This window comes from Streptomyces sp. NPDC051576 (assembly GCF_040681835.1).
Classification (GTDB): Bacteria; Actinomycetota; Actinomycetes; order Streptomycetales; family Streptomycetaceae; genus Streptomyces.
This window is the reverse complement of record NZ_JBFAZO010000001.1, coordinates 731,157-846,499: the sequence shown is the minus strand read 5'-3', so window position 1 is coordinate 846,499 and position 115,343 is coordinate 731,157. Positions and strand designations below refer to the sequence as shown.

At 69.5% G+C, this 115,343-nt stretch carries 94 protein-coding genes and 2 pseudogenes (2 of these 96 cut by a window edge); 37 read left to right on the top strand and 59 right to left on the bottom strand.

The genetic code is table 11. The annotated features are described in order from the left end of the window. Together AB0M63_RS04030 and fdxA are read right to left on the bottom strand one after the other, a co-directional pair. Window positions 1-133 carry the start of a bifunctional succinyldiaminopimelate transaminase/glutamate-prephenate aminotransferase gene (locus AB0M63_RS04030; RefSeq protein WP_366018288.1) on the bottom strand. Its footprint begins 962 nt before the window's first position, so only the first 133 of its 1,095 coding nucleotides appear in the window; it begins with the start codon at window positions 131-133; its stop codon lies beyond the left edge, outside the window. A 152-nt stretch (window positions 134-285) separates the two neighbouring features. After that, window positions 286-606 carry a ferredoxin gene (gene fdxA / locus AB0M63_RS04025; RefSeq protein ID WP_019058397.1) on the bottom strand — a complete coding sequence of 107 codons (321 nt, stop codon included), beginning with the start codon at window positions 604-606 and terminating at the stop codon, window positions 286-288. Window positions 607-746: 140 nt separating this feature from the next. Between fdxA and AB0M63_RS04020 the strand changes: the two genes are divergently transcribed. Beyond that, window positions 747-1,772 (top strand): GNAT family N-acetyltransferase, encoded by a 1,026-nt coding sequence (locus AB0M63_RS04020; protein WP_366018287.1) that lies wholly within the window; start codon window positions 747-749, stop codon window positions 1,770-1,772. Between the two features lie 17 nt (window positions 1,773-1,789). Next, window positions 1,790-2,641, top strand: coding sequence for a transglutaminase-like domain-containing protein (locus AB0M63_RS04015; protein ID WP_366018286.1), 852 nt, complete (start codon window positions 1,790-1,792; stop codon window positions 2,639-2,641). A 1-nt stretch (window position 2,642) separates the two neighbouring features. On the opposite strand, the gene AB0M63_RS04010 is transcribed toward AB0M63_RS04015, so the two are convergent. From AB0M63_RS04010 to AB0M63_RS03975, 8 genes are all read right to left on the bottom strand, one after another. Beyond that, window positions 2,643-3,257, bottom strand: coding sequence for a response regulator transcription factor (locus AB0M63_RS04010; RefSeq protein ID WP_366018285.1), 615 nt, complete (start codon window positions 3,255-3,257; stop codon window positions 2,643-2,645). Next, window positions 3,254-4,462, bottom strand: a complete 1,209-nt coding sequence (locus AB0M63_RS04005; RefSeq protein ID WP_355922253.1) for a histidine kinase — start codon at window positions 4,460-4,462, stop codon at window positions 3,254-3,256. The genes AB0M63_RS04010 and AB0M63_RS04005 overlap by 4 nt, the downstream gene beginning before the upstream one ends. A 5-nt stretch (window positions 4,463-4,467) precedes the next feature. Beyond that, window positions 4,468-5,199 (bottom strand): ABC transporter permease, encoded by a 732-nt coding sequence (locus AB0M63_RS04000; RefSeq protein ID WP_366018284.1) that lies wholly within the window; start codon window positions 5,197-5,199, stop codon window positions 4,468-4,470. Then, complete coding sequence (locus tag AB0M63_RS03995; protein WP_355922198.1) at window positions 5,196-6,122, bottom strand: ABC transporter ATP-binding protein; 927 nt, start codon at window positions 6,120-6,122, stop codon at window positions 5,196-5,198. The genes AB0M63_RS04000 and AB0M63_RS03995 overlap by 4 nt, the downstream gene beginning before the upstream one ends. A gap of 144 nt (window positions 6,123-6,266) precedes the next feature. Continuing rightward, a complete protein-coding gene (locus tag AB0M63_RS03990; protein WP_366018283.1) occupies window positions 6,267-9,101 on the bottom strand; it encodes a hypothetical protein in 2,835 nt (944 codons plus the stop codon). A gap of 84 nt (window positions 9,102-9,185) precedes the next feature. Continuing rightward, on the bottom strand, window positions 9,186-9,605 hold the full coding sequence (locus AB0M63_RS03985) for a DUF6113 family protein (protein ID WP_355922204.1): 420 nt from the start codon (window positions 9,603-9,605) through the stop codon (window positions 9,186-9,188). Next, entirely contained in the window at window positions 9,605-10,465 is an 861-nt protein-coding gene (gene mshB, locus AB0M63_RS03980) for an N-acetyl-1-D-myo-inositol-2-amino-2-deoxy-alpha-D-glucopyranoside deacetylase (RefSeq protein WP_366018282.1), read from the bottom strand. Before mshB ends, AB0M63_RS03985 begins: the two co-directional genes overlap by 1 nt. A 23-nt stretch (window positions 10,466-10,488) precedes the next feature. After that, window positions 10,489-10,683 carry a hypothetical protein gene (locus AB0M63_RS03975; protein WP_019072052.1) on the bottom strand — a complete coding sequence of 65 codons (195 nt, stop codon included), beginning with the start codon at window positions 10,681-10,683 and terminating at the stop codon, window positions 10,489-10,491. A 202-nt stretch (window positions 10,684-10,885) separates the two neighbouring features. Between AB0M63_RS03975 and AB0M63_RS03970 the strand changes: the two genes are divergently transcribed. Further along, a complete protein-coding gene (locus tag AB0M63_RS03970) occupies window positions 10,886-13,003 on the top strand; it encodes a prolyl oligopeptidase family serine peptidase (protein ID WP_366018280.1) in 2,118 nt (705 codons plus the stop codon). 150 nt (window positions 13,004-13,153) lie between these two features. On the opposite strand, the gene AB0M63_RS03965 is transcribed toward AB0M63_RS03970, so the two are convergent. The 5 genes from AB0M63_RS03965 to AB0M63_RS03945 all read right to left on the bottom strand — a co-directional run bounded on the left by AB0M63_RS03965 (window position 13,154) and on the right by AB0M63_RS03945 (window position 19,379). Beyond that, window positions 13,154-14,227, bottom strand: a complete 1,074-nt coding sequence (locus tag AB0M63_RS03965) for a dipeptide ABC transporter ATP-binding protein (protein WP_366018279.1) — start codon at window positions 14,225-14,227, stop codon at window positions 13,154-13,156. Further along, window positions 14,220-15,194, bottom strand: coding sequence for an ABC transporter ATP-binding protein (locus tag AB0M63_RS03960; RefSeq protein WP_366018278.1), 975 nt, complete (start codon window positions 15,192-15,194; stop codon window positions 14,220-14,222). Before AB0M63_RS03960 ends, AB0M63_RS03965 begins: the two co-directional genes overlap by 8 nt. A 644-nt stretch (window positions 15,195-15,838) precedes the next feature. Further along, the gene (locus AB0M63_RS03955; protein ID WP_355922219.1) at window positions 15,839-16,819 is read right to left on the bottom strand and encodes an ABC transporter permease; all 981 of its coding nucleotides are present in this window, start codon (window positions 16,817-16,819) and stop codon (window positions 15,839-15,841) included. Continuing rightward, entirely contained in the window at window positions 16,812-17,735 is a 924-nt protein-coding gene (locus tag AB0M63_RS03950) for an ABC transporter permease (protein WP_355922222.1), read from the bottom strand. The genes AB0M63_RS03955 and AB0M63_RS03950 overlap by 8 nt, the downstream gene beginning before the upstream one ends. Window positions 17,736-17,741: 6 nt before the next feature. Next, window positions 17,742-19,379: an ABC transporter substrate-binding protein gene (locus tag AB0M63_RS03945; protein ID WP_355922225.1), complete on the bottom strand. Its 1,638-nt coding sequence runs from the start codon at window positions 19,377-19,379 to the stop codon at window positions 17,742-17,744. A 440-nt stretch (window positions 19,380-19,819) separates the two neighbouring features. Between AB0M63_RS03945 and AB0M63_RS03940 the strand changes: the two genes are divergently transcribed. The 6 genes from AB0M63_RS03940 to AB0M63_RS03915 all read left to right on the top strand — a co-directional run bounded on the left by AB0M63_RS03940 (window position 19,820) and on the right by AB0M63_RS03915 (window position 27,070). Beyond that, window positions 19,820-20,845: an ABC transporter permease gene (locus AB0M63_RS03940; protein ID WP_355922228.1), complete on the top strand. Its 1,026-nt coding sequence runs from the start codon at window positions 19,820-19,822 to the stop codon at window positions 20,843-20,845. A gap of 93 nt (window positions 20,846-20,938) precedes the next feature. Beyond that, a complete protein-coding gene (locus tag AB0M63_RS03935; protein WP_355922231.1) occupies window positions 20,939-22,669 on the top strand; it encodes an ABC transporter substrate-binding protein in 1,731 nt (576 codons plus the stop codon). A 106-nt stretch (window positions 22,670-22,775) separates the two neighbouring features. Further along, window positions 22,776-23,756 (top strand): ABC transporter permease, encoded by a 981-nt coding sequence (locus AB0M63_RS03930; protein ID WP_355922234.1) that lies wholly within the window; start codon window positions 22,776-22,778, stop codon window positions 23,754-23,756. A gap of 50 nt (window positions 23,757-23,806) precedes the next feature. Next, window positions 23,807-24,847, top strand: coding sequence for an ABC transporter ATP-binding protein (locus AB0M63_RS03925; protein ID WP_355922237.1), 1,041 nt, complete (start codon window positions 23,807-23,809; stop codon window positions 24,845-24,847). A gap of 25 nt (window positions 24,848-24,872) precedes the next feature. Continuing rightward, window positions 24,873-25,919, top strand: coding sequence for a dipeptide ABC transporter ATP-binding protein (locus AB0M63_RS03920; RefSeq protein WP_366018277.1), 1,047 nt, complete (start codon window positions 24,873-24,875; stop codon window positions 25,917-25,919). Window positions 25,920-26,077: 158 nt separating this feature from the next. Further along, window positions 26,078-27,070 (top strand): class I SAM-dependent methyltransferase, encoded by a 993-nt coding sequence (locus tag AB0M63_RS03915; protein ID WP_366018275.1) that lies wholly within the window; start codon window positions 26,078-26,080, stop codon window positions 27,068-27,070. 235 nt (window positions 27,071-27,305) lie between these two features. Here AB0M63_RS03915 and AB0M63_RS03910 read toward each other — a convergent pair whose 3' ends face one another. The 7 genes from AB0M63_RS03910 to AB0M63_RS03880 all read right to left on the bottom strand — a co-directional run bounded on the left by AB0M63_RS03910 (window position 27,306) and on the right by AB0M63_RS03880 (window position 38,503). Beyond that, window positions 27,306-28,418 carry a dipeptide ABC transporter ATP-binding protein gene (locus tag AB0M63_RS03910; RefSeq protein ID WP_366018274.1) on the bottom strand — a complete coding sequence of 371 codons (1,113 nt, stop codon included), beginning with the start codon at window positions 28,416-28,418 and terminating at the stop codon, window positions 27,306-27,308. Between the two features lie 11 nt (window positions 28,419-28,429). Further along, window positions 28,430-29,491 (bottom strand): ABC transporter ATP-binding protein, encoded by a 1,062-nt coding sequence (locus AB0M63_RS03905; protein ID WP_366018273.1) that lies wholly within the window; start codon window positions 29,489-29,491, stop codon window positions 28,430-28,432. An 8-nt stretch (window positions 29,492-29,499) separates the two neighbouring features. Further along, entirely contained in the window at window positions 29,500-30,480 is a 981-nt protein-coding gene (locus tag AB0M63_RS03900) for an ABC transporter permease (protein WP_355925274.1), read from the bottom strand. Window positions 30,481-30,574: 94 nt separating this feature from the next. Continuing rightward, on the bottom strand, window positions 30,575-32,383 hold the full coding sequence (locus tag AB0M63_RS03895; protein ID WP_366018272.1) for an ABC transporter substrate-binding protein: 1,809 nt from the start codon (window positions 32,381-32,383) through the stop codon (window positions 30,575-30,577). A 97-nt stretch (window positions 32,384-32,480) separates the two neighbouring features. Continuing rightward, window positions 32,481-33,515 (bottom strand): ABC transporter permease, encoded by a 1,035-nt coding sequence (locus AB0M63_RS03890; RefSeq protein ID WP_355925268.1) that lies wholly within the window; start codon window positions 33,513-33,515, stop codon window positions 32,481-32,483. A 663-nt stretch (window positions 33,516-34,178) separates the two neighbouring features. Then, window positions 34,179-36,086 carry a translational GTPase TypA gene (gene typA / locus AB0M63_RS03885; RefSeq protein WP_355925265.1) on the bottom strand — a complete coding sequence of 636 codons (1,908 nt, stop codon included), beginning with the start codon at window positions 36,084-36,086 and terminating at the stop codon, window positions 34,179-34,181. A gap of 236 nt (window positions 36,087-36,322) precedes the next feature. Beyond that, complete coding sequence (locus AB0M63_RS03880) at window positions 36,323-38,503, bottom strand: ABC transporter family substrate-binding protein (protein ID WP_355925262.1); 2,181 nt, start codon at window positions 38,501-38,503, stop codon at window positions 36,323-36,325. Window positions 38,504-38,817: 314 nt separating this feature from the next. Here AB0M63_RS03880 and AB0M63_RS03875 point away from each other — a divergent pair, with 314 nt between their 5' ends. Genes AB0M63_RS03875 through AB0M63_RS03860 form a run of 4 tightly spaced genes read left to right on the top strand, consistent with a single transcriptional unit; the run spans window position 38,818 to window position 42,658 of the window. Then, the gene (locus AB0M63_RS03875; RefSeq protein WP_355925259.1) at window positions 38,818-39,108 is read left to right on the top strand and encodes a hypothetical protein; all 291 of its coding nucleotides are present in this window, start codon (window positions 38,818-38,820) and stop codon (window positions 39,106-39,108) included. An 18-nt stretch (window positions 39,109-39,126) separates the two neighbouring features. After that, the gene (locus AB0M63_RS03870; RefSeq protein ID WP_355925256.1) at window positions 39,127-39,948 is read left to right on the top strand and encodes a hypothetical protein; all 822 of its coding nucleotides are present in this window, start codon (window positions 39,127-39,129) and stop codon (window positions 39,946-39,948) included. Then, on the top strand, window positions 39,948-41,891 hold the full coding sequence (locus AB0M63_RS03865) for a fumarate reductase/succinate dehydrogenase flavoprotein subunit (protein WP_366018271.1): 1,944 nt from the start codon (window positions 39,948-39,950) through the stop codon (window positions 41,889-41,891). Before AB0M63_RS03870 ends, AB0M63_RS03865 begins: the two co-directional genes overlap by 1 nt. Next, window positions 41,888-42,658 (top strand): succinate dehydrogenase/fumarate reductase iron-sulfur subunit, encoded by a 771-nt coding sequence (locus AB0M63_RS03860; RefSeq protein ID WP_355925251.1) that lies wholly within the window; start codon window positions 41,888-41,890, stop codon window positions 42,656-42,658. The genes AB0M63_RS03865 and AB0M63_RS03860 overlap by 4 nt, the downstream gene beginning before the upstream one ends. Here AB0M63_RS03860 and AB0M63_RS03855 read toward each other — a convergent pair. From AB0M63_RS03855 to AB0M63_RS03840, 4 genes are all read right to left on the bottom strand, one after another. Then, window positions 42,639-42,974: a hypothetical protein gene (locus tag AB0M63_RS03855; protein ID WP_366018270.1), complete on the bottom strand. Its 336-nt coding sequence runs from the start codon at window positions 42,972-42,974 to the stop codon at window positions 42,639-42,641. The two genes, AB0M63_RS03860 and AB0M63_RS03855, sit on opposite strands and share 20 nt — an antisense overlap. Next, complete coding sequence (locus AB0M63_RS03850) at window positions 42,971-43,966, bottom strand: phosphotransferase (protein WP_366018269.1); 996 nt, start codon at window positions 43,964-43,966, stop codon at window positions 42,971-42,973. The genes AB0M63_RS03855 and AB0M63_RS03850 overlap by 4 nt, the downstream gene beginning before the upstream one ends. Further along, on the bottom strand, window positions 43,963-44,259 hold the full coding sequence (locus AB0M63_RS03845) for a hypothetical protein (protein ID WP_355925243.1): 297 nt from the start codon (window positions 44,257-44,259) through the stop codon (window positions 43,963-43,965). Before AB0M63_RS03845 ends, AB0M63_RS03850 begins: the two co-directional genes overlap by 4 nt. 86 nt (window positions 44,260-44,345) lie before the next feature. After that, on the bottom strand, window positions 44,346-45,452 hold the full coding sequence (locus tag AB0M63_RS03840) for a hypothetical protein (RefSeq protein ID WP_366018532.1): 1,107 nt from the start codon (window positions 45,450-45,452) through the stop codon (window positions 44,346-44,348). 1,162 nt (window positions 45,453-46,614) lie between these two features. Here AB0M63_RS03840 and AB0M63_RS03835 point away from each other — a divergent pair. Next, window positions 46,615-48,039: a hypothetical protein gene (locus AB0M63_RS03835; protein WP_366018268.1), complete on the top strand. Its 1,425-nt coding sequence runs from the start codon at window positions 46,615-46,617 to the stop codon at window positions 48,037-48,039. Between the two features lie 141 nt (window positions 48,040-48,180). Here the strand turns inward: AB0M63_RS03835 and AB0M63_RS03830 are convergent, their stop codons facing one another. From AB0M63_RS03830 to AB0M63_RS03805, 6 genes are all read right to left on the bottom strand, one after another. Beyond that, complete coding sequence (locus tag AB0M63_RS03830; RefSeq protein WP_355924359.1) at window positions 48,181-50,835, bottom strand: SpoIIE family protein phosphatase; 2,655 nt, start codon at window positions 50,833-50,835, stop codon at window positions 48,181-48,183. 262 nt (window positions 50,836-51,097) lie between these two features. Beyond that, a complete protein-coding gene (locus AB0M63_RS03825; RefSeq protein WP_355924361.1) occupies window positions 51,098-51,526 on the bottom strand; it encodes an ATP-binding protein in 429 nt (142 codons plus the stop codon). A 100-nt stretch (window positions 51,527-51,626) separates the two neighbouring features. Then, the gene (locus tag AB0M63_RS03820) at window positions 51,627-52,106 is read right to left on the bottom strand and encodes a (deoxy)nucleoside triphosphate pyrophosphohydrolase (RefSeq protein ID WP_355924363.1); all 480 of its coding nucleotides are present in this window, start codon (window positions 52,104-52,106) and stop codon (window positions 51,627-51,629) included. A gap of 31 nt (window positions 52,107-52,137) precedes the next feature. Continuing rightward, on the bottom strand, window positions 52,138-52,329 hold the full coding sequence (locus tag AB0M63_RS03815) for an SPOR domain-containing protein (RefSeq protein ID WP_355924365.1): 192 nt from the start codon (window positions 52,327-52,329) through the stop codon (window positions 52,138-52,140). A gap of 328 nt (window positions 52,330-52,657) precedes the next feature. After that, complete coding sequence (locus AB0M63_RS03810) at window positions 52,658-53,410, bottom strand: GntR family transcriptional regulator (protein WP_355924367.1); 753 nt, start codon at window positions 53,408-53,410, stop codon at window positions 52,658-52,660. Between the two features lie 147 nt (window positions 53,411-53,557). Further along, on the bottom strand, window positions 53,558-54,823 hold the full coding sequence (locus tag AB0M63_RS03805; protein ID WP_366018265.1) for a DUF4190 domain-containing protein: 1,266 nt from the start codon (window positions 54,821-54,823) through the stop codon (window positions 53,558-53,560). A 195-nt stretch (window positions 54,824-55,018) separates the two neighbouring features. Here AB0M63_RS03805 and AB0M63_RS03800 point away from each other — a divergent pair, with 195 nt between their 5' ends. Together AB0M63_RS03800 and AB0M63_RS03795 are read left to right on the top strand one after the other, a co-directional pair. Continuing rightward, complete coding sequence (locus AB0M63_RS03800) at window positions 55,019-56,233, top strand: serpin family protein (RefSeq protein ID WP_366018264.1); 1,215 nt, start codon at window positions 55,019-55,021, stop codon at window positions 56,231-56,233. A gap of 78 nt (window positions 56,234-56,311) precedes the next feature. Continuing rightward, window positions 56,312-58,915, top strand: coding sequence for a discoidin domain-containing protein (locus AB0M63_RS03795; protein WP_366018263.1), 2,604 nt, complete (start codon window positions 56,312-56,314; stop codon window positions 58,913-58,915). A 25-nt stretch (window positions 58,916-58,940) separates the two neighbouring features. On the opposite strand, the gene AB0M63_RS03790 is transcribed toward AB0M63_RS03795, so the two are convergent. Both AB0M63_RS03790 and AB0M63_RS03785 read right to left on the bottom strand, forming a co-directional pair. Beyond that, complete coding sequence (locus AB0M63_RS03790) at window positions 58,941-61,175, bottom strand: DEAD/DEAH box helicase (protein WP_366018262.1); 2,235 nt, start codon at window positions 61,173-61,175, stop codon at window positions 58,941-58,943. Between the two features lie 90 nt (window positions 61,176-61,265). Then, on the bottom strand, window positions 61,266-62,096 hold the full coding sequence (locus tag AB0M63_RS03785; protein ID WP_366018260.1) for an oxidoreductase: 831 nt from the start codon (window positions 62,094-62,096) through the stop codon (window positions 61,266-61,268). 89 nt (window positions 62,097-62,185) lie between these two features. On the opposite strand from AB0M63_RS03785, the gene AB0M63_RS03780 reads away from it, so the two are divergent. Together AB0M63_RS03780 and AB0M63_RS03775 are read left to right on the top strand one after the other, a co-directional pair. Next, window positions 62,186-63,094 carry a LysR family transcriptional regulator gene (locus AB0M63_RS03780; RefSeq protein WP_366018259.1) on the top strand — a complete coding sequence of 303 codons (909 nt, stop codon included), beginning with the start codon at window positions 62,186-62,188 and terminating at the stop codon, window positions 63,092-63,094. A gap of 140 nt (window positions 63,095-63,234) precedes the next feature. Continuing rightward, a complete protein-coding gene (locus tag AB0M63_RS03775) occupies window positions 63,235-64,764 on the top strand; it encodes a hypothetical protein (protein ID WP_366018258.1) in 1,530 nt (509 codons plus the stop codon). On the opposite strand, the gene AB0M63_RS03770 is transcribed toward AB0M63_RS03775, so the two are convergent. Next, the gene (locus AB0M63_RS03770; protein WP_366018257.1) at window positions 64,749-66,335 is read right to left on the bottom strand and encodes a sigma-70 family RNA polymerase sigma factor; all 1,587 of its coding nucleotides are present in this window, start codon (window positions 66,333-66,335) and stop codon (window positions 64,749-64,751) included. The two genes, AB0M63_RS03775 and AB0M63_RS03770, sit on opposite strands and share 16 nt — an antisense overlap. Window positions 66,336-66,540: 205 nt before the next feature. On the opposite strand from AB0M63_RS03770, the gene AB0M63_RS03765 reads away from it, so the two are divergent. Together AB0M63_RS03765 and AB0M63_RS03760 are read left to right on the top strand one after the other, a co-directional pair. Further along, window positions 66,541-66,957: an SsgA family sporulation/cell division regulator gene (locus tag AB0M63_RS03765; RefSeq protein ID WP_355924384.1), complete on the top strand. Its 417-nt coding sequence runs from the start codon at window positions 66,541-66,543 to the stop codon at window positions 66,955-66,957. A gap of 56 nt (window positions 66,958-67,013) precedes the next feature. Then, window positions 67,014-68,441, top strand: a complete 1,428-nt coding sequence (locus AB0M63_RS03760) for an FAD-dependent oxidoreductase (RefSeq protein ID WP_366018256.1) — start codon at window positions 67,014-67,016, stop codon at window positions 68,439-68,441. A 253-nt stretch (window positions 68,442-68,694) separates the two neighbouring features. Here the strand turns inward: AB0M63_RS03760 and AB0M63_RS03755 are convergent, their stop codons facing one another. After that, the gene (locus AB0M63_RS03755) at window positions 68,695-69,480 is read right to left on the bottom strand and encodes a hypothetical protein (protein ID WP_366018255.1); all 786 of its coding nucleotides are present in this window, start codon (window positions 69,478-69,480) and stop codon (window positions 68,695-68,697) included. Between the two features lie 141 nt (window positions 69,481-69,621). Between AB0M63_RS03755 and AB0M63_RS03750 the strand changes: the two genes are divergently transcribed. Further along, on the top strand, window positions 69,622-70,284 hold the full coding sequence (locus tag AB0M63_RS03750; RefSeq protein ID WP_355924390.1) for a response regulator transcription factor: 663 nt from the start codon (window positions 69,622-69,624) through the stop codon (window positions 70,282-70,284). Beyond that, window positions 70,281-71,627, top strand: a complete 1,347-nt coding sequence (locus tag AB0M63_RS03745) for a HAMP domain-containing sensor histidine kinase (RefSeq protein WP_366018253.1) — start codon at window positions 70,281-70,283, stop codon at window positions 71,625-71,627. Before AB0M63_RS03750 ends, AB0M63_RS03745 begins: the two co-directional genes overlap by 4 nt. A gap of 16 nt (window positions 71,628-71,643) precedes the next feature. Here the strand turns inward: AB0M63_RS03745 and AB0M63_RS03740 are convergent, their stop codons facing one another. The 5 genes from AB0M63_RS03740 to AB0M63_RS03720 form a co-directional block, all read right to left on the bottom strand. Continuing rightward, window positions 71,644-72,435 (bottom strand): hypothetical protein, encoded by a 792-nt coding sequence (locus AB0M63_RS03740; RefSeq protein ID WP_366018252.1) that lies wholly within the window; start codon window positions 72,433-72,435, stop codon window positions 71,644-71,646. Window positions 72,436-72,660: 225 nt separating this feature from the next. Further along, window positions 72,661-73,632 carry a polysaccharide deacetylase family protein gene (locus tag AB0M63_RS03735; protein WP_366018251.1) on the bottom strand — a complete coding sequence of 324 codons (972 nt, stop codon included), beginning with the start codon at window positions 73,630-73,632 and terminating at the stop codon, window positions 72,661-72,663. A 37-nt stretch (window positions 73,633-73,669) separates the two neighbouring features. Next, window positions 73,670-74,644, bottom strand: coding sequence for a glycoside hydrolase family 11 protein (locus AB0M63_RS03730; protein ID WP_366018250.1), 975 nt, complete (start codon window positions 74,642-74,644; stop codon window positions 73,670-73,672). Between the two features lie 215 nt (window positions 74,645-74,859). After that, a complete protein-coding gene (locus AB0M63_RS03725) occupies window positions 74,860-76,068 on the bottom strand; it encodes a hypothetical protein (RefSeq protein WP_366018249.1) in 1,209 nt (402 codons plus the stop codon). Further along, window positions 76,065-77,876 (bottom strand): ThiF family adenylyltransferase, encoded by a 1,812-nt coding sequence (locus AB0M63_RS03720; protein ID WP_366018248.1) that lies wholly within the window; start codon window positions 77,874-77,876, stop codon window positions 76,065-76,067. Before AB0M63_RS03720 ends, AB0M63_RS03725 begins: the two co-directional genes overlap by 4 nt. 304 nt (window positions 77,877-78,180) lie before the next feature. Here AB0M63_RS03720 and AB0M63_RS03715 point away from each other — a divergent pair, with 304 nt between their 5' ends. Beyond that, window positions 78,181-79,494 carry a M14 family zinc carboxypeptidase gene (locus tag AB0M63_RS03715; RefSeq protein WP_355924405.1) on the top strand — a complete coding sequence of 438 codons (1,314 nt, stop codon included), beginning with the start codon at window positions 78,181-78,183 and terminating at the stop codon, window positions 79,492-79,494. Window positions 79,495-79,536: 42 nt separating this feature from the next. On the opposite strand, the gene AB0M63_RS03710 is transcribed toward AB0M63_RS03715, so the two are convergent. The 7 genes from AB0M63_RS03710 to AB0M63_RS03680 form a co-directional block, all read right to left on the bottom strand. Continuing rightward, window positions 79,537-80,244, bottom strand: coding sequence for an IMP cyclohydrolase (locus AB0M63_RS03710; RefSeq protein WP_366018247.1), 708 nt, complete (start codon window positions 80,242-80,244; stop codon window positions 79,537-79,539). 41 nt (window positions 80,245-80,285) lie between these two features. Beyond that, window positions 80,286-81,107 (bottom strand): hypothetical protein, encoded by an 822-nt coding sequence (locus AB0M63_RS03705; RefSeq protein ID WP_366018246.1) that lies wholly within the window; start codon window positions 81,105-81,107, stop codon window positions 80,286-80,288. Window positions 81,108-81,174: 67 nt separating this feature from the next. Next, on the bottom strand, window positions 81,175-81,480 hold the full coding sequence (locus AB0M63_RS03700) for a hypothetical protein (protein ID WP_366018245.1): 306 nt from the start codon (window positions 81,478-81,480) through the stop codon (window positions 81,175-81,177). Window positions 81,481-81,633: 153 nt separating this feature from the next. Beyond that, window positions 81,634-81,810, bottom strand: coding sequence for a hypothetical protein (locus AB0M63_RS03695; protein ID WP_366018244.1), 177 nt, complete (start codon window positions 81,808-81,810; stop codon window positions 81,634-81,636). Further along, the gene (locus tag AB0M63_RS03690; protein WP_366018243.1) at window positions 81,807-85,289 is read right to left on the bottom strand and encodes a DEAD/DEAH box helicase family protein; all 3,483 of its coding nucleotides are present in this window, start codon (window positions 85,287-85,289) and stop codon (window positions 81,807-81,809) included. Before AB0M63_RS03690 ends, AB0M63_RS03695 begins: the two co-directional genes overlap by 4 nt. 66 nt (window positions 85,290-85,355) lie before the next feature. Further along, complete coding sequence (locus AB0M63_RS03685) at window positions 85,356-86,564, bottom strand: restriction endonuclease subunit S (protein WP_355903644.1); 1,209 nt, start codon at window positions 86,562-86,564, stop codon at window positions 85,356-85,358. Next, entirely contained in the window at window positions 86,561-88,081 is a 1,521-nt protein-coding gene (locus AB0M63_RS03680) for a class I SAM-dependent DNA methyltransferase (protein ID WP_366018242.1), read from the bottom strand. Before AB0M63_RS03680 ends, AB0M63_RS03685 begins: the two co-directional genes overlap by 4 nt. 235 nt (window positions 88,082-88,316) lie before the next feature. Here AB0M63_RS03680 and AB0M63_RS03675 point away from each other — a divergent pair, with 235 nt between their 5' ends. Further along, on the top strand, window positions 88,317-88,799 hold the full coding sequence (locus AB0M63_RS03675; protein WP_366018544.1) for a hypothetical protein: 483 nt from the start codon (window positions 88,317-88,319) through the stop codon (window positions 88,797-88,799). Between the two features lie 184 nt (window positions 88,800-88,983). Here the strand turns inward: AB0M63_RS03675 and AB0M63_RS03670 are convergent. The 3 genes and pseudogenes from AB0M63_RS03670 to ychF all read right to left on the bottom strand — a co-directional run. Beyond that, window positions 88,984-89,106 (bottom strand): annotated as a pseudogene (locus AB0M63_RS03670) (helix-turn-helix transcriptional regulator); the annotation flags it as partial. Next, a pseudogene (locus AB0M63_RS03665) lies at window positions 89,103-89,300 on the bottom strand (DUF6879 family protein); the annotation flags it as partial. The pseudogenes AB0M63_RS03665 and AB0M63_RS03670, both read right to left, overlap by 4 nt. A 169-nt stretch (window positions 89,301-89,469) precedes the next feature. Continuing rightward, entirely contained in the window at window positions 89,470-90,558 is a 1,089-nt protein-coding gene (ychF, locus tag AB0M63_RS03660; RefSeq protein ID WP_366018241.1) for a redox-regulated ATPase YchF, read from the bottom strand. A gap of 200 nt (window positions 90,559-90,758) precedes the next feature. Here ychF and AB0M63_RS03655 point away from each other — a divergent pair, with 200 nt between their 5' ends. Beyond that, window positions 90,759-91,334, top strand: coding sequence for a DUF6542 domain-containing protein (locus AB0M63_RS03655; RefSeq protein ID WP_355903632.1), 576 nt, complete (start codon window positions 90,759-90,761; stop codon window positions 91,332-91,334). 520 nt (window positions 91,335-91,854) lie between these two features. Here AB0M63_RS03655 and ppgK read toward each other — a convergent pair. Both ppgK and AB0M63_RS03645 read right to left on the bottom strand, forming a co-directional pair. Next, entirely contained in the window at window positions 91,855-92,601 is a 747-nt protein-coding gene (ppgK, locus tag AB0M63_RS03650; RefSeq protein WP_366018240.1) for a polyphosphate--glucose phosphotransferase, read from the bottom strand. Between the two features lie 29 nt (window positions 92,602-92,630). Next, a complete protein-coding gene (locus AB0M63_RS03645; protein WP_366018239.1) occupies window positions 92,631-93,656 on the bottom strand; it encodes a 4-hydroxy-3-methylbut-2-enyl diphosphate reductase in 1,026 nt (341 codons plus the stop codon). Window positions 93,657-93,788: 132 nt separating this feature from the next. Between AB0M63_RS03645 and AB0M63_RS03640 the strand changes: the two genes are divergently transcribed. The 4 genes from AB0M63_RS03640 to AB0M63_RS03625 all read left to right on the top strand — a co-directional run bounded on the left by AB0M63_RS03640 (window position 93,789) and on the right by AB0M63_RS03625 (window position 97,471). Further along, window positions 93,789-95,171, top strand: coding sequence for an APC family permease (locus tag AB0M63_RS03640; RefSeq protein ID WP_366018238.1), 1,383 nt, complete (start codon window positions 93,789-93,791; stop codon window positions 95,169-95,171). 91 nt (window positions 95,172-95,262) lie between these two features. Then, a complete protein-coding gene (gene xseA / locus AB0M63_RS03635) occupies window positions 95,263-96,480 on the top strand; it encodes an exodeoxyribonuclease VII large subunit (RefSeq protein ID WP_366018237.1) in 1,218 nt (405 codons plus the stop codon). 9 nt (window positions 96,481-96,489) lie between these two features. Continuing rightward, entirely contained in the window at window positions 96,490-96,720 is a 231-nt protein-coding gene (locus AB0M63_RS03630) for an exodeoxyribonuclease VII small subunit (RefSeq protein ID WP_355903617.1), read from the top strand. Between the two features lie 160 nt (window positions 96,721-96,880). Then, window positions 96,881-97,471: a malonic semialdehyde reductase gene (locus tag AB0M63_RS03625; protein WP_366018236.1), complete on the top strand. Its 591-nt coding sequence runs from the start codon at window positions 96,881-96,883 to the stop codon at window positions 97,469-97,471. Window positions 97,472-97,565: 94 nt separating this feature from the next. Here the strand turns inward: AB0M63_RS03625 and AB0M63_RS03620 are convergent, their stop codons facing one another. Further along, window positions 97,566-98,087 carry a DUF4245 domain-containing protein gene (locus AB0M63_RS03620; RefSeq protein ID WP_356053711.1) on the bottom strand — a complete coding sequence of 174 codons (522 nt, stop codon included), beginning with the start codon at window positions 98,085-98,087 and terminating at the stop codon, window positions 97,566-97,568. Between the two features lie 125 nt (window positions 98,088-98,212). Here AB0M63_RS03620 and glpX point away from each other — a divergent pair, with 125 nt between their 5' ends. Continuing rightward, window positions 98,213-99,247 carry a class II fructose-bisphosphatase gene (gene glpX / locus AB0M63_RS03615; RefSeq protein ID WP_355903608.1) on the top strand — a complete coding sequence of 345 codons (1,035 nt, stop codon included), beginning with the start codon at window positions 98,213-98,215 and terminating at the stop codon, window positions 99,245-99,247. A gap of 66 nt (window positions 99,248-99,313) precedes the next feature. Here the strand turns inward: glpX and AB0M63_RS03610 are convergent, their stop codons facing one another. Continuing rightward, window positions 99,314-99,688, bottom strand: coding sequence for a WhiB family transcriptional regulator (locus AB0M63_RS03610; protein WP_026150672.1), 375 nt, complete (start codon window positions 99,686-99,688; stop codon window positions 99,314-99,316). A 173-nt stretch (window positions 99,689-99,861) separates the two neighbouring features. Next, on the bottom strand, window positions 99,862-100,581 hold the full coding sequence (locus AB0M63_RS03605) for a DUF1707 domain-containing protein (RefSeq protein WP_355903604.1): 720 nt from the start codon (window positions 100,579-100,581) through the stop codon (window positions 99,862-99,864). A 168-nt stretch (window positions 100,582-100,749) separates the two neighbouring features. On the opposite strand from AB0M63_RS03605, the gene AB0M63_RS03600 reads away from it, so the two are divergent. The 7 genes from AB0M63_RS03600 to AB0M63_RS03570 all read left to right on the top strand — a co-directional run bounded on the left by AB0M63_RS03600 (window position 100,750) and on the right by AB0M63_RS03570 (window position 112,201). Continuing rightward, window positions 100,750-102,417: a fumarate hydratase gene (locus tag AB0M63_RS03600; RefSeq protein ID WP_366018234.1), complete on the top strand. Its 1,668-nt coding sequence runs from the start codon at window positions 100,750-100,752 to the stop codon at window positions 102,415-102,417. 130 nt (window positions 102,418-102,547) lie between these two features. Continuing rightward, complete coding sequence (locus AB0M63_RS03595) at window positions 102,548-102,988, top strand: hypothetical protein (RefSeq protein WP_366018232.1); 441 nt, start codon at window positions 102,548-102,550, stop codon at window positions 102,986-102,988. A 13-nt stretch (window positions 102,989-103,001) separates the two neighbouring features. Next, window positions 103,002-106,055: an NACHT domain-containing protein gene (locus AB0M63_RS03590; protein WP_366018231.1), complete on the top strand. Its 3,054-nt coding sequence runs from the start codon at window positions 103,002-103,004 to the stop codon at window positions 106,053-106,055. Window positions 106,056-106,114: 59 nt separating this feature from the next. After that, window positions 106,115-107,500 carry a class II fumarate hydratase gene (locus tag AB0M63_RS03585; RefSeq protein ID WP_355903592.1) on the top strand — a complete coding sequence of 462 codons (1,386 nt, stop codon included), beginning with the start codon at window positions 106,115-106,117 and terminating at the stop codon, window positions 107,498-107,500. A gap of 72 nt (window positions 107,501-107,572) precedes the next feature. Further along, window positions 107,573-108,265 (top strand): DUF402 domain-containing protein, encoded by a 693-nt coding sequence (locus AB0M63_RS03580; protein ID WP_355903589.1) that lies wholly within the window; start codon window positions 107,573-107,575, stop codon window positions 108,263-108,265. A 290-nt stretch (window positions 108,266-108,555) separates the two neighbouring features. Continuing rightward, window positions 108,556-110,649 carry a SpoIIE family protein phosphatase gene (locus AB0M63_RS03575; protein WP_355903586.1) on the top strand — a complete coding sequence of 698 codons (2,094 nt, stop codon included), beginning with the start codon at window positions 108,556-108,558 and terminating at the stop codon, window positions 110,647-110,649. Between the two features lie 94 nt (window positions 110,650-110,743). Next, window positions 110,744-112,201, top strand: coding sequence for a catalase (locus tag AB0M63_RS03570; RefSeq protein WP_355903583.1), 1,458 nt, complete (start codon window positions 110,744-110,746; stop codon window positions 112,199-112,201). Window positions 112,202-112,256: 55 nt separating this feature from the next. Here the strand turns inward: AB0M63_RS03570 and AB0M63_RS03565 are convergent, their stop codons facing one another. The 3 genes in view from AB0M63_RS03565 to AB0M63_RS03555 are tightly spaced (each overlapping or abutting the next) and all read right to left on the bottom strand, a layout consistent with a single transcriptional unit that may run on beyond the window. Then, window positions 112,257-112,958 (bottom strand): hypothetical protein, encoded by a 702-nt coding sequence (locus AB0M63_RS03565; RefSeq protein WP_366018228.1) that lies wholly within the window; start codon window positions 112,956-112,958, stop codon window positions 112,257-112,259. After that, on the bottom strand, window positions 112,955-113,347 hold the full coding sequence (locus tag AB0M63_RS03560) for a hypothetical protein (protein ID WP_355903577.1): 393 nt from the start codon (window positions 113,345-113,347) through the stop codon (window positions 112,955-112,957). The genes AB0M63_RS03565 and AB0M63_RS03560 overlap by 4 nt, the downstream gene beginning before the upstream one ends. Then, window positions 113,347-115,343, bottom strand: the 3' portion of a protein-coding gene (locus AB0M63_RS03555) for a glycoside hydrolase domain-containing protein (RefSeq protein WP_366018226.1). Its footprint extends 406 nt past the window's final position; 1,997 of the gene's 2,403 nt are visible here — the last part of the coding sequence; its start codon lies beyond the right edge, outside the window — the gene reads right to left on this strand; its stop codon occupies window positions 113,347-113,349. The genes AB0M63_RS03560 and AB0M63_RS03555 overlap by 1 nt, the downstream gene beginning before the upstream one ends.

Genomic DNA, 115,343 nt, shown 5'->3' with positions numbered 1-115,343 from the left:
GGTCGGGGACCGGGTCCACCGGGGTGCCGACCGACAGGTCGACGATGCCGTCCGGGTGTGCCGTCGCCGTCTTCTTGTACGGCTCCAGCTTGTCCCAGGGGAAGGTGGGCAGACGGTCGGAGACTGCGGACACGGTTCCTCGCTCACTTTCTTCGGTACAGCCGGTACGACCGGTACGACCGGTACGACCGGTACGACCGGTACGGCAAACGCCTCGGCCCCGTACGGCGATCGGGACGATCAGGCCGTACGGGACCGAGGCGGCGCGTCTGTTGCGGGCCGCTCTTACTGGTTCTGCGGCGGCAGCGCGGCGACGAAGGGGTGGTCGCGCTCGATCAGGCCCAGCTTGCTGGCGCCGCCGGGGGAGCCGAGCTCGTCGAAGAACTCGACGTTCGCCTTGTAGTAGTCCTTCCACTCCTCGGGAGTGTCGTCCTCGTAGAAGATCGCCTCGACCGGGCACACCGGCTCACAGGCTCCACAGTCGACGCATTCGTCCGGGTGGATGTACAAGGACCGGGAGCCCTCGTAGATGCAGTCGACCGGGCACTCCTCGATGCACGCCTTGTCCTTGACGTCGACACAAGGCTGCGCGATGACGTAGGTCACGCTGTCGTTCCTCCTCGATAGGGCGCTGGCGGGCCTCCGTAGGCTCCGCCGCCAGGCGCGCTGGAGCGCGGCGTCGTCCATGCCCGCCCCTAGTATCTCCGTTCCGGGGCGTGATCCATACAGGAGGGGTGAACTGACCTGTGGAAATCTCTGCGGCTGGACGTCTTGAGGTCCGCGTAACCGCCGCTGACGTGGGTAAACGGGTCTCGGTCCGACGCTTGAGCCAGGGTGAAGACACGGCGGAGAAGTTCACCGACACGGTGGGTGTTCTCACATCATGGGACAGCGGTGTGCTCACGATCACACGGAAGAGCGGCGAGTCCGTCCGTATCGCGGAATCCTCGCTGGTCGCGGGCAAGGTGGTCCCCGCCGCCCCGGCCCGCCGCCGGGGGCCCTCCGCCGGCTACCGGGAGCTGGCCCGGGTCGCCGCCCGCGGCTGGCAGCCGGTGGAGCGCGAGCGGCTCGGCGAGTGGGAGCTGCGGGCCGCCGCCGGATTCACCCGCCGCGCCAATTCCGTGCTGCCGCTCGGCGATCCCGGCCTGCCCCTCGACGAGGCCCTCACCGCCGTACGACGGTGGTACGGAGAGCGCGGCCTGCTCGCCTACGTCCAGACCGCGACCGGAGCGGAGGGCACCCAGGAGCTGCTCTGCGCCGAGCTGGAGCGGCGCGGCTGGACCCGCGAGGTGACGGCCGAGCTGTGGACCGGGGCGCTGGCCCCGGTCGCCGACCGGGCCGACGCGTCCGGGGTCGTCCTGTCCAGGACGGCCGACGAGGCGTGGCTGGCCCGCTATCAGCGCAAGGGGGTGAGCGAGGTGGCCCTGAAGGTACTGGGCGGCGGACCGTCCGTGTGGTTCGCGACCGTGCCCGGCGAGGGTGCCGAGCCCGCAGCGATCGGGCGGTGCGTGGTCGACGGCCGGTGGGCCGGGTTCGCCGCGGTCGAGGTCGATCCGGCGCTACGGCGGTGGGGGCTGGCCTCGCTCGTGATGGCCGCGCTGGCCTCGCGGGCGCTGGAGGAGGGGGCGTCGGCCGCGTGGCTGCAGGTCGAGGCGGACAACGCGGGGGCGCGGGCGCTGTACTCCGGGATGGGGTTCGCGGTGCATCACGCCTACCACCACTACCGCGAGCCGGCCCCGACCGGTGACACCGGTCGCGACGGATCGTCGTGAGGGGGTTCGAGTTCGCCATGTCCGCTCCTTGTCCCCCGCCGCCGGGGCGGTCCGCGCAGGTGCGCGGCCGGTTCGCCGAGGAGACGCGCTCCGAGCGGCCCGATCTGACCACGCTCTGCCTGCTCGTGGGCGCGGCGGCGGACGGGACGCTGGACGACGCGGGCATCGACGCGGCGCAGATGGAACTGGACCGGCTGGCCGGACAGGTGCCCTTCCGCCCCGGCGGGCCGTCGGCCTGGGCGAGCGCCCTGCACCAACTCCTGGGCGCCCGCTTCGAGTTCCGCGGTACGCCCGGCGACTACCAGCGGCTGGAGTCCTCCCTGCTGCACCAGGTGCTGCGAAGGCGGCGCGGGCTGCCCATCCTGCTGTCCGTGGTGTGGATGGAGGTGGCCCGGCGGGCGGGGGCTCCGGTCTACGGGGTCGCGTTGCCGGGGCACTTCGTGGTGGGGTTCGGGCCGGCGGAGGAGCAGGTGCTGGCCGATCCGTTCGACGGGGGGCGGGTGCTGTCCGGGGCGGACGCGGAATTGCTGGTGGCCGGGGCCACGGGGGCGGCACTGCACCCCTCGATGCTGGCGCCCGCGGCGCCTCTTGAGGTGGTGTCGCGCGTCCTGAACAACATCCGGGCCTGGGCCGCGGCCCGGCCGGAGCGGTCGGAAGTGGCGTTGTGGGCCGTCGAGTTGGCCTTGCTGCTGCCGTCGCACCCGGCGCGGTTGCGGTACGAGCGGGCTCAACTGCTGGTCCAGCGGGGGGATTTCCTCACCGGTGCGGCCGAACTGGAGGCCTACGCCGAGGTGGTGGCCGCGGTGGACGAACCGGCCGCCGACCAGGTGCGGCGTCAGGCCCACTCGGCCCGCTCGATGCTCAACTGACCTACAGCCAGCCCTTCTCCCGCGCGATCCGCACCGCCTCCGCCCTGTTGCGCACCGCCAGTTTCTGGATGGCGGTCGACAGGTAGTTGCGGACCGTGCCCTGGGAGAGGTGGAGAGCGGTGGCGAGTTCGGCGTTGGTGGAACCGTCCGCCGCCGCTCTGAGGACCTCGCGTTCGCGGTCGGTGAGCGGGTTGGCGCCCCCGGCCAGGGCCGCCGCCGCGAGAGTGGGGTCGATGACCCGCTCCCCCGCCAGCACCTTCCGTACCGCTGCGGCGAGTTGGGCCGCCGGGGCGTCCTTGACCAGGAACGCGTCGGCGCCCGCCTCCATCGCGCTGCGCAGATAGCCGGGCCGGCCGAAGGTGGTGAGGACGACCAGCTTCACACCGGGGAGTTCCTTGTGGACCCGGGCCGCCGCCTCGATGCCCGTGCAGCCCGGCATCTCGATGTCGAGCAGGGCCACGTCCACGGCGTGCTCCCGGACCGCCGCCAACACCTCGTCGCCGCGCGCCACTTGGGCGACGACCTCGATGTCGTCCTCCAGGCCGAGCAGCGCGGCCAGTGCCTCGCGGACCATCGACTGGTCCTCGGCGAGCAGGACCTTGATCGTACGGCTCATGCGGGCGATCCTACGTCCGCCGAGGAGACCGGAGCGTCGGCGGGCACCCGTGCCACCAGCCGGAAGCCGTGTTTGACGCGGGCCGCCTCCAGGGAGCCGCCGACCTTCTCCAGGCGCTCGGTGAGCCCGCTGAGACCGTTGCCCGGGCCCTTGCCGGAGCCGCCCGAGCCGTTGTCCTCGACGGAGAGTTCGAGCATCGGGCCGTCGAGGGTCTGGCGCCGGACCAGTTCCACGACACACCGCTGGGCGCCGCTGTGCCGTACGACATTGGTGACCGCCTCGCGCAGGGCCCAGGCCAGGGCGGACTCGCTGTCCTCGGGGAGGGCGGCGAGATCCGGTTCGACGGGGAGGTCGGCCGTGACCCCGGCCGCCGTCAACGCGAGCTGGGCGCCCGCGAGTTCGTCGGCCAGGCGGGGGCGGCGGTAGCCGGTGACCGCCTCGCGGACGTCCACCAGGGCCTGGCGGCTGACCTGTTCGATGTCGGCGACCTGCTGGGCCGCCTTGTCGGGGTGGTCGGGGAGCATCCGGCCAGCGAGTTCGCTCTTCAGGGTGATCAGTGAGAGCGAGTGACCGAGCAGGTCGTGCAGGTCACGGGCGAGGCGCAACCGCTCCTCGTTGGCGGCGAGTTGGGCCACGGTGGCGCGGGCCTTTCGCAACTCCACCGTCGTACGCACGAGTTGGCGTACGCCGGTCATGGAGTACCCCACCAGCAGCACCACCAGGAACAGGCCCCAGGCGTCGTCCAGGTCGTCGGCGGCCCATCCCGCCAGCATCATCGCGGCGGTGGTCAGCGGGATCGTCCAGTACGCGGTGGTCAGCGGGAGGGTCACCCCGCAGGTGACGGATACGTACACGAAGACGCCGAGCCAGGCGCTGCCGAGGCAGAGGGCCAGGACGAGGCCCAGCACCCAGAGCATGGCGACCAGGGCGACGATCGTCCGGCCGGCGTAGGGCCGGCCCATGGTGCGGAAGACCACGGCGAGGTAGGTCCCGACGAAGACCAGCAGCCCCGCCCAGCCGGCCACCGTGGCCCCCGCCGTGTGGTGGCCCGAGGCCAGGTCGCCCACCGGGGAGCCCAGGAAGACCAGCCAGGGCAGGACCCACACCAGCTTGCGGATCACCTCGGCCCGGTTGCGGGGCGGCTGTCCGATGCGCACCAGCCGCTCCGCCCGGGCTTCGTCGTCGGACCGCGGGTCTTCGGTCATCGCGCTCACGCCTTCAGCGTGTCCTTCCGGTACAGCCACGCCGCCCCGCCCGCGAACAGGGCGAAGTAGACGACGAGGAGGGTGACGTCCTTGGCGTGGGGCGACTGGCTCTGCTCGATGGCCTGCCCCAGGGCAGCGTACGCGTGCGTGGGCAGCCACTTCGCGATGTCCTGCAACCAGGTCGGGAAGGTCGTGGACGGGAACCACAGGCCGCCGAGGATGGACAGGCCGAAGTAGATGATCATCGTGATCGGGCGGACCGCGTCCCCGCTCGCCAGGTACCCGATGGCCACGCCGAGCGCGGCGAAGACGAGGCTGCCGGCCCAGATCGCGCCGGTCAGCGCGAGCCACTGCCAGGCGTCCAGCCGTACGTCCTTCACCAGGGCGGCGACGGCGAAGACGACCACGATGGACGGCAGGCTGACCACGGCGGCGCTCGCGGTCTTGGCGAGGACGTAGCCGCGCCCGGGCAGCGGGGTCAGCCGCAGCTGCCGTACCCAGCCGTTCTCGCGCTCCTTGGCGATGCGCTCGCTGTTGCCCATCAGGACGGCGGTCAGCGCGCCGAAGGAGGCCATGGAGACCATGACGTACTTCGCGACGCTCAGGCCGGTGCCGTCCACATTGCCGGTCTGGTTGGAGACCAGCAGGAAGATCACCGAGGGGTAGATCACCGAGAAGAACAGGAACTTGCGGTTCCGCAGGGCGCGGGTGAGTTCCAGTCGGATCAGACTGTTCATGACTGCTTGGCCTCCTCGGCGGTGGTGATGGCGACGAAGGCCTGCTCCAGGCCGAGTCCGGCGACTTCGAGGTTGCGGGGGTAGACGCCGAGGCCGTAGAGCGCGTGGACGGTCGCGTCGGCGTCGGTGGACTGGATGCGGATGGTCTGGCCCGACACGTCGACCGAGGTCAGGAAGGGGAGCGACCTGATCGGTGCCTCGTCGATCTCGCCCTCCAGGTCGAAGGCGATCCGGCGGGCGCCCGCCTTCGCCTTGATCTCGGCGGAGGTGCCGTCGGCGAGCAGCCGGCCGCGGTGCAGGACCAGCACGCGGTCCGCGATGGCGTCGGCCTCTTCGAGGTAGTGGGTGGCGAAGAGGACCGTACGGCCCTGGTCGGCCTGCTCGCGCATGGTGGCCCAGAAGGCCTGCCGGGCGGAGACGTCCATACCGGTGGTGGGCTCGTCGAGGACGATCAGATCGCTGTCGCCGGCCGTCGCGAGGGCGAAGCGGACGCGCTGGGCCTGGCCGCCGGAGAGCTTGTTGACCTTGCGGTCGGCGATCTGGGCGATGCCCGCGCGGGCGAGGACGTCGGTCGCCTTGTACGGCTTGGGGTGCAGGTCGCAGGCGAGCCTCACCAGCTCGGCCACCGTCACCTCGTCCATCAGCCCGCCGCTCTGCAGCATCGCGCCCACCCGCCCGGCGACGATGGCCTCGCGGGGGCTGGTGCCGAAGACGCCGACCTTGCCCTGGTCGGCCTGCTTGAGACCGAGCAGCAGGTCGAGGGTGGTCGACTTGCCCGCCCCGTTCGGGCCCAGCAGGGCCACCGTCTCGCCCGGGTGCAGCGCGAGCGACAGACCGTCGACGGCCCGCACGCTGCCGTAGCTCTTGCTCACCTGATCGAACTCGACCACCGGGCCGGTGGTGGTCGCCGCTGTTGTCGTCATGCCCTCATCGTGGCCGCCGGGGGCCGGTGCCCGGCAGTGTCGGCGGTCCGGTGTGCCGCATGACAGATGTCATACGGCGGTCCTACGACGAGGGGGCACCCGGCGCTGTGCCGGATGCCCCCATCGTGCGGTCGTACGGTCCCGCTAGCTCGGGTTCGTGTCGATGACCGCGATCCGGTCGGTCTTGCTCGTCAGGGCCTTGCGGAGGGCGAGGTAGACGTCCTCGGGGGTGACGGCGGTCTTCTTGCCGTTGGCCCTGGTGATCAGCACGCCGTCGAAAGTCTGACCGTAGAGCCCCTGGAGGGCGGTCAGGTCGGGCTTGTCGACGAGCTTGCCGTCGACGGCCGCCACCTTGAGGAACTTCCACAGCGAGTTCTGCGGGCTCATCTGGATGGAGTGCGTGGCGTCCGTCTGGACGGTCACGTTCGCGGACATCGCCGGCTGGGCGAAGGCCTTCATCTCGCGGTCGACCTCGGTGTTCGAGACCGTCGGCTGCTTGGTGGTGGTCGGGACCGTCACCGCGGTGGCCGTGCCGGTCTCCACCTCGGCGCGGTACGCGGTCTCCACGGCGTCGGCTGAGCCGCTCGCGTCGATGGCCTTGCCCGCCTTGCCGTAGACGGCGACCGCCTTGCCCGCCTTGAACTCGATCGTGCCCTCGGTCACCGCGCCGGCGCCGGAGCCGCCGCCGAGGTCCGCCAGGGCGGCCTGGAGCTTCTCCTCGTCGGTCGGCATGTCGGGCTGGACGACCCGGTGCTGGCCGAAGAGCGAGCCGATCACGGACACCGGGTTGTAGTCGCTCGTCGCGGCCGCGCTGACCGTAGAGGCGAAGTCGAACTGCAGCCCCGCCTGGTCCGGCTTGAGCGAGACCGTCTTTCCGCCCACCGACAGCTTCAGCGGCTTGTTCACCCGGTCGCCGAACGCGTCGTCGAGCTTCTTGACGGCGTCGTCACGGGTGCCGCCGCCGATGTCGACGCCGAGCACGGTGGTGCCCTTGGGCACGTCGGTGTGGTTCATCAGCAGCCCGGCGCCGTAGGCACCGCCCGCGAGGACGAACACGCCGACGAGGAGCAGGACCAGCTTGCTGCGGCCCTTCTTCTTTTTCTTCGCCGCGCTCTTGCCCGCGTTCTTGGCGGCGGGCGCGCTCTGCGTCGAGCCGGGCTCGGGCAGCTTCGGGGGCGTGTGCGGCAGCGGCCCGTCGGGGTGGGCACCGGGGCCGAACGGCGGATTCCCCGTACCCGGGACGACCGGCATACCGCTGGTGACGGTGTGCCCGGAGACCTGGTCGGCGGGAGCGCCGTAGCCGGGCATACCGGGTTCGGGGGCCGGCTTCTGCGGGGTGAGGATCGCGGTGTCGTCGCTGAGACCACCGCCGGGGATCATGCCGGGCCCACCGGGGGTGGCGCCGGGGGCGCCCATGCCAGGGCCGCCGGGGCCCATGCCGGGTCCGCCGGGACCAGCGCCCGGACCACCGGAACCCATTCCCGGACCACCCGGTCCAGCGCCGGGGCCGCCCATGCCGGGACCGCCGGGGCCCGCACCAGGGCCCATGCCCGGTCCGCCGGGACCACCAAGTCCAGAGCCAGGACCGCCAGAGCCTCCCGTGCTGGGGCCACCGGGGCCCATGCCCAGCCCGCGCGGACCGCCAGGGCTCATGCCCGGACCACCCGGTCCAGCACCCGGTCCACCGAGACCGCCCATGCCGGGATCACCGGGACCGGCGCCAGGACCCTCGGTGCCCCTGCCCGGTCCGCCGCCGCCATGCCGGCCGCGGCGCCCGCCCGGGCCACCGGGTCCGCCGGGGCCGCCAGGTGTGCCCGCGCCGCCGGGTCCGTCGACGTAACCGCTCAATGCGCTGGGGGCGCCCGGGCCACCGCCCATCGAAGGCGTCATCAGGCCGTCGCCGGTGACCGGACCGCCGGTCGGGCCCGCGGGACCCTCGGGTCCGCCCTGGCCGCCGCGCCCGTTCGGACCGTTGAAACCGCTCGGTCCACCGGGGCCGCCCGGTCCACCCGGACCGCCGTGGCCATTGGCTCCAGGGAAACCACCCTGTCCGCCCTGGCCGTTGGCCCCCGGGAAATCGCCTTGGCCGCCCTGGCCGTCGGGCCCGGGGAAGCCACCCTGGCCGCCCTGCCCGTTGCCCCCAGGGAAACCGCCCTGCTCGCCCTGCCCGTTCTCCGAGAAGTACGGCAGGTCGTCGCGGCGCGGTTCGCCGGGGCCGCCGTTCGGGCGTGAGCCGTTGCCCGACTGCCCGGCCGCGGCCAGCGCCTCGGTCACGTCGAAGGAACCGGTGCCGCCACCGTGCCCGGGGGCGACGGGGCCGGCGCCGGTGGCACCGCCGAGTCCGGCACCGTTCGTGCCGCCGGGGCGGATCGCTCCCGTCACGCTCATGCCGCCGACCACACCACCGGGGCGGCCCGCGCTCGGCCGGGGGCCGCCGGGTGCGCTCGGGGTACCGGCGGCCGAACCGCCGGGAATCCCGGCCCCGTTGGTGCCGCCACCGCCCTGACCGCCCTTCGCGGGGCCGGACTTGCGAGGCGCGAACCAGTCGCTCGTCTTCTCCTCGGCCGTCGGCAGCGCGATCTCGGCGGTCGGCTCGACGATGCCCGTCGCCGTGGGCATTCCGCCACCGGGCAACGGCACTTCGCCGGTCGACTCGCTCTCGCCGGTCTCGGCGTCCGCGACGGGCGTGCGCACGACGACCGGCGGAATGGGCCGCGACCCCGGGATGTTGATCCGGATCCGGGTCGTCAGCGTCGTCTCGGTCTTGCGTTCCTCCGGCTGCGCGGCCGAACGCCCCGCATCCGTACGGTCGTCGGAAGCCGCGGGCGTCCCGTACGGCGGGGTCCCCGAGGGGTAAGCGGCTCCGCCGCGCCCGTCGGGCCCGGAGGACGGAGTGTCAGTTTCACGACTCAAGGCAGGTTCTCCCGGTTGGCTCCGCCGCCCGACACCCACGGGCGACTCGGCGGCGCGCACCACCATACTGGCCACTTCTTGGCGGAATCCCACGGCCGCTGGGGAAACCCACACCGGACTCGCACGCGCGCCTCACCGCGAAGTGGTACGTCACTTGCCAAGTCGGACGTCAGGGCTGCTTGGTTGCCGCCCCAAACCCAACGTGGCACACATCACAGCAACGGCCATTCCGCCGAGCAGGAAGAGATAGGAACCGACTCCCGCGCCGAAGAGGAAGTCGCCTTCCGGGCGGCTGGCGGTGAGCAGGATGACGGCGACCATCCAGCCGGCGGCGGGCGCCACGGCACCGCCCCGTCCGTCGGCCGCTCTCGCCCCGCCGAGGAAGAGTCCGGCCGCTCCCGCGAGCGCGAGCAGCAGCCCGCCCGGGAACCACGCGGCCTGCACCAGCGCCCCCGCCGCCCCGACGACCGCGCCGAGCACGAAGAGGCCCAGGTAGGCCAACACCCGTAGCCCGGAAGGCCGTTGCAGCGGCTGGGCGAGCAGACTCCCGCCACCGTGGTTGGCGCTCATCACAGGCCCAGCCCTTCGAAGAGGTCGGTCTCGGGCGTCGGGCCGCCGGCCTCGCCCTGGACCAACTCGTAGTACTCAGTGGTGAGGATCGACTGCGCGAGATGGTTGGAGAGCACGAAGTACGGCTCGTCCGGGGCGACTTCGATCTGGGTGGCGTGCGCGCGCATCGCCGCGGTCTTGGCGGCGGCGTACGCCGAGCCGTCGATCGCGGCGGTGATCCGCCCGCCGTCCACGACACCCGGTACGTCGTCCACGGCGGCCGCCTCGGCGAAGGGCAGATCCGGCAGCGCGACGCGGAGCCGCGCGAAGCCCTCCTCCACGACGGTCCGGGGGACGCGGTTCCAGTAGACCTTGGCGATCGGGTGCCCGGCGTCGGCGGCGAGTTCGGCTGCGCGCATGGCGACGCGGTGGGCCTGGATGTGGTCGGGGTGGCCGTAGCCGCCGTCGGGGTCGTAGGTGATCAGGACCTGGGGGCGGGTCGCGCGGATCACCTCGACGAGATGTCCGGCGGCCTCGTCGACGTCGGCCTGCCAGAAGCAGGCGGGGTCGTCGTTGTCCGGGGTGCCCATCATCCCGGAGTCCTGGTACCGCCCGGCGCCGCCCAGGAAGCCGTGGTCCGCGACACCGAGCGCCTTCATGGCGGCCGTGAGTTCGCGCTCCCGCTCCGCGGCCAGGTCGGAGCCCGACAGATGCCGCAGTGCGGGCGGAATGACCTCGCCGTGCTCACCGAGGGTGCACGTGACCAGCGTCACGTGGGCACCCTCGGCCGCGTACTTGGCCATGGTCGCGCCGTTGTTGATCGACTCGTCGTCCGGGTGCGCGTGCACCAGCAGCAGACGACGGCCGGGCAGTTCCGTCATGCGCCCACCCTAAAGGTGAGCCGTCAGAACTTGATGCTGCCGATCATGCTCGCGATGTTCGTCGTGAGATCGCTGATCGTGGGCGCGACCGTCGAGGAGGCCAGATAGAACCCGAGGAGGACGCAGACGACCGCGTGTCCGCCCTTCAGCCCTGATTTCTTGACCAGAAGGAAGACGACGATCGCCAGCAGCACCACCGCCGAAATCGAGAGTGCCACGGCGGCTCACCTCCAATGATCCCAGGGACTCGGGGGGTCGGACTATGGGGGCAATGGATCCATGGAGTGGATCCGTAGAGCAAATCCATACAGCAGCCAGCAGGTTGATACCCACCCAGCGCTAGTGATCATAACTATCCGCGCTCGCGCATCGCTCGGCGCACAGCCGCACAAGGGGGCGCATGGCCAATATGGTCGGGGGATGACGACCGAGGCTGACTCCTTCCCCCGACGGCACGCCCGTACCCAGCGGTTCACGCTCGGCGCGCCGCGCGCGTTCACCGTGGCGCCCGACGGTTCCCGGGTCGTGTTCCTGCGCTCCGCCTCCGGCACGGACCGGGCGAACGCGCTGTGGATCCTCGATCCGGCGGGCGGCGAGGAGCGCGTGGCGGCCGACCCGCGCGCCCTCCTGGGCGGCGCCTCGGAGCACCTCTCGCCCGAGGAGCGGGCGCGCCGCGAACGCACCCGTGAGGGCGGTGCCGGGATCGTCGGCTACGCCACCGACAGCGCCGTCGAGTTGGCCTCCTTCGCGTTGTCAGGGCGGCTTTTCACCGCCGACCTGGAGGCCGGCACGGCGCGTGAACTCCCCGTCCCCGGACCGGTGATCGACCCCCGCCCCGCCCCCGACGGACGGCACATCGCCTACGTCACCGGCGGCGCCCTGCGGGTCGTGGGGGCCGAGGGCGACGGCGACCGGGCGCTCGCCGAGCCGGAGTCGGAACAAGTCACCTACGGGCTGGCCGAGTTCATCGCGGCCGAGGAGATGAGCCGTACCCGCGGCTTCTGGTGGGCGCCGGACTCGGAGCATCTGCTGGTCGCGCGCGCGGACGACACTCCGGTGCGGCGCTGGTGGATCGCCGACCCGGCCCACCCCGAGCGCGAGCCGCAGCGGGTGGCGTATCCGGCGGCGGGCACCGCCAACGCGGAGGTGCGGCTGTACGTGGTCGGTCTGGACGGGGTGCGCACGGAGGTCGTCTGGGACCGCGCGCGTTACCCGTATCTGGCACGAGTGCACTGGTCAGAGGCGGGGGCGCCGCTGCTGCTGGTGCAGGCCCGGGACCAGCGCAGCCAGTTGTTCCTGGCCGTGGAGCCCGACTCCGGGGCGACCCGGATGGTGCACGCCGACGAAGATCCAGTTTGGCTTGATCTTTTCCCTGGTGTGCCGTGCTGGAGCCCTTCGGGACGACTTGTGCGAATCGCCGACGAGGGCGGCGCCCGGGTTCTCGCGGTGGGTGAACGCCTGCTCACAGGGCCGCAGTTGCATGTGCGCGCCGTCCTGGACGTCTCGGACGACAGCGTGCTGGTCTCGGCCTCGGCGGGCGAGGACGCGCCCGCCCCGGAGACCGGCGAGGTGCACGTCTACCGGGTGAACGAACTCGGCCTGGAGCGTCTCTCGCAGGAGCCCGGCGTGCACTCGGCGGTACGCGCGGGGGGCGTGACGGTCCTGCTGTCGGCGACACCCGGGCGGCCGGGCACCCAGGTACAGGTCCTGCGTGAGGGCAGGAAGACGGTGACCGTCGCGTCGTACGCCGAAGATCCCGGTATGTCCCCGCGCATCACCTTCACCGAGGGGGGCGCACGCCGCGTCCCGTGCGCCCTGCTTATGCCACGCGACTACGACGGCCAGAACCCGCTGCCCGTTCTGATGGATCCCTACGGCGGTCCGCACGGCCCGCGCGTGGTCGCCGCGCACAACGCGCACCTCACTTCGCAGTGGTTCGCCGACCAGGGTTTCGCGGTGCTCGTCGCCGACGGCCGCGGCACCCCCGGCCGCTCACCGGCCTGGGAGAAGGCCGTCCACCGCGACTTCACGGTCTCCCTGGACGACCAGATCGACGCCCTCCAGGACCTCGCGAAGAGCCACCCGCTCGACCTCTCCAGGGTGGCCATCCGCGGCTGGTCCTACGGCGGTTGGCTGGCCGGCCTCGCCGTGCTGCGCCGCCCGGACGTCTTCCACGCGGGCATCGCGGGCGCCCCGGTCACCGACTGGCGGCTCTACGACACCCACTACACGGAGCGGTACCTGGGCGACCCGGCCGCTGACCCGGAGTCGTACGCGAAGAGCAGTCTCGTCACCGACGAGGGGCTGTCCTCGCCCGCCGACCCGCACCGCCCGCTGATGGTCGTGCACGGCCTCGCCGACGACAACGTGGTGGTCGCGCACGCCCTGCGGCTGTCCTCCGCACTGCTGGCCGCCGGCCGCCCGCACGAGGTGCTGCCGCTGTCCGGGGTGACGCACATGACCCCGCAGGAACAGGTCGCGGAGAATCTGCTGCTGCTCCAAGTCGACTTCCTGAAGCGGGCGTTGGGCCTGCTCTAGGTACGGCAACGGACCGGGGCGACATGGCGCGCCCCGGTCCGTTTACGGCACCCGCACGGCCGTACGTCATTCAGGTTGACGCGTCCGTATATCGAGATCGGGTCGGCCGAGTTGCCTGCGTGTTAACGCGGTTGATGCCTGTTTGTGGCGCTATTCCACCCCATTGTCAAGATCGTCCGGGGATGCTTCCGGGGGTGCTTCAGTGGGTACGACCGTCTTCTCCTCCGCGAAGTGGCAGGCCGAGTCGTGCGCGGCGGGCCCGCTCGCGAGCCGGAACTCGGCCGGTACCGCGAGCAGCGGCACCTCCAGCGCACACCGTTCCTGCGCCTTCCAGCAGCGGGTACGGAAGCGGCACCCGGACGGGATGTTCGTCGGGGACGGCACGTCACCCGCCAGGATGATCCGCTCCCGGTGCTCGCGCGCGTCCGGGTCGGGCACGGGTACGGCGGACAGCAGCGCCTGGGTGTAGGGGTGGGTCGGGTGGTCGTAGATCTCGGCGTCCCTGCCGATCTCCACGATCCGGCCGAGGTACATGACCCCGACCCGGTCCGAGATGTGCCGGACGATCGACAGGTCGTGCGCGATGAAGATGTACGACAGGTCGAACTCGTCCTGCAGCCGGTCGAGGAGGTTGATCACCTGGGCCTGCACGGAGACATCGAGCGCGGAGACGGGTTCGTCCGCGACGATGACCTCGGGGCGCAGGGCCAACCCCCGTGCGATGCCGATGCGTTGGCGCTGGCCGCCGGAGAACTGGTGCGGATACCGGTTGATGTACTCGGGGTTGAGCCCGACCACGTCCAGCAGATCCTGAACCCGCTTGCGCCGGTCGCCCTTCGGGGCCGCCTCGGGATGGATCTCGTACGGCTCCCCGATGATGTCGCCGACGGTCATGCGGGGGTTGAGCGAGGTGTACGGGTCCTGGAACACCATCTGGATGTTGCGCCGCGCGGCCTTCAGGGCTCGCCCGGACATACGGCTGATGTCCTCGCCCTTGAACTTGATCGAACCGTCCGTCGGCCGCTCAAGGTTGACCAGCATCTTGGCCACGGTCGACTTGCCGCATCCGGACTCGCCGACGATGCCGAGGGTCTCTCCCCTGTTGAGCGTGAAGTCCACACCGTCGACGGCCTTGACGGCACCGACCTGCTTCTTGAAGAGGATGCCCTGGGTCAAGGGATAGTGCTTGACCAGTCCACTGACTTCCAGGATCGGCTCAACCATTGAGGCACTCCCTCCAGAAGTGGCAGGCGCTGCCCCGGTGTTCGTCCACCTCGTAGAGGGGTGGCTCGTCCGTCCGGCACACGTCCTGGGCCATCGGGCAGCGGGGGTTGAAGGCGCAGCCGGGCGGGATGTGCATCAGGTTGGGCGGGAGGCCCTTGATGGCGTAGAGCTCCTGCCCCTTCTGGTCGAGCCGCGGGATGGAGTCCAACAGGCCGCGCGTGTACGGATGTGCCGGGGCCTTGTAGATGTCATGGACCGGGGCCGACTCGACGATCCGCCCGGCGTACATCACGGCGATCTTGTCGGCGACGTCGGCGACGACTCCGAGGTCGTGGGTGATGAGGATGAGCCCCATGTGCAGCTCGCGCTGCAACTCGGCGAGCAGGTCCATGACTTGGGCCTGGACGGTGACGTCGAGGGCTGTGGTGGGTTCGTCGGCGATGATCAGCGCCGGCTCCAGGGCGAGCGCCATGGCGATCATGATGCGCTGGCGCATACCGCCGGAGAACTGGTGGGGATAGTCGCGGACGCGTTCCTTCGCGGCCGGGATCCGCACCCGCTCCATCAGCTCGACTGCCTTGGCGCGGGCGTCCTTGCGGGACATCCCCCGGTGCACGACGAACATCTCACCGAGCTGGTCGCCCACGGAGAGCACGGGGTTGAGCGAGGACAGCGCGTCCTGGAAGATCATCGCCATCTCGGCGCCGCGGACCTTGCGCCGCTCGTCCTCCTTGAACTTGAGCAGATCCTGCCCCCGGAACAGGATCTCCCCACCGGTGATCTTCCCCGGCGGCACATCGAGAATCCCCATGACGGCCTGCGCGGTCACGGACTTCCCGGACCCCGACTCCCCCAGCACGGCGAGGGTCTCCCCCTCGTCCACGCTGTAGTTGACCCCGTTGACGGCCTTGGCGACCCCGTCCCTGGTCCTGAACTCCACGTGCAGATCCCGCACTTCGAGCAACATGACGCCGATCACCTCACCTTCGGATCAGAGACGCCGCACACCGCGCCGCCGAACATGACGAACACGAACCGGCCGGGCGGCACGGACGCGGCCACGGCACCACACCGCGCAGCCGGGGCGAACAACGCACCCGGCTCACCGACGGCCCGAACCGAAGACCTCGGCCCGCTCGGCAACCCCCGCCGCAGACCATGCGCTTGCAGCGTCAGCACGCCGTCACCTCACCTTCGGATCGAGGGCGTCACGCACAGCGTCGCCGGGCACCAGGAACGCAGGGACGGGGACCGCGGGCACGGCCGAGGCACAACGCGCAGCCGGGGCAGAAGGCACTCCCCCGTCAGCCGCCCCACCAGCGGCCCGCGCCCAAGTTCCGGCCATGCTCCGCAACCCCACAGGGACCCGGCCCAGCCGCAGCCCACTCACTTCCACCACCCTCACGCCACCTCAACTCGCCTTCGGACCGAGGGCGTCGCGAGCCGCGCCGCCGAGCAGGGAGAACGCGGACACGGGGACCGCAGCGGGGCCGGGCCACCGGGCGGACGGGACCGATGACGACGGCACACCCGCGCCTCCCGCCCGACCGCCTGCGGGAACCAGGCCCAACCATCGACCGCTCACCTCACACCCGCTCAAAAACACACCCCTCACCTCAACTTCGGATCAAGGGCATCCCGCACCGCGTCGCCCAGCATGATGAACGCGAGGACGGTGATCGCCAGGGCTCCGGCCGGCCAGAGGAGCATGTGGGGGGCGTTGCGGATGTAGGCGGAGGCCGCGGAGATGTCGATGCCCCAGCTGACCGTGGGGGGCTTCAGGCCCACGCCGAGGTACGACAGGGTCGCCTCCAGGGAGATGTAGGTGCCGAGCGCGATGGTCGCTACGACGATCACCGGGGCGACCGCGTTCGGGGTGATGTGCCGTAGCAGGAGGCGGGAGTTGGAGGCGCCGAGGGCTCGGGCGGCCTGGACGTAGTCGTTCTGTTTGGCGGTGATGACCGAGCCGCGCGCGATGCGGGAGATCTGCGGCCAGCCGAGCAGCACCATGAAGCCGATGACCGGCCAGACCGTGTTGCTGGTCACCACCGAGAGAAGGACCAGTCCGCCGAGGACCACCGGGATCGCGAAGAAGATGTCCGTCAGGCGGGACAGGATCGAGTCCCAGACCCCGCCGAAGAAGCCGGCCAGGCCGCCCAGGACCGACCCGAAGAGCGCGACGCCCAGCGTGGCGAGGACGCCCACCGTGACGGATGTACGGGTGCCGTAGACCGTGCGCGTGTAGACGTCGCAGCCCTGGCCGTCGTAGCCGAAGGGGTGGCCGGGCTGGGAGCCCTCCTGGGCCTTCGCGAGGTCGCACTTGAGGGGGTTGCCCGAGGCGATCAGCGAGGGCCAGAGGGAGATGACGACCAGGAAGAGGATGACGAGCGCGGAGATGATGAAGACGGGGTTGCGGCGCAGGTCGCGCCACGCGTCGGACCAGAGGGAGCGGGGCCGCTCCGCCGGGCCGGCGCCCTCGGGGCCGCCCGGGGTCCGCTCCAGGGTCTCCGCCTCGCTCGTGGCGAGGTCCATCGCCCCGCCCATACCGGTCCCGGCGATGGCGCGATCCTGCTCGAACGGCTGCTCAGGCATAGCGGATCCTCGGGTCGAGTACGGCGTACAGGAGGTCGACGAGGAGGTTGGCGACCAGGAAGACGAGGACGAGGATCGTCACGAAGCCGACGACGGTCTGCGTGTTCTGGCGGACGATCCCCTGGTAGAGCTGGAAGCCGACGCCGTGGATGTTGAAGATCCGCTCGGTGACGATCGCGCCGCCCATCAGGGCGCCGATGTCGGTGCCGATGAAGGTGACCACGGGGATGAGCGAGTTGCGCAGCAGGTGCCGGACGATCACCCGGCGTCTCGGCAGGCCCTTCGCGACGGCCGTACGGACGTAGTCGGAGCGCTTGTTCTCCGCGATGGAGGTGCGCGTCAGCCGGGTCACGTACGCGAGGGAGACCGAGGCGAGGACCAGACCGGGGACGATCAGTTCGCTGAAGGTCGCGTCCGTGGAGACGGACGGTTTGATCCAGCCCCACTCGACACCGAGCAGCAGTTGCAGCAGCAGACCGGTGACGAAGGTGGGGACGGAGATGACGACGAGGGTGAGCAGGAGCACGGAGGTGTCGATCGGGCGGCCGCGCCGGAGGCCGGTGATGACGCCCAGCGTGATGCCGACGACGACCTCGATGACGATCGCCACGAGGGTGAGCCGGATGGTGACGGGGAACGCGGTCGCCATCAGCTCGGTGACCTTCTGCCCGTTGAACGCCGTACCGAAGTCACCGGTGAAGACGTTCCCCATGTAGGTCAGGTACTGCTGCCACACGGGCTTGTCGAGGCCGAACTCACGCTCGAGCTGGGCGGCCGTCGCCGGGTCGCACTGCCGGTCGCCGCAGAGGCCCGCGATGGGGTCGCCCATCACGTTCACCATCAGGAAGATCAGCAGTGTGGCGCCGATGAAGACCGGGATCATCTGCAGCAGCCGCCGGACGACGTACCGCCCCATCGCGGGTCAGCCGACCTTGATCTCGTTGTACACCGGGACGCTGAACGGGTTGAGCGCCACGTTGGAGAGCCGGTCGGAGTAGCCCGCGCTGCCGTTCTGGTACCAGAGCGGGATGGCGGCCATGTTGTCCCGCACGACGCCCTCGGCCTGCTGGAAGAGCTTGATCGCCTTGGCGGTGTCGGTCTCCGCGTTGGCCTGGTTCACGAGCTTGTCGAAGTCCTTGTTGGACCACTGGCCGTCGTTGGAGGAGGCGTTGGTGTAGTAGAGCGGCTGGAGGAAGTTCTGGATGAGCGGGTAGTCCATCTGCCAGCCGGCCCTGAACGGCCCGGTCATCTTGTGCTGGCCGATCTGGTTGCGGAAGTCGGCGAAGGTGCCGACCGGGTTGCCGACGCACGCCTTGTCGTTGCCGAGCGCGTTGTTGATGGAGTTGCACACGGCGTCCACCCACTCCTTGTGCGAGCCCGTGTCCGCGTTGTACGTGATCTTGACCTGCCCGCCGGGGATCCCGCCGCCCTCCTGGACCAGCTTCTTCGCCTCGGTCGGGTTGTACTTGCACGCGTCCCCGCACAGCCCGTCCTGGAAGCCGCCCGCGGTGCCGAGCACCGGGGAGGTCCAGTCGGTGGCCGGGGTGCGGGTCTTCTGGAAGATCGTGTCGGTGATCTGGTCCCGGTTGATGGCCATGGACAGCCCCGTGCGGACCTTCTCCGAGCCGCTCTTGTTCCAGTTCTTGTCGTAGTACGGGAACGCGAGGGTCTGGATGATGCCGGCGGGCGTGTTGATGTACCGCCCGCCGAGGTCGCTCTTGACGTTCTTGAGCTGCGCGGCCGGGACGTCGTCGACCAGGTCGAGGTTGCCGGCCATCAGGTCGGTGTAGGCGGTGTTGTTGTCGGTGTAGACCTTGAGGGTCACGCCACCGTTCTGTGCCTTGTCCGCACCGGTGTAGCCGTCCCACTTCTTGAGCTGCATCTGCGAGCCCTTGGTGTACGACTCGATCGTGTAGGGCCCGTTGCCGACCGGCTTCTTCAGCCAGGCGGCGTGGTCGGAGAAGAACGTCGTCGGCAGCGGGGAGTAGGCCGCGTAGCCGAGGGTGTCGGGGAAGGTCGAGAACTTCTGGGTGAGCTTGATGGTGAAGGTGTCGGTGCCCGTCACCTTGAGCCCGCTGAGGGTGTCGGCGGACTGGGAGCCGCTGTCGGGGTGGACCTTGTCGTAGCCCTCGATGTACCCGAAGAAGTACGCGTTCTTCTGGTTGTTCTTGAGGCTGGCGCCGTAGTTCCAGGCGTCGACGAACGACTTCGCGGTCACGGCCTCGCCGTTGCTGAACTTCCAGCCGCTCTTCACCGTGACCGTGAAGTTCTGCGAATCCGTGCTCTCGATCTTGTCGGCGAGCATGTCCTGGGCCTTGCCGGTCTTCGGGTCGTAGCGCTTCAGACCGCGGAAGACCATGTCGAGGACCTTGCCGCCCTGCACCTCGTTGGTGTTGGCCGGCTCCAGCGGGTTCTGGGGGTCGCCCCAGGAGGCGCTGAGCACCGCGCTGCCGTCACCACCGCCGCCGCTGCCGCTGCTCCCGCCGCCCCCGCAGGCGGTCGCCGCGAGGGCTACCGCCGCCGCGCAAGCGGCCCATCTGGCGTGCGTGGCTCCACGCATCGAGTGCCTCCTCAGGAAAGCCGATCCATTACCGGTCAATATCGGCGCAAAAGGCAAATACCGCCTGCGGACCCATCCGTTCGGGGGACATCCGACGTCTGTTCAGACGATCTTCGGTGTAGCGCACAATGGATCACCGACAAGCGATGCGGAACCGTTGGATTGTGACGCCCCGATGTACGCATTCCGATACAGAGGCGTCCGCATAACGAACTCATTGCCCGTTTCGCGTAGTTGGCCCGATCTAAAACACGGATCGATCACGGCACGCTACCCGCGTAGCTACGGATTGGTCAAAGGAAAGCAAAGAAGGTAAAGAGAAACCCAAGCCGACCCAGATTTTATTGACCTTGCATGAATTGCGTTGAAAAAGTCCGGCGTAGCCCGTAGGGGAGTGCCCTGCGGAGTCTCATCAGACCCTCCCTTGGGCCAGGAGCACCATGACCCCCCCAACTCCATCCGCGGCCCCGCTCGAGGTGACCGACGAGAGCGTCGAGAAGTCGATCACTTCTCCCGACTCGAAGGCCGGCGAGAGCAGGTCTCCGGGGCAGCTCGCGTGGCGCCGTTTCAAACGGGACCGCACGGGCGTCATATCGGCGATCATCGTGATCTTCTTCTTCGCGATCGCGCTGGCCGCACCGCTGATATCCAAGCTGTACGGGAAGGATCCGTACACGACGTACGCGAGCCAGGACCCGAGCCTGCTCGACGCCTTCTCGTACCCGGCGGGCGCGAACGGCGGCATGAGCTCGCAGTTCTGGTTCGGCATCGAGCCGCAGCTCGGACGCGACGTCTTCACCTTCCTGATCTACGGCATCCGGACCTCGCTGGGCATCGCCCTGGCGGCCACCCTGATCACGACCGTCGTCGGTGTCGTCGTGGGTGTGACCGCGGGCTACCTGGGCGGCAAGACGGACTACCTCGTCGGCCGGATCATCGACATCGTGCTGTCGATCCCCTCGACGCTGTTCATCATCGCCTTCATGCCGGTGGTGTTCGGGCTCTTCGTCGCCGCCGACGACAACATCCCGACCTGGCTGCGGGCCACCGCGCTCATCATCATGATGTCCCTCTTCGGCTGGGCGTCGATCGCCCGTCTGCTGCGCGGCCAGGTACTCGGCCTGCGCGAGCGGGAGTTCATCGAGGCCGCCAAGGTGACCGGGGCGTCACCGGCGCGCATCGTGTTCAAGGAACTGCTGCCCAACCTGTGGACCCCGATCCTCATCCAGTCCACCCTCATGCTCCCGGCCTATGTGACCGCGGAGGCGGGCTTCGCCTTCCTCGGTGTCGGCATGATCGACCCGACCCCCGACTGGGGCGTCATGATCCAGCGGGGCGCCCAGTTCTACACCCAGGACTTCACCTTCATGCTCTTCCCGGGCCTGGCCATGGTGATCTTCGTCCTGGCGTTCAACCTGCTCGGCGACTCGGCGCGCGACGCGCTCGACCCGAAGTCCAAGCGCTGACCCATCTCTCATCTCCGGTCCGGTCAACGTCGTCCGGCTGGTCCGTCCCACCCCTAAGGCAGGGCTACTGTGTCTTTCTCCCGTAGAAACTTCATGATCGCCACCGGCGTGGTGGCCGCGTCGAGCTCGGTGCTGACCGCCTGTGGCGGCGGCAACTCGACCTCGAACAGCAAGGTCCCCTCGGTCAGCAAGGCCAAGCAGAGCAAGATCGAGGTCGGCACGAAGGCCGACTCGACGGGCCCCGCCCCCGAGGTCGCCGGCGCGGTCAAGGGCGGGACGATCTACGGGCTCGACCAGTTCGACATGGACCACCTCGACCCGGCGCAGATCTACGTCTCCACCGAGATCCTGATCACCACGCCGATCATGCGCGGCCTGACCGGTTACAAGCTCGACTCCAAGGGCGGCGCCACCCTGGTCGGCGACGTGGCCACGGACGCGGGCACGGCCAAGGACGGCGGCAAGACCTGGTCGTTCACCATCAAGGACGGCATCAAGTGGGAGGACGGCTCCGACCTCTCCATGGACGACGTCCGCCACACCTTCGAGCGCCTCTTCGCCTCCTTCGTCACCGAGGGCCCGCGCTACGTCCAGCAGTTCCTCGTCGGCGGCGACAAGTACAAGGGTCCCTACGACGGCAAGAGCCTCGACTCCATCGAGATCGACGGCAAGACCATCACCTTCCGCCTCAACGAGGCCCGCGGTGACTTCAACTTCACGCTCGCCGAGCGCGCGTACTCCTTCGTGAAGAAGTCGAAGGACACCAAGGAGAAGTACGACAAGCAGCCGTTCTCCTGCGGCCCGTACAAGATCTCCGCCCGCGACGTCGGCAAGTCCCTGACGTACACCCGCAACGAGCACTGGGACCCGGCGACGGACCCGATCCGCAACGCCTACCCGGACAAGTACCTCTTCCAGTTCGGCTTCGAACTGCTGGCCTCGACCGACCGCTACATCGCGGACAAGGGCAACGACCAGTACACAATGTCGATCTTCAACGAGGTCGCCCCCGAGCGGATCGCCACGGTCCTCACCAACGCGAAGCTCAAGCAGCAGGTGCTCACCGCGGTCGACACGGTCACCTACTACTGGCCGATCAACACCACCCGGATCACGGACGTCAAGGTCCGCCAGGCCATCAACTACGCCTGGCCGAACCAGCAGTTGCAGACCATCCGCGGTGGCGCGTCCACCAGCGAGATAGCGACCACCATCTTCAGCCCGGTGACGCCCGGTTACACGGAATTCGACCTGTACAACAAGACCAAGAAGCCCGGCGGCGACCCGGTCAAGGCCAAGGCCCTCCTCAAGGAGGCCGGCAAGGTCGGGCAGAAGCTGGTCATCGCCTACCAGACGTCCGACAACGCGGTGAAGCAGGCCGTCGCGATCAAGAACGCGCTGGAGGCCGCCGGCTTCACGGTCGTCAACAAGCAGATCGACAAGTCGACCTTCTACACCCAGATCGGCAAGATCGACAACACGTACGACCTGTTCGCGGCCGGCTGGAGCCCGGACTGGCCGGGCGGCTACTCGGTGTTCTACCCCTGCTGGGACGGCGCCAACATCGGCGACGGCCGCAGCAACTACGCCCAGCTGAAGAACGCGAGCGTCGACAAGGCCATCGCGGCCGCCTCCCTGATCACCGACGCGGACGAGGCCAACAAGGCCTGGGGCGCCATCGACAAGCAGGTCATGGAGCTCGCGGCCTGTGTCCCGGACTACCACGCCATCCGCAACTGGATGCACGGTACGAAGGTCGGCGGCTTCGTCTACGACGCCGGAAACACGGGCATCGCGCTCACCAGGCTCTACGTCAAGAAGTAGGCGCCACCGCCACCCAAGGGGGCGGCCCCCACCCCGGGCCGCCCCCCACCGGCTCCACACCCCTCACGCCCCGGCAACGGCGCCCCGTCCGGAAAGTCCTGACCCCATGTTCCGCTTCCTTGTCCGCCGTACGATCGGCGCGCTGGTCATTCTGCTGATCATCAGCGCCATCACGTTCTGGCTCTTCTACGCCGTCCCGCGTGACCCGGCCATGATGTCCTGCGGCAAGAACTGCACGCCGGCCTCGCTGGCGCAGATCCGGCACAACCTGGGCATCGACCATCCGATACCGGTCCAGTACTGGGACTGGCTCAAGGGCATCTTCGTCGGACGTGACTACAGCGGCTTCGGGCACTGCAACGCTCCGTGCCTGGGCTACTCCTTCGCCAACAACGAGCCCGTCTTCGGCACGATCATGGACCGGCTGCCGCTGACCCTCTCGCTCGCCTTCGGCTCGGCCGTCATCTTCCTGATCTTCGGTGTCGGCACCGGCATGATCGCGGCGCTCAAGCAGGGCAAGTTCCTGGACAAGTTCGCGACCTCGGTCTCGCTGCTCGGCTCCTCGCTGCAGATCTACTTCGTCGGCTACATCGCGCTGTACTTCCTGGTCTTCAAGGCCGGCATCCTCGACCAGCCCTCGTACACGGCACTGACCGACAACCCCGCCAAGTGGTTCTCGGGTCTGCTGCTGCCGTGGCTCGTGCTGTCGATCATCTTCACCGCCAACTACACCCGCATGGCCCGCTCCCAGCTCGTCGAGCAGCTCAGCGAGGACTACGTCCGTACGGCCCGCGCCAAGGGCCTCTCACGGGCCAACGTGTTCCTGCGCTTCGCCTGGCGCGGCGCGATGGGCCCGATCGTCACGGTGTTCGGCATCGACCTGGGCACGCTGATCGGCGGCGCGATCATCACCGAGCAGGTCTTCAGCCTCCAGGGCATCGGCCGCCTCGCGGTGATCTCCGTCATCCAGAGCGACCTGCCGATGCTGCTCGGCGTCACCGTGCTCGGCGCGGCCGCGATCGTGTTCTTCAACATCATCGTCGACGCCGCCTACGCCTTCATCGACCCGCGGATCCGGCTCGCCTGACCCTCCGCCCGTAACCCCTACCCCCCGCATCACCCCCCAGGAGCGTCTCCGTGACGAGCACCGATCAGCAGCCCTTCCTCTCCGTGAGGGATCTCAAGGTCCACTTCTCCACCGAGGACGGCATCGTCAAGGCCGTCGACGGGCTCTCCTTCGACGTCGAACGCGGCAAGACGCTCGGCATCGTCGGTGAGTCGGGCTCCGGCAAGTCCGTCACCAACCTGACGATCCTGGGCCTCCACGACCGCGACCGTACGGCGATCGAGGGCGAGATCCTGCTCGACGGCAAGGAGTTGCTCACCGCCTCCGAGCGGGAGCTGGAGCGGCTGCGCGGCAACAAGATGGCCATGATCTTCCAGGACGCGCTGGCCTCGCTGTCGCCGTACCACACGGTCGGCAAGCAGATCGCCGAGACGTACCGCAAGCACACCGGTGCCTCCAAGAAGGAAGCCCGGGAGCGCGCGATCGAGATGCTGAAGCGGGTCGGGATCCCGCAGCCGGAGGTCCGGGTGGACGACTACCCGCACCTGTTCTCCGGCGGTATGCGCCAGCGCGCGATGATCGCCATGGCGCTGGTCTGCGACCCGGAGCTGCTGATCGCCGACGAGCCGACGACCGCCCTCGACGTGACGGTCCAGGCCCAGATCATGGACCTGCTGAAGGACCTCCAGCAGGAGTTCGGCACGGCGATCGTGTTCATCACGCACGACCTCGGCGTGATCGCCGACATCGCCGACGACGTCCTGGTGATGTACGGCGGCCGGTGTGTGGAGCGCGGCACCAAGAAGGAGGTGCTGAGGGACCCGCAGCACCCCTACACGCTCGGTCTGCTCAGCTCCATGCCGAGCCTCGAAGGATCGGTCGACGTGCCGTTGATGCCGATCCCGGGCTCGCCGCCCTCGCTGCTCAATCCGCCGACCGGCTGCCGCTTCCACCCGCGGTGCGCCTTCGCCGAGAAGGTCGAGGGCGGGCTGTGCTCCAGCGAACGGCCCGTGCTGGAGGTGGTCGACGGCCGGGGTTCCGCCTGCCATCTCACCACCGAGCAGCGCCAGGAACTCTTCGCCGATCTCGCCGCCGTAGCCCAGCACAACTGACGTACTAGAAACGGGACTTCCCATCATGAGCGACACGAACCCCCTCCTGGACGTCAGCGGGCTGACCAAACACTTCCCGATCAAGGGCGGCTTTCCGATCCGCCGTACGGTCGGCGCCGTGCAGGCCGTCGACGGGCTGGACTTCCAGGTCTCCGAGGGCGAGAGCCTGGGCCTGGTCGGCGAGTCGGGCTGCGGCAAGTCGACGACGGGCCGGCTGATCACCCGGCTCCTGGAGCCGACCGGCGGCAAGGTCACCTACCGCGGCCAGGACATCACCCACGCCGACCGCAAGCAACTCGCGCCGATTCGCTCCGAGATCCAGATGATCTTCCAGGACCCGTACGCCTCGCTGAACCCGCGGCAGACGGTCGGCAAGATCGTGTCCGGCCCGATGGAGATCAACGGCATCAACCCGGCCGGCGGCCGCGAGGCCCGCGTGCGCGAGCTGCTGGAGATCGTCGGCCTCAACCCCGAGCACTACAACCGCTTCCCGCACGAGTTCTCCGGCGGCCAGCGCCAACGCATCGGCGTGGCAAGGGCGTTGGCCCTGGAACCGAAGCTGATCGTGGCGGACGAGCCGGTCTCGGCCCTGGACGTGTCGATCCAGGCCCAGGTCGTCAACCTGCTCCAGAAGGTGCAGCGGGAACTCGGCATCGCCTTCGTGTTCATCGCCCACGACCTGGCGATCGTCCGGCACTTCTCACAGCGAGTCGCGGTAATGTACCTCGGCAAGATCGTGGAGATCGCCGACCGCGACGACCTGTACGGAAACCCGCGCCACCCCTATACGCGGGCCCTGCTCTCGGCCGTACCCGAGGCCACGGTGGACGAGACGCCGGCGCGCGAGCGCATCCGGCTGGTCGGTGACGTGCCGTCGCCGATCAACCCGCCCACCGGCTGCCGCTTCCGCACCCGTTGCTGGAAGGCGACGGACAAGTGCGCGACGGAGGCTCCGCCGCTGGTCCAGGTCGAGGGCAACAAGCCCGGCCACCTGACCGCATGCCACTACCCCGAGACGGCGGACACCGTTCCGGCACCCCGTCTCGCCAAGGACCCCGAGGCGGCGGCCTGACACACCCCTTTAGTCAGCCGCCCCCTTCAGGAACGGACCTTCACCGGCCCATTGACCCGAGCCCATGACTGTCCGCTTCCAGGGGACGAAGGCCCGCGCCCACCCAGGCGCGGGCCTTCGCCATGTCCGGCCCCCTCCCCGTGTGACAAACTGCCGCGGTGGTCGATCGTTCGTTCACGGACCCTTCGCTCGCCGCGTTGTACGACACCCTCAATCCCTGGGGGCCCGGCGACGACTTCTGTCTCTCCCTGGTGATGTCCGCCGTTGCCGTGCTCGACATCGGGTGCGGTACGGGGCGGCTGCTCGGGCGGGCCCGGCGGGAGGGGCATCGGGGGCGGCTCATGGGGCTCGATCCGGCCGCCGCGATGCTGGTGCGGGCGCGGGCTCATGAGCCCGGGGTCGAGTGGGTGCTCGGGGATCTGCGGTCGCGGGAGTGGCGCGGCGAGTTCGAGCTCGCCGTGATGACCGGTCACGCCTTCCAAGTGCTGCTCGGCGACGAGGAGTTGCGCCTCGCGCTGGCTTCCGTACGCGCCGCGCTGGCTCCTGGCGGACGGTTCGTCTTCGAGACGCGGAATCCGGACGCCCGGGCCTGGGAGAAGTGGACGCCGGACCGTGCGCGGGAGGTCTCCGACGGAAACGGCGGGGTCGTTCGGGTATGGCACGAGGTCGAGTCCGTGGCGGCGGGCGGGGAGCGGGTCACGTTCACGGAGACCTTCGCCGGCCCGCACTGGGAGCTGCCGCAGGTCGCCCGGACCACGCTGCGGTTCCTCGGCGTCGATGCCCTGGACGGGTTTCTCCGGGAGGCCGGGTTCGTTGTCGTCGAGCGGTACGGCGACTGGGGGCGGGGGGGCGTTGACCCTTGCCTGTCCCGAGATCATCACTGTGGCCGAGGTTGTGGGGCGTTGCGGTTAGGGCGCTTCTGCGGTGCTGTTGGGCCACTCGTTTCTTTGCCAGTGTCGGGCGGGGGTGGGGGGCCAGGCATGCCCTCCCTCGCCTGTGCCGCGTTGCGGGGCGGTGTGGTGGGTGCGCCCGCGTCCTGCCTGTGTGCCGGCTCGGCTCGGCGGCCAACGGTGGGTGGGCGCGGCACGGAGGCAAGCGGTTTCTGGAAGCTGGGTCCCAAAGCGGCCAGTCAGCAGCCACCCGGCTGGTGAGAAATGACCCGCTTCTGGGACGAACCCACCAGTTGGCGCGCCGCCTTGATCGTTGCCGCTGAGCCGAACCGGTGTCGGCTAGGCGCGGACGCGCCCTCCGCGCCGGCCCACAACGCAGCGCCGGCGAGGGTGCGCACACCTGGGCCCCCGTTTCTTCAGGGCCGCTCCAACCCGACACTGGCAAGAAGCGAGCGGTCCGACGGTCACTTCTCGGCACCGCCGAGTCGACCAGCCCCTATTCCTCCTCCAATGCCGCCAACGCCGGATCCAGCACGATGTCCTCGGCCCTCGCCTCGGTCGTCGGTTCCTCCGGGAAGTGGCAGGCCGTCAAGTGGCCGGTGTGGTTGCCGGAGATCTGGATCAGCGGGGGTTCCTCGGTGGCGCACTTGTCCTGGGCCTTCCAGCAGCGGGTGCGGAAGCGGCAGCCGGAGGGGGGAGAGATGGGGGAAGGGACGTCGCCCGCGAGGCGGATGCGTTCGCGGCCGGTGCTCTCGTCGTCGCCGAGGTTCACCTCGGGGACGGCCGACAGCAGCGCGTGGGTGTACGGGTGCCGGGGGCGGTTGTAGATGGAGTCCCGGTCACCGACCTCGATGATCTTTCCGAGGTACATCACCGCGACCCGGTGCGAGAAGTGCCGTACGACTGCGAGGTCGTGGGCGATGAACAGGAAGGCGATGCCCAGTTCCTTCTGGACCTCCTGGAGCAGGTTGACGACCTGCGCCTGGATCGACACGTCCAGGGCCGAGACCGGCTCGTCCGCCACGATCAGCTTCGGCTCCAGGGCCAACGCCCTTGCCACGCCGATGCGTTGGCGCTGGCCGCCGGAGAACTCGTGCGGGAAGCGGTTGTAGTGCTCGGGGTTGAGGCCGACGATCTCCAGCAGCTCGCGCACGCGGGCCTCGCGGCCGCCCTCCGGCTGGATGCCGTTGATCTCCATCGGGCCCGAGATGATCTTTCCGACCGTCTGGCGGGGGTTCAGGGAGGAGTACGGGTCCTGGAAGATCATCTGGATCTCGGAGCGGATCGGCGCGAGTTGCTTGCGCGAGGCGTGCGAGATGTCCTGGCCGCGGTACGAGATCTTGCCCGCCGTCGGCTCCAGGAGCCGGGTGATCAGCCGGCCCGTCGTCGACTTGCCGCAGCCCGACTCACCGACCAGGCCGAAGCTCTCCCCCACGTGCACGGTGAGGTCGATGCCGTCGACGGCCTGGACGGCGCCGACCGTACGGCGGATCGGGAAGCCGCCCTTCACCGGGAAATGCTTGGTCAGGCCCTCCACGACCAGGAGCGGGTCCCCGGAAGATTCCGGTACCGCGTCGCGCGGGGCGGGCAGGACGAGGTCCTCTGTCATGACGTCTCCTCCTAGCCCAGTCGGGGCTTGATCTCTTCGATGAAGATGGTCCGCTTCTGGTCCGCCGTGAGGTGGCATGCCGAGGCGCGGTCGGGGGCGAGCAGCGGGCGTTCGGTCACACAGCGGGCGCCGCCGACCCGGTCCTGGTAGGTGCAGCGGGGGTGGAAGCGGCAGCCCGAGGGCGGGCTCAGGAGGGAGGGCGGGGCGCCCGGGATGGGGGCCAGCGGTGCGCCGAGGTCCGAGTCCAGGCGCGGCATCGAGTTCAACAGGCCCCAGGTGTAAGGGTGTTGGGGTGAGCGCAGGACCTCGTTGGTCGTGCCGCGTTCCACCGCGCTGCCCGCGTACATCACCATGATGTCGTCGGCCATGTCGGCGATCACGCCGAGGTCGTGCGTGATGAAGACGATCCCGGTGCCGAACTCCTGCTGGAGGTCCTTCAGGAGGTCGAGGATCTGGGCCTGGACGGTGACGTCGAGGGCGGTCGTCGGCTCGTCGGCGATCAGCAGGTCCGGGTCGCAGACCAGCGCCATGGCGATCATCGCGCGCTGGCGCATACCGCCGGAGAACTGGTGCGGGTAGTCCTTCGCCCGTTCCTTCGGGTTGGGGATGCCGACCTTGCCGAGCATCTCCACGGCGCGTTCCCAGGCGACCCGTTTGGAGGCGCCGATGTGTTTCATGTACGGCTCGGCGATCTGGCGGCCCACCGTGTAGTACGGCGAGAGCGCGGTGAGCGGGTCCTGGAAGATCATGGCGGCCTTGTTGCCGCGGATCTTCTCCAGGTCCGACTCGCGGGCCGTGGTCAACTCCTGGCCGTCCAGGAGGATTTCGCCCTCGACGGTGGTGAACATCGGGTTGTGCAGGCCGAGGATCGTCAGGTTGGTCACGGACTTGCCGGAGCCCGACTCCCCCACGATGCCGAGGGTCTTGCCGCGTTCGACGTCGAAGGAGAGACCGTCGACGGCGCGCACGATGCCGTCCTCGGTCTTGAAGCTGACGTGCAGGTCCCGCACCGAGAGAAAGGCACCCGCGTCGGCCGGCGAGGGAGCACCGGCTTCCTTGGTCAATGTGGTCACGAGTGCTCCTAGGCCAGCCGCACGCGCGGGTCGATGAAGGCGTAGCAGGCGTCGACGATGATGTTGAAGAGGAGGATCATGGTGGCGGAGAAGATCATCACGCCCAGCAGCAGCGGCAGATCGCTGAAGAACACGGCCTGGACGGCGAGGTTGCCGAGGCCCGGCAGGCTGAAGGTGTACTCGGTGATGATGGCGCCGCCGAGCAGTGAGCCCAGGTCGATGCCGAAGATGGTGACGATGGGGATCAGCGAACCACGCCAGGCGTAGCGGAAGAAGACGTATCTGCGGGACATGCCCTTGGCCCTGGCCGTACGGACGTGTTCCTCCTGGAGCTGTTCGATCATCGCCGAGCGCGCCATACGGGTGTACTGCGCGGCGAAGATCGTGGACAGCACCACCCAGGGGATGATCAGCCCCGAGAACCAGGTGATCGGGTTCGCGGTGAAGTCGTTGTACGCCGGTTTGCTGAAGATGTGGGTCTGGTAGACGAGCAGCGCCAGCGCCAGTGGCCCCAGGAAGTAGATCTGCATCGAACTGAGCACCATCGCCCCGGCCGTGGCCGTCTTGTCGATGAACGTGCCGCGCTTCCAGGCGGCGAGCAGTCCGGTGCCGAGACCGATCAGCAGGAAGAAGAACGCGCCGCCGAGGGTGAGCGAGACGGTGGTGGGCAGACGGTCGACGAGCGTGGCCCAGACCTGGTCGTTGGTGTGGTACGAGTACCCGAAGCACGGGGCGGGGCACGGGCCTTGGGCAAAGCCGTTGCTGCCCATGACGAGGTTCTTGAGGAAGATCCCGTACTGCGTGGTGATCGGTTTGTCGAGGCCGAGCACATGGTGGATGTTCGCGAGGCTGGTCGGATTGCACGTCTTGCCGCACATCAGCAGACCCGGGTCACGTGGCATGCCGAAGAACAGCACGAAGGTGACGATGCTCAGCAGGAAGAGGATGACGACGGCGCCGAGGAACCGGCGGACGAGGAAGCGCAGCATGACAGGGGCAGCTCTCTGACGTCGGCGGGCCGCCCGGTACCCGGTGCGTCGCCCCGGGGAGGGGCGGGAGCACCGGGTACCGGACGGACGGCGGTTACTTGACGAACAGGCGACGCGGGTCGACGCCGCCGATGACGTCGTCGTAGACGAGGCCGCCGACCTTGGAACCGGCGATCTGGGTCTGCTTGTAGTACGCGGTCGGGACGAAGGCGACGACGTCCTTCACCAGGTACTCGTCGATCTTCTCCCAGGCCGCCGCGGCCTTGACCGGGTCGGTGATCTTGTTCGCCGCGTCGATGTCCGCGTTCACCTTGGGGTCGTTGACCTGCGGGTAGTTCTGCGCACCGTCGGCGATGCCGCGTCCGTCGTAGAGCGGCGGGATGACGGTCGAGGCGGACGGCCAGTCGGCGCCCCACGCGGTGTGGAAGATGTCGTAGTTGTTGTCCAGCTTGCTGACCTGGTCGTAGAAGGTCTCGGCCGGGATCTCCTGGCGCTGGACGTTGAAGCCGGCCTTCTTCAGGCCGGCCGCCATGGCGGTGGAGTACTGCTGGCCCTCGGGGGTGTTGATGTAGCCGAAGGTCAGCTTCATGTTGAGCTTGCCGGCCTTCTTCAGCAGGGCCTTGGCCTTGGCCGGGTCACCCGCGGAGTTCTTCTTCTTGCCCCACGGGTCGAACGCGGCGTTGTAGCCGGAGACGGTCGGGCTGATCGTGCCGCCGGCGGTCTCCATCGCGTCGGTGCCGCCGTAGGCACGGAGGAACGGTGTGACCGGCAGCGCGTAGGCGATGGCCTCGCGGACCGTCTTGTCCTTCATCGCCGCGTGGGCCATGTTGATGTTCATCTGTCCCACGTACGGCTGGTAGCCGGAGACCGTGCGGGACTTCATCTTCGGGTCCTTGAGCACGCTGGACAGGTTGCCCGCGTCGACCTGGTTGTTGAAGCTGATGCCGGTCTGGTCGGCGCCGCTGTCCGCGAGGAGCGCCTTCGTCGAGGTCTCGAACTGCTGGTTGAACGTGATGTTGAACTGGTCCACGTACTGATGGCGGATCGGGTCCGTCTTCGGGTCCCAGTTGGTGTTCTTCACCAGCACCATCGACTTGCCGGACTTGAACGACTGGATCTTGTACGGGCCGCTCGTCACCGGCGCCTTGTCGTACTTCGCCTGGGTGTCTCCCTTGGCCGACACGACCGCGTAGCCGGCCATGGCCAGGGCGTACGGGAGGTCGGCGTGCGGTGACTTGAAGTGGAAGATGACGGTCTTGGCGTCCGGCGTCTCCAGCACGGTGCTGGGCAGGTGCTTGCCCTTGTAGGGGCCGTCCGGCAGCAGCTTGCGGTAGTCGGCGCCGGAGGCGTCGGCCAGCCACTGCTGGAGGTAGGACGGGCCCTGGTTGATGAAGGGGGCGAAGAGCCGCTCGTAGGTCTGGCGGAAGTCGGCGGACGTGATCGGCGTCCCGTCCGCGAACTTTATGCCGTCCTTGAGCGTGTACTTCCAGGTCTTGCCGCCGTCCGTGGTGGTACCGGAGTCGGTGGCGAGGTCGCCGACGACCTCGTGACCCTTGCCGTCGTTGGTGGTGGCCTTGTAACCCGTCAGGCCTCGGTGGAGCAGGGTCGCGACCGAGCCCTCGTCCGAGACGTAGATCTGGGCCGGGTCGAGGTGGGCGTAGCTGTCACGCTGGAGCACCTCCATCGTGCCGCCCGACTTGGCGCCGGGTACGGCCGCGGCCGGTCCGGTGGAGTCCGCGGCGTCGCCGAACTTGATCGACTTCTGCTGTCTCGACGCGTTCTCCTTGTCCTTGCCGCTGTTGTCGCTCGCGTCGCTGCCGCCCTTGCTGCAACCGGTGAGCACAAGAGCCCCGGCCGCGAGCACGGAGAGCGCGGCGTATGCGTGGCGTCCGCCCCTACTCATCACTCTGTTTCCACCCATCTGTGTGTCACCAGTGCACAAAGGAATTCCCGTGCTGGATTTGCCGTGCTGGATGTGCCGTGCTGGATCCAACGGACGGTCAGCGCGCCGTCTTGGGATCGAAGGCGTCCCTGACCGAGTCCCCGAGCAGGTTGAAGGCCACGATGAAGATGATCATCGAGACGCCCGGGAAGAACATGTAGGTGATGTCGTTCGACATCACGAGTTCGGTGGACGCCTTGGAGAACATCTGTCCCCAGTCCGGCGTCGGTTCGACGATGCCCACGCCCAGGAAGGACAGTCCCGCCTCGGCGGTCACGAAGCCGGGCAGCATGTAGGTGGACTGCACGAGGATCGGCGTGACCACGTTCGGCAGGATCTCCCTGCTGATGATCCGCCAGGGAGTGGCCCCGCTGACCCTGGCCGCCTCGATGAACTCCCGTTCACGCAGCGCCAGACTGGTGCCGCGCAGGATACGGGCCAGGCTCATCCAGCCCAGGAACCACTGCACGGCGATGAGCGCCACGACGCGGACGTAGGTCGGCGTCTCGTCGGTCGGGCTCACGAAGAGCGAGACCACGACCGGCATGCTGGCGATGAAGAAGAGCTGAGCGGGGAAGGCCAGCAGGAAGTCGATGACCCGGCTGATGAAGTAGTCGGGCTTTCCGCCGAGATAGCCGGCCGCGACGCCGAGCAGGATGCCGGTGAGCACGGTCGCGATCGTCACGCAGACGGAGATCATGAGCGAGGTGCGGATGCCGTAGAGGAGCTTGGTGAACACGTCGTAGCCGTTGCCGGGTTCGAGGCCGAACCAGAACTGGCTGCTGATCCCGCCGTTGGGCTGCAGCGGCACGCCCGCGCTGTCGAAGAGTTCGGGGCGTTCGTCCGCGTACACGGTGTACGGGTCCTTGCCGTACAGCTTCGAGATCAGTGGAGCGAGGAGTCCGACGAGGAAGAAGAAGCCCACCACGCAGGCCGAGATGACGCCGGTGCGGTCGCGCTTGAAGCGGATCCACATGAGCTGGCCGGGCGAGCGGCCCTCCAGCTTCTTGGCCTCGGGTTCGGTCTGCGGCCCCGGTTCGCCGTCGACGAGGACCGAGGTTCCGCCGCCCTCGATGTCGATAGGACTTGTCACTGTTCGCCCATTTCACAGGTGTGGGTGTGCCGAGCGGGCGATCCGCGCAGGGTGTGCGCGATCACCGGTCGGAACTAGGAGAGAGGTCCGGAGCGTGCCCTGCGGCGGGAGATCCCGCAGCCGGACGCGCGTAGTTGAACGGCGGCACTAGGCCGCCGGCCGACTCCTCAGAGCCAATCTCCGTATGGGCGGGCGAGGTTGCTACTGACGGACGGCGTGTCCCACCTGGCGTTCGTGACACCACGCATGGGGCTCCTCCTCATGACTCCACGTGTTCACCAACAGGAGGGGGTTCACGTCTTTCCCCCGTCACCCCTGACGGAGGGTCAGACACCCCCTGGTGCTCGCGAGTCGGCGCCGTCCCCACGGCGCGATGACCCATTGACCCGAGCGCTACGCGGCTAACTATCTGCCATGTGTCAGGTGCCGACCACAGTCTTTAAATCTCAATTCAGTCACAGCTCACCCGTACATCTTCCAAAACATGGACAAACTGTTCGCCACGAGAAGGCCGCGAAACGGACTTGTTACATGGGTATCGGGCGAGGATCTCCGCATTGCGGACACACCGGCGCAGGGAGCGGGTGTTAAACCGGTTGCGAAAAGCCCGGGTGCCCCCAAGATGGGGGCACCCGGGCTCAGTTGGCCGGTTCCAGCCGAAGATCAGCCGTGCTTGGCGCGGCTCGCGGAGCGACCGCGCTCCTTCTGGTCGAGCACGACCTTGCGGATGCGAACGGCCTCCGGGGTCACCTCGACGCACTCGTCGTCGCGGCAGAACTCCAGGGACTGCTCCAGGGAGAGCTTGCGCGGCGGCACGATCGCCTCGAACGAGTCGGCGGCGGCCGACCGCATGTTGGTGAGCTTCTTCTCCTTGGTGATGTTCACGTCCATGTCGTCGGCGCGGGAGTTCTCGCCGACGATCATGCCCTCGTACACCTCGGTGCCGGGGTCGGTGAACAGCACACCGCGCTCCTGGAGGTTCGTCATCGCGAACGCGGTGACGGCGCCGGCGCGGTCGGCCACCAGCGAACCGTTGTTACGGGTCGTCAGGGTGCCGAACCACGGCTCGTGGCCCTCGTGGATGGAGTGCGCGATGCCCGTGCCGCGCGTACCCGTCAGGAACTCGGTACGGAAGCCGATGAGGCCGCGGGAGGGGACGACGAACTCCAGGCGGACCCAGCCCGAGCCGTGGTTGGACATGTTGTCCATCCGGCCCTTGCGGACGCCCATGAGCTGCGTGACCGCGCCCATGTGCTCCTCGGGCACGTCGATCGTCATGCGCTCGACCGGCTCGTGCACCTTGCCGTCGATCATCTGCGTGACGACCTGCGGCTTGCCGATGGTCAGCTCGAAGCCCTCGCGGCGCATCTGCTCGACCAGGATGGCCAGCGCCAGCTCACCGCGGCCCTGCACCTCCCAGGCGTCGGGACGCTCGGTGTCGAGCACGCGCAGCGAGACGTTACCGATCAGCTCGCGGTCCAGACGGTCCTTGACCTGACGGGCGGTGACCTTGCGGTCCTTGACGGCGGCCTTCGCGGAGGCGCCCTTGCCGGTGCCGCCGCGACCGACCAGCGGCGAGGTGTTCGTACCGATGGTCATCGAGATGGCCGGCTCGTCGACCGTGATCAGCGGCAGCGCGATCGGGTTCTCGGGGTCGGCCAGGGTCTCGCCGATCATGATGTCCGGGATACCGGCCACGGCGCAGATGTCACCGGGGCCCGCCATCTCGGCCGGCTTGCGGGTGAGCGCCTCGGTCATCAGCAGCTCGGTGATGCGCACGTTGGACAGGGTGCCGTCGCGCTTGATCCACGTGACGGTCTGGCCCTTGCGCAGCTCGCCCTGCTCGACGCGGAGCAGTGCGATACGGCCGAGGAAGTTGTCCGCGTCCAGGTTGGTGACGTGCGCCTGGAGGGGAGCGGTCTCGTCGTAGGACGGGGCCGGCACGGACTGGAGGATCGTGGTGAAGAACGGCTCCAGGCTGTCGCTGTCCTGCGGGACGGTGCCGTCCGCGGGCTTGGTCAGCGAGGCGACACCGTCGCGCGCACACGCGTAGACGATGGGGAACTCGATCTGCTCCTCGTCCGCGTCCAGGTCCAGGAAGAGGTCGTAGGTCTCGTTGACGACCTCGTCGATCCTGGAGTCCGTGCGGTCCGTCTTGTTGATGCACAGGATGACGGGCAGGCGCTGCTGGAGCGCCTTGCGCAGCACGAAGCGGGTCTGGGGCAGCGGGCCCTCGGAGGCGTCGACGAGCAGCACCACCGCGTCCACCATCGACAGACCGCGCTCGACCTCGCCACCGAAGTCGGCGTGGCCCGGGGTGTCGATGATGTTGATGGTGATGACGTCGCCGCCATCCTTCGGGTGGTACTTGACGGCCGTGTTCTTGGCCAGGATCGTGATGCCCTTCTCACGCTCCAGATCGTTCGAGTCCATCATGCGGTCGTCGAGCGATTCGGCGGCGTGCGCGGCGAAGGCACCGGCCTGCTTCAGCATGGCGTCGACGAGGGTCGTCTTCCCGTGGTCGACGTGGGCGACGATGGCGACGTTGCGGATGTCGTGGCGCGTGGCCATATTGCGGCGTACTCCCGGAGAGTGAGGAAGGCCTGCGCGTACGTCTGTGTTACGCGGACCCTGCCGGGCTGGACACGCCACGGCCTTACCCCATCGTACGTGGCGTACGGGGAAGGAGCCTCCGCAGGGCCTTACGGGCGGGGGCCGGAGGGGCCCGGCGCCCTTCACCGCACCGGAAACCGCCGCCCCGCGAGGAGCTGCGGGACGGCGGCCGTGCTGGTCGTGTGCGTGGGGTGTCAGTCCTTCGACGGGCTCGCCGAAGGGTGCGCCCCCTTCTTCAGGTAGCCCATGTCCTCGTAGACCGGGGTCTGGAATCCGAAGGAGCCGGCGTTGACGATCGTTCGGCGGGCGGCGGTGAGCTGGGGGCGCTGGTAGAGGGGGATCGAGCCGGCCGCCGCCCAGATGCGGGCGTCGGCCTTGCGGACCAGGGCGGCGGACTCGTCCTCGTCGAGGGTCGAGGCGGCCTGGTCGAAGAGCTGGTCGACCTGGTCGGTGCCGACGCGGGTGTAGTTCTGCTCGACGTTCAGGGATCCGTCCGCGGCCGGGACCGGCTTGGCGAAGATCGGGCGGGCGTCGGTCGCGGGGTAGGCGGACGCGGGCCAGGAGTAGAGGGCGAGGTCGTACTGGCCGGACGCGATGTGGTCCTTGAAGTAGCTGTCGTCGGACACCTTGGTGATCTCCGTGCGGATACCGACCTTCTCCAGCATGCGGGAGATGCTGTCGGCGACCGCGCGCAGCGACTCCGAGCCGGTCCCGGAGGGGAGCACGAAGCGGAGGGCCAGCGGCTTGCCGTCCTTGGCGAGCGTCCCCGTCTTCGTGCCGGCCGGGGCGGCCGTGCCCTTCGGTGCGTACGCACCGGGCGCCCCGCCCTGCTTCACCTTCCGGCCGTCGTACTGCTTGCCGTCGGCGAGGTGCTTGGAGCCCTCCTCGCCGCCGTGCCCGTGCTTCTTGGTGTGGTCCTGGGGGTCCTTGTTGTCCTCGCCGACGATGTACTGGCCGTCGGAGCCGCCCTCGGACTCGGCCTCGTCGCCGTCCTTCTTGCTCTTCTCGCCCTCGGCGCCGGCCGCCTTCTCGCCCTTCTCCTTGAGCGGACCGCCCGGCACCCATCCGGCGTCGGCGAGCAGCGCCTGCGCCTCCTCGGTGTCCTGGCCGCCGAGCGCTCCGCTGTTGTCGGCGTACGCGGCCTGCCCGGAGAGGGCGAGGTGGCTGCCGACCGGCACGGCGGGCAGGCCCAGCGGTCCGAGGACGACCTTGGCGAGCGCCTTGCGGTCGAGCGCGCGGGCCACGGCACGCCGGACGCGTTCGTCGGCGAGGGGGCCTTCGGAGCCGTTGAGGGCGAGCTGGGTGTAGGCGGGTTGCAGGGAACGGCGGACGGTGAAGGCGCGCAGCGCGTCCTGCTGGCGCAGAGCGGAGGCGAGCGCCTTGCGCTGCTTCTTGCTGAGCTTCTTCTTCTCCTGCCGGCCCTCGCCCTTGTTCTCGGTGTTCTCGTCCGTGTTCGTGGGGCTCGCGCCCTGGAGCGGGGTGCCGGTGCCCTTGGCCCGGCCCGCCAGCGCGATGCGGTTCGCGTCGGCGGGGTCGATCTCGGCGAGGTCGACGGTGCCGTCGGCGAGCGCGGCGGCCCGCTTGTCGAGCGGTACGGCGGCCAGCACGAGCTGGGAGAGCTTGGCGGGCCGGCCCCACCAGTGCGGGTTGCGGGCGAGGACGATCTCCTTGTCCTTGCGGTCGATCTTCTGCACCCCGAAGGCGCCGGCGGTGACCTTCAGCTTGCGGCGCGCCCCGTCGTTGAAGGCGTCCGGGGTGCCCATGACGTCCTTCGGGTACAGCGGCGAGAACAGCGCCTTCCAGTCGGCGTACGGCCTGCTGAAGGTGACCTTGACCTCAAGGTTGTTGGCGCCGCGCTCGATCTTCTCGATGCGGTCGTAGCCGGCGTTGCGGGCGGTCCAGTACGCGGAGTCCTTGCCGGACAGGGCGCGCCACTGGGCGGCGAAGTCGGCGGCGCCGATCTCGCGGCCGTCGCTCCACACCGCCCGCTGGTCAAGCTTGTAGAGGACGACCTGCTTGGGCTCGGTGTCGACGACCTTCGCGGACTCCAGGAAGTCGGCGTCGCGCTGCGGCCGCCCCTGGGCGTCGAGCCGGAACATGGCGGGCAGCACGGCCTGGGCGACGCGGGTGGTGGCGTCGTCGGCGTCCGACTGGAACGTGTTGAGGGTCTCCGGTACGTCGTCCACGGCCCAGCGCAGGGTGCCGCCGTCGGCGACCAGGTCGCGCCCGGCGGGCGCGATGTCCTGGGCGGCCAGCGGCTTGCCCGACTCGTCGTCGGAGCCGCATCCGGCGAGGGTGGTCACCGCGAGCGCGCCCGCGGTGAGGAAGGCGACCGAGCGCGAGATCGCGCGCAGTCCGACGCCGTCGTGGGACATCACTGCTACCTCCGGTGAGCCGCGGGCTTCTGATCACGTTTGGCGGACATTTGTCGATATATGGAGCTGATCAGATGTATGCGGCCACTGAAGAGGAAACGGTTCGGCCGCAGCGGGCGACACGGCGAGGGGTGCCGGGAAGCCCACCCGTGCGGCGCAATGTTCGAATCTGCCCCCGTACCGCCCCCGAACACACCAACGCACCCCGACCAATCCGTGCACACCGCTTCCCACCGGCAGGTGTGACGCGCAACACTCGCAGGCGCATGAACGTTGCCGTCCAGGGCCGACGCCCGCGGAAGTGAGGTCACGTCATGTCCGTGCACGACGAACTGACGTCAGTCCAGCGCTGTCTTGAGGACCTGTTCAGGTCCGTGGGACGGCTGGAGCAGCAATTCGGCAGCGGCGGCCTGGAAATGCGCAGGGTCAAGGCCGACGCCGACCGGCTGCGCGAGAGCGTCGCGCTGCTGCGCGACGCCGCACCAGGGATCGAGCGCCCCCGGCGCCCCGATCTCGTCCCCATCCCCGACACCCCCTACGACAACACCCTGTGGACGGACTCGGACGACGAGGGTCTCGGCGCCCGCGACCGCCACGCACCCTGAACCGACCGGAGTCCTGACTTGGCCACTGGTACGGAACCCCATCCGAACAGCGGCGGCGTACGCACCGGTACGCGCGCCGCGATCGACGCCCCGCATCTGCGGACCGACCGGTGGTGGCTGGCCCCGGCCGTCACCGCCGCCGGACTGCTCGCCTTCGTCGTCTACTCGACCTGGCGGGCCTTCGCGGACTCGAACTACTACTCGGCGCCCTATGTCTCGCCGTTCTACTCGCCCTGTCTGGCCGAGCGGTGCCGGACCATGCACGCGGGCCCGAACGCCGATCTCTTCGGGAGCTGGTGGGGCATCTCCCCCGCCATCATCATCCTGATCTTCCCGCTCGGCTTCCGCCTGACCTGCTACTACTACCGCAAGGCCTACTACCGGGGCTTCTGGGCCTCGCCCCCGGCCTGCGCGGTGGCCGAGCCGCACAAGAAGTACTCCGGCGAGACCCGCTTCCCTCTCATCCTGCAGAACGTCCACCGGTACTTCTTCTACGCGGCGCTCCTGGTGGCGGGCACCCTGACCTACGACACCGTGCTGACCTTCCGCGACGAGCACTACCACTGGGGCCACATGGGCCTGGGCACCCTCGTCTTCCTGGCCAACATCGTGCTGATCTGGGCGTACACCCTCTCCTGCCACTCCTGCCGGCACATCGTCGGCGGCAAGCTCAAGCACTTCTCCAAGCATCCCGTGCGCTACAAGGCCTGGCAGTTCGTCGGGAAGCTGAACAACCGTCATATGCAGCTCGCCTGGGCGTCGTTGATCAGTGTCGCGCTCGCGGACTTCTACGTGTACCTGGTCGCCTCCGGCGCTTTCGATGATCCGAGGTTCTTCTGATGTCCGTGGTCGAGCGACAGGAGTGGGACGTCGTCGTGGTCGGTGCCGGTGGCGCGGGCCTCCGGGCCGCCATCGAGGCACGTGAACGCGGTGCTCGTACGGCGGTGATCTGCAAGTCGCTGTTCGGCAAGGCCCACACCGTGATGGCCGAGGGCGGGATCGCCGCCGCGATGGGCAACGTCAACTCCGGCGACAACTGGCAGGTCCACTTCCGCGACACCCTGCGCGGCGGCAAGTTCCTCAACCAGTGGCGGATGTCCGAGCTGCACGCGAAGGAAGCCCCGGACCGGGTCTGGGAGTTGGAGACCTGGGGCGCCCTCTTCGACCGCACCCAGGACGGCCGGATCTCGCAGCGCAACTTCGGCGGCCACGAGTACCCGCGCCTCGCCCACGTCGGCGACCGTACGGGACTTGAGCTGATCCGCACGCTCCAGCAGAAGATCGTGTCCCTCCAGCAGGAGGACTTCCGCGAGACGGGTGAGTACGAGTCCCGCCTGAAGGTCTATCAGGAGTGCACTGTCACAAGGGTGTTGAAGGACGGAAGCAAGGTCTCCGGGGTCTTCGGCTACGAGCGCGAGACCGGCCGCTTCCTCGTCCTGGAAGCGCCCTCCGTGGTGATCGCGACCGGCGGCATCGGCAAGTCCTTCAAGGTGACGTCCAACTCGTGGGAGTACACGGGCGACGGCCACGCGCTGGCCCTGCTGGCGGGCGCGCCCCTCCTCAACATGGAGTTCGTGCAGTTCCACCCGACGGGCATGGTCTGGCCCCCGTCGGTGAAGGGCATCCTCGTCACCGAGTCGGTGCGCGGCGACGGCGGAGTGCTCAGGAACTCCGAGGGCAAACGCTTCATGTTCGACTACATCCCCGACGTCTTCAAGGAGAAGTACGCCGAGTCGGAGGCGGAGGGCGACCGCTGGTACGAGGACCCGGACAACAACCGGCGTCCACCGGAGCTGTTGCCCCGTGACGAGGTGGCCCGGGCGATCAACTCCGAGGTCAAGGCGGGCCGTGGCTCCCCGCACGGCGGGGTCTTCCTGGACGTGTCGACCCGGATGCCGGCGGAGGTCATCCGGCGCCGACTCCCGTCCATGTACCACCAGTTCAAGGAGCTGGCCGACGTCGACATCACGGCGGAGGCGATGGAGGTCGGACCGACCTGTCACTACGTGATGGGCGGCATCGCGGTCGACTCCGACACGGCGGCGGCCCGCGGGGTACCGGGGCTGTTCGCGGCCGGTGAGGTGGCCGGCGGCATGCACGGCTCCAACCGGCTCGGCGGCAACTCCCTCTCCGACCTGCTGGTGTTCGGACGCCGGGCGGGCTGGCACGCGGCGGACCACGCGGCAGGCCTGGCCGACAGCCGCCCGCTGGTGGACGACACGGAGGTCGACCTGGCGGCGGCGGAGGCACTGCGCCCCTTCTCGGCGGAGGGCCCCGAACCGGGCAAGGAGAACGGACGTCCACCCGAGAACCCGTACACCCTCCACCAGGAACTCCAGCAGACCATGAACGACCTCGTCGGCATCATCCGCCGCGAGGGAGAGATGGAACAGGCCCTGGAGAAGCTGGCCGACCTGCGGGTACGGGCCCGGCGCGCCGGGGTGGAAGGCCACCGGCAGTTCAACCCCGGCTGGCATCTCGCCCTGGATCTGCGGAACATGCTGCTGGTCAGCGAGTGCGTGGCGCGGGCCGCCCTGGAGCGCACCGAGTCGCGCGGGGGACACACCCGCGAGGACCACCCGGGCATGAACCGTGACTGGCGCCGCGTCAACCTCCTGTGCCAACTCACCGACGCGACGGGCGGGTTGGGGGCATCGGACCCGACAGCCGCCCAGATCGCCCTGACCCGCGAGACGACCGAACCCATCCGCGCCGACCTGCTCGCCCTCTTCGAGAAGGAAGAGCTGGTCAAGTACCTCGCCGAAGAGGAGCTCTACGAGTGAGCAGCTACGAGGCCCGCTTCAAGGTGTGGCGGGGGGACGTCAAGGGCGGCGGCCTGGAGGACTTCAAGGTCGAGGTGAACGACGGTGAGGTGGTGCTCGACATCATCCACCGCCTCCAGGCCACTCAGGCCTCCGACCTCGCCGTGCGCTGGAACTGCAAGGCGGGCAAGTGCGGTTCGTGCTCGGCGGAGGTCAACGGACGGCCCCGGCTGATGTGCATGACCCGCATGTCGGTGTTCACGAGGGAGGAGACGATCACCGTCACTCCCCTGCGCGCCTTCCCCGTGGTGCGCGACCTCGTCACGGACGTCGGCTTCAACTACCAGAAGGCCAGGGAGGTTCCGGCGTTCGTACCGCCGGAGGGCGTCGCGCCCGGCGAGTACCGGATGATGCAGGAGGACGTCGACCGCTCGCAGGAGTTCCGCAAGTGCATCGAGTGCTTCCTGTGCCAGGACACCTGCCATGTCGTCCGCGACCACGAGGAGAACAAGACGGCGTTCGCCGGCCCCCGATTCCTCATGCGGGTCGCGGAGCTGGACATGCACCCGCTGGACGCGGCCTCCGACACCGGCCTGGACCGCAAGAAGACCGCCCAGGACGAACACGGCCTCGGCTACTGCAACATCACCAAGTGCTGCACCGAGGTCTGCCCCGAGGGCATCCACATCACGGACAACGCGCTGATTCCCTTGAAGGAACGGGCGGTTGACCGCAAGTACGACCCGCTGGTGTGGCTGGGGTCGAAGATCAGGAGGCGGACTCCGTAACGCCTGTCCCGGGGACACGGCCCGTGCGTCGGGCCAGCCATTGAACGGCCTGACCCACGAAGAAGAGCCCCAAGCCGGTGGCCGCCAGGGCCATGTGGGCGAAGGGCGCGCTGTTCAGGGGACCGAGAAAGACGTAGTCGGCCAGGCCGACGGCGCTGACGACCGTGCCGTATCCCCACAAGCGGGGGCGCGGGATCCCACGTCTGCCCGCCGGCCGGACGATCCGGCCCTTCGCGATCGTCGCGATCCCCGCCACCGTCTCAGCCGCCAGAACGAGTGCGGCCATCCCCACCAGAACCTCGTGCATGGCGCTCATTCCCCCGCGAACTCCAGCACCCGCTCCAAGTGGTGCACCGCGATGCCCCGCATGAACTCCGGGTCGTGGAAGTCCCCGACGTCCAGGAGGCGCAGGGGGCCCGCCACCAGGGAGAGGTGCATGGCCAGGCGGTAGAGGCGCAGACGGTCCTCGTCGAGACCCTCGGTGCGCAGGGGGTCGTAGTGGCGGCCGAAGCGCAGGTCGAGGAAGACGTGCTCCCATTCGACGTCGAAGTACATCAGGCCTTCGATGTCGATGAGGGCGAGTTCGCCGTCGGGGGTCACGCGGACGTGGTCCCCGCCGAGTTCGCCGTGGATGAGGGCGGGGGGCGTGGTGCGGGGCCGTACCCGCGCAGCCAACTTCCGTACGGTGTCCGTGAGTTGTGGGTGGGCTTCGGCGGCTCGTGGATCGCGTGCCGGAAGTTCGTCGAGGTCGCTCAGGGCGCGCTCGACGACGACCTCCACGCATGAACCGCCGTACGAGGAACCGCCGTTGTCGACGAGCGCGACCTTGCCGAAGCGCGGGCCCGTGCAGGCGTGCAGGGTGGCGAGCAGGGCCGCCATCCGCTCCAGGGCCTGCGGCGCGGCGGCCGGGTCGTCGGCGAGCAGGTCCTCCAGGGTGCCGCCCGGGAGGTCCTCGACGATCGCCGTGTCCGCCGGGAGGTGGGTGTGCGTGGGGTCGGCGTACAGGAGCCGGGGCGCGCGGACGCCGGCTGCGGCGAGGCGGTCGGCGGCGGCCGTGAAGAGGGTGAGGCCGGAGGCGTGGGAGAAGGGGTCGCGGGGGTCGCCGGGGCCGGCGTCCCAGAGGTCCTCGTCCGGTGACCAGACGTAGGCGACGGCGGTGGAGTCGTCGTCGAAGGTGAGGCGGTAGACGCCCTTCTTCGAGCCGCCGCGCAGCCGGGTGACGGCGGTGAGGTGGCGGGCGGCGCCGGTGGCGGCGCGTGCCACATCCGCCAGGCGGTCCTTGGTGAGCGTGGAGCGTGAGCGGGTCATGGACGCACGCGTCCCGGGCGCTGGCCCAGATGCTGGAGTGTGAAGCCGCCGATGAGCAGCACCATGGTCGCGCCGAAGCTGATGTTGTCGACGGTGACACTGTGTGCCGTGGGTCCCCCGGCCAGGCCCACCGCCATACCGGCGCAGGCCAGCAGTGCGCCGTAGCCCCACAGCCAGGGCCGCACGACCCGGGTCCGCAGCCAGGGGAGTATCCAGTAGTTGCGCACTGCCGCGATCCCCACCAGGACCATGAGTCCCCAGACCGTCCAAGCCAGCGCAATGATCCAGTTCATTGTGGCCCCCCTGCCCCCGCGTGCCCCCGCGCCCTGTGCGCTTCTTCGATCATCGCATCGCCGGCCGTTGCCGACCATCCCTTGTCTCAGCGCACCCAACCGCCCTTGTACGCGGCCCAGTCGGCCTCCGTAGCCGCGAAGTCGACGTACAGGGCGACCCCGAAGTTCGCGCGGTCCGCGTCCGTGCGGGACAGGCCGAGGCGTACGCCCCGGACGGCGGCGGGGACGGTCTCGGCGGAGCCCCAGTGGTCGAAGTTGCTCTCGTAGTAGAAGGGCAGGCCCATCAGGAGGTCGGTGGATTTCGGGGTGACCTCCAGGGCGAGCGAGGTCTGCTCGGCGACATAGCCGCCGTAGAGGCTCTCCAGGGGCTGGGCCGTGTCGTACGACATCACGGCGATCTGGTCGACGCGGCGGGCGACCTGGCCGAAGTACGCCTGCGACCACCACTTGGGGTGCTCGGTGAAGGTGCCCCAGACGGAGTGGAGGGCGGGAAGCGGGTCGATCTGGTGGGCGGCGACGGAGAGGACGGCGTGCCGGGACTCGGTGACCTCGTGCAGCCTGTCGAGGAGGTCGAGGTAGTCGACGTCGTCGGAGTGGAGGGGTTCGAGGTCGAAGTGGGCGCCCTCGAAGCCGGCGGCGAGGATCTGGCGGGTCGAGGCGACGATCGCGGTACGGGTCGCCGCGCGTCCCAGGCGCAGGCCGTCCGGGCCCTCGGTGGCGAGCACGTCACCCAGCCAGGCCTGGACGCGGACGCCGGGAAGTTCCCGGTGCACCGACTCGATCAGCCAGGCGGCCTTGGGGTAGTCCGACGCCGGGAGCGTGCCGTCGTGCTCCAGAGGGCCCGAATGGACGTACAGGTCACGGATACCGGTGCCCTGCAGACGGCGGGCCAGCGCCTTCACATCCGCGTCGGTCTTACGCCCGTCCACCCAGGCGTGGCCGAGCCAGATCGCGTCCCGGTTCCTGGTGTAGGTGCCGTCGGCGGGGTCGCCGGTGTAGTTCACGCGGAGGGCGATCTCGGCGGCGAGGATGGGGAGCAGCAGGACGAGAACGAGCCCGAGGACACCGCGCCGCGCCCACCGGACCCACTTCTTCCGTCCACCTGCGCCTCCCGGGCTCGTCTCGTCGCCGGGGGCGGGTGGCCCTTGCGGGGGTGCCGTGCCATCGACGGCTTCGGGGGCCCGGCCGGTCAGGGAGGCCTGGGCGCTCACTCCGCTCCGGCCGCCTATCCAGGCCCTCGGCTCCCCGGACCCGGCCTCGTCGCCGTCCACCGGACCGCCCCCGAGGTCCCCCACCTCGGCCACCGGGCCGACCGACGCGTCTGGTTCCTGAGCCTTCAGCCCTGCCGACCCGTCTGTGTCCCGAGCCTTCAGCCCCGCCGACGTCTCTGTTTCTCCGGCTCTGGGGTCAGCCGCCGTCTCCGCCCCAGCGACTTCGGGACCCGCCAACACGCCCCTGCCCCCGGCTCCCGAACCAGCGGGCACGGCTTCCTCGCGCGTGTCCGGACCGGTGGGCGCATTCGCCTTGCTAGTGGTCGGGCGCGCTGCCGCATCCGGCCGCCCGATCCCCGAACCAGCCGAGTCTTCCCTCTCCGCCGCCTCCGGGTCCGCCACTCCGTCCCCCTCACCTGCCCCCGACCCAGCGGACGCTTCCCGCTTGCCGACCCCCGGGGCCACCGGAACCCCGCCATCTCCGACCTCCGATCCGGTCGACACAGCCGGCGCTTCCACCTCCCCGGACTCCGAACCCACGCCCATCCCCGAACCAGCCGAGTCTTCCCTCTCCGCCGCCTCCGGGTCCGCCACTCCGTCCCCTTCTCCTGGCCCCGCCCCCGCGGACGCGGACGCTTCCCGCTTGCCAACCCCCGGGTCCACCGACACCCCGCCATCTCCGACCTCCGATCCGGTCGACACAGCCGACGCTTCCACCGCCCCGGACTCCGAACCCACGCCCATCCCCGACCCCGCGAACGCTTCCCCCCTCCCGACCCCCGGGTCCACCGACACCCCGCCATCTCCGATCTCCAGTCCGGTCGACACAGCCGACGCTTCCCTCTCCCCGGACTCCGAACCCACGCCCATCCCCGCTCCGCTCTCCGCGCCCCCGACCTGCCCCATCCCGCGTCTCCCCTCCCCAGAGCCGTACGCCCCGCACCTCACCCGCCCCTCCCCCACCCCCGCGTCCCACCCGGCCCCGCCCCGGTCGCGCGCCCGCTTTCCTGCTCATACGCTCCGAAATGTGACGTCATCCTTGATACGGGGCCGGCCGCGGCACGGTGCCTCTCACATATCCGTGCGGGTGGCGCATGCCGTGGTGGGTGGGGCGGCCGGGGTCGTGTGGCTGGTGTTGCCGGTGATGACGATCAATGCGGAGGCTCCGGTTGCGGCGGCCCGGGGCGGGCCTGTCGCGGCCGAGCGGGAGGCCGAGGGCTCGGCCTCCGCGACGGATCTGGTGCTGCCGCTGGCCGCCGTGGGCGGGGTGGGGATACTCGCGGGGTACGGGTACCTACGCCGCACCCGTAGGGCCCGTACCCGTACGACTCCCGGTGTGATCTCGCCCCACCCCCCGATGACCCCGCTCCCCGTACTGGAACGCCAGGCCGGTGCCGCACTCGTCCAGGCCGACGACTGCGTCCGCACCAGCCGCGACGAACTCGCCTTCGCCGAGGCCCGGTTCGGGGCGGAAGCCGTCGAACCGTTCGCAGGGGCCCTGCGCGAGGCCGAGCGCGAACTGTCCGCCGCGTTCGCGATACGCCTGCGCTACGACGGCGGGGTCCCGGAGGAGGAAGCCGCCCGTCGGCACGCGCTCGCCGGCATCGTCGGACGGTGTGCCGAGGCCGGGCGCCGGCTGGACGCGGAAGCACCCGGGTTCGATCAACTCCGGGCGCTGGAGCGGGGGATGGCCGAGGCGCAGGAAGTCGCGGAGGGGCGGTTCCGTGAACTGGCGGGCCGTACGGGGGCCGTGGAAGCCACCCTCGCCGACCTGACCACGCGCTACCCGGCGTCCGCGACCGCGACAGTCGTCGGATACGGCGAACAGGCCAAGGACCGGCTGGTGTTCGCCACGACCCATCTCAACCAGTCCCGCCAGGCAGCCGATTTGGGAGATACCGCCAGGGCGATAGGGGATCTCCGCGCCGCCGAGGGGGCCATCAGCCAGGCCGACATCCTCCTGAACGGCATCGAGCGGCTCGCCGATTCACTCACCGCGGCCGCCGGTCTGGTCCCGGCCGCCCTCACCGGCGCGGAGGCGGAGATCGCGAGGGCCACAGCGAAAGCGGCCGAACTCCGCTCCCACCTCACTCACGCCGACACCGTCCTGGCCACCGTACGGCTAGAGATGACCAGCGGGCCGTACGACCCCCTCGACGCCCTGCGCCGCATCGTGCGGGCCGTGCGGGCGCTGGGCGGGGGACGGGACGGCGTACTCGGTGCCGCCGCGCTCCTGACCGGCCGTCATGATGTGGACCCGGCCGACGACTTCGTGACCACACACCGGGGCGCGGTGTCCGCCGGCGCGCGAACCCTGCTGGCAGAAGCGCAACGGCTGACCGGTACCGACCCCGGCGCGGCCGGTGAACAGGCCCTGAAGTCCCGGGAGTTGGCCGAACAGGACGTCCGCGTACACGGAAACCCACACGCCGGCACCGACGAACCCACGAGCGGAATGAGCGGAGCCGTCCTCGGCGGAATCGTCCTGAACGAGACCCCGGACGGCGGCCCACCCCTGAGCTTCGGCGGACCGGAGACACGCAGACGCCGGGGTCTGCCGCCGACGTAACCCCCACAAGACAACCGGCCGACCGGCGGAGTCGGCGGAGTCGGCGGAGTCATCCTCAGCGGGCCTCCCAGGCGAACAACCCGACAGCAGCCCACCTCTTCAGATTCGCCAGCCCGGGAACGCGCCCCCGCCGAGCCCCCCTCAGAACAGACTGAGCAACGCCTCCGCCGGATCCACCATCCCGTTCTCCCCGTCCGGCAACGGCAGTTCGAACCACACCGTCTTGCCGCGGGGCGTCCGGCGTGAGCCCCAGGCCGCCGACAGGAGACCGACCAACTGGAGCCCCCGGCCGCCCTCGTCGGTGTCTCGGGCGCGGCGGCGGCGGGGTTGGACGAGCCCCGCGTCCCAGACCTCGCAGACCAAGGTGCGGTCCAGCAACAGACGGAGTCTGATCTCGCCCTCGCCGTACCGGAGCGCGTTCGTCACCAGTTCGCTGACCAGCAACTCCGTTGTGTCGATGAGGGGTTCGAGGTCCCAGGACTGGAGTCGGGCGCGCGCGTACTCGCGGGCGCGGCCCACGCTGCGGGGCTCGCGGGGCAGGGTCCAGTCGCCGACGGAGTCCTCCGGCAGGCCCTGGACGCGGGCCATGAGGAGGGCGATGTCGTCCTCGCCGTGGTGGGTGTCGAGGGTGCTGAGGACGTGGTCGCAGACGTCCTCCAGGTCGCGGTGGCTGTCGGTGGTGACCGGCGAGCCATGGGAGCCCGGCGCGTGGGGCGGGTCGGTCAGGGCGCCCACGAAAGCCTGGAGGCCCTCGTCCAGGGGATGGTCGCGGGATTCGACCAGTCCATCCGTGTAGAGCGCCAGCAGCGCGCCCTCGGGCAGTTCGACCTCCACCTCCTCGAAGGGCTCGCCGCCGACACCGAGCGGCATGCCGGGCGGGACGTCGAGCATCAGGGCCGGCTCGCCGGGTTCGACCAGGACCGGCGGGAGATGGCCCGCGTTGGCGAAGGTGCAGCGCCTGGTCACCGAGTCGTAGACGGCGTAGACACAGGTCGCGAGGTACACCTCGGAGAGGTCGGCCTCGCGGGGGCGGCGGGCGGCCCGAGTGGCCTGCTGGACTCCGCCGGGTGTGCCGAGGCCGCGGGCGATCTCGTCCAACGCGGAGAGGACTTCGGCCGGTTCGAGGTCGAGGAGGGCCAAGGTGCGGACGGCAGTGCGTAGTTCGCCCATCGCCACCGCCGCGCGCAGGCCGCGGCCCATCACGTCGCCCACCACCAACGCCGTGCGGTGGCCGGGGAGTTCGATGACGTCGAACCAGTCGCCGCCGACCTCCGTGGCCGCGTTCCCGGGCAGATAGCGGCAGGCGATGTCGAGGCCGGAGGCCTCCGGATCGCCGGGCGGGAGGAGGGACCGTTGCAGTATCAGGGCGCGTTCGTGCTCGCGGCGGTACAGGCGGGCGTTGTCGATACAGACGGCGGCCCGCGCCGCCAGCTCCACCGCGAGATCCCGGTCCCGGTCGCCGAAGGGCTCGCTGCCCTTCGTACGGGCGAACTGCGCGAGTCCTACGACCGTGTCGTGGGCGACCATCGGCACGGCCAGCGTGGACTGGACGGGGCCGCCCTCCTCGGCGGGGACGTACTGCGGGCGGGCGGTGCGCAGGGCGTCCGCGCAGGGTGAGTTGAAGGGGTAGTGGTGGACCGCGCCCACGGCCACGGGTGCGCCGCCGCCGACGAAGGGGGCGTCGGAGACCGCGCTGGCGAAGGCCACCCGGCGCAGTTCCGCACTGCCGTCGGCCCGGCCGGGCGGGGTCTCGTCGCCCGCCAGGAGGCCCTGGTAGAGGTCGACGGTCGCCAGGTCGCAGAAGCCGGGGACGACGACGTCGAGGAGTTCGCGGGCCGTGGTCTCCAGGTCGAGGGAGTTGCCGATGCGGGCGCCGGCCTCGTTCAGAAGGGCGAGATTGCGCCGCGCGGAGGCGGCCTCGCGGGCGGCGGCGCGGCGGGCGGTGACGTCGGTGCCGAGCCAGGCGATGCCGATGGGACGGCCGCTGCCGCTGTGCACGCGGTAGAGGTTGATGGACCAGTGACGGCGCTCCTCGGAGCCCGGCACGAAGCCGGTGACGTGCATGTCCGTGATGGAGTTGCCGGTCTCCAGAACGCGGCGCAGGGTCGCGGTGACCCGCTCGGCCTCGGGTGTCTGCAGGTAGTCCTGCACCCCCCGGCCGCGGTGGTCCTCGGGGCTGCCGCCGAAGACGTTGGCGATCTGCTGGTTGGCGCGCCGGACCCGCAGGTCGGGGTCGATCAGCAGGAAACCGAACGGAGATTGGCCGAATATCGACTGCGAGGCGGCGAGATCGGTCTCTATCCGGCGCAGGATGCGGACGTCGACGACGATGCAGAGCGCGGCCCGCTCGCCCTCCTCGGTCCGCGTCGGCATGACATAGACCTCGGCGAGACCCTCCTTGCCCGGCTCGCCCTCCTCGGTCTCCGCCACCCGGAAGGGGACCACCCCGGTCCACTCGCGGCCGTCCAGGATCTCGGCCATCTTCCGCTGGCCGCGCTCGCGCAGCTCGGGGTCGACGAACGCCTCGATGGGGTCCATGCCCACCGCGCGCTCGGCCGGAATACCGAAGAGCTGCTCGGCCCGCAGGCTCCACTGGTCGACGAGCCCGTCGGGGCCGATGGAGAAGGAGGCGACCTTGATGTAGTCGTAGATCGAGCCGGGTGGGCTGCTCTGCCACATGGTGTCGCCGACGGACGTCGAATCGCCGCCGGGCACGTCGAGGTAGCCCGCGGCCTCAGCCCTCGCGCCGTCCGACGGGTCCTCGGACTCCGTGGCCTTCGCTGGTATCTCGCTCACGCGAACCGTCCCCTCCAGCTCACCGCGTCCGGCACCGGTCACCGGGGGCGGCTGCCCGCAGTATCCAGCACTACGGCGCCCCACAACACGGTGTTCACGATCACAGGACAATCCCGATGCATTTCGGACCGGCCTGCGACAACACTTCCAGTCTTCTAACCAGCGGACACGCAGTCGAACCACGCGGATCGACAACCGTCACAGGCCTGAACCAGTCGGTGGACAGCGCTGTCCGGTCCGTACAGCCATGGGCGACCTCGGTTCACTCCGGGAGGGCCAGCTCGAACCACACCGTCTTGCCCGTCTCCCCGGGCCGGGTTCCCCAGCGGACGCAGACGCGGGCGACCAGTTGGAGGCCGCGGCCGCTCTCGTCCTCGGGGCGGGCGACGCGCTCGCGGGGCGGGTCGGGCAGCGGGTCGGAGACCTCGACCAGCAGCACTCCCCGCGGTCCGACCGGGCGGACCAGCCGGACGCCGATGGGCCCCGTGGCGTGCCGCAGCGCATTGGTCACCAACTCGCTGACCAGCAGCGCCGCGATGTCGGCGAGGGTGTCGAGGTCCCAGTCGCGCAGTTGGCCGCGGACCGCCGAGCGCGCGGTGCGGACGGCTCCGGGCTCGGCGGGAAAGGTCCACTCGGCGCAGTCGCCTTCGGTGTCGATCAAGCCGATCACATCCCGGGCCAGCCAGCTCACCCATGTCCGATTTCATGGGGTTAATGGGCACATACCCGATATCCCATGCCCGGTACCGTCCCCGAGGGCGCACTGTGGCACGAACGGCGTACACCGAGTCCTAGCGCGCTCCACCGGCCCGACGCACGCCGACGCGGCGCGCCTCCGCTTCCAACAGTGCGAGCGTCTCCCGTACGGCGGGCACGTCCTGGTCGAGCCAGTCGACGGTCCAGATGTCGGCGGGGGCCAGCCAGCGCAGCTCGTCGTGGTCTTCGAGGGGCTTGGGCCGGGCCGAGCCCGGGAGCAGCCGGGCCGTCCAGACCTGGAGGACGTACGGCGGCTTCAGCGGCCACTCCCCCGGGACGCGCTCGACGGTCTCGGCGTCGACGCCGAGTTCTTCGCGGAGTTCACGCACCAGCGCGGCCTCGGGGTTCTCGCCGGGCTCGACCTTGCCGCCGGGCAGCTCCCAGCGCCCGGCCAGGTCGGCGGGTGCGCTGCGGCGGGCGGCGAGCAGGCGGACGCCGGGGCCGGCACCCTCGCCATCGGTGTCGCCGCCGCTGCCGAACAGGGCGGCCCCGACCACCACGATCCGTTCCCTCATGAGCCGGAGCCTACGGGGTGCGGGGGTGCGGTCAGTTGCGGGTTCCGTTCCCGTTCTGACCGATCTGCTCGACCCAGTAGAGCTGCTTGTGCCCGCGGTCGTCGAGGCTGTCCGCGATCTTCTGGGCCTCGGCGCGGGTGGCGTACCTGCCCACGCTGTAGCGGTTGCCGTTGTCGTCCTGCCGTATCACGAGCCAGGGAAGAGTGATCGTGCCGTCGTTCATCGCGCCCCTCCGCTTCCCGCTCGCGGTTCGTGCCGTGCCCCACCCCATAAGGAAACCGCAGTACGCATATGCCGGAGCCTACGCCTAACCTTCACGCAGCGAATACGCCTTTACACAAAGAGGTACGCAACCAGCCAGAACGCAGGGGGCGCACGATGCCGAACGCGCCGTAGGCGCACCTCGATACATCCGGTCGGAGGCACGCTACAGGCCCCGTGAACGACCTGCGAGAAAGACCGGAATCCAACGGCGGGCAGGGCAGGGCGAATTGACCGGTTCCGGAGGCAAGTCCCTTAAGGGGCGCGTTACTTCATCGCAAAGGAGTGCGCTACTTCACCGGCAGGTGGTACGCGATCCGGTAGCGGTCGGCCGGGACCACCACGTCGGCCGTCTCCACCGGGCGGCCCGAGGCGTAGTACGTGCGCTGGATGACCAGGACCACATGCCCGGGGACGCCCCCCAGGGTGAGCAACTCCTCGGCGAGGCCCGGCCGGGCGCCGACCTCCTCCGTGACGTTGTCCACGACGACGTCGATGGCGCGCATCCGCTCGACGACCCCCATGCCGCCGAGCGGGCCCTCCTCGGGCAGCATCACGGGCGTACGGCCGGTCACCGCGAGGGGTTCCCAGGACGTGGAGAGCATCATCGTCTCGCCGGCGTCCCGGAACACGTACTTCGTGCACATCACGCGCTCGCCGGGCTGGAGCGCGAGCCGCTCGGCGATCGTGCCGCTCGCCTCGGCCTGCTCGCTGCTGGACTCCCAGGTGCCGCGCGCCTCACCCTCGGCCTGCTCCTGCCGGAAGGGGGTCGCACCGGTCGGCGGCCGGAACCCGGAGCGGGAGACACGCCTCGGCACGGGACGCTCGCGCACATACGTCCCCGAGCCGGAGCGGCCCTCCACCAGCCCCTCGGCCATCAGCACCTTGCGGGCTTCGAGCGCGACCGTGTCCGAGACGCCGTACTCCTCGCGGATTCTGGCCTGGGAGGGCAGCCGGGTGTGCGGGGGCAGCCTGCCGTCGACGATCTTCTTGCGGAGATCACCCGCGACGCGCAGATACGCCGGCTGCTCACCGAATGTCACTGGCCGCTCCCATCAGGTTGTACAGACAGCAACAGCCTGGCAACCGTGGGTTGTGCTATGCAAGCAAAGGCCAGAGAATCACTCGATGTGATGACTTATTCCCGGCGTGGGCTTTACCCAGGCACTTTCTCCCCGCTATAGGGGCCGTCACACCTCCATGCCGCCGCTGTCTCCCCCGCTCTCCCCGCCGCTGTCGTCGCGGTCGTACGACGGCGGGGTCGTGGCGAGCCCCAGAGCCTTGCGGGCGGTGACCGACTTCTGGGGGTCGATGAGGTCGGCGCCCTTGTCGTAGTGCGCGTAGAACTCGTCGGCGTCGGAGGCTCGGGCCGCCTTCGCCCACTCCTTCTGCGCCGCCCGCAGGTCCTTGACCAGGTCCCCGACCTGCCGGTCGGAGCCGTCGATCCACTGGTGGCCGTCCAGCAGGTCGGCCTGCTTCGTCAACGCGGCCGAGACCCGGCCCGCCCAGGCCTTGTGCCCCGGCAGGTCGTCCTCGACGTACTGCGCGTCGGGCGCCGAGTCCAGCGCCGCGTTGAGGACGTGGGCCGCCTTGAGATACGCGACCTGGTCCGAGTCGAGGGTCGTGGCGTCGTTGCGCAGCGAACCGCCGGGCAGACTCGCCTCCGCGTCGGTGTTGCCGAACACGCAGGTGATCTCGCGGTCGCCGAAGCTCCAACTGTCCTCGGTGGGCGTGACGTAGTAGATGTCCACGTCGTCCGGTACGGCCCAGCCGTCCATCGCGTACGAGTCCTCCAGCGCGTAGCACCTGTCGTCGGCGGTGGCGGTGACCTTCTTGTCCCCGGGATACGTACCGCCGCTCAGCGGCACGACCGCGAACACCTCGCCGTCGTGCTCGTCGGCGCAGGACACCACGTCGAAGTCGTACGCCATGCCCTCCAGCGAACCGCTCGGCGCGTCGAAGCACTCGCCCTTCACCGGCGAGGCGCTCGTGTTGTTCCGTGCGCTGTCCTTCACATCGTCCCAGAAACCGGTCGCGGCACCGGTCACCCCGAGCACCCACACCATCAGCCCGAACGCCGAGAGCACCATGCCGGCCGCCGCCATGCTCCGCCCGCGCTCGCCCCGCTTCTTGATCTGGTTCAGCGCGATCAGCCCGAGGACGAGCCCGACACCCGGTATGCAGCACAGGATGCCGAGCACGAGCGCGGCGACGGACATGCCGTTGAGGGGCGCGGGGTTGTTGTACGGGGAGTAGCCCTGCCCCCAGGTCTGATAGGGCTGCGGCCCGTAGGGGCTCGGGGGACCCTGAGGGGCGGGCGCGGCCTGGGGGTACGGGGCGTAGGGGGATGGCGACGGCGGGGCGTACGGGTTGAAGGGCGCCTGCGGGAGGGGAGCCGGGCCTTCGGGACCCTGGGTGGGCGGCACTTGGGGGTCCGGGGGCGGGGGTATGGACACGGGCACCGTGCTCCTGGTTCAGGCGGGATCTGCAGATGCGGAACTGATGTCAGAACCGATGTCGGAACTGTTGTACGACTCGCGCATGGTAGGCGCGGGGTGAGCGGTGGCGGAACGCGGGTCGTCCGAGGTCGGGCCGCCGACCGATAGCCTTCGCGTGCGCGATCTTGCGCTACGGCATTCACGGGGGCGGAATTGGGAGCGGTCCAGGAAACGGCGGTCGAGGGTGCGGTGGCCGGGGGGACGGTCGACGCGGTCAACCGGCTCACGGCGCGCTGGGCGGACGCGGTGGCCGATGGCACGGTGTTCTCGGCGGCCGGGGTGTGGCCGCTGCTCGCGTTCCTCGGCGACGGGGCCTCGGGGGCCGCGCGGGCGGAACTCGCGGACGCGTTGGGCCTGCCCGCCGACCAAGCTGCCGCCGCCGCACGGGAGTTGCTGGCCGCGATGGGGTCGATGCCCGGTCTGCGCTCCGCGCTCGGCCTGTGGACCGGGCCCCGACTGACCGTGCGGGAGGAGTGGCGGGCCGGGCTGCCGGCGGACACGCACGGGGTGCTCGGCGAGGATCTCCCGGCCTGCCAACGGGAGTTGGACGCGTGGGCCGCCGAGCGGACGGGCGGGCTGATCGAGCGGATGCCGGTCGCCTTGGACGAGGACGTGACGATGGTCCTGGCGAGCGCGCTCACGCTCCGCGCCGAATGGCCGCGCCCCTTCGACGAGGTGCCGCTCTGCCCGGAGTCCGGGCCTTGGCAGGAGCGGGAGTTGGCCGGTCTGCGCCGCACCGGCGTCCGTCTCGACCGCGTCGGTGTGGCGAGCGGCCCGCACGGTCACGTCACCGGGCTGAAGGTCCCCGGCACCAACGGGATCGACGTCCACCTCCTGCTCGGCGAGCAGCGCATGACCCCCGGCCAGGTACTGGGCACGGGCGTGGACGTCCTGGCCCGCCGCCTCCCCGTGGTGCCGAGCGGTCAACTCCCGTACGGCGACGTGGGACCCGGCCTGCGCGTCGAGCAACAGCACTGCGTCACACCGCGACCGCCCGAGGTGACCGTGACGGCGGTGGCGTTCGACCTGCGGACCCGGCACGATCTCCTCGGTCTGCACGGCCTGTTCGGACTCACCACGGCGAGCGACACCGCCGAGGGCCACTTCTCCGGCATCAGCCCTTCACCGCTGGCCATCGGGCAGGCCCAGCAGTCGACGGTGGCGCAGTTCGGCGCGCTCGGCTTCCGTGCGGGCGCGGTGACCGCGATCGCGCCCGCCCCCGCCGGCGCCGGCCCCGACCGCCGCTTTACGAACACCGTGGTCACGGTCCACTTCGACCGCCCCTTCGGCTTCCTCGCCGTGGACCGGGAGTCCCACCTGATCCTGACGGCGGGCTGGGTCACGGATCCGACGCCGCACCGGGGATAGCGCCTGTGTGCGCTCCGTACGTGGTAATCCCCCGCGCGCTTCCCGCCCCCGCCCCGCAGGGCACCGCATCGTCGGACGGTGACCAAGCCGACCCGTCTGCTGCTTCCGCTGCTCGCCGCCGCCCTGTTCCTCCCGCTTCCCCCGGCGTCCGCCGCACCGCGTCCCCGCGAGGACTGCGGGGCGCGCGGCTGGGCTCCCTCGACCACCCGGCTCGACCCGGCCGACACGTACCACCCGTACATCGGCAACGGCTATCTCGGTGTCCGGGTCCCGCCCGTCGGCGCGGGCTACGCGGCGTCCGGTGAGAAGACCGGGTGGCCGCTCTACACGCCGCGCTACGACGGGGCGTTCGTCGCCGGCCTCTATGCCCGGGGTCCCGCGAACACGGCCGACCGCGAGGCCCTGGCCGCGCTCCCGAACTGGACCGGCCTCGACGTCACGGCGGGCTCCGAGACGTACGGCAGCGCCGGCCGGGTCACCGGCTACCGCCAGACCCTCGATCTCCGCTGCGGCTACGTCCGTACGTCCCTCACCTGGACCACGACGGACGGCCGCCGCACCGACCTCGTCTACGACGTCCTCGCCGCCCGCGACAGCCCGCACACCGGTGCCGTACGTCTGCGCGTGACCCCGCACTGGGACGGCGAACTCACCCTCACCGACCGCCTCGACGGCCGGGGCGCCCGCCGGATCACACAGACGGACGGCGGGCGGGTGGGCGAGCACACCATCGGCGTGGCGTTCCGCACGGACGGGACGGACGTGGACGGGGCCGTGGCGTCCGTGTTCGAAGCGCCTGCCGGCCGTGCCCAACGGGCGCTGAAGAACGGCAAGTTGAGCGCCGGCCAGGCCGCCGTCCTGCCGGTCCGTTCCGGTCGCGGCTACACCGTCACCAAGTACGTCGGCGTCGACACCTCCCTCACCGCCCGCGATCCTCGTTCCGCCGCCCAGGACGCCGCCGGGCGGGCCGCGGAGCGCGGGTGGGACGCGCTGGTCGCCTCGCACACCGCCGCGTGGCGGGCGCTGTGGTCCTCGGACATCGAGGTGCCGGGGCATCCGGATCTGCAACTCTGGGCCCGTGCCGCCCAGTACGGGCTGCTGTCGGCGCTGCGCCCCGGCGCCCGGGACAGCATCGCGCCCGCCGGTCTGACCAGTGACAACTACGCGGGCATGGTCTTCTGGGACGCCGAGACCTGGATGTTCCCCTCGCTGCTGGCCACCCGTCCCGAGCTCGCCCGCCCGGTCCTGGACTACCGCTACCGCACCCGCGCGGCCGCCGCCGAGAACGCGGCGAAGACCTCGGTGAAGGGCCTGTTCTTCCCGTGGACGAGTGCGAGCCACGGCCTGCTGTGGAACGAGTGCCAGAGCTGGCAGCCGCCGCACTGCCTCACCCAGAACCACCTCCAGGGCGACATCGCCCTCGCCGCCCGGCAGTACTACCTCGCCACCGGCGACCGCGCCTGGCTCCGCACCGAGGGCTGGCCGCTCCTCAACGGCCTTGCCCAGTACTGGACTTCACGGGTCACGAAGAACACCGACGGCTCGTACTCCATCAAGGAGGTCGCCGGACCCGACGAGTACAGCAACGGCGTGAACGACGCCGTCTACACCAACGCCGTCGCCGCCACCGCCCTCCGCGCCGCCACCGACACCGCCCACGATCTGGGCACTCCCGCGCCCGCCGACTGGCTCACCATCGCGGACCGGCTGCGCATCCCCTACGACCCGAAGCGCAAGGTCTTCCTCCAGTACGACGGCTACGGCGGCTCCCAGATCAAGCAGGCCGACACCGTGCTGCTGATCTACCCGCTGGAGTGGCCGATGCCGGCCGGTGCCGCGGCCGCCACCCTGGACTACTACGCGCAGCGCACCGACCCGGACGGTCCCGCCATGACCGACGCCGTGCACGCGATCGACGCGGCGGCGATCGGCGAGCCGGGCTGTGCCGCGTACACCTTCCTGCGGCGGGCCTACCAGCCCTTCGCACGCGGCCCGTTCGCCCTCTTCTCGGAGTCGCGGGGCGACAAGGCGGGCGCGTCCGACCCGCTCGCGGGCTCCCCGGCGCAGGACTTCCTCACCGGCAAGGGCGGCTACCTCCAGGTCTTCACCCACGGCCTCACCGGCCTGCGGCTGCGCCCCGACGCCCTCCACCTCGACCCGAGCCTGCCGCCCCAACTGTCGGACGGCGTACGCCTGTCGGGCCTTCACTGGCGCGGGCGTACGTACGACATCGCCATCGGGCCGAGGACGACGACCGTACGGCTGCGCTCGGGAGCGCCGTTCGCGCTCGACACCCCCGAGGGCCGGCGCACCCTCTCCGGCACGGTCACCCTCAAGACCCGGCGCCCCGACCTCGTCCCCACCACCGACCTGGCCCGCTGCCGGCCGGCGACGGCGACCTCCTCCGCCTCCGGCCTCTACCCGGAAGCGGCGGTGGACGGCAGTCCGGCGACCGCCTGGTCCCCGGCCACCGACCGCGCCTCCCTCACCGTCGACCTGGGCCGCCCGGTGCGCGTCGGGGCGGTGCGGCCCACGTGGACGAAGCGGCCGGGGGCGTACACCGTCCAGGTCTCGACGGACGGGCGCGCGTGGCACGCCCCGAACGGGACGCTCGCCCGCTACGTCCGGGTGACCGTACGGGGTGCGGGTGCCGCGCTCGCCGAACTCGATGTGCGCCCATGACGGCCAAGTGACCTGACCGGAACGGTCAGTTGGCCTCGGCCGCAAGGCGCTGCTGCTCCTCCTCCACGATGCGGCGGGCCAGGGTGGCGTCCGAGATGTCGATCGCGTCCGGGGTGGCCTCCGCCAGGTCGCTGCGCCGGGCGAACCGGTCGAAGAGGCGGTCCTTGTTCTTGAGGATGGTCAGGAGCCGGTCGTCCACGCTGTCGGTGGCGAGCATGCGGTGCACCTGGACCGTGCGTATCTGGCCCATGCGGTGGACCCGGGCCACGGCCTGGTGCTCCACCGTCGGCTTGACCTGGGGTTCGCAGAGGATGACCAAGGAGGCGGCCTGGAGGTTGAGGCCAACCCCGCCCGCCTCGATCTGGGAGAGCAGCACGGCGTGGCCGGGGGCCCGGGTGAAGTCGTCGACCAACTGCTGTCTGCGGGCGGCCGGGACGCTTCCGGAGATCGTCCCGGTCACCCGCTCGTCGGGCCCGTCCAGTGCCTCGCGGACCGTGGTCAGCACATCCCGGAAATAGGAGAAGACCACCACCTTCACGCCGTTGTCCGCGGCCTCGGCGACCAGCTCCCGCAGGCGCTGGAGCTTCGCTGACTTCTCGGCGTCGGCGTAGGCGGCCCGGCGCATCGCCATGAAGTTCCCGTCGGCGACCGCGCGGTCGTAGGCCTCGCGGTCGGCGGCGCCGAGTTCCACCCACTCGTCGACCTGGACGAGGGCGGGCAGTTCGGTGAGGACGTCCTCCTGGTTGCGGCGCAGATAGGCGGGGGCGACGGACTTGCGGAAGGCGTGCGGTCCGGCCGCCGCCGTGCCGTTGCGGACGGTCGGCAGCAGGTCGGGGCGCAGATGGCGGACGAGGGTGCGGAACTCGTCGACGCGGTTCTCCATGGGGGTGCCGGTCAGGAACAGGACGCGGTCGCAGCGCTCGGTCCACAGGGCGACCGATTTGGTACGGCGGGTGTCCGGGTTCTTCACGTAGTGGGCCTCGTCCACTACGAGCATGCCCGGGGTGGGGCCACCGGCCCGGGCCCGCGCCTTGCTCTTGACGAGCTTCGGCCTCCCCTTCGGGGACGGGTCGTCCGGCGTGGGCAGGGTGTGCAGGGTGTCGAAGGTGGTGATCGCGACGCCGCCGCGCTCGGTCCACTCGCCGTAGGTGTCGAGCCGGTCCGGGCCGTGCACGGGCAGGGCGCGCAGGGTGCTGCGGGCGCCGATCTCGCGGGTCCAGTTGATGAGCACGCTGGCCGGGCAGACCACCAGGAAGTGGCTCTGTCCCTCGGCCGCGAGATGGGCGAGCGCGGCGATGGCCTGGACGGTCTTGCCGAGCCCCATCTCGTCCCCGAGGACGACCCGGCGCTGAGCGAGGGCGAAGCGGGCGCCGAACGACTGGTAGCCGCGCAGGGACACCCGGCGGTGGGTGTCGTCCAGCGGCTGTGCGTGGACGCGCTCGGCCAGCTCCGACGGCAGGAAGCCCTCGCTCGCCGCGAGGTCCGGCTGCTGCCCGTCGACCTCGGCGAGTTGGCTGTAGTACTCGGCGGAGCGCAGCTCGAAGTCGACCCAGGCCTCGATGTCGGTGACCGGCGGGCGCAGCAGGTCGGTGGAGGCCTGAGCGATCAGCAGTCGTACGTCCCGGGCGGTGGCGTCGGCGACCAGTTCGCGGATTTCGGCGACGGCGGCCAGCGCGCCGTCCCTGCGGCGGCGACCGGCGATGGCCATCAACAGCCTGCTGCTGGCGGGCCTGGCCACGGGCAGCAGCGCACCGAGCCGCTCGTCGAGCCGGGTGGCGGCGTCCAGGGCGCGGCGCAGCTCGGGGCCCGCCTCCACGAGCCGCTGCAACGCGATGACCAGCGCGGTGGTGCGGGGTTCGGGGTGGTCGACGTCGATGCGGACGGAGACCGTCTCCGCGACGGCCCGCGCGATCTGCCGGGCCGCCGCGAGCGCCCGGTCGGCGGTCTGCTGTCCCACACCGGGCAGTTGCCGCAGTTCGTACCGGCTCGCCTCGTGCACCGCGCGCACGGAGGTCAGCCCCGCCGCCTCCACCGCCCCCAGCCGCAGCCGCCCCTCGGTGACGTCCTTCAGCCGGGCGACCGGGATGGACTCCAGCTCCTGGGCGACGAGTTCGGCCCGCAGCGGTGCGAGTGCGGAGCGGACGGTGTCGAGGGCCCGGGTGTGGTCGGCACGCAGGGCGCGCGCCATGTCGTAGAGCCGCGTGCCCTGCGTGCACAGCTCCCTGGCCCGCCGGCCGGCCCGCGGAGACTCGCCCTCCATGTCACCCCCCGCTCCCCATTCGTCCCGGTGTGCATCCATCGTGGCACGCGGCACTGACAACGGGGTCCCACCCGGATTCCCCGCCGTCCGTCAGGCGTCGAAGCCCGTCGCCCGGGTCCGCTTCTCCCAGGCCACGATGTCGCCGCGCACCTGGGCGAGATGGCCGAGCACGGCGTCGACCGCGTCGTCGCCCAGAGGCAGGTGCAGCGGGGTCTCCTCGGCGTCGAGCGCGGCGAGGACGAGGGCCGCCGCCTTCGCGGGGTCGCCGGGCTGGACGCCGTCGCCTCCGGAGACGAACCCGCGGGTCTCGCTCACCTTGGCGTACACACCGCTGTCGGCGCTGACCCCGGCCCGGCTGGTGTCGAAGAGGGAGGTCCGGAAGGCGCCCGGCTCCACGACGAGCACCTTGATGCCGTACTCGGAGACCTCGTCCGCGAGCCCCTCGGACAGTCCCTCCAGGGCGAACTTCGTTCCGCTGTACGCCGAGAAGCCCGCGAAGGACATCTGCCCGCCCATGCTGCTCATCTGCACGATCGCCCCGGAGCGCCGCTCCCGCATGGACGGCAGCACCGCGCGCGTGAGCGCGGCGGGCCCGAAGACGTGCAGGTCGAACAGGTCCCGCAGCTCCTGCTCGGTGGTCTCCTCGAAGGCCCCGACATGGGTGCGGCCCGCGTTGTTGACCAGGACGTCGATCCGCCCGTGCCGGGCCACCACGTCCCGTACCGCCGCCTGGGCCGCCCCCGTGTCGGTGACGTCCAGCCTGAGCGCCTCCATCTGGTCGGGCCGCGCGGCCACCAGGTCGTCGAGCCCCTCGGTCCGCCGCGCCGCGCCCACGACCACGTCACCGGCGGCGAGCGCGGCCTCTGCGATGGCCCGTCCGAACCCGCTGCTCGCACCCGTGATCAGCCACACCTTGTTCATGACGACTCCCAGTGAGATACCTGTTGCCCATCTGCCGACCAGCCTGCTCCCGCCCTCGACGAGCCGTCCAAGACCTAAGCTCATAACCGATGGCTATGACGAAGGACGTCCATGTGCGGGACCTGCGCTACTTCGTCGCGGTCGCCGAGGAGCTGCACTTCACACGCGCGGCCGAGAGGCTGTATGTGTCGCAGCCCGCGCTGAGCAAGCAGATCCGGGCGCTGGAGCGGCAGTTGGGGGCTGAGCTGTTCCGCCGTGACCGGCAGGGCGTGGCGCTCACAGCGGCCGGGACGGCTCTTCTGCCGTACGCGGAGCGGATGGTGGCCCTCTGGGCGGAGGGCGCGTCCGCGCTGGCGGAGGCCGGGGCGGCCGAACGCATCACCCTGGTGGTCGGCATGAGCACCAGCCCCGGCCGGGGCGGTCTGCTGCCCGCGATCCGCTCCCGCTTCACGGCCGCGTGTCCGGAGGGGGTCGTACGGCTGCGTCAGGTCGGTTGGGACGATCCGACGGCGGGTCTCGCGGACGGTGACACGGACGTGGCGTTCGTCTGGCTGCCCCTGCCGGACGCGGAGCGCTACGAGTGGACGGTGGTCGCCGAGGAGTCTCGCCTGGTCGCGTTCCCGGACGCCCATCCGCTGGCCGCCCGCGCGGAGGTCGACTTCGCGGACCTCCTCGACGAGTCGTTCCTCGCCCTGCCGCCCGACGCGGGCCCGTTGCGCGACTACTGGCTCGCCCTCGACGAACGCGGCGGACGGCCGCCGCGCGTCGGGGCGGAGATCGCGAGCACGGAGGAGACGTACGAGGCGCTGGTCGCCGGTCTCGGCATCTGTCTGGTGGCCACCGGCAACGCCCGTCTGATCAGCCTCGGCGGCGTCACCACCCGCCCGGTCCGCGGCCTCTCGCCGAGCCGCTACGCCCTGGCCTGGCGGCGGGAGGACGGCGGACGGCCGCTGGTGGAGGCGTACACGCGCGCGTGCCGACTGGTAACGGGGGGCTGATCGAACACACCTGCGGGCACGGCTACGATGATCCGGTTTCGGGGGTTGGACTTCTGTGGGGTTCCTGAGGGGGATTCGTGTCTGTAAGACGGCCAGGGCGACGGACTAGACGCGCGCCGATCGCTTTCGTCGGGGTGGCCATGCTGGCGCCGCTGTTGGTGCCCGCCGCCTCCGCGCAGGCGGCGTCGGGCTCGTTGACCGTGACCACGCTGGGGCGCCACGGCGCCAAGGTGTCGACGACGGTCACCGTCGTCGCCGTACCGTCCGGTGAGACGCGCACCGTCAAGTCCGGCAAGCGGCTCAGCCTGCCCTCGGGCCGGTACCTCGCGATGACCGACATCTACGAGAGCGCCACCGACGGCCTGGGCACCGACACCCTCGGCGCGCAGGCCGTCTCGGTGTCGGGGGCCAAGTCCGTGACGCTGGACGCCCGTAAGGGCAAGGCGGTGAAGGTGTCACTGGACACCCCGGCCGACGTGACCGAACCGGCCCGGATCAGCGCACAGGTGTGTGCCGCCACCTTGGGCATGCCTTCCGCGTTCAGCGTGGGCGGCTGGAACAACGCAGGGTCCCTGTACGCCATCCCCAACTCCTCCAAGCTGCTCCAGTTCGGGTACCTGGCGCAGTGGTCGGGCAACGACAGCTATGTCGCGGTGAAGAACACGACCGGCATTCCGGCCGCTCCCGGCGGGTCGTTCAAGCGGGCCGGCCTGGCGACGATGCGGCTCTCGGTGCGCGGCGGGACGCAGATGGCGAACCAGCACGACGTCGCCCTCCAGCCCACCCCCAAGACCGACAACTGCACCACCGATCTGTATGCCGGCGTCAACGGCGGCAGCGCGCCGTACAGCACAACCGCCCATGTGACGCCAGGGAGTTGGCAGTCGCGCGACGACATCTTCGCCAGCAACGGGGACCATGTCGGGGGCGGTTTCCCGGCGGTGCGGACACTGAAGGCGGGGCAGAGCTTCACCCAGTCCTTCGGCCGTGCGGTGTGGAGCCCGATGCACTATCTGCCCCATGTCCGGCAGAAGTCCGTGGAGTTCATTCCGGACGCGCTGATCGGCGACCCCGACGTGGGCACCAGCGGGGCCGACCCGACGAAGGAGACGGTGGTCCTGACCAAGGGGAGCACCACCGTCAAGAAGAAGACCCTGACCAACTGGGGTTCCTCCGACGCCGAGTTCTCCGCCGCGATCCACTCGGCCGGCACCTACCGGCTGACCGTGGACGCGCACCGCTACCGCCCGGGCATCACCTTCCCGTCCGGCATGCTGTCGTCGCGGGTCACCCTCGACTGGCGGTTCAAGGCCGACCCGGCCAAGTCGGCGGTCGCCTCCGTCTTCATGACCCGCTTCCTGCCCGCCGGTCTCGACAGCCGCAACCGGGCGAAGGCGAACAGCACCACGTCGGTCACCGTCGGCGCGGGGCGCGGATCCCAGGGACCCGACGTCAAGTTCACCAAGACGACCGTCAAGTCCCTGAAGGTCTGGGCGTCTTCGGACGGAGGCAGGACCTGGAAGGCCGCCTCCGTCACCCGCTCCGGGACGTCCTGGAAGGCCGCCGTGCACAACCCGGCCTCCGGCGCGGTCGCGCTGCGCTCCCAGGTGACCGACTCCGGCGGCGGCACCTCGGTGGAGACGGTCTACCGCGCCTACGCGATCGGCTGATCCACCTCGGCCCGCCGACAGGGCCCGTCACCGACCGGGGCGGTCGGTTCGGGTTCCTCGGGAGTGGTCACCGGGTCCGGGTCCGGATCCCCAACGGGCGTGGGATCGGTGGGGGTTGGGGCCTCCGTGGACGGATCGGGGGCGGGCGTCGGTGACGGCTCGGCCGGGGTCGTGGGCTCCGGCGTGGTCGGCTCCGGGGTCTCCTTCACGGGACCGCCCGGAGCGGGGTCTGCGGGATCACTCGGAGCCGGGTATGTGGGAGTCGGGTCCGTGGGAGCCGGATCCGGCTCCGTGACAACCGGTGGCGTCGGGGTCGGGTCCGGCTCCGGGTTCGCCGGCGGAGCGGGAACCGGTTCCGTGGTCACCGGCGGAGCAGGTGTCGGCTCGGTGGTCACCGGTGGTGTCGTCTCAACAGGCGCCGTAGGAACAGGTGTTACGACCGATCCGGGCCGCGTGATGCCAAGTGCGGCCGGGGACACGGCGGTTATGGACCCGTCCGGTGCAGGTGCCGGCGCAGGTGCCGGTGTCGTGGAACCGCCTCGGTCGCCCGGTGTCTTCACCGGCGCTTCCGTCCCCGGCTGCGCCGCCACCGGCGCCTGGGACACCGGTACTTCGGTCACCGGGCCCTTCGCGACCGGGACCTCCGTGGCGTCGGTGCCGCCGAGGACGACGATCACCGCGACGGCGCCCGCCACGGCCGTACCGACGGCGGCGGCCAGTTGGGTCTTGGAGGCGCCGACCGCCGCATGCCGTACGCCGTGCAGCAGTCCGCCGCCATGGCCGACGGCCGCACCGGCGGACCCCGCGCCGAACGCGAGCAGGAACTTGCCCGCGCCGCCGAGCACGAACACCAGCAGAGCCGGTGCCACGAGTGCGGGCAACCGGTCGTTCGCGCGCATCAGGGCCGCGAGGCGGGCGCGGCAGTCGTCGCAGGCGTCGACATGGCCGAGGAGCCGTTCGGACTGCCGCTCGGTGGCGCCGCCGCGCACGTACGCGGGCATCCGGGCCCAGTGGACCTGGCACGCGGGATCGTCCGGGGCGCCGGTCTGGGCGCGCAGGAACGCCTGCCGCATGCCCTCGCGCGCGCGGTGCAGCAGGACGGCCGTCGCGCCCTGCTTGGTGCCGAGTTGGGGGCCGATCGCGGCCAGCGGCAGTCCCTCCGCCTCGGCCAGCCACAGCGCCTTCACCCAGCGCTCGGGCAGTTGCTCAAGGACCCGCACCAACAGGTCGGTGGAGGAGACCTGTTCGGCCGGATCGCCCCCTTGGACCTGCGCGTGCACGCGCGCGTGGTCGGCGGCTCCGGCCCGCTCGTCGGCCTGCGGATCGCGCGGTGTCTCGCGTGCGGCGCTCCCCGCGGCGGTCGCGAGATGCTTCACCGTGGTCATCAGGTACGCCGGTACGTTCTCGATCTCGTGCCCGGCGGACAGCCGGCGCCACACCCTGAAGTGCGCCTCGGCGACGAGGTCTTCGGCGACCCAGGTGTTGCGGGTGAGCGAGCGGGCGTAGGCGACGAGGCGCGGCTGCTGCTCCTCGTAGATCCGGGCGTACTCGGCGGTGGGACCGTCGGTCATGGCAGCAACGCTCCAGTTGCCAGTGGGGCGGGGAAGGGTTTGTACCCTAGATGGCAAAACTTTCAATTAAAGTTGCAGCCGTTCCACAAGGTGACACACGTCACAGAAATTGCCTTGTGCGATGGCGTAATCAAGAAGGCCTCCCGGTGATCAAGGAGGTGCGTCGGCACAACGGCCGCCGTCCCACCCGAATCGGAGACCGCCCATGCGCCACATCACCCTGGAACAGCCCGCCGGCGCCCGTCTGATCACCGAGGACGACCAGGAGTTGGCCGTGACCGTCACCCTGGCCTACTCCTCCGGCGACCCCCTCGCCGTCCAACTCCTGTTCCCCGCCTGGATCTCGCTCGACGGCCGGAAGGTCGCGTGGACCTTCGCGCGGGCGCTGCTGGAGGAGGGGCTGGAGACCCCCGCCGGGCTGGGCAACGTGCGCATCCGGCCCTACGGCGCCTCCCACACGGCCGTCGAGTTCCACGCGGCGGAGGGCATCGCGATGATCCGCTTCGACACCGCCGCCCTGGACCGGTTCCTGCACCGCACGTACACGGTGACCGAACCCGGTCAGGAGGCGCTGGAGCCGGCCCTCGACCGGGGCCTCGCCTCGCTGCTCGACGGTGCGTGACGCGACTGGCCAACTTCCTTGTGCGGCAGGCCAATTGTGATTGTTATCGTCCCTTCATGAGTGAATCGCCGCACCGGATGTCCACCCGTGCCGTCGTCGTCGGCGGGAGTCTCGCCGGCATGCTCGCCGCCGCCGCGCTCCGCGACCATGTCGAGTCGGTCGAGATCATCGAGGCGCACGACCTTCCCGAGGGGCCCGAGGCACGTCCCGGTGTTCCCCAAGCGGCGCATTTCCACGTGCTGTTGTGCGGTGGGGCGAACGCGATCGACGCTCTGCTGCCGGGCGCGATCGGGGAGTTGCTGACGGCGGGCGCCAACCGGGTGCCCATGACGACGAACATGGTGATCCACTCGCCCGAGGGCTGGTACCGCCGCTGGCAGCGGGACAGCCACTACCTGATCGCCGCGAGCCGCGACCTCACCGACTCCGTCGTCCGCCGGCAGGTGTTGAAGGATCCTCGGGTCAACGTCCGTACGCGGACCAGGGCGATCGGGCTGCTGGGGACCGCGCGCCGCGTCACCGGCGTACGGCTGCGCGCGGCCGACGGCACCGAGACGGAACTGACCGCGGACCTGGTCGTCGACGCCTCCGGGAAATCGGCGCGCACTCCGCAGTGGCTGGACGAGTTGGGCATCTCCGGGCTCGCCGAGGACAGCATCGACTCCGGTATCGCGTATGCCAGCCGGATCTACCGCGCCCCCGTCCCCACCCGGAACTGGCCGGTGATCAGCGTCCAGGCCGACCCTCGACGCGGCGAACCGGGCCGGACGGGCGGCATCGTGCCGATCGAGGACGACCGCTGGCACGTCAGCCTGATGGGCACCCCGGGTGCCCAACCCTCCCGCGACGCGGCCGAGTTCGAGCCGTACGCCCGCACGCTCCGCCACCCGGTCATCGCCGGCCTGCTGACCCGCGCCGAGCCGCTCACCGACGTAGCGATGACCCACAGCACCACCAACCGCCGCTACTACTACGAGCGCGTCAAGTCCTGGCCCGAAGGCCTGGTCGCACTCGGCGACTCGGTCGCCGCGTTCAACCCCGTGTACGGCCACGGCATGTCGGTGGCGGCCCTCGGCGCCCTCGCCCTCCGCGACCGGCTCGCCGCCCAGGGCCTCACCCGCGGCCTGGCCCGCACCACCCAGCGGGCCATCGCCCGCCCCGTGGAACTCGCCTGGAGTCTCGCCGTAGGCCAGGACATCCACTACGCGACGACACAGGGCCGAAGCGCGGGCACCGCCGACCGCCTCCTCCAGCGCTACGTCAGCCGTCTCTCCCACACAGCGACCGGCTCCTACCACGTGGCAACCGCGATGACCGAGGTCCTGACCCTCCAGTCCCCGGGCACCGCCCTCCTCCGCCCCGGCGTCCTCGCGGCCGCGCTGATCGGCCCCCTACGGCCCCAACTCGACAGCCCGACCTTCACGACCACGGAACGACGACTACTGGCAGAGGCCGGGGTCCCGATAGCCGGGCCCACCCGATAGCAAGTGAGCCGGAATTGCCTGTGACGGCCGCCTTCATGAAGCCACTCCCCGAACACAGCCCTCCACCGCCCCCGACGTCCTCACGCCGGGCCGATCGGCCCACTACAGCCCCAACTCGACAGCCCGACCTTCACACCCGCCGAACGACGACTACTGGCAGAGGCGGGAGTCTCCGGCCCGGCCGCCGACCAGGACTACGCGCCGCCGCCCGGAAGCTGACGGTGGCGTAGGACCTGGTTGCCGCGTCGGGCGGTCAGACCGGCTCGTGGACGAGGCGCCCCCGGTCGACGACGTCCTTGCGGGTCACCGCGAGGTACATCACCAGGCCGAGGATGACCGCCAGGAAGAGTCCGCTGGTGACGACGGTGCCGAAGCCGAGGCCGCCGTCGCCGGTCGGCTGGGAGAGGTAGTCGCCGATCGAGGCGCCCAGCGGGCGGGTGAGGACGTACGCGATCCAGAAACCGCGCACCGCGTCCAGGCCGAGGGCGAAGTGGGCGATGGCGACCGCCCCGATGGCCAGGGCGAAGAGGACCGCCGACAGCCAGTAGCCGAGGTTCATGCGTTCGGAGACCAGGTCGCCGGCGGCGGTGCCCAGTGCGAAGGTGAACAGCACGGCGAGCCAGTAGAAGGCCTCGCGGCCGGTGGTGTCGATGCTGTGGATGGACAGCGTCCCCTCACGCCGGTACCAGACCACGAACACCACGGCGAGGGCGATCGCGAACACCGTGGTGGTCGTCTCCAGCGGCACACCCATGTTGTCGGTCAGGTTGTCGCTGATCAGCGTGCCCACGACACTGATCAACGCCACGGCGAGCCAGTAGACGCCGGCGCGATAGGCCCGGGTGCGGAACTGGACCACCAGCACCACCGCGAGCAGCCCGCTCATCAGCACCGACACTCCGGTCAGGCCCAGGCCGGCCTTCTCGTTCAGCAGGTCCGCCGCGGTCTCGCCGACCGTCGTGCACAGCACCTTGATGATCCAGAAATAGAGGGTGACTTCCGGCACCTTGTTCCAGCGCGGTCGAGTCTCGTATGTCATGGGGCCCGACCGTGCCACCGGCCACCTGAACACATCCTGACCGCCTGCCCTACGGCGCGCTCCCGCCCCTAGTCGTCTACAGTGCCGTAGACCGTCTACAGGATTGTAGTCATCCGTGGACGCGAGAGCACAGGGAGGACCATGCGCCGGACGATCCTGGTCGTCGAGGACGATCACGCACTGCGGGACGTGCTGATGCGCGGACTTCGGGACGAGGACTACGACACCGTGCCCGCGCCGGACGGCGCCACCGCCCTGCGCCTGGCCACCGCCGACGTCTCCGCCGCCGTACTCGACATCGGGCTGCCCGACGCCGACGGGCGGGACGTGTGCCAGGCGATGCGGGCGAACGGATTCCGCTCCCCGGTCGTCTTCCTCAGCGCGCATCACCGGCTGCCCGACCGGCTGTCCGGGTTCTCGGCCGGGGGCGACGACTACCTGACCAAGCCGTTCCATCTCGCCGAACTCGCGGCCCGGCTGCGGGCGGCCCTCAAACGGTCCGCGCCACCGCCGGTCGCCGCGGCGGGAGACCTGACCCTGGACGCCGTCCGGCACACGGTCGACGTCCGGGGCGCCCGGGTCGATCTGACGCCGACCGAGTTCCGGCTGCTGGCCGCGCTCATGGCGGCCACCGGCGGCATCGTCAGCCGCCGCGAACTGGTCCGGGCCGGCTGGCCCGAAGGAGCCCGGGTCCACGACAACACCCTCGACCAGTACCTGACCCGTCTGCGCCGAAAACTCCGCGAGGCGGGCAGCACCCACACGATCGCCACGACCCGCGGCATCGGCCACCGTCTGTCGTGAGCGGTATCCGCGACCGGACGGCACCCCGCACCCTCCGCGGCCGCCTCTCGCTCGTCGCGCTGCTCACGGCCGCGCTGCTGATGCTGGTCCTCACGGTCGCCTTCAACTCCGTGGCCCGCCACCGCCTCCAGCACCAGGCCGACGACGAACTGCGCACCCGCGCCGCCGCCGTCGCGACGACCGTCGACACCAGGGGTACGACGGTGCGGGTGCTGGAGAGTTCTAACGACGACCTGCTCGACGCCAACGTGTGGATCTACGCCGGCCGGCGGCTGCTGGAACAGCCGCCCGGCGCACGGCCGTTGACCCGAATCGCCGACGCGCTCGCCCGGCGCGGCGGGCAGCGGTGCGTGACCGCCACCGTCCGTCGCCCGCTCCGGCTGTGCTCCCACCCGGTCCCCGGATCCGGCGGCCGGGCCACCGTGGTCACCGCGCTGGACCTCTCCCCCTACCGGAGTTCGGCCGACACCCTGCTCCTCGGGTCGCTCGCCCTGGACGCCGTCATGCTGGCCTGCACCTACGTCCTGACCGGGCTGGCGGTCGGCCGCGCGCTGCGCCCGGTCGGCACGATGACCGACCAGGCCACGCAGTGGAGCGCGGTCGGTTCCGAGGAACGGTTCGGCGGCATCCGGCAGCCGGCCGAACTCGCGCGCCTCGGCGGGTCGTTGGATGCCCTGCTGGACCGCATCCGCACTCTTCTGCGCTACGAGCGCCGGCTCACCGGCGAGCTCTCGCACGAGCTGCGCACACCCCTGAGCCGGATCGTCGCCGAGCTCGACTGGTGGCGGGCCCACCCGCGCACGGCCGCGCAGACCCGCGCCACCCACCAGGTGATCGCGGCCGCCGCCGAGTCCATGCGCACCATCTGCGACACCCTCCTGGACGACGCCCGCGACGGCACGCTCACCGCTCCGGGCACCGCCGAGGTCCTGCCCGTACTGCGCCGCCTCGCCGAAGTCCCTTACGGATCAGCTCACTTGATGATCACGGTGGACGGCCCGCACCTCCTGGCCGGGGTCCCGCCCGCCCTCCTCGAACGCATCGTCAGCCCGCTCCTCACCAACGCCTGCCGCTACGCCCGCTCCGGCGTCGGCGTCCACGCGCACCGCGCACCCGACGGCATCCGCGTCACCGTCGTGGACGACGGCCCCGGCGTACCGGCCGAGTTCACCGGGCGGCTCTTCGAGCCCGGCCGGCGTGCGGATCCCGACGACGGACACGGCGGTGCGGGCCTCGGGCTGCCGCTGGCCCGCCGTCTGGCCCGCTCCGCCGGCGGCGAGGTGGTGTACGACCCCGGGCACACCCCCGGCGCACGGTTCGTGGTCACCCTGCCCGCCGGATGACCACTCGAACTCGCCCTCACGCCAGGGCGTCGTGCCGGACGTCCTTGCGGGAGACGGCGAGATAGCCGACGAAGCCGAGGATGGCCACCGTCCAGGACAGCGTGACCGGCCCAAGTCCCAGGTCGAGACCGCCCCGTTGACGGCCGACGGCCATCCAGTCGGCGACGGAGGCACCGAGCGGGCGGGTGATGACGTACGCCGCCCAGAACGCGGCCACCGCGTTCAGGCCGCCCCATCGGTGCGCGAGGGCCGGAACGGCGATGGCGACGCCGTACAGGACGGCGGAGCCCAGATAGCCGAGGCCGATCGTGGCGGTGAGGTCCCCGGCGGCGGTGCCCAGCGCGAACGTGGCGAGCACGGCGGCCCAGTAGAAGGTCTCGCGGCGCCGGGTGTGGATGCTGTGGATGGACAGCGTGCCCTCGCTCCGGTACCAGAGCACGAAGACGGCGGCCAGTACGGCCATGAAGAACGGCGTGGAGAGGGCGTACGGCACTCCGAGGCCGACGTGCAGGACGTCCGCGGCCATCGTGCCGAAGACGCTGACCATGACGATCGCCGTCCAGTAGATCCAGGCCACGTACCGCCGGACGGCGAACTGCACGGCCAGGGCGGCCACCAGGGCGATGCCACCCAGTCCGACGGCGGGGATCGGGCCGAACGCGTGGGCGAGGAAGTCGGAGGCGGTCTCCCCCATCCCGGTCGTCAGCACCTTGATGATCCAGAAGTAGACGGTCACCTCCGGCACCTTGCTCGCCGCGTGCCGGATGCGGCGCGAGGGCCGGTCGTGAGTGAGGTGATCTGTCGTCATGGCAGGCACGATGGCATGCTCCCGGAGGGTTGCCCCAGACCTCTTTGCCAGAGTTTTGGCGCTTCCGGTGCGTACGTTGCCCAAGGCCCGTCCGAGCCTGAACACAACCTGAAAGCGATGCCGAAGGTGCTGGTCAGGAGCGTGCGGCCGGTGGTACAAGCACCTACGCCGCCGGCGACCACGGTGGACCGTGTCGTGGTCGCCGGCCGGGTCCCGGTCGCGGGATCAGCTCGCCGCGCAGGACACCGTGGGCCAGGTCCAGTTGCCGTTCGCCTGGATGGTCACGCCCCAGCTGTTGCCGCTGCCGTTGGGTTTCGCGGTCAGCACCTGCGCGCTCGGATAGGTGGCGGTGATGTTCCAGGTCGCGAGGATCTTCGCGGGCGACGGGACGTTCATCGTCACGGTCCAGTTGCTGGAACCGGAGACCGTCACGCTGAGGTTGTAGCGGTCGCTCCACTGCGTACCGGCCGACAGCGCGGCCGTACAACTACCGCTGCTCCCACCGCTGTCGGGGGCGACGGCGCGGCCCGTCTGCGGGGAGATCATGCCGGCGCACAGGTTGCGTGCGGCCAGCCCCTGGGCGATGCGCGGGATCGCCGCGACCGTGTTGGCCGGCCAGTCGTGCATCAGGATGATCTGGCCCGCGGTGAGCCGCCCGGCCGCCGCGACGATCGCGTCGGTGCTCGCGCCGTTCCAGTCCTGCGAGTCGACGTCCCAGATGATCTCCGTGAGACCGTACTTGGCCTCCACGGCCTTCACCGTCGCGTTGGTCTCGCCGTACGGCGGCCGGAAGAGCTTGGGTGTGCCGCCGCCCGCGGCCGCGACGGCCTGCTGGGTCCGGGAGATCTCCGAGTCGATCGTCGCCTGGGTCTGCTGTGTCAGGTGGGGGTGGGTGTAGCTGTGGTTGCCGACCCACATACCGGCGTTGACCTCGGCCTTGACCTGTGCCGGGTACGCGGCCGCGTACTGGCCCTCGTTGAACATCGTGGCCCGAAGACCGTTCTGGGTCAGCGCGTTGAGCAGGGTGGGTGTGTTGGTGCCAGGGCCGTCGTCGAAGGTGAGCCCGACGTAGCCGCTGCAAGTGGCGGCCCGCGCGGGGGTGTTCACTCCGACGGCGACGATGCCCGCGGCGGCCAGGACGATGACGGCCAGCCTGGCGACCAGGGAACGTAAGGAAAGGTACGGTGCGGCTCTCATGTGAAGTCCTCCTCCAGCATCGGGAGTTGAGGGAGCGTCAGCTAGCGGTGCAGGAGACCGTGGGCCAGGTCCAGTTGCCGTTGGGCTGGATGGTGACGCCCCAGCTGTTGCCGCTGCCGTTGGGTTTCGCGGTCAGCACCTGCGCGCTCGGGTAGGAGGCCGCGATGTTCCAGGTGGAGAGGACCTTCGCCGGGGAGGGGACGTTCATCGTCACGGTCCAGTTGCTGGAACCGGTGACCGCGACGCTGAGGTTGTAGCGGTCGCTCCACTGCGTGCCGGCCGACAGCGTCGCCGTACAGCCGCTCGACCCGCCGCCCGAACTGGCGCCGTCCACCGTGATGTTGGAGTTCCCGCTGCTCTGGTAGCCCTCGGTGGCGAGGATCATGTAGTAGCTGAAGCTGCCCAACGGCATCCCCGCGCGGGCCCAGGCGTCGAAGTGGTTGCCGGTGGTGATGGTGCCGCCGGTGCGCTTCGTCTGCCGCACGCTCCAGTACTGGTCGAAGGTCTTCGTGCCCTCCACCGAAGGGGCGTTGTACCGCGTGGTCTTGTAGATGTCGTACGTACCGCCGTCACTGGTGACGGTGCCCATGTACGTCCCGGTCGGCCGGTAGGTGCCCCAGTTGTCGACGATGTAGTACTCGACGAGCGGGTTCGACGTCCATCCGTACAGCGACAGATAGCCGTTGCCGGACGGGTTGAACGTCCCCGAGTACGTCACGCTACGGCGACCGCCGGTGCTCCAGCCCTTGCCGGCCACGAAGTTGCCGGTGTTGCTCCATGAGGTGCTGTAGTTGCCGCCGGAGCCGAGGTTCATGGAGACCGACCCCTGGGTGTCGGTCCAGAACGAGTAGTAGTAGCCGTTGTTGGTGCCGGTCTGGTTCGTGGTGACCACCGTGTCGGCCTGGGCGGTGCCGGGCAGGGTCATCGCCGCGAGGAGCGCCAGCAGCAGGGCGCAGGCGCCGCTGATGAACAGTCTGAAGCGGTTCGTCGTGCGTGCGGGTGTGTTGTCCATGCGGCGTCAGTGTTGGTACGTCCCTGTCAACTGTCAATAGTTTCGGCTTTGGGTGCGAATATTTCGCAGACCCGGCGGCGTTATTTATCGCCGCTCTTATGCAGCTCAGTGGCCATGTGGAACGATTCACGGCCGGGGAGTCCAAGCGTGCGGTGAGAATTCAAGATCTGCAGTTCGAATGTTTTCGATCGAATGTTTCGAAGAATTCACCGATCTTACGACTGCACCGCGGAACGTCGATTGCGCCACCGGGTGACCGCCCACAGGACGTTGATCCCGCCCAGGGTGACCAGCACCGCCGCCGAGTCGGCGTTGCCCGCGAGGCCGTGCCCCGGTCCCAGTCCCCGCGCCGCGCGGACCAGCAGGGTGACCTCGACGGGCAGGGTCACGGCGGCCATGAACGTCAGGCAGGCCACCGTGCCGACCACGAGGACGAGGCTGTAGAGGCGTACGGCCCGGCGCTCGTGCGGGGGCAGACGGGTGCTCGGGTCACCGGTCCCCGTGCGCGTCCCCCGGCGGAACACGTACCGGGCGTAGGCGAGACCGTCGCCGTACAAGTCCCGGCAGCCGGTGAGGTCCTGGAGGACGAAGTACAGGTCCGTGCGTGTGAACACCATGAGTTGGAAGGGCAGCGGCAGCAGGGCCAGCAACAGGGCGGCGGACAGCAGCCGGTGGGTCGTGGTCCCGGTGTCGGCCAGGGCGAGGGTCAGGACGAGGGCCGAGGCGAGGGAGAGGTTGAGGGCGATGCCGGCCAGGTAGGCGGTCAACCGGTGGCGGCGGGGCGCGAGTTCGATGCCGCTGATGTCGGTCTGCATGACCAGGAACTGGAGCCGGGTGCCCAGCCGTATCCTCCCCGGCACGCCTGCCGCACGGGCGGTGACGAGGTGCGCCAGCTCATGGGCCAGCACCAGCGTCCACCCGGCCGCCGCCGCGCTGATCAGGACCAGGCTGCCGTGCGGACTCCACAGGAGGTCGCGATAGCCCGGCAGCACTTCGGGACGACGGATCAGGGCTACGACGGCGGCGAGCAACAGCACGCCGACGAACACGGGCAGCGCCGGGTGCAGGGCTGAACGGACCTGGTGGGGGCGGAGCCAGGGCAGTGACGCGCGCGGTGGTTCGCCGTCCGGGACGGGGCGGTCCCCGATCCGCGCCACGAAACCGAGAGCGACCAGATCCCCCACGAAGTCCGAGATCTCGAACTCCTCACCGGTCTCGTCGCGCAGCAACTCCGCCGTACGGGCCACGCTCAGCCCTTCCCCCAGAAGCTCCACCGCCCGCGCACCGGCCGCCGGTAGGGCGACGAAGGTCCGGGTGGCCATACGGCCCACGATCCACTCGTCCCGGTCACGCCGTGTCGCGAGGTCATGCAGCAGGATGCGGGTGGACGGCGTGATCCGGGGGTGGTGTCGGGCGTCGGTCACGGACGATCCCCAGGTGCCGCCGAGCAGGCGGCACAGTCGGCCCGTCGCCCCGAACGCTGCATGATCGCGTCGCCGGGCACCATCAGGTTGAGCCCGAACCGGTACCCCGGGTCGACCGGCGGCACACCGCACAGCAGCGCGATGGCCGCGTGGGCCAGCAGACCGCCGGACAGGCCCGCCGTCACGGCGTTGGCCGGATTCCACGGCATCCGGGGCGAGGCGACATCCTCGTCCTGGCCGGGCGCGAGCCGGAGTTCACGCCGCTCGGCCTCGGCGATCCGCAGACACTCCCAGCACGCACCCCGGCCGGGCACGAAAACACCGACACTCACCAACGGCCCGCGATAACCGGCTTCCGCCCAGGACATGCCGCGGTCCAGGCAGACCCGGTTGGCCCATCTGCGGATCACGGCGGGCCGGTCGGCGGCCAGCAGCAACAGGTCGTAGGCCGGGGTCTCGTCGGAGGGGGTGGTCGTGGGTCCTGGGGTGCCGGGGAGACCGGGGGCTGTGGGGGTGCCGGAGCCGCCGGACGCCGGGACTTCGGCGGAGCGGTCCGTGCTCTTGGGGTCCCCGAGGTCGCCGGGGCCGCCCGGAAATGCGGAACGGTCGATGCCCCCAGGGTCCCCGGGGTCCCCGAGATCTCCAGACACGTCCAGAACGACAGGCCCGCCGGAGCGATCTGTGACTTCAGTGTCCCCGGGCACGCGAGGAACGTCGGGGGTGCCGAAGCCGCCAGGCGTCGGAGCATCGCCGGAACGGTCTGTGCTCGTGGGCTCCGGTTCCCCAGGAACACCGGAGCTGCCCACCGTCAGTGCCTCGCCGCAGTGGTCCGTAGCCCCGGACTCTCCCGGAACGCCGGGAACACCGGCGACAGCGGAGCCGCAGGGCACGGGCGCTTCGCTGACGCACTCCATGCCCCCGAGATCGCCGGGGCCGCCCGGAACGCCGGAGCCCTCCGGCACCGATCCTTCGCCGGAACAGCCCGGAACGCCCGCGTCCCCTGGCTCACCGGGACCGGCAGGCACAACAGGAACACCGGACCGATCCGCATCCCCGAGAACCCCGACACCCCCGACCCTCCCGAAGCCCCCCGCCATACCGAAACCACCCGAACCACCAGAGCCACCATCACCCCCACGCCCCAACAACGCCTCAAGATCCCCCACCCCCCGCACCTCCCGCCGCTCCCCCGTGACCACCGCCCCCGAGTTCAACGCCCGCAATTCCCGCACCGCCGCGTCGACCTTCGCCGTGCCGACATCGCGTTCGCGGAACAGGGTCTGCCGGTTGAGGTTGGACAGTTCGACGACATCCGGGTCGACGCAGTGCAGCCGTCCCACGCCGGAGGCGATCAGATCTCGGGCGGCGGCTCCGCCGGTTCCGCCGACACCGATCAGCAGGACCCGGGCCCGGCGCAGCCGCAGTTGGGGTTCCCAGGCGCTCTCCCTGGGCCGGAGATCCATCCAGCGCAGCAGCGTCATGCCCCTGCCGTACCGCTCGCGTTCCCGCTCGGACAGTTCTGCGGGCGGCTCGGCACCGGCGTCCTCCACGAATCCGGCTCCGGTCAGATCCGTCATCGCCTGGACGATGTCCGGTGCCGGCAACCGGAGTCGGGGGTGCCGACGGGTCACCTCGGCGACGATCTCCGCGAGGCTCCGCGTGCCGTCCATGGTCTCGACCAGCGTCCACAGCCAGCCGTCGGGATCCCTGACCTCGGAACCGATGCCGTAGACGACACTGCCGATCCGGATGTGGCCGTCCACCGTCCGATAGGCCCGGTGTTCCGGCTTGATCCGGGGCCGTCGCATCGCTCGTACCGTCATCTTCGCGCCAATCTCGTCAGCACCGGCCCCTTCGAAAGCAACAGTCGTTGACAACGGTCACCCCCTGCGCGAACTCTGGCAAGAGCACGTCAATACGGGCACGTCACAGCCCCCACCGGAAGGAATCGGCATGGCGAACAAGATCGAGATCCGTCCGCTGGACAAGAAGGAAACCACCGGCGACAGCGGCGGCAACGGCGGCTCCTGACCGGCCGCGCCGACTCACATGACGTACGTGACCCATGCAACCTGCGCGACGCACGCGCCGCACGCGACGTAGACGGCGTACATGATGGCTCGTACGACGGACCGCTACCCCACGGTCGCGGAGGTCACCGAATCGGCGCGGCGGCTGGTCTCCCGGTTTCCCGGAGCCGGCCGGCTGCGTCGGATCGGGAACTCCCGCGCGGGCCGTCCGATCCTGATGCTGTCCGTGGGACACGGGCCGCGCCACGTCCTGGTGGTCGCCGGACCGCACCCCGACGAACCGGTCGGCGGCGCGACCGCGCTCGCGCTCGCGGAGCGGGTGGCCCGCGGCGACCGCCTCTCCGCGGCGACCGATCCCGCCCTCGTCACCTGGGACATCGTCCTGTGCCTCGACCCGGACGGCGCCGCCGTGAGCGAGGCCGGAGCCGAGGGCACGCCAACGGCGGTCGGCCACACCCTGCGCGGCTACTACGGCACCACCTTCCGCCCCATCGCGGCGGAGCAACCGGAGTGGGCGCCGATCGTCACGCACCCGCTCCCGGAGAGCCGCGCACTGTTCCAACTGATCGACGAGACAAGGCCGTTCCTCCAGTGCTCCCTGCACAGCACCGATGTGGGCGGCAGTTGGGTCCAGTTGACCCGCGACCTCCCCGAACTGGCCGCCCCCTTCCGCACATCGGCGAGCGAACTCGGCATCCCGCTCCAACACGGCACGTACGACGCCCTGTTCTGGGAGAACCCCAGCCCCGCGATCTACGTCCTGCCTCCACCGGCCGGCACCGGACGCCTGGCGGCCGGCTCGGAGAACATCGGAGCGTCCACCTGGTGCGCGCCGCTTCGCTACGGCGGTATCACCGCGATCGTCGAAGTCCCCATGTGGGCAAGCGAGTTGGCGGAGGACCTGACCCCGTACCCGGATGCCGGGCACGCCCTGCGCGCCTTCTCCGAACTGGTGCTGGACGGCGGACGCCGGGTGACCGCCGTCCTCGACAGGGCACGCGGCTTCCTGCCACCGCCCCAGGAGGACCCTCTCAGACGCGTGTTGGAGTGGATGGCCGACGGCCTCTACACCATGGTCGCCGACTCCTGGGCCCCGCTCGCCCGCCAAGCGGCCGCCGAACCCCGGCTGTTGACGACGGCCCAGGTCTCCACCCTGAACACCGTGGCCCGCCGCCAGCCGATCCGCGCGGCAGGCCTTCTGCTACGGCTCCTGGAGGCGTCGGACGACAGCGCCGCCCCGGCGCTCCACCGCGAACTCGACGAACTCTTCACCACCTGGTGCACGGACGCCGAGGACGCCCTGCGGGTGCGCTGGGTACCCGTACGTCATCAGGTCGAACACCAGGCACGCACGGTGCTGGCCGCGGCAGAGAGCGCGCTGAAGGCATTGCCGTGAGCGCGTGAGGGTGAGCCTCCCGGTCGGCCACCCTCGTCGCGGTCACTCCGCCGGGGCTTGGGCGTGACGGGCGACGGGCCCCCGTACCCCGATGATCGGCGCGAACGTGACCGCGGCGACCCGGAAGCGCGGGTCCAGGGCCGCCCACAGTTCCGTGAGCAGCGCGTCCGCGTCCCGGGCCGAGGTGTTCAGGTCGAGGTGGCGCGGCGCGGTCGACACGGAGTCCCCGTCCGACCGATAGGTGCTGAGCATGACCGCCTGCCCCGGAGAGAGCTCACCGAGCGCGACGACGACGGTGTCCGCGCTCTCGCGGCCGCCCTCGGGCCGGCGTGCCGCCCCGAGCCAGGCCTGTCGGCCGACCCGGTCCACGACGGCGGTGATCCGCGGGGTGTGGATCGGCGGATCCGGCTCGTAGCTCAGCCCCTCCAGGGCGATGCCCGGTGCGAGTCCCTTGGCCAGTCGGCCGGCGACCTCCGCCACCTGCTCGCCGTTGCCGTAGACGGTCCATCGCTCGTCCGCGGTCGCGGCGATGTAGTGCCGGAGGGCGTCGTGGCCCTCCGCGCCGACCGGTACAACGGGTACGACGGCCAGTTCGCCGGACGGGGTGGATTCGATCCGGCGGGCCCGGGAGGCCGCGCTCCGCCCGGTGAGCGCGTATCCGGCGGTCGGTTCGCCGTCCATCGTGCGGGCCAGCAGGATCAGCCGGCCGGGGTAGGGGTTGTCCCGGAGCGCTTCCAGGATCGAGGTCATGCGCCAACGCCCTTCTGATGTCTGCCTGTTGGGCGGTGCCCTCAGGGCTGGTCCTTGGCCCACCACAGGAACGCGGCGGCGTGCTGCTGGTTGGCGAAGCCGTCGCCGACCAGAGTGTGCAGGAGGTCGTTGCTCCACAGGATGAGCCGGCCGAGGGTCCAGTTCACCGACTCGGGCGCCGGGAGTTCGAGTCCGTAGACCGACCGCGCGATCTCGCGCTTACCGCCCGCCTGCGTCGTGTACTTGAGGATCGACAGGAAGCGGTCCGGCTGTGTCACACAGAGGGCCCGCGTCAGCAGGGCCTCCTTGAATCCGGTCATGGCGAACGGCTTCGCGCCCGTCAGCAGATGCTGGAGCCGGTCGGCGAGCGGTACGTCGTCGGGTCCGTACAGGAGGTATTCGAGCGTCTGCCGGGTCGACTCGCCGGCCGCCGCGTCACCCAGGGCGTTCCAGGCGGAGTTGAAGGTGGCCTGGTTGCCGGGGTGGGCGCCGACGTCGGAGTTGGCGAAGTCCTTGAGGACCCTGGGGTCGCAGGTCCGCAGCCCGTCCGGGGAGAAGACCTGCTGGTACTTCGCCCAGTAGGCCGCGACCTCCGGCTCGAAGTCGGGCCTGGTGACGAGGTATTGCTCTTTCAGCCGGGCGGCACGTGCCAGCCGCTCGGGCTCGATGTCCTCGGGTTTCGGAAACCGGGCCTTGAGGTCGCTGAAGGCGTGGGCCGACCGCTGCTTCTGCAGGGACGCGACCTCGCCGTGCTCCCATTCATAACCGCACCGGTGTTTCACGACGTTCCGTCCGCCACCGAGCGGGCGGACCACTTCGATGTCCTCGTCCTCGCTGCACAGCGGACACATGGCCAAGCTCATGGTTCCCCACCCCGTTCCCGTGCTGCCCCTGCCCCTGCCCCTGCCCCGGGCCGCATTCTCGCACCGCTCAGTGCGGCCCGGGCCGCCACGTCCGTACGAGATCCTCCGGCTCCCAGGACGCGGCGAGCGGCAGATCGTCCGCCACCCCGCAGCGGGAGACCGCCACCAGCGGGGTGTTTGGCGTGGCACCGGGCACGGCGAGCATGTCGCGCACCAGGGCGTCGTAGTCGTGACGGCCGAAGGGCTGGGTCTCCAGCCACTTGACCGACCCGACGAAGTGCACCTGGCGGGCGACCGGTTCGTGGTCCGCGCCGACGAGGTCGATCTCGGGGTTGTTCTGACGGTTCCACCAACCGTGTCGACCGGTCAGCACGTCACGCCGCTTAGAGCCATCGCCGGGCGGGGCTTCGAAGACCGCAGCGCCTCCTGCATCACGTCCCGGCAGCGGTCCCACGCCCCCAGCACTAGGTGCCCGTAGGTGTCGACGGTCGTCTTCATGTTGCGGTGCCCGAGCCAGCGGCTCACCTCATGGATCGGCACGCCGTTCGCGAGGACCGTCGAGGCGAAGCAGCGAGTGCGGCGTGTACGTCGGTTTCCCGCCCGGCGTCATCACGCCGGCCCCCGTCAGCGCCTTGCGCCAGTGGTAGCCGTACGTCGAGGTCGTGGGCATGTTCAGCTCGGAGAGGTCGATTTGCCAGCTCACGCGGCTCCCTCTGCGGCCACGGCGGTGGCGCGGATGGACTTGATGACCGACGCCATGCTGTCAATGTCCGCCTCATCAAACAGGTCCTCCGGGCCGCGGGGGGCGAGGGCGCTGAACGGCGGGTCGTACAGCACGGCAACATCGGCCATGCCGTTGCGGGTCACGTAGTCGACAAGAAGATCCACGTAGCGCAGCTGGGCGCTGGAGAAGGTCCGTCCTCGCCGGAAGTCTTCGAAAGCGTTCCGGGCGGCCTCGCGCTCCAGGCCGGTCAGTGAGCGGAGGAAGACGCCGAGCCCGCCGTCGGCGTTCCGCGTGCGATCGAGGTCGGCCTCGGTGCCGATGCCGGCGTCAAGGAAGATCCGTTCCAACTCGGTCAAGTCGGAGGCCGTGATCTGCCGGTTCCGGCGGATCTTCTGGATTGCCAAATGGTCTTCGTGCGCACGCAGATAGATCTTGAGCTTCTGCTCGAACCGGGTCAGGTCCGCGCCGATGGCCGTGCCCTGCAACTGCGCGACCGTCAGCTCACCGAGCTCGTCCTCGAAGTCCGTGTAGACGATGTTGCGACGGGTCTTGTCCATGAGCTTGACCAGGCTCCGCAGCCGCCGTCGCATCGTCTCCAGCATCGGCAGAGTCACGTCCTGCCACCACTCGTCACCGACCAGTTCGTCGATCAGCTGTTGCTGGGCCCGCACCGCCGGGATCGTGTACTGATCCTGGAGCGCTGAGGAGATCTCCTGTACTTGGGCACGTAGTCGGTCGTAGCCGGGGTCCGCGTTCGCTACCGAGAGCTGCAAACGAAGGGCGAGCAGGTCGAAGCGCTTGGCTTCCTCGGTGTTGTCATCGTCGCGGAACGCCGTGGGAAGGCCGGCAAGGTGATCCACGACCTGGGCATGGGTCTCCTGCGTCAGCGAAAGCCATGCGTCCAAGCCGGAGAAGGCATCGACGTACTCACGCTTAGGACGCACCAGGAAGTTTTCCGCGTTCATGGCCGTGACTTCCTGGTGCAGTCGTTCGGCCAGCTCCTGCCGCAACCCAGTAGTGCTCTGCGTGCCATCAGCTGCAGTTAGCTGCGCCTCAGCACGCTCGTCTTGGTCAGGCTGCTCCTGCCCGTCAACGCGCGGTGCAGGGTCCGCTGCGTCCAGGGCGAACAGCAGGTCCGCACGGCTGGTGAAGATGCGCTGGGCCAGAGACAACCCGAGCTTGCCTTCGGCCTTCATTAGGTTCTGGTTGAAGAAATCGATGTTCTGGCAGAGGTCGAAGACGAGGAATCCGTCCTTGTCCCGGTTCGGGCCGAACAGGTTCGAACACAGGCGGGTGCCGCGACCCATCATCTGCCAAAACTTGGTCTTGGAGCGCACAAGCTTAAAGAAGACCAGGTTCACGACCTCCGGCACGTCCACGCCCGTGTCGAGCATATCGACCGAGATGGCTATGTGTGGCGCCTTGACCGGATCGGAAAAATTGTCGATCAGGCTCTCCACATGCTCCTTGCCATGCACGATGACCTGAGCAAACTCGCCCCGCATGTGAGGGTAGTTGACGTCGAAGCGTTCGGCGATGTACTCAGCGTGCTTCTTGTTCGCCGCGAAAATGATGGTCTTACCGAGGCGGTCTCCGCCAGCCACATGGACACCATGCTCCATCAGAATCGCGAGGGCCTTGTCGATCGTGTCAGCATTGAGTAGGTACTTGTTCACCTCCTCGGAGCTCACCTCATCAGGGACGCTTCCGTCCTCCGACCACTCAAGTTCGTCCCAGCGCTCTTTCTCCTCCTCGGATCGTTCGTCGTATTTGATGCCGCGCCGCAAGAAGTTCAGTGGCACCTCCACCGCTCTGGCAGGCACCAGGTAGCCGTCCGCCACAGCCTCCTCCAGGCTGTACACGTCGGTCGGAACACCGTCCTCCAACTGGAAGCGTCGGTAGGTGTTCCGGTCGATCTCGTCCTTCGGCGTCGCGGTCAGACCGACGAGCAGCGCGTCGAAATAGTCGAAGATCGCGCCGTACTTCTGGTAGATCGACCGATGAGCCTCGTCCACCACAATCAGGTCGAAGTACCCCGGACCGAAGCGACGCATCCCCGACTCGTCCACCTCGTTGATGAGATTCATCAGCGTCGGGTACGTGGAGACGTACACCCGGGCGTTGGTGTTCTTCTCTTCCCTGAGGTTCACGACCGGCGCGCCCGGCAGCAGGTTCTTGAAAGCGTTCGTGGCTTGCTTGACCAGCACCTTGCGGTCCGCGAGGAAGAGCACGCGCTTAACCCAGTTCGCCCGCATCATCAGGTCGGACAGCGCGATCACGGTCCGGGTCTTGCCCGAGCCGGTGGCCATTACGAGCAGGGCATGCCGCGCCGCGTCGGACTCGAACGCTTCGGCCACCCGACGAATCGCATGCGCCTGGTAGGCGCGGCCAGCGATCTGGTCGTTGATCGGAAGCTTCGCCAGACTCTGCCGCCCGGCCCTGCGCTGCACCAGGAGCCGCAGCTCCTCCTTGGTATGGAAACCCTGAACCTCGCGCGGGGGGTAGTTCAGGTCATCCCAGATATAGGTGTGGTAACCGTTGGTATAGAAGATGACCGGTCGCTGCCCGAACTGCTTCTCCAGCGCGTCCGCGTAGAGCTTGGCCTGGTGCTGCCCCACCCTCGCGTCCTTCGTGGTGCGCTTGGCCTCCACAACCGCCAGAGGCTTCCCATCGTTATCCCAAAGGACGTAGTCGACTTTGCCCCTACCCGTCTTGGACACCGACTCCGGCAGGCCCGTGATCGAGAACTCCCGGTCGCTCGGCTGGTCCAGCGCCCAGCCGGCCTCCTTCAGGAGCAGGTCGATGATCAGCGTACGAGTCTCGGACTCGTTGTAGTCGTGCGTGTCGACGCGCGCCTCGTTGGCAGCCTTCGCGACCTTGATCTCCGCGCGGAGGGTCTGCAACTCGGCATCGAGGTCCTGGCTCTTCCGCCGCTCAGCCGCCAACTCCTCCTGCTGCGCGGCGAACTGCTCCGCCATCTTCTTCAGCTCGGCCTGCTTTGCCAGTCGCACGCTGGCCGGCTCCGGGCGCGGCACGAGCGTCGAGTCGAAGGCCAGGCCCGGCGCGGGCAGGTTCGCCTTGTCCACAACATAGGTGCGAGCCAGCCAGTACATGACGTGGAACAGTTCGCCCACGACCCGCATTGCATCGTTGACCGACACCGGCGTCTTGCGGTGTACCGCGGCGTTCCCTTGCCGCCGGATGACGTCCATCTTCGTGCGGATCGCCGGACCCACGACCCGCACAAACGTCGGTTCCGAGAGCATCGCCGCCAAGTCATCCCGGTACGGCCGCTGCAGCGCCTCATCCACCTCGAACATCCAGGTGACCCCAAGCTCCACCGACCGCCGCGCATAGAAAACCGCGGCGCGCGGATCGGCTACCGCCAAGCGCTCTGCACGCGTTGCCTCCCCGCAGAGGTCAGGCCACTCGGCCTTTAGGAACCCGAAGTTGCTCACGTGGTGCCCTTCCCTAGTAACCCAGGTCAACGAACGAAAGGAAAAAGCCGTCTCCGGCGAAACTGGTCAGACTGCTGAAGCATCAACCCACAGCTCACCCCGGAACGCGCGGTGCTGGATCGAGGCCATGAGCGCATCGAGCATGGCTAGATGGTGCTCCTGCTCAGCCTTGAGCCTCCGTACAGCTCGAACCCGCTGCACAAAATCGGCCTGCACCTCGATTGGCGGGAGATGCACAGGTAGCTCTTTGATGATGCCCATGTTCAAACCCGCCATGATCGCGCCCTTGGCGTTGCGACCAAGGTAGGAACGGGAGATTGGATGCATCAGGAAGTAACCATGCAAGAACTCTGGAAGGCAGCGGGACTTATCGAGCGTGATGCAGCAGAGGTGCTTGGTGTTGATCGCTACGGGGATGTCATCGGGAACCACTGCGCAGCGCCCACACGTACCCATGATAGTAATCAGGACATCGCCCGGGTGAACGGTATACCGCACGAGCTTCGCATACTTCTCCTCCGTGATAAACCTGCGCCCATACCACTTGAACTCGTTATCGACGGCATTGTCGATGCCAAGAACGGCGATTCCAGAGCCAACGAACTCCTCATGCAGGAGTTGGCTCCCAAAAGGGCCGGTCCGGATCGCCCCTTTCTGGCCATCTGTGAGATCGGCGACGGTCACGCGCGACCATGCACTATCGGAGTCGCCAAACATTTCGATGAATACTGACCTGACTAGGTCATCAAAGAGGGCGATAGCGTCATGGCGTTTGGTGCGCAATACCTCCGCCTGATCGAGGGTCTGCACAATGCGTCGCTGCTCAGACAAGGGAGGAACAGGAATCTGCAGGCGCGCCAACTTTGACTTGTTCAGCGTCCTCCCCATTGCCGCACGGTCTGCATCACCGGTTAGGTCGATGGACCGAAGAGCCCAGTACAGAAAAGCTGAGTCAATCAGCCTAGGGTTCTTGATCGGAAGGGCCGCGATCGCCTCATTGGTATAAATTGGAATTTCGGAAATTCCCACTTTTCCGATACTCAACTTAAAGCTCAGGAGGACAGTTCCGGCAGGGACAGGTGCCCCCATCACCTTATCTGCGGCAAGGTGAGTGATCTGCTCCTTGGTTTTCTTCAGCCGACGCCCTTGTTTCATGTCGGCAATGGAGAGCCAGGGGTGTCCCGCCCCCCAATACTCTCGCTGACTGCGAGACGGAGTGCGCCCAATTCGAATTTCACAGATGTCGGAAAGGGCGAACATTTCCCACCCGCTCATCCCAGCATCCCCTTCAGCTCGCTCATACCCAGTTGGATCTCCGTTTCGATCCGGGCGAGCTCGTCCATGATCTGAGCTGGCGAGCGGTGCTCAACCTCTTCTTGCACGGTCTCCTTGTAGCGGTTAATGCTGAGGTCGTACCCTTGGGCAGCAATCTCTTCCCTGGGAACGCAGAAACTCTGGTCGGTCCGGGCACGGCCTTTCTCGCTACCGTTGCGGAGATTCCAGCGGCGCAGCACATCCGGGAGGTTATTCTTCTCGTGCTCAGCCGTGGTCAGCGCGCCCACTTCCGGCACAGCCCCAAGTCTGTCCTCATCCAACAAAGGACCGCGCTTGTCATCCAGACTCAAGCCGTCAGCAGTGACCTCATAGAACCACACGTGGTCCGTGCCGCCGCTGTTGGTCTTGGTGAAAAACAGGATCGCCGTCGAAACGCCCGCGTACGGCTTGAAGACACCGCCTGGAAGGCTCACGACTGCATCAAGCTTGTGGTCTTCAACGATGATCTTCCGTAGTTCCTTATGCGCCTTCGTCGAGCCGAAGAGCACCCCGTCCGGAACGATCACCGCAGCACGTCCGCCCGGCTTGAGCAGGCGCAGGAACAATGCGAGGAACAGTAGCTCGGTGCTTCTGGTCTTAACGACCTGCTGCAAATCCTTAGCCGTGGCGTCATAATCTAGGCTTCCCGAGAACGGCGGGTTGGCGAGGATCAGCGAGTACCGCTCCGCCTCTCCTGCCGCGCTCTCCGCGAGCGAGTCACGGTAGCGAATGTCCGGGTTCTCCACCTCATGCTGGAGCATGTTCATCGAGCCAATCCGCAGCATGGTGCTGTCGAAGTCGAACCCGTGGAACATGCTCTCGTTGAAGTGCCGACGCTGCTCCGGCTCCAGCAGAGCCTCATGATGAGTCCTGCTGACGTACTCCGCCGAAGCGACGAGGAAGCCCGCTGTACCACAAGCCGGGTCACAGATCTCGTCCTTCGGCCCCGGGCCTGTCATCTCCACCATCAGACGGATGATGTGCCGTGGCGTGCGGAACTGCCCGTTGTGCCCTGCCGTTGCAATCTTGCCGAGCATGTACTCATACAGGTCGCCCTTGACGTCCCGGTCACCAATCGGAAGCTCGTCAAGCATGTCGACGACCTTCGCCAAGAGGTTCGCTGTAGTGATAGTGAACCGGGCGTCCTTCATGTGGTGGGAGTACGTCGAGTCCTCGCCGCCCAGGTTGCGTAGCCACGGGAACGCACCGTCGCGCACAAGGACGAGCATGCTCTCCGGCGCCTCATTGGTGAAGCGGGACCACCGCAGCCGGTCCGTCTCCGTGGTGTAGATCGGGTTCTCGATCGGTCGGCCTGTACGGTTCGCCCGGTTCTCCTTCGCCGTCTGGAGGTCATCCAGGCGGCGGATGAACATCAGGTAGGTGATTTGCTCGATCACCTCCAGCGGGTTCGAGATCCCGCCCGACCAGAAGGCATCCCATACCCGGTCGATCTTGCTCTTCAGCTCACCCGTAATCACACGCGAAGGCTAGCGGACGCCACCGACAACCCTCTGAGGTCCCGGAGCTCTGCCCCGGACGACCTGGAAAAGACACGTGTGAGCCTCACCGGCTTGCGGACCTCGGACTCCGCTGGCCCCTCCCCGACCAACAGCTAGGCCGAGCCAATGGCCATCCGCTCAGTCAGGTTGAAACGGCCCATTGAACTTGATCGGCAATGTCGGTAATCGCCTGACAGCCGAAGATGGATCCGGTATGTCTGTGCGAGTGGATGACTCTGCCGAGACCCCCGAGGTCAACAACCAGAACGCCGCCACGCCCAGCGAGCCCACCCCGGAGGGCGGTGAGCCTACCTCCTTCGCCGAGAAGACGAAGGGCTGGTACGAGAGGCACAAGCCGAAGATTCACGTCGCCCTCGGCGTGACTCTGGCCGTGGGCCTGGTGGGGGTCGCCCATCTCCGCAGGAGGCGAGAGGGCGAGAGGTACGACGCCGAGGACATCGGGGATTTCGAGCCGAACTCCGGCCATGAAGCCACGGACGAGCCTCGTCAGTCCGCCCTTGACCCTGACTGCGACCCGTTCCTTCGAAGGCTCCCCGACGGTCAGCAGGCTAGCGAGGCGGCCAAGCAGAGGTACAGGGAACTGACGGGCAACGAACTCCCGCCCGGCTACACCTTGGTCCGCCGGTGGTTCTTCTTGAACCCAGGGGACGAGGACCCTGGCGAAGCCGCAGCCTGAGCGCCAGGTCGAGGGCCACCTGCTCGGTGATCAGGAAGGTGACGGGAAGGCTGTCGAGGCTGCTTCGAGTCCGGCCAGCTCCAGTTGCTTCTTGTCCAGGCCCTTGCGGCACATGGAGCGTGATGCGCTCCATGTGCACCAGGGACGTACGCACCTTTCCGTTCTCGATGCGGCTCACCTTGGACTGCGACATGTTGCAGCGCGTGGCAAGCCTGTCTCCGGAGAGACCGGCCTGCTTCCGCAGGTTGCGCAGCGTCGCGGCGAGTTCTTGGGAGGACTGCCCCAGTTGCTCGGGCTCGAACGTCACTCGGTCACGTACTCCAGGAATGGGACCGCTTCCGCGATCGCGATGCGCTGGTATTCGAGGAACGGGGCCGGGTCGCCCTCGTACAGCTCGCGCTGAGTCTGTGTGCCGTCCGCCTCGTATTTCATGAGGACGACCGTTGCGCGGTCGAACATCCAGAAGTCGTCGACGTCGGGCAGCGCGTTCTCCCGAGACGTTCGGGCAGTCGCCCCGTCCGCACTCCCCGTTCCCGTTGCCGTTACCGGTACCTGTCAGTCGGGTCAGCCCAGCACTTTTGGACAGGAAGGGGTCAGACCCTAAGATCTGACCCCTGACCTGGTGTTTCTTAACTTGACCAGCCCTTCCGGCCGATCAAGGAATCAGGCACTAGACGTTGAACCTGAACTCCACCACATCCCCGTCCTGCATCACATAGTCCTTGCCCTCCATACGAGCCTTCCCCTTGGCCCGGGCCTCCGCCACCGACCCCATCTCCACCAGGTCGGCGAAGGAGATGACCTCCGCCTTGATGAAGCCCTTCTGGAAGTCGGTGTGGATGACGCCCGCGGCCTCGGGGGCGGTGGCGCCCTTCTTGATGGTCCAGGCGCGGGATTCCTTGGGGCCGGCCGTGAGGTAGGTCTGGAGGCCGAGGGTGTCGAAGCCGACGCGGGCGAGGGTGGCGAGGCCGGGTTCCTCGGCGCCGACCGACTCCAGGAGCTCCATGGCGTCCTCCTCGTCCAGTTCGGCGAGGTCCTGCTCCAGCTTGGCGTTGAGGAAGATCGCCTCGGCGGGGGCGACCAGGGCACGCTGTTCGGTCTTGAAGTCCTCGTCGACCAGTTCGTCCTCGTCGACGTTGAAGACGTAGAGGAAGGGCTTCGTCGTCAACAGGTGCAGGTCGTGGAGGAGTTCCTCCTTGCCCGAGCCCTGGACGATGCCCTGGGAGAAGAGGGTGTCGCCCCGCTCCAGGATCTCCTTCGCCGCCTCCACCGCCGCGACCTTCGGCACGATGTCCTTCTTGATGCGCGAGTCCTTCTGGAGACGCGGCAGGACCTTCTCGATGGTCTGCAGGTCGGCGAGGATCAGCTCGGTGTTGATCGTCTCGATGTCGTCCTTGGGCGAGACCTTGCCGTCGACATGGACGACGTTCTCGTCCTTGAAGGCGCGGATGACCTGGCAGATCGCGTCGGACTCACGGATGTTCGCGAGGAACTTGTTGCCCAGGCCCTCGCCCTCGGAGGCGCCCTTCACGATGCCCGCGATGTCGACGAAGTCGACGGTCGCCGGGAGGATCTTCTGGGAGGAAAAGATCTCGGCCAGTTTCGTCAGGCGCGGGTCGGGGACACCGACCACACCGACATTCGGCTCGATCGTGGCGAACGGGTAGTTGGCCGCCAGCACGTCGTTCTTGGTCAGGGCGTTGAACAGGGTCGACTTGCCGACATTCGGCAGACCGACGATTCCGATCGTGAGCGACACGTTGCGACTTCCCGTGGTGAGAGGGCGTGAGAGGCCGGAGCGGACTGGAGGGTGCGAGTAACTCCGGAGTCCGGGGGCCGATCCACCAGTCTACGGCGTGAGCCGCGCCGTCCCGGCTCCGCGTCGAACACGTGGCCAAGCTCTGCCCATCGGCGTGTCTGAGGACCGATTCGGCACATAAACCGACCTAAGTTGGTCCAGTGGAGCAACACAGGACACGACCCCCACAGCCCGGCGCAAGACGTGGGGCCCCGCCCCTGCCCCCGCAGGCGGGCCGGGGCCCGAACGGCGGCCCGGCCCGCGCCCCCCGGCCGGGACCGCAGCCGCGCGGCACCACGCAGCGCCGTCCGGCGGCGGTACGGCGCCCGGGTCCCGCGGCGGCCCAGAGCGCACGGCAACTGCCCAACCCCCGGCTCACCGGGCTCGGCGGCGGTCTGTTCTGCGCGGCCGTGATGTTCGCTCTCGGATGCCTCGACCAGTTGCTGTTCGGGGCGTCGCTGACCGCGTACGGCGTCCTGTTCCTGCCGGTGTGTGTGCTGACCGCGGTCTGGATCCGGCGGGGGGACCTGCTGATCGCGCCGGTCGTCGTACCGATCGCCTTCGCCGTCGGGCTGTTCCCGGTGGCCGACGGCAGCGGCGGCCTCGGCAACCGATTGATGGGCCTGTTCACCGGACTCGCCACCCAGGCCGGCTGGCTCTACGGCGGCACGCTCGTCGCGGGGCTCATCGCGACGGTCCGCAGGATCCGCCTGCTGAACCGGCGCCGACGGGCCTGACTTCGAGGGGGGCGGCAGCGCCGTAGTCGGCCGCCGGGCTCTGATCCGCATAACGTGTCGCGTCGCGTCGTGTCGTGTCGTATCGACCGCTGCGGCCATGGCCGGGAGGGCCGCCTTGCGGCCGAACGCCCACCCCACGCCGCCGACCTGGCTCGCTCACCGAACCCGCCCGCCCGCCGGACGCGCCGACCCGAGCCCGCGCCGATCAAGCCCTGCCGCGACCCCGCAGCCTGCTCCGTCGGCCTTCGCCCCGGCCACAGCAGGAACCTGCGCGGCGAATCATGCCGCGGACGCGGGGCCCGGCACGCACTCCCCACGGGCTCAACGGCGTGGGACCCGCAGCCGAGTCGTCGCCGTCACTCGCCGACTCCCCCACCGCCTCGCCCGCGACGGAAGCCGCCGATGTCAGCCTCCGCCGCCGCACAGCCGCACGCGCCGGACCCCGCTTACCAGCGTCGGTCAATGGATGGCCGCCCGAATCCCCTCGCGGCCAGCCGCTCCGCGCACAACCCCCGGTCGTCTAGTCGTCTCCCGCCGCATGCATGGCCGCCCCCACGATCCCCGCGTTGTTCTGCAACTGCGCCGGGACGATCTCGGCCTTGATGCCCTCGATGAAGTGCAGGAACTTGTCGGCCTTGCGGCTGACTCCGCCGCCGATGATGAACAGCTCGGGCGAGAACAGCATCTCGACATGGGTGAGGTACTTCTGGACGCGGTGAGCCCAGTGCTCCCAGGTCAGCTCGCCGTCCTCCTTGGCCTTGCTTGAGGCCTTCTTCTCGGCGTCGTGGCCGTTCAGTTCGAGGTGGCCCAGTTCCGTGTTCGGGACGAGGACGCCGTTCTGGAACAGGGCGCTGCCGATGCCCGTGCCGAAGGTCAGCAGGATCACCGTGCCCTTGCGGTCGCGGCCGGCGCCGAAGTGCATCTCGGCGACGCCGGCCGCGTCCGCGTCGTTGACGACGGTCGCCGGGAGGCCGCCCAGTCTGTCGCTGAACAGCGCTCCCGCGTCCGTGTCGATCCAGCTCTTGTCGACGTTCGCCGCCGTACGGATCGTGGCACCGCCGGTGACCACGCCCGGGAACGTGAGGCCGACCGGTCCCGTCCAGCCGAAGTGCTCGACGACTTCCCTCACACCGTCGGCCACCCCGTCCGGTGTCGCCGGGTGCGGGGTCAGCACCTTGTACCGCTCTTGGGTCAAATCGCCCTTGTCCAGGTCCACAGGGGCGCCCTTGATCCCGGAACCACCGATGTCCACGCCGAAGATCTGCATGGATCCACGCTACGACGAACGACTGACAGTCACTGCCCGGAGGGGGTCGAACCGTCCGTAGCGGTGCGCTCGGCGACCAGTGCCGCCGCCTCTTCGCGCAGGTCACGGCGGAGTTCCTTGGGCAGCGAGAACGTGATGGACTCCTCGGCCGCCTTGACCAGCTCGACGTCCTCGAAGCCGCGCCCGGACAGCCACTCCAGGACCTGCTCGACCAGGACCTCCGGGACGGAGGCGCCCGAGGTCACGCCGACCGTGGTCACGCCCTCAAGCCAGGACTCCTCGATCTCGTCGGCGAAGTCGACCAGGCGGGCGTCTCGGGCGCCGGCCAGCTTGGCGACCTCGACGAGCCGCACGGAGTTGGAGGAGTTCTTCGAGCCGACCACGATCACCAGGTCGGCCTCCTCGCCCATCTGCTTCACGGCGAGCTGACGGTTCTGCGTGGCGTAGCAGATGTCGTCGCTGGGCGGGGAGATGAGCTGCGGGAACTTCTCCTTCAGGGCGTCGACCGTCTCCATGGTCTCGTCCACGGAGAGGGTCGTCTGGGAGAGCCAGACCACCCTGGAGGGGTCCCGCACCTCGACCTTGGAGACGTCGGACGGGCCGTCGACCAGGGTGATGTGGTCGGGGGCCTCCCCGGAGGTGCCGATGACCTCCTCGTGGCCCTCGTGCCCGATGAGGAGGATGTCGAAGTCCTCGTTGGCGAAGCGCACGGCTTCCTTGTGGACCTTGGTCACCAGGGGGCAGGTCGCGTCGATGGTGGCGAGCCGGCCCTGCTTGGCCTCGTCGTGGACGACGGGCGCGACGCCGTGCGCGGAGAACATCACGATGTTCCCCTCGGGGACCTCCTCGGTCCGCTCGACGAAGATCGCGCCCTTCTTCTCCAGGGTCTGGACGACGTACTTGTTGTGCACGATCTCGTGCCGGACGTAGATCGGAGCCCCGTACTGCTCCAGGGCTTTCTCGACGGCGATCACGGCGCGGTCCACACCCGCGCAGTAGCCCCGGGGGGCGGCGAGCAGGACACGGCGGCCAGGCGAAGCAGTCATGCGTCCCATCGTAAGGCCGCGCTCGACGGGTCAAAGATCACGTCCTTGGGGAGACTGGCCGTGGAGCGGGAGGGGTGGGGCGGGCGAGGACATAGGCGCCGTAGGCGCCGTAGCGGCGTAGCGACGTACGGGAGACGTGAGATGGCGGACACGGACACGGATACGACGACCACGGCCACCGAAGGGCCTCAGCTACGGCGCAGTCTCGGTTTCCGGGATCTCGTCGTCTATGGGCTGCTGTTCATCGCCCCCATGGCGCCGGTCGGCGTGTTCGGCACCCTGGACGCCAAGTCGCACGGCGCGGTCGCGCTCGTCTATGTCGTGGCGACCGTCGCGATGGCGTTCACCGCATTCAGCTACGCGCAGATGGTGCGGGTCGTCCCTCAGGCGGGGTCGGTGTTCGCCTACGCGCGCGTGGGGCTCGGCAGGGAGGCCGGGTTCATCGCCGGGTGGATGGCGATGCTGGACTACGTCCTGATTCCCGCGGTCGCCTATCTCTTCTCCGGAATCGCCATGAACGCGCTGGTCCCGGACGTCTCGCGGTGGGTGTGGACCGCGCTCGCGGTCGTCGTCACGACCGGCCTCAACCTCTGGGGAGTGCGGGCCGCCGCGCGCGTGGGCTTCCTGGTCCTCGCGATGGAGATCGTGGTCCTCGTCGTGTTCGTGGTGTCGGCGATCGTCGTCCTGGCGCGCGACGGCGCGGAACGGGGCTGGCTGTCGCCGTTGTCCGGGGACGGCACGCAGGGCGCGTTCGCGCTGTCGGCGGTGATCGGCGCGGTCTCGGTCGCCGTGCTCTCCTACCTGGGCTTCGACGCGGTCGCCACCTTCGCGGAGGAGGTCACCGGCGGCTCCGAGAAGGTGGCCAGGGCCCTGCTGTTCTGCCTCGCCCTGGCCGGTGTCCTGTTCGTCGCCCAGACGTACCTGGTCGCCCTCCTGGAGCCGACGACGTCCGCACAGCTCGCCGCGGACGCCGGGAAGCAGGGAACGGCGTTCTACGACGCGGTCGACGCCTCGGTCGGCGACTGGCTGCACAACCTGGTGGCCGTCAGCAAGGCGATCGGCGCGGCCTTCGCGGCGCTGGCCGGGCAGGCCGCGGCGGGCCGGCTGGTGTTCGCGATGGCCCGCGACCGACGGCTGCCGCGCGCCCTCTCGAAGACCGACGACGGACTGCCCCGGGCCGCGCTGCTCTCGGCGGCCGCCATCACGCTGATCGCCGCGGTGTGGGCGGCGCGCCGCGACGACGGCCTCGACCACCTGGTCTCGGTCGTCGACATCGGCGCCCTCACCGCCTTCACCCTGCTGCACGCGAGCGTGGTGGGCTGGTTCGCGGTACGACGCCGGGGCGGGCCGGTGGTGTGGTGGCGGCACGTACTGGTACCGGTGCTGGGCGCGGCGATCACCATCGCGGTGATCGTGGAGGCGTCCGGTACGGCACAGGTGGTGGGCGCGATCTGGTTGGCGGTGGGGGTACTGGTCCTCGCGCTGCAGTCCCGCGGGGACGGGGCCCGCGCGGACGCCGGTTGAGACCCGCGTCCGACGACTCGGTCAACGACCGACAACCACCACCCCCAGCACCTCGCCCCCGTTGTCAGAGGCGCCCACTACCCTCGGGCGCATGGCTCTCAATACCGCTCCGGACGCGCCGCTCCCCGTCGGCGAGGTCTCCCGGCTGATCGGGGGGTGGATCGATCGGCTCGGGGCGGTGTGGGTCGAGGGGCAGATCACCCAGTTGTCGCGGCGCCCGGGGGCCGGTGTCGTGTTTCTGACGTTGCGTGACCCGTCGTACGACATCTCGGTGAGCGTGACCTGCTTCCGGCAGGTGTTCGACGAGATCGCCGATGTGGTCAGCGAGGGCGCGCGGGTGGTCGTGCTCGCGAAGCCGGAGTGGTATGCCCCGCGTGGGCAGTTGTCGTTGCGGGCCACGGAGATAAGGCCGGTGGGGGTCGGTGAACTCCTCGCGCGGCTGGAGCAGTTGAAGAAGTCGCTGGCCGCCGAGGGGCTGTTCGCGGCCGACCGGAAGAAGTCGTTGCCCTTTCTGCCGCAGTTGATCGGACTGGTCTGCGGGCGCGCCTCGGCCGCCGAGCGGGACGTGCTGGAGAACGCGCGGCATCGCTGGCCCGCCGTCCGCTTCGAGGTGCGCAATGTGCCCGTGCAGGGTGTGCACGCCGTGCCGCAGGTCGTGCAGGCGGTGAAGGAGCTGGACGCGCTCGACGGCGTGGACGTGATCATCGTGGCGCGGGGCGGCGGCAGCGTGGAGGACCTGCTGCCGTTCTCCGACGAGCAGCTCGTACGGGCGGTCTCGGCCTGTCGTACGCCCGTGGTGTCCGCGATCGGGCACGAGCCGGACACCCCGCTCCTGGACTATGTGGCCGACCTGCGCGCCTCCACCCCCACCGACGCCGCGAAGAAGGTCGTACCGGACGTGGGCGAGGAGTACGAGCGCGTACGGCAGTTGCGGGACCGGGCGCGGCGCTGCGTGGTGGCGTTCGTCGACCGGGAGGAGCGCGGGCTGGCGCAGGCGCTGGCGCGGCCGTCGATAGAGGATCCGCACCGGATGATCGACGAGCGCGCGGATCATGTCGCCGCCCTCCTCGACCGCGGCCGGCGCACCCTCGGCCATCTCCTGGACCGCGCCGACTCGGAGCTGACCCACACGCACGCGCGCGTGGTGGCCCTCTCCCCCGCGGCGACCCTGAAGCGGGGGTACGCGGTGCTGCAGAAGGCCGACGGGCATGCCGTCCGGGACCCGGAGGAGGTGACGGCGGACGAGGTGCTGCGGGCCCGGGTCGCCGAGGGTGAGTTCACGGTTCGAGTCGCTGCGGCGGATGCATAGGGTGGGCGGATGACCAGCAAGGTGACGGAAGAGTCGCTCGGGTACGAGCAGGCGCGCGACGAGCTGATCGAGGTCGTGCGGCGGCTGGAGGCGGGCGGTACGACGCTGGAGGAGTCGCTCGCGCTCTGGGAGCGGGGCGAGGAGCTGGCCAAGGTGTGCCGGCGCTGGCTGGACGGGGCCCGGGCGCGGCTGGACGCGGCGCTGGCGGAGGAAGAGGCCGCGGAAGAGGGCGGCGAGTAACCACCACACACGGTCACAGCGGCGGCCTCCGCTGTGAAGCGGATCACTACGCCCCGCTTTTCGTTGAACCTTGAACTTCTCTGCCGTACCGTCGGTCTCGTCAGCCCATCCGGACCGCGGTCCGGATAACCGGTTCCCGGCCACCGAGGAAGTTCTCGCCATGTCTCTCGTTCTTGACCCCACCGCCCAGGACCTGCTGTTCCGTGAGGCCCGCACCGCGAACACCTTCACCGACGAGCCGGTGACGGACGAGCAGGTGCAGGCGATCTACGACCTGGTCAAGTACGGCCCGACCTCCATGAACCAGTCGCCGCTGCGCATCACCCTGGTCCGCTCCGCCGAGGCCCGCGAGCGCCTCGTGCAGCACATGGCCGAGGGCAACCAGAAGAAGACCGCCACCGCCCCGCTGGTCGCGATCCTCTCCGCGGACAACGAGTTCCACGAGGAACTGCCCAACCTGTTCCCGCACTTCCCGCAGGCCAAGGACGCCGTCTTCGCCGAGCGCTCGGTCCGCGAGGGCAACGCCACGCTGAACGCCGCCCTCCAGGCCGCCTACTTCATCATCGGCATCCGCGCCGCCGGCCTCGCCGCCGGCCCGATGACCGGTCTCGACTTCGCGGGCCTCCAGAAGGAGTTCCTGGACGGCGACCACACCCCGCTGATGGTCGTCAACATCGGCAGGCCGGGCCCGGACGCCTGGTTCCCGCGCTCCCCGCGCCTCGCCTACGACGAGGTCGTCACCACCGTCTGAGACGCATGCCGGACGACGTATGACGGATGACACGAGTAAGGCCCCCGGCACTCCCGCCGGGGGCCTTGCTCGTACGCGCGGAAAACACGCGGACTCACTTCGTCCGCAGCGCCTGCGCCATCTCGGTCAACTGGGCGAACGAGCCCGTGCCCGCCACGACCGTCGTCGAGCCCTTGTCCGCGAGCACGAGGGCGTCGTAGCGGCCGCCGGTGTAGCGGGTCCAGGTGTGGCCGTCGATGGTCTGGGTGGTCTTCGTCGCGTCGGCGCCCTGGCTGGCGGTGTCCACGAAGTCGGACGGCTTCTGAGTCGACTGCTCTATCTGGACGTACTGTCCGTCGGGGGCACTGAACCCGAGGTGCCAGGCGTCGAACGCGGCGCCGTCGTAGCGGACCGAGGTCGCCTTCCAGCTCTTGGACAGGCCCTCCGGCGCCGCGACCGGGTACGGCGCCGCGCGGCGTGCCGTCAGCAGCTCCACGCGGTAGTCGACCCGCTTGACGTCCGGAGCGTGGTCGTCGTGCGGGATGAAGATGTAGACGATCGCCGCCGCGATCCCGATCAGGCCCAGGGAGAGAATCATGTCCCGGACCGTCTTCTGCTTGCCGTTCGAACCTGCCACGTCCCTATCGTCGCAGGTACCCCGGTCCGCTCATCCGTGGGCCCCCCTGCTCATTTTGTCTGCCTGGCGATAGAGTCGGGGCACACCCTCATCCGGCCGTCGTCGTATCAGAAAGGTGCGCTCCGATGACCGAGCATCATCATCTGCCGTCCGAACTCGAAGTCCCCTCCGAGGCCCCCGACCGCAACCTCGCCCTGGAACTCGTCCGGGTGACCGAAGCCGCCGCGATGGCCGCGGGCCGCTGGGTCGGGCGCGGCGACAAGAACGGCGCCGACGGCGCCGCCGTGCGTGCCATGCGGACCCTCGTCTCCACCGTCTCGATGAACGGCGTCGTCGTCATCGGTGAGGGCGAGAAGGACGAGGCGCCGATGCTCTTCAACGGCGAGCGTGTCGGTGACGGGACCGGGCCCGAGTGCGACATCGCCGTCGACCCGATCGACGGCACCACGCTCAACGCCAAGGGCATGCCGAACGCGATCGCCGTGCTGGCCGCCGCGGACCGGGGTTCGATGTTCGACCCGTCCGCCGTGTTCTACATGGACAAGCTGGTCACCGGGCCCGAGGCCGCCGAGTTCGTCGACATCGAGGCCCCGATCTCGGTGAACGTCCGCCGGGTCGCCAAGGCCAAGCGGGTCACGCCCGAGGACGTCACCGTCGTCGTCCTGGACCGGCCGCGCCACGACGGCATCATCAAGGAGATCCGGGAGACCGGTGCGCGGATCAAGCTGATCTCCGACGGCGATGTCGCCGGGTCGATCCTGGCGCTGCGCGAGGGCACCGGCGTCGACCTGCTGCTCGGCATCGGCGGCACCCCCGAGGGCATCATCTCGGCGTGTGCCGTGAAGTGCCTCGGGGGCGTCATCCAGGGCAAGTTGTGGCCGAAGGACGACGCCGAGCGGCAGCGGGCGCTGGACGCCGGGCACGACCTGGACCGCGTGCTGACCACGAACGACCTGGTGTCGGGCGAGAACGTGTTCTTCGTCGCGACCGGGATCACGGACGGCGAGCTGCTGCGGGGCGTGCGCTACCGCTCGGAGACCGCCACCACCGACTCGATCGTGATGCGGTCCAAGTCCGGCACGGTCCGGCGGATCGACTCCGAGCACCGGCTCAGCAAGCTGCGGGCCTACAGCGCGATCGACTTCGACCGGGCCAAGTAGCCGCGACCACACGGTCGTACACGAAGAGGCGCCCCCGGTGCGGTGGGGGCGCCTCTTCCACGTCGGTCAGCCGGCCGCCGCTATACGGCCCGCCGCGCGGGCCTTCTGGAGCTCCAGGTCGCGGCGGCGGCGCCTGGCCAGGACCACCCGGCGTTCGGCGGCGGTGAGGCCGCCCCAGACGCCGTACGGCTCCGGTTGCAGGAGCGCGTGCTCCCGGCACTCGACCATGACCGGACAGCGGGCGCAGACGCGCTTGGCGGCGTCCTCGCGGGAGAGTCGGGCGGCGGTGGGTTCCTTGGAGGGGGCGAAGAACAGGCCGGCCTCGTCGCGCCGGCACACCGCTTCGGTGTGCCAGGGAGCGTCTTGGTCCCTGTCTCGCGCAGGCACCCGCTGAGCCGGAACAGCGGCTACCTGCAGGGACGAATGCGGCGGTTGCAGCACGGTCTACTCCTGACGACGGCTTCGCGAGCGAGAGACGATGCAGCAAGCCCTACCCGCTGTGCGCGCGCCTATGCACTGAGTTCCGAACCGCTGGTTTTCGGGCTCTTCTGCGCGATGTCAGGGGCCGACCGGCGTGGACCGATCAGCTCCACATGTGCCCCGATTCACAACCGTCAACGATCCAGGTGCTTGCGCAAACTCTTGTCGACCTTGCGCTGAACCCGATCGAGAATGTCCGCAACGAGCTTGCCCCGCTTGGGTTTTGCCTCGATGTTTCCGAGTACGGCCCACCCGTCGACGTAGACCACCGGCGCGTCCGGTTCCAGGGAATCCAGCGTGTCCACCTCGAAGTTGCCGAGGACACCGCCGCCGGTGCCGCGCAGCGACACGTTCTCCGGGACGCGGATCTCGACGTTGCCGAAGACCGAGATGGCCTTGATGACGACCTGCTGGTACTCGAAGATCGCCTCGCTGAGGTCGATCTCGACACTGCCGAACACGGCGTACGCGTGCATACGGCGGCCGGCCCGCCAGCGGCCCTTGCGCATGGCGGCGCTGAACACCGCCACCACGTTCTCATCGGCCTCGGCGGGGATCGCGCCCTCCGTCGGGCGGTTCGGGGCGGGGCTGTACGACGCGGCAGTCGCCCGATGCCCATGGGCGGCCGGCAGATCCTGGATGAAGACCTCCAGCTCGCCCACCGTCTTGGCGCTCAGCACCCCCTCGACCCGCTCGGCGTGCTCGTCGGCGGTCAGCCGCCCCTCGGCCAGGGCGTCCCGCAGGATGTCGGCGATGCGGTCACGGTCGGCGTCCGAGGCGCGCAGCGCGGAGGCCGCGGGGGCGGGCTGCGGGGCCGCGGGCTGCTTCTGCGCGGGCTGCTTCTGAAGGTCCACGGCAGCAGCGTACCGAAACGCGATAGATCGCGACTAGGGGTGTGGACAACGTTGGCGTGGCGAACTGAGCCCTACCTCACAAGCCCGCTGTCAGCGGCAGGTTCTACGCTGGTGGGCGCCGGCCGATGGAGGCCGGCTGCGCTGTCTGTCGAGTGAGGAATGGGCGACATGCCTGAGTTCGCGTACACCGATCTGCTCCCCATGGGAGAGGACACCACCCCGTACCGGCTGGTGACCTCCGAGGGTGTCTCCACCTTCGAGGCCGACGGGCGGACGTTCCTCAAGGTCGAGCCGGAGGCGCTGCGCAAGCTCGCGGCCGAGGCGATCCACGACATCCAGCACTATCTGCGGCCCGCGCACCTCGCGCAGCTCCGCCGGATCATCGACGACCCCGAGGCGTCGAACAACGACAAGTTCGTCGCCCTGGACCTGCTGAAGAACGCGAACATCGCGGCGGCCGGCGTGCTGCCCATGTGCCAGGACACCGGCACGGCGATCGTCATGGGCAAGCGCGGGCAGAACGTCCTCACCGGAGGTGAGGACGAGAAGGCCCTGTCGCGCGGCATCTACGACGCCTACCTGAACCTGAACCTGCGGTACTCGCAGATGGCCCCGCTGACGATGTGGGACGAGAAGAACACCGGATCGAACCTGCCCGCCCAGATCGAGCTGTACGCGACCGACGGCGGCGCCTACAAGTTCCTGTTCATGGCGAAGGGCGGCGGCTCGGCCAACAAGTCGTTCCTCTACCAGGAGACGAAAGCGGTCCTCAACGAGGGCTCCATGATGAAGTTCCTCGAGGAGAAGATCCGTTCGCTGGGTACGGCGGCCTGCCCGCCGTACCACCTGGCGATCGTGGTCGGCGGCACGAGCGCCGAGTACGCGCTGAAGACCGCGAAGTACGCCTCCGCGCACTACCTGGACGAGATCCCGGCCGAGGGTTCGGAGTTGGGGCACGGCTTCCGGGACAAGGACCTGGAGCAGAAGGTCTTCGAGCTGACCCAGAGGATCGGCATCGGGGCGCAGTTCGGCGGCAAGTACTTCTGCCACGACGTGCGCGTGGTGCGGCTGCCGCGGCACGGCGCGTCCTGCCCGGTCGCCATCGCCGTGTCCTGCTCGGCCGACCGGCAGGCCGTCGCGAAGATCACCGCGGAGGGCGTCTTCCTGGAGCAGTTGGAGACCGACCCGGCGCGGTTCCTGCCGGAGACGACCGACGAGCATCTCGACGAGGCCGGCGACGTCGTGAAGATCGACCTCAACCAGCCGATGGACGACATCCTCGCCGAGCTGACCAAGTACCCGGTGAAGACCCGGCTTTCGCTCTCCGGCCCGCTGGTCGTGGCCCGTGACATCGCGCACGCCAAGATCAAGGAGCGGCTCGACGCGGGCGAGGAGATGCCGCAGTATCTGAAGGACCACCCGGTGTACTACGCGGGCCCGGCGAAGACCCCCGAGGGCTACGCGTCCGGCTCCTTCGGCCCGACCACGGCCGGGCGCATGGACTCCTACGTCGAGCAGTTCCAGGCGGCGGGCGGTTCCAAGGTGATGCTCGCGAAGGGCAACCGCAGCAAACAGGTCACCGACGCCTGCGACGCGCACGGCGGCTTCTACCTCGGCTCGATCGGCGGCCCGGCGGCCCGGCTCGCCCAGGACTGCATCAAGAAGGTCGAGGTCGTCGAGTACGAGGAGCTCGGCATGGAGGCCGTCTGGAAGATCGAGGTCGAGGACTTCCCGGCGTTCGTCGTGGTCGACGACAAGGGCAACGACTTCTTCCAGAACCCGGCTCCGGAGCCGACGTTCACGCACATTCCGGTGCGGGGGCCGGGGCTGGCCTGAGCGTCGCGCCGTCCCCCCGTCGGGGCGAGCGCGCTTCCGCCGGGCCCGCCAGGGCAATGCGGTTGTTCGTGATGTCAACGGGGCCTGCTGGGCCCTACCCTGAGGGCCTGTCACTCTCGGGGGAGCACGCATGACGTTCGACCAGTCCTCCTGGCAGCTCCACAACAGCCGGGTCTTCAACATCGCGGGCGATCTGCGTCTGACCGAGCAGAGCGGGCCGGCGGAGTTCGCCGAGGCGGTCGCCGAACTGCGGTCCCGTGTCGGCGCGTTGGAGGGGGTACCGGAGTCGGAGCGCGCTGCCCTCGACGCGGAACTGGCCCAAATCGCCGGGGACGCCCTCGGGGGCACGGGCGAGGCCGACGGCGATACGGCCGCCGATCCGGACGTGGAGGCCGCGAACGACCAGGACGACGCCGAGGCCGCGCCCGACGGAACGGATGACGCCGTCACCGGTCGGCTGACCCGGTTCGCCAACCGGCTACGCGCCCTGCGCGGCACCGCCGCCGCGGCCGCCGAACTGGGCAACACCGTGGACGAGCTGGCCCGCTGGGCCGGCGGCCACCACTTTTGATCGGCCCCGTGCGATGCGGGGATCCGACGCGACACAACCTGGCTACGAGCAGCCGAACTGGCGGGCGGAGACCGTCATCAACGCGGGCGCCGTCCACCTTCCCGGAAGCTCCGGGCCGCAGCTCGGTGGGACACCCGAGGACGTCCCTCCGCCGCCGCCGGACGCCGCGGGCTTCCGGCGGTCACTGGCCCGGCTGCTGCTGCGGAAGCTGACCTCCACGCTCGACGAGATGCACTGGCTGGACGACACGCTGGTCGAGTTGTCCGCGATCGTGGAGGACGTCGACGGCCGTACGGTGACCGGTCGCCGCCGCGGTCCCCTGAGACGGCGCGAACGCTCGGCGGTCAGACCGCTGATGCAGATGCTGGACCGCCCCGAGACCGACCTCGTCCTCCTCCAGGGCGGCGCCGGCGCGGGCAAGAGCGTGGCCCTGCGTCAGCACGCCATGTCGCGGTTGGAGGAGATCGCCGAGGGCCGCGACCCGGATGGGCCCCTGCCGCTCTACGTGAACCTCCGCGAGCTCAGGGCGAAACCCCATGAAATCAACACCGATGTACTGCGGCGGTACATCATGTCGCAGACCGGCGCACGGGGCAGCACCGACGTCGCGACGTACTTCGCCCACTGCTTCAGGGAGGACCTCCAGCAGCGACGGGTCACCCTGCTGCTCGACTCCTTCGACGAGATCCCGGCCGTACTCGACAGTCCGACGATCGACGCCGCGGTGGCGCCCTACATCCAGACCGTCATCGAGCTCGTCGGGGGCGGCGGGCGGTGTGTGGTCGCCGCGCGGGAGTACAAGGGCCCGCGCGCGTCGGGCTGGACCCGGCTCCAGCTCCTCGGCCTGGATCCGGAACAGCAGGAGGTGTTCCTGCGCAGACTCGGCTTCAGGGAGGCCGACTTCGCGCGCGTGCAGGCACTGCTGACGGAACCGCGCCGGGGGTTCGCGACCGAGCTGCGGAACCCGCTCAGCCTGCATCTCCTCGCCACGTACGTACGGGAGAGGGACGCCGTGCCGGACCGCCCGAGCGCGTTGTTCGAGGAGTACGCGGCGTCGCGGCTGCGCAGGGCACTGCCCTCGGCGGACGACCAGGACGGCCTTGAGCCCACCGGTCGGCGGCCCCACGGCCCGCACCGTCGGATCGAGGACTTCCTTGCCCGCTTCGCCTTCCAACTGACCGGGACGCGGGGCGGACTGTCCGTGGACGAGCGGACCTTGCGGAACGAGATCTCCCGGGATGCCGGGGATCCCGCGACCCGGGACCTGATGATCCAGGTACTCGCGGAGTCACGGATCCTGGTCTCCTCGCCGGAGGAACCGGTGGGGAGCGCCAACGAACCGGGACCCGCCGAGCAGTCCGGCCGCAGGGTGTCCTTCGGCCACCGACGCGTCCTGCAGTACTTCGCCGGCCGGTACGTGACCGAACACCCGTCGGCCGTACCGCCCCGTGAACTGGCGACCAGCGGGCAGTGGCGCGAGACCGCCGTGACCGTGCTCCAGGACGGTACCGCCGAGGTCACGGACCCGCTGCTGGAGGCACTGAGCGAGGTCCTCGCCGACGAGCGGGACCAGGCCGACCAGGCCGGCGCGGACGGGTTCACCTGGTCACCGAGGGCCGTACACACCCTGGAACTGCTGACGGCCGCCTACCAGGGCCGGCCGGAGTTGCCGCACACCCTCGTGCGGACGCTGGTCGAGGATCTCGTGGCGAGGGCGTGGAAACAGGGGAGCATCAGCGACCGCAAGTTCGCCCTGGACTGCATACCGCTGCTCTCCGAAGGACTGCGCCAGTCGTACGTGGACGCGGCGTTCGCCGGAAAGAGCAACTGGCTGCGGATGACGGCGCTGCGGGACTGCGCCATGTTGCCGGTGGTGCCGGCGACGGTACGGAGGGCGGTCCGCAGGCTGTTGATCACGCGTCTCGCGGAGAAGCCGTCGGCCGCGGAGACTCGGGCGTTCGACGGGGATCTGCGGCGGTTGCGTGTGGAGGAGGATCTGGTCGGGTTGCGGAGGGTGGTGAAGTGGGCGCCCAAGGGGGTCTGGCTCTGGTTCCCGTTCGGCACGTTGGTCCTGGTGCTTCCCGACCTATCGCGTCCGCTGACCATGCTGTCCGACTTCGTGCTGGGATCGCTCATAGCTTTCAGCGCTCCCTGGGCCCTCTTCTGGTGCGTCCAGGCCAGCGAGCCGCTGTCCTACGGAGCAAGGCGGCGGCGGATCCACAGGTTTCTGGATCAGAGCGGCCTCGGTGTGGTCAGGATCAGGCTCGTATGGCTGACGGTGGGCCTCGCCGCGGGAACCGGGGCTCTCTGTGTAATGGCGCTGGCGATCCTGGTCCTGTTGGCGTTCGCAGGGACACACGCATTGGTCGGGGCACTGGTCTGGCTGCTGTTGACCCTGTACGCGGCCATGTGGGGTCCCAGCCTTCTCTACGCGGTGCGTCGGGCCTCCCCCTCCTGGCCGTTCAGCGCGAGGAGAGTGGTGCTCGTCGTGCCGTACATGCTGATGTCCGAAACCCGTCTGGTCCGCAGGCTGTTGAAGAAGCAACCCACCCTGGTCTACGTACTGGCGGTCACGACGATCCCGCTGGGGCTCGGTATGGCGGGCTTCCTCAGCTACTTGATGACGCGGGTCCGATTCCCATCGCTGGTGGTCCACATCATCCTCGTGGTCTTCGGTGCGATAGCGGTCGGCACGCTCTCATACGCGCTGTTCCGCGTCGCCATCCGCCCCCTCTACCGCGAACTCCGCCGCCACCGCGCCCTCACCCGCGCCATCGCCCAGGGCTCCCCCGGCGGCCCCGCCTTCTTCACCGCCCTGTTCGACCTCCGCGACGCGAACGAAGCCGTCGACTACGTGTCGCGCATCCGCACCGTGCCACGCGGCGCCCCCCTCGACGTGGACCGGCAGACCCTGCGCCGCTGCATCGCCCTCCTTCAGGGCGGGGCGCCCGCCGAGCCCGTCCCCGGGATCTCCCCCGAAGCCCTGGCCCAACTGACCAAATGGCAGGACGACAGTCAGCTTCTCGACGAATTGGGGCGGCTGGACGAGCAGCTTCGTACCCGCTGACGGGACCATTCGGGGGAACGCCCCCGGAACATCCGGGCCCGCCCGGTCGCTATACGGGTATGAGCGACTACCGCATCGAGCACGACTCCATGGGCGAGGTACGGGTCCCGGCGGACGCGAAGTGGCGTGCCCAGACCCAGCGTGCCGTAGAGAACTTCCCGATCTCCGGCCAGCACATCGAGCGGGCCCACATCCAGGCCCTGGCCCGCATCAAGGGTGCCGCCGCCAAGGTGAACTCGGAACTGGGCGTGCTCGACAAGGACATCGCGGAGGCGATCCAGGAGGCGGCCCGTGAGGTCGCCGATGGGCAGTGGGACGAGCACTTTCCGATCGACGTGTTCCAGACGGGGTCGGGCACCTCGTCCAACATGAACACCAACGAGGTGATCGCGACCCTGGCGACCGAGCGGCTCGGGCGCGATGTGCATCCCAACGACCACGTGAACGCCTCGCAGTCGTCCAACGACGTCTTCCCGTCCTCCATCCACATCGCGGCCACCGGCGCCGTGATCCACGACCTGATTCCCGCCCTGGAGCATCTCTCGGACGCGCTGTCGCGCAAGTCCGTCGAGTTCGCCGATGTGGTGAAGTCCGGGCGGACCCATCTCATGGACGCCACGCCCGTGACGCTGGGCCAGGAGTTCGGCGGGTACGCGGCCCAGGTGCGCTACGGCGTCGAGCGGCTGGAGGCCTCGCTGCCGCGGCTCGCGGAGCTGCCTCTGGGCGGGACCGCCGTCGGTACGGGGATCAACACCCCGCCCGGGTTCTCCGCCGCCGTGATCGCTGAGGTCGCCCTGGTCACCGGGTTGCCGTTGACCGAGGCGCGGGACCACTTCGAGGCGCAGGGTGCCCGGGACGGGATCGTCGAGACCAGCGGGCAGTTGCGGACCATCGCCGTAGGGCTGACGAAGATCGCGAACGATCTGCGGTGGATGGCTTCCGGGCCGCGCACGGGGCTGGCCGAGATCTCCCTTCCCGACCTCCAGCCGGGGTCCTCGATCATGCCGGGCAAGGTCAACCCGGTGATTCCGGAGGCCGTGCTGATGGTCGCGGCGCAGGTCGTCGGCAATGACGCGACCGTCGCCACCGCCGGGGCCGCGGGCAACTTCGAGCTGAACGTCATGCTGCCGGTGATCGCCAAGAACGTCCTGGAATCGATCCGGCTGCTCGCGAACGTCTCGCGGCTGCTCGCCGACCGGACCGTCGACGGGATCGTCGCGCACCGCGAGCGGGCGCGTGAATACGCCGAGTCCTCGCCGTCCGTCGTCACCCCGCTCAACAAGTACATCGGGTACGAGGAGGCCGCCAAGGTGGCCAAAAAGGCGCTGGCGGAGCGGAAGACGATCCGGCAGGTCGTGCTGGAGAACGGCTATGTTGAGCGCGGCGATCTCACCGTCGCCCAGCTGGACGAGGCCCTCGATGTCCTGCGGATGACGCGGCCGTAACCTTTGGTTGCCATGGCGCGAACCGTGACGCGCACCGCAGCGTCGTATGCCCGGGGCACCTAATATCTGTTCATGGCAGACGGTGGAGCGGTGAGAGCGGTGGAAGCGGGTACGTCTACGGCCTTCTGGGCGCCCGGGAGTCAGATCCTGTGGCGCTACCGGGAGAACGCCGGCGAGCGCTTCCACATCGTCCGCCCCGTCACGGTCGTCCGCGACGACGAGGAGCTGCTCGCGGTCTGGATGGCGCCCGGCACCGAGTGTGTGAAGCCGGTGCTCGCGGACGGTACTTCGGTGCACGTGGAGCCGCTGGAGACCCGGTACACCAAGCCGCGCACCGTGCAGTTGGACCGCTGGTTCGGGACGGGCGTGCTGAAGCTGGCGCGGCCCGGTGAGCCCTGGTCGGTGTGGCTTTTCTGGGAACCAGGATGGCAGTTCAAGAACTGGTACGTGAACCTTGAGGAGCCGCTGGCCCGTTGGGCGGGCGGGGTCGACTCCGAGGACCATTTCCTGGACATCACCGTGGAGCCGGACCGGAGTTGGCAGTGGCGTGACGAGGACGAGTTCGCGCAGGCCCAGCGGGACGGTCTGATGGATCCCCAACTCGCCGAGCGGGTAAGGAAAGCGGGCTGGTCGGCGGTCGAGACGATCCGCGCCTGGGGCCCGCCGTTCGCGGACGGCTGGCAGCACTGGCGCCCGGATCCGTCCTGGGCTGTACCTTCACTTCCGGAGGACTGGGACCGCACCCCCGCGCACATGTCCACATGAGACCCTTGATGCGCCCCCGGTCCGCAACCGTAGGATCGTCCTCCGCAAGGGCACAGCGACAACTCCCGGGGCGGACACCGGGACTGACCAGACGTCACCGAGGGGCGGCAGGACGTGAGCGAGGGGTATCAGGGCACCGGCGGTTCGGGCCGCCGGCCCACCGGTGGCACAGGAACAGCCTCTGACCACGCGGGAATTCCGTTCCTGGGGCACGTATTCCGGGTATCGGCATTTCGGCGGGACGAACCGCGCGGACGGCGTGCGGTCCCGGACGGACGGATTCGACACGCGTGACGGAGCACCCCACCTCCTTCGAGCGCCCACAGGGCGCCGACCCCACGGACCCCCGTGGGGCGCTTCTGCGTACTCCGACGCCGCCCAGGCCGTCCGGTGCCGCCGGTTTACCGGCCCAGGCACGCACCGGTGAGCCGCATTCGGCACCGGGTACGAGCACGTCCCGCGCCAAGGGGAAGGACCCGGCAGGTACCCCTGTGAAGCCCGACACCGCAGGTGGCTCCGAGCACTCCCAGCCCTCGGCCGCCGAACCCGACACCCACCGTCCGCGTCCCGTGCCCGACGGCATCCCGGCCCAGCCAGCCGGTGGCGAGGTCTCCGACTCCTCCGACAAGGAGCGCCGTACGGGACAGGGGCTGCCACCGGGCCGTCCCATGCCGATGCGGCGGGACGGCGACCGGCTGCGCTTCGTGGGCGCCGCGACCCGGCGGATCGCCCGCGGCATCGACCTGGACGAGATCGTGATGGGGCTGTGCCGGGCGACCGTGCCGACCTTCTCGGACGCGATCCTGGTCTATCTGCGCGACCCGCTACCGGTGGGCGACGAGCGGCCGACCGGTCCCGTCGTGCTGCGGCTGCGCCGTACCGACCGGATCCCGGAGGAGCGGGACACGGAGAACGGCTTCCTGCCCGCCCTCCAGCCGGAGCAGCCGTCCGAGCTGTCGGCGGTCACCGCCGAGCTGTGCGAGGTACGGCCCGGCGGCGCGCTCAACGAGGTGCTGCGGGGCGTGCGGCCGGTCTTCGCGGACTCGCCCGCCGCCCGTGCCGCGCTGCCGGAACTCCTCGGCGAGGGCGGCGAGTTGATCGTCCCCGGCGGTCAGCGCGCGATCCTCGCGCCGCTGCGCGGCCGGCGCCGGGTGATCGGCGCCGCGCTCTTCCTGCGCAGCTCGGAGCGGATGGCGTTCGAGGCCGACGACCTCCTGGTCGCCGCCCAGCTCGCCACCCACAGCGCGCTGGGCATCGACAAGGCGGTGCTCTACGGCCGTGAGGCGTACATCGCCGACGAGCTGCAGCGCACCATGCTCCCCGAGACCCTCCCCCGCCCCACCGGCGTACGGCTGGCCTCCCGGTATCTCCCGGCCGCCGAGACGGCCCGGGTCGGCGGCGACTGGTACGACGCGATCCCGCTGCCCGGCAGCCGGGTCGCCCTGGTCGTCGGCGACGTCATGGGCCACTCCATGACCTCGGCCGCGATCATGGGCCAACTCCGCACCACCGCCCAGACGTTGGCGGGCCTGGACCTGCCCCCGCAGGAGGTCCTGCACCATCTCGACGAGCAGGCCCAGCGGCTGGGCACCGACCGCATGGCGACCTGCCTCTACGCGGTCTACGACCCGGTCTCGCACCGCATCACCATCGCCAACGCCGGCCATCCGCCGCCCGTCCTGCTCCACCTGGGCGGCCGGGCCGAGGTGCTGCGGGTGCCGCCCGGCGCCCCGATCGGCGTGGGCGGGGTCGACTTCGAAGCCGTGGAACTGGACGCACCCGCCGGAGCGACCCTGCTCCTCTACACGGACGGGCTGGTCGAGTCGCGGCTGCGGGACGTCTGGACCGGGATAGAGCAGCTCCGCGAGAAGCTCGCCGCGGTCGCGCAGCTCACCGGACCGGACCATCCGCCGCCCCTGGAAGCCCTGTGCGACGAGGTGCTCGACATGCTCGGCCCGGGCGACCGGGACGACGACATCGCGCTGCTCGCCGCCCGCTTCGACGGGATCGCGCCGAGTGACGTGGCGTACTGGTTCCTCGACCCGGAGGAAACGGCCCCCGGCCAGGCCCGCCGACTGGCCCGGCGCGCGCTGTCCCGCTGGGGCATGGAGGACATGAGCGACTCGGTCGAGCTGCTGGTCAGCGAGGTCGTGACGAACGCCGTGCGGTACGCCTCCCGCCCGGTCACGCTACGGCTGCTGCGGACCGACGTGCTGCGCTGCGAGGTCGGCGACGACGTGCCCCAGCTGCCCCGGCTGCGGCAGGCGCGGGCCACGGACGAGGGCGGGCGCGGCCTCTACCTGGTCAACAAACTGGCCCGTCGGTGGGGAGCCACCCGGCTGAGTACCGGAAAGGTGGTCTGGTTCGAACTGAACCGGAATTAGACCCCGTCCAAAAGTTGCCGACATACCGGCGTCGGAGTTGACTGCTGGGGTACGCGAAGCGGAAGCGACCTACTCTCCCTGAAGGAGGACGCTCGTGACGCAGGCACCCCAGCACACTCCGTACACCACGAACAACGTCGGAATTCCGGTGGAGAGCGACGAACACTCGCTCACCGTCGGACCCGACGGCCCGATCCTGCTCCAGGACCACTACCTCATCGAGAAGATGGCCCAGTTCAACCGGGAACGGGTCCCCGAGCGGGTGGTGCACGCCAAGGGCAGCGGGGCGTACGGCTTCTTCGAAGTCACCAACGACGTCAGTCAGTTCACCAGGGCCGATCTCTTCCAGCCCGGCAAACGCACCGAGATGCTGGCCCGGTTCTCCACCGTGGCCGGTGAGCAGGGCTCGCCCGACACCTGGCGCGACCCGCGCGGCTTCGCCCTCAAGTTCTATACGGAACACGGCAATTACGACATGGTGGGCAACAACACCCCGGTCTTCTTCGTCCGGGACACCATCAAGTTCCAGGACTTCATCCGCTCGCAGAAACGCCATCCGGTGACCGGGCTGCGCAGCAACGACATGCAGTGGGACTTCTGGACCCTCTCCCCCGAGTCGGCACACCAGGTGACCTGGCTGATGGGCGACCGGGGCATCCCGAAGACGTACCGCCACATGAACGGCTACAGCTCCCACACCTATATGTGGATCAACGGCGCCGGTGAGCGGTTCTGGGTGAAGTACCACTTCAAGACCGACCAGGGCATCGAGTACCTCACCCAGGCCGAGGCCGACGAACTGGCCGGGCAGGACGGCGACAAGCACCGCCGGGACCTGCACGAGTCGATCGAGTCCGGGAACGCGCCGAGCTGGACCCTGAAGGTCCAGATCATGCCGTTCGAGGACGCGGCGGACTACCGCTTCAACCCCTTCGACCTGACCAAGGTCTGGCCGCACGGGGACTATCCGCTGATCGACGTCGGCCGGATGACCCTGAACCGGAACCCGGAGGACTACTTCGTCCACATCGAGCAGGCCGCCTTCGAGCCCTCGAACCTGGTCCCGGGCATCGGCCCCTCACCGGACAAGATGCTGCTGGGCCGGCTGTTCTCGTACCCGGACACCCACCGGTACCGGATCGGCCCCAACTACGCCCAGCTGCCGCCGAACCGCCCGCACTCCCGGGTCGACTCGTACGCCAAGGACGGCCCGATGCGCTACGAGCCGTCCCGTGCCGCCCGCCCGTACGCCCCGAACTCCTACGGCGGCCCCGCGGCCGACTACGGGCAGTTCGGCGACCCGGCGAGCTGGCAGACCGCCGGTGAACTGGTGCGCGAGGCAACGAGGTTGCACCGCGAGGACGACGACTGGGGCCAGGCCGGCACGATGGTCCGCGAGGTCTTCGACGACGCGGCCCGCGACCGCCTCGTGTCCAACGTCAGCGGCCACCTGAAGGCCGACGTCTCCCGCTCGGTCCTCGACCGCGCCCTGCAGTACTGGCACAACATCGACAAGGAGACCGGCGACCGGATCGCCGCGAACTTCGCCTAGCGGTACGGCAGACGTTAGGGCGCCCGGCGGTGTGCCGGGCGCCCTAACGGGGTGATCAGGACGAGGGGGCCGGAGTGGGCACATCCTTGAGGTACGCTGCGGCCTTTCTGCGGCGCGCGGGGAGGAACGGGTCGATCGAACCGGCGCCGGTGCCGGGGGAGGCGTCCTCGCCACGGATACGGGCGGCGAGACGGGTCAGCTCAGGATCACCGGGGCCGACGTTGATCTGGAAGTGGGACTCCTTGACGGGGTCCGCGTTTCCGCCCCAGCCGACGACTCCCTCGCAGTCGGCGAGGATGTCGGCCACGACCACCTTCTCCACATCGGAGAGTCCGGTGCCCTTCTGCGCCCCGAGTGGGTAGAAGAGCGGGCGAATCGTGATCGCCGTACCGGAGAGGTGGTTGGACTCGAAGTCCGCGCCGACGGCCCGGTCGGTCGAGTGCCCCTGGACGTCGCCGGGGCGGAGCGTGTCGATCTCGTAGCTGAACCGGCGGGCCACGTGCAGAAGCACGGTGGCGACGTCGCCCTTCAGGAGAGGGACGGAGGCGTTGGTGCCCTCGATCCTCGAGGTCTCCGTGTGGGCGGTGTCGACGACCGGCCAGTGGTTCTGGGTCCGTCTGCCCCGCCATCCGCTCGACTGCGGGGCTGCCTGAGCGCTCGGGCTCGCGGCGACGAGGGTTGCGGCGGTGATGCCCGCGGCGAGGCCGAGGGTCTGACGGCGGGTCAGCGTGCGGGCGGGGCGAGTGGTGTCGTTCAACGTGTGCGTCCTTTCCGGTGGCGGCGGTAGGCGAGGACAAGCACCGCCACCAGGCTGGCCGTCAGGACGACCGCGCAGGTGAGGGCGAGTGGATTGATCCAGGCGCTCACGAAATCCTTGTGCGCGCCGTTGTCCCAGTGGCATGTCGCCTGCGGCGGCAGAACGCCGCTGTCGTAACGGATCAGATGGACGGTGGGGCGCAGTTCGAGTTGGTCGGGGCATGCGTGCGCCGGGATGGTCATGACGACCTGGAAGCAACCGACGACGTAGCAGAGAATCCCCGTGGTGGCGGACGCCTTGACGATGCTGACGAGCCGTCGGCCCTCGTGGAGCCGGACGAAGGCGAGGCCGCACGCCACGAGGAGAACTGCCAGGAACCAGGAACCCATCAGTCGGCTGAGCCCGAGAAGAGCTTTGCGTGGTTGGCCAGAAGCTTCGTTTGGCTGGTCTCCTCCAGCCCGGCGCGGGCGAACAGCGTTTCCGCGAAACCGAGACAGAAGGGCTGGAGCAGGTCGTCCGGGAGCGTGTGGGAAAGGATGATGGCGATTCCTCCGCCCTCGTACTCGAGCGCGACCCGTCCGAGGTTGATGATCGGGGAATCCAGCGCGGTGAGGATGTAGTGCGCGGCGTCCTGCGCCGTGGACCGCGTGGTGTCGAACCGCTTGGACAGGAAGTCCTGGAAGCGGGTCGCTCCGCCGGTCTGTTCGTAGTGCTCGCGCAGGGCCGTGGTGATGGCCTTGCCGGCTCGCAGCTTCTCGGCGAGGAGGAACCCGTCCACGTCCTCGATGAGATCCTCGAAGCTGAAGCTGGAGGAGACGCCGATCTTCGCCATGTAGTCGGTGCAGTAGGTGTAGCCGGAGGCGATCGAGTCGCTGTCGCGACGCCAGTTCCCGTAGAACGTCATGACGTCCCCGGCCCATCCGGCGACATCACCCGCGTTGGCCTGGGTGTGGTCGACCAGGGGCGGCTTGATCATGTGCCCGGCGGCGGTGGCGAGCAGATGCTGGGGGCCCAGAGTCTGTCCCGTGAACGGATCAGTGAATTCGGCGAGCAATTCCGCCCCGTGACTGTCGGCGTAGGCGACGAAGTCCCAGTCGACGTCACCTATCAACTGCGTCCACCGATAGTCCGAGTAGCGCGCCTGGCGGTAGTAGTCGGTGACGAGCCGGTTCGGGTCGCCGCTGCCGTAGTCCTGCGCCAGGCCGTACAACTGGTCGATGTTCGTGAGGAGGGCGGCAGCGGGAGAGACGGCGCGGTTGACGTCTCCCTGACCGTTGTCGGAACCGGCCCGGTGCACGTCACGGTCCAAGGAGAACACGTCGGTGCCGTTGGTGACCTGGTATTCCTTGATCTGGTTGAAGGACCAGTTCGAGGGGAGCGGAAAGCCGAGGTTGCCGGAGAATCCCCAGGACATTCCGGAGACGAACGAGTATCTGGCGTAGGTCTCCTGTGTCACCTGGGCGCACACGTTTCTGGAGCCGTACACGCCGTGCACGTAACGCTTTCCCTTGGAGGAAAGGCCGGAGGTGACACCCCGGAAGTACTCCAGGATTTTTGGCATGTCCTCCACGGTCGCATCGTAGTCGACGGCGAAGTAGATGACGGTGCCCCGGTTGAACCCGAAGTGGACTGCCTGGTCGTGAGCGAGCCGGCCGTGGGTGTAGCCGTTGGCGGAGTTGTACTCGGAGAGGCTTCTGCCGTTGTCCTGGAAGATGGGGAAGACACGCAGGCCCGCGCCGAAGATGTCTCCGAGTTCGCCTTCCTCCAGCATCTTCGAACCACCGCCGGCGGACGCTTCGTTCAGGTAGCGGCCGACGTGCAGATACCCGTCGTTGTGCATCCGCTGTCCCCGCGACGCCGTAATGGTGTACGCGGTGTCGGACGCGGTGGCATTGCGGTCGGGATCGCCCATGGACACCAGGAGTTGGGCCCAGGTCAGGTAGTCGCCCATGCCCGTGCGCTCGGAGGTGGAGAACCCGGAGAACGCCTGGAAGCCGCTGACCCAGCCCGCGATGTCGGAGTCCCAGGTGTCGGTGAAGTGGGTGCGCTGATCATCCTCGGCGGCTGTGAGAACGGGCTCGTTGAACACGCAGGCCGCGGAGAAGAGCTGCATGAAGATTCCGGTCGAGCCGGGGCCCACGGAATGGGCCTTGAGCGCGGCCTGGGTTCCGGCGCCGAAGTTTCCGGTCGCCTGGTCCTCCGGTATGCCGCTCTCTATTTGGATGGCCTTCATCAGGGCCTGCTGGACATCGCGGGAATAGTGGCCGTCCGTGGGGCCGATGGTGCATGTACTCCGCGTCCAGTAGCGGCCGTTGAGCCACTGCTGAATGGATCTGACCTTGTCGTCGCCGCCGGACAGAACGGCATAGGCGTCCATGTTGAGAA

Coding starts and splice junctions, on each gene's coding strand:
- AB0M63_RS03815 (WP_355924365.1), bottom strand. CDS start 52,329: ATGAACGACGGCACGATCACTCTTCCCTGGCTCGTGATACGGCAGGAC.
- AB0M63_RS03965 (WP_366018279.1), bottom strand. CDS start 14,227: ATGGTTGAGCCGATCCTGGAAGTCAGTGGACTGGTCAAGCACTATCCC.
- AB0M63_RS03930 (WP_355922234.1), top strand. CDS start 22,776: ATGTTCCGCTTCCTTGTCCGCCGTACGATCGGCGCGCTGGTCATTCTG.
- AB0M63_RS03770 (WP_366018257.1), bottom strand. CDS start 66,335: ATGACCGACGGTCCCACCGCCGAGTACGCCCGGATCTACGAGGAGCAG.
- AB0M63_RS03835 (WP_366018268.1), top strand. CDS start 46,615: ATGACGATCAATGCGGAGGCTCCGGTTGCGGCGGCCCGGGGCGGGCCT.
- AB0M63_RS03955 (WP_355922219.1), bottom strand. CDS start 16,819: ATGCCTGAGCAGCCGTTCGAGCAGGATCGCGCCATCGCCGGGACCGGT.
- AB0M63_RS03865 (WP_366018271.1), top strand. CDS start 39,948: ATGTCCGTGGTCGAGCGACAGGAGTGGGACGTCGTCGTGGTCGGTGCC.
- AB0M63_RS03935 (WP_355922231.1), top strand. CDS start 20,939: ATGATCGCCACCGGCGTGGTGGCCGCGTCGAGCTCGGTGCTGACCGCC.
- AB0M63_RS04010 (WP_366018285.1), bottom strand. CDS start 3,257: ATGAGCCGTACGATCAAGGTCCTGCTCGCCGAGGACCAGTCGATGGTC.
- AB0M63_RS03630 (WP_355903617.1), top strand. CDS start 96,490: ATGACCAGCAAGGTGACGGAAGAGTCGCTCGGGTACGAGCAGGCGCGC.
- AB0M63_RS03970 (WP_366018280.1), top strand. CDS start 10,886: ATGACGACCGAGGCTGACTCCTTCCCCCGACGGCACGCCCGTACCCAG.
- AB0M63_RS03790 (WP_366018262.1), bottom strand. CDS start 61,175: ATGGAGGGCGAGTCTCCGCGGGCCGGCCGGCGGGCCAGGGAGCTGTGC.
- AB0M63_RS03585 (WP_355903592.1), top strand. CDS start 106,115: ATGAGCGACTACCGCATCGAGCACGACTCCATGGGCGAGGTACGGGTC.
- AB0M63_RS03730 (WP_366018250.1), bottom strand. CDS start 74,644: ATGGACAACACACCCGCACGCACGACGAACCGCTTCAGACTGTTCATC.
- AB0M63_RS03560 (WP_355903577.1), bottom strand. CDS start 113,347: ATGGGTTCCTGGTTCCTGGCAGTTCTCCTCGTGGCGTGCGGCCTCGCC.
- AB0M63_RS03990 (WP_366018283.1), bottom strand. CDS start 9,101: ATGGTGGTGCGCGCCGCCGAGTCGCCCGTGGGTGTCGGGCGGCGGAGC.
- AB0M63_RS03590 (WP_366018231.1), top strand. CDS start 103,002: ATGCGGGGATCCGACGCGACACAACCTGGCTACGAGCAGCCGAACTGG.
- AB0M63_RS03950 (WP_355922222.1), bottom strand. CDS start 17,735: ATGGGGCGGTACGTCGTCCGGCGGCTGCTGCAGATGATCCCGGTCTTC.
- AB0M63_RS03625 (WP_366018236.1), top strand. CDS start 96,881: ATGTCTCTCGTTCTTGACCCCACCGCCCAGGACCTGCTGTTCCGTGAG.
- AB0M63_RS03960 (WP_366018278.1), bottom strand. CDS start 15,194: ATGTTGCTCGAAGTGCGGGATCTGCACGTGGAGTTCAGGACCAGGGAC.
- AB0M63_RS03940 (WP_355922228.1), top strand. CDS start 19,820: ATGACCCCCCCAACTCCATCCGCGGCCCCGCTCGAGGTGACCGACGAG.
- AB0M63_RS03705 (WP_366018246.1), bottom strand. CDS start 81,107: ATGAGCTTGGCCATGTGTCCGCTGTGCAGCGAGGACGAGGACATCGAA.
- AB0M63_RS03595 (WP_366018232.1), top strand. CDS start 102,548: ATGACGTTCGACCAGTCCTCCTGGCAGCTCCACAACAGCCGGGTCTTC.
- AB0M63_RS03710 (WP_366018247.1), bottom strand. CDS start 80,244: ATGACCTCGATCCTGGAAGCGCTCCGGGACAACCCCTACCCCGGCCGG.
- AB0M63_RS03875 (WP_355925259.1), top strand. CDS start 38,818: ATGTCCGTGCACGACGAACTGACGTCAGTCCAGCGCTGTCTTGAGGAC.
- AB0M63_RS03640 (WP_366018238.1), top strand. CDS start 93,789: ATGGCGGACACGGACACGGATACGACGACCACGGCCACCGAAGGGCCT.
- AB0M63_RS04015 (WP_366018286.1), top strand. CDS start 1,790: ATGTCCGCTCCTTGTCCCCCGCCGCCGGGGCGGTCCGCGCAGGTGCGC.
- AB0M63_RS03645 (WP_366018239.1), bottom strand. CDS start 93,656: ATGGGACGCATGACTGCTTCGCCTGGCCGCCGTGTCCTGCTCGCCGCC.
- AB0M63_RS03760 (WP_366018256.1), top strand. CDS start 67,014: ATGAGTGAATCGCCGCACCGGATGTCCACCCGTGCCGTCGTCGTCGGC.
- AB0M63_RS03845 (WP_355925243.1), bottom strand. CDS start 44,259: ATGAACTGGATCATTGCGCTGGCTTGGACGGTCTGGGGACTCATGGTC.
- AB0M63_RS03855 (WP_366018270.1), bottom strand. CDS start 42,974: ATGAGCGCCATGCACGAGGTTCTGGTGGGGATGGCCGCACTCGTTCTG.
- AB0M63_RS03755 (WP_366018255.1), bottom strand. CDS start 69,480: ATGACATACGAGACTCGACCGCGCTGGAACAAGGTGCCGGAAGTCACC.
- typA (WP_355925265.1), bottom strand. CDS start 36,086: ATGGCCACGCGCCACGACATCCGCAACGTCGCCATCGTCGCCCACGTC.
- AB0M63_RS03880 (WP_355925262.1), bottom strand. CDS start 38,503: ATGTCCCACGACGGCGTCGGACTGCGCGCGATCTCGCGCTCGGTCGCC.
- glpX (WP_355903608.1), top strand. CDS start 98,213: ATGACCGAGCATCATCATCTGCCGTCCGAACTCGAAGTCCCCTCCGAG.
- ppgK (WP_366018240.1), bottom strand. CDS start 92,601: ATGCAGATCTTCGGCGTGGACATCGGTGGTTCCGGGATCAAGGGCGCC.
- AB0M63_RS03945 (WP_355922225.1), bottom strand. CDS start 19,379: ATGCGTGGAGCCACGCACGCCAGATGGGCCGCTTGCGCGGCGGCGGTA.
- AB0M63_RS03720 (WP_366018248.1), bottom strand. CDS start 77,876: ATGCGACGGCCCCGGATCAAGCCGGAACACCGGGCCTATCGGACGGTG.
- AB0M63_RS03895 (WP_366018272.1), bottom strand. CDS start 32,383: ATGAGTAGGGGCGGACGCCACGCATACGCCGCGCTCTCCGTGCTCGCG.
- AB0M63_RS03995 (WP_355922198.1), bottom strand. CDS start 6,122: ATGACGACAACAGCGGCGACCACCACCGGCCCGGTGGTCGAGTTCGAT.
- AB0M63_RS03580 (WP_355903589.1), top strand. CDS start 107,573: ATGGCAGACGGTGGAGCGGTGAGAGCGGTGGAAGCGGGTACGTCTACG.
- mshB (WP_366018282.1), bottom strand. CDS start 10,465: ATGACGGAACTGCCCGGCCGTCGTCTGCTGCTGGTGCACGCGCACCCG.
- AB0M63_RS03850 (WP_366018269.1), bottom strand. CDS start 43,966: ATGACCCGCTCACGCTCCACGCTCACCAAGGACCGCCTGGCGGATGTG.
- AB0M63_RS03735 (WP_366018251.1), bottom strand. CDS start 73,632: ATGAGAGCCGCACCGTACCTTTCCTTACGTTCCCTGGTCGCCAGGCTG.
- AB0M63_RS04005 (WP_355922253.1), bottom strand. CDS start 4,462: ATGACCGAAGACCCGCGGTCCGACGACGAAGCCCGGGCGGAGCGGCTG.
- AB0M63_RS03750 (WP_355924390.1), top strand. CDS start 69,622: ATGCGCCGGACGATCCTGGTCGTCGAGGACGATCACGCACTGCGGGAC.
- AB0M63_RS03985 (WP_355922204.1), bottom strand. CDS start 9,605: ATGAGCGCCAACCACGGTGGCGGGAGTCTGCTCGCCCAGCCGCTGCAA.
- AB0M63_RS03910 (WP_366018274.1), bottom strand. CDS start 28,418: ATGACAGAGGACCTCGTCCTGCCCGCCCCGCGCGACGCGGTACCGGAA.
- AB0M63_RS03740 (WP_366018252.1), bottom strand. CDS start 72,435: ATGACGACAGATCACCTCACTCACGACCGGCCCTCGCGCCGCATCCGG.
- AB0M63_RS03765 (WP_355924384.1), top strand. CDS start 66,541: ATGCGCCACATCACCCTGGAACAGCCCGCCGGCGCCCGTCTGATCACC.
- xseA (WP_366018237.1), top strand. CDS start 95,263: ATGGCTCTCAATACCGCTCCGGACGCGCCGCTCCCCGTCGGCGAGGTC.
- AB0M63_RS03600 (WP_366018234.1), top strand. CDS start 100,750: ATGCCTGAGTTCGCGTACACCGATCTGCTCCCCATGGGAGAGGACACC.
- AB0M63_RS03780 (WP_366018259.1), top strand. CDS start 62,186: ATGGCTATGACGAAGGACGTCCATGTGCGGGACCTGCGCTACTTCGTC.
- AB0M63_RS03675 (WP_366018544.1), top strand. CDS start 88,317: ATGTCTGTGCGAGTGGATGACTCTGCCGAGACCCCCGAGGTCAACAAC.
- AB0M63_RS03785 (WP_366018260.1), bottom strand. CDS start 62,096: ATGAACAAGGTGTGGCTGATCACGGGTGCGAGCAGCGGGTTCGGACGG.
- AB0M63_RS03685 (WP_355903644.1), bottom strand. CDS start 86,564: ATGAGCGGGTGGGAAATGTTCGCCCTTTCCGACATCTGTGAAATTCGA.
- AB0M63_RS03715 (WP_355924405.1), top strand. CDS start 78,181: ATGATGGCTCGTACGACGGACCGCTACCCCACGGTCGCGGAGGTCACC.
- AB0M63_RS03820 (WP_355924363.1), bottom strand. CDS start 52,106: ATGAGGGAACGGATCGTGGTGGTCGGGGCCGCCCTGTTCGGCAGCGGC.
- AB0M63_RS03900 (WP_355925274.1), bottom strand. CDS start 30,480: ATGCTGCGCTTCCTCGTCCGCCGGTTCCTCGGCGCCGTCGTCATCCTC.
- AB0M63_RS03920 (WP_366018277.1), top strand. CDS start 24,873: ATGAGCGACACGAACCCCCTCCTGGACGTCAGCGGGCTGACCAAACAC.
- AB0M63_RS04000 (WP_366018284.1), bottom strand. CDS start 5,199: ATGAACAGTCTGATCCGACTGGAACTCACCCGCGCCCTGCGGAACCGC.
- AB0M63_RS03775 (WP_366018258.1), top strand. CDS start 63,235: ATGCTGGCGCCGCTGTTGGTGCCCGCCGCCTCCGCGCAGGCGGCGTCG.